This is a genomic window from Flavobacterium sp. KACC 22761 (assembly GCF_034058155.1).
Taxonomy (GTDB): Bacteria; Bacteroidota; Bacteroidia; order Flavobacteriales; family Flavobacteriaceae; genus Flavobacterium.
In genome coordinates, this window is sequence record NZ_CP139148.1 from 1,557,130 (window position 1) to 1,672,472 (window position 115,343).

Annotated in this window: 112 protein-coding genes and 1 tRNA gene (2 of these 113 only partly in view); 52 read left to right on the plus strand and 61 right to left on the minus strand. The window is 33.4% G+C overall.

Annotated elements, in window-relative coordinates; translation table 11 throughout:
- Both gltX and SCB73_RS06780 read left to right on the plus strand, forming a co-directional pair.
- On the plus strand, positions 1-1,407 hold the 3' portion of the coding sequence (gene gltX, locus SCB73_RS06775) for a glutamate--tRNA ligase (RefSeq protein WP_320569317.1). It extends 99 nt beyond the left edge of the window; the window shows 1,407 of its 1,506 coding nt (coding positions 100-1,506); its start codon lies beyond the left edge, outside the window; its stop codon occupies positions 1,405-1,407.
- 136 nt (positions 1,408-1,543) lie between these two features.
- Positions 1,544-2,527, plus strand: coding sequence for an SPFH domain-containing protein (locus SCB73_RS06780; RefSeq protein ID WP_320569318.1), 984 nt, complete (start codon positions 1,544-1,546; stop codon positions 2,525-2,527).
- Positions 2,528-2,556: 29 nt separating this feature from the next.
- Here SCB73_RS06780 and SCB73_RS06785 read toward each other — a convergent pair whose 3' ends face one another.
- The 5 genes from SCB73_RS06785 to SCB73_RS06805 all read right to left on the minus strand — a co-directional run bounded on the left by SCB73_RS06785 (position 2,557) and on the right by SCB73_RS06805 (position 7,073).
- Positions 2,557-2,811 (minus strand): DUF6327 family protein, encoded by a 255-nt coding sequence (locus tag SCB73_RS06785; protein WP_132988264.1) that lies wholly within the window; start codon positions 2,809-2,811, stop codon positions 2,557-2,559.
- Positions 2,812-2,816: 5 nt separating this feature from the next.
- Positions 2,817-3,167: a competence protein gene (locus SCB73_RS06790; protein ID WP_320569319.1), complete on the minus strand. Its 351-nt coding sequence runs from the start codon at positions 3,165-3,167 to the stop codon at positions 2,817-2,819.
- 71 nt (positions 3,168-3,238) lie between these two features.
- Positions 3,239-3,565 (minus strand): YtxH domain-containing protein, encoded by a 327-nt coding sequence (locus tag SCB73_RS06795; RefSeq protein ID WP_320569320.1) that lies wholly within the window; start codon positions 3,563-3,565, stop codon positions 3,239-3,241.
- A 91-nt stretch (positions 3,566-3,656) separates the two neighbouring features.
- A complete protein-coding gene (locus SCB73_RS06800; RefSeq protein WP_320569321.1) occupies positions 3,657-4,133 on the minus strand; it encodes a hypothetical protein in 477 nt (158 codons plus the stop codon).
- Between the two features lie 822 nt (positions 4,134-4,955).
- A complete protein-coding gene (locus SCB73_RS06805) occupies positions 4,956-7,073 on the minus strand; it encodes a glutamine--tRNA ligase/YqeY domain fusion protein (RefSeq protein WP_320569322.1) in 2,118 nt (705 codons plus the stop codon).
- 151 nt (positions 7,074-7,224) lie between these two features.
- Here SCB73_RS06805 and SCB73_RS06810 point away from each other — a divergent pair, with 151 nt between their 5' ends.
- From SCB73_RS06810 to tnpA, 5 genes are all read left to right on the plus strand, one after another.
- Entirely contained in the window at positions 7,225-7,440 is a 216-nt protein-coding gene (locus SCB73_RS06810; RefSeq protein ID WP_320569323.1) for a hypothetical protein, read from the plus strand.
- On the plus strand, positions 7,431-7,742 hold the full coding sequence (locus SCB73_RS06815) for a hypothetical protein (RefSeq protein ID WP_320569324.1): 312 nt from the start codon (positions 7,431-7,433) through the stop codon (positions 7,740-7,742). Before SCB73_RS06810 ends, SCB73_RS06815 begins: the two co-directional genes overlap by 10 nt.
- A gap of 2 nt (positions 7,743-7,744) precedes the next feature.
- Positions 7,745-8,104: a dihydroneopterin aldolase gene (gene folB, locus SCB73_RS06820; RefSeq protein WP_320569325.1), complete on the plus strand. Its 360-nt coding sequence runs from the start codon at positions 7,745-7,747 to the stop codon at positions 8,102-8,104.
- A gap of 94 nt (positions 8,105-8,198) precedes the next feature.
- A tRNA-Cys gene (locus SCB73_RS06825) sits at positions 8,199-8,269 on the plus strand.
- Positions 8,270-8,383: 114 nt separating this feature from the next.
- Positions 8,384-8,821, plus strand: a complete 438-nt coding sequence (gene tnpA / locus SCB73_RS06830; protein ID WP_320566631.1) for an IS200/IS605 family transposase — start codon at positions 8,384-8,386, stop codon at positions 8,819-8,821.
- 545 nt (positions 8,822-9,366) lie between these two features.
- Here the strand turns inward: tnpA and SCB73_RS06835 are convergent.
- From SCB73_RS06835 to rnr, 3 genes are read right to left on the minus strand one after another with little or no spacing between them, the layout of a single operon-like run.
- Positions 9,367-10,047, minus strand: coding sequence for a LysE family translocator (locus SCB73_RS06835; protein WP_320569326.1), 681 nt, complete (start codon positions 10,045-10,047; stop codon positions 9,367-9,369).
- A gap of 13 nt (positions 10,048-10,060) precedes the next feature.
- Positions 10,061-10,729 (minus strand): head GIN domain-containing protein, encoded by a 669-nt coding sequence (locus tag SCB73_RS06840; protein ID WP_320569327.1) that lies wholly within the window; start codon positions 10,727-10,729, stop codon positions 10,061-10,063.
- Between the two features lie 23 nt (positions 10,730-10,752).
- Positions 10,753-12,933 carry a ribonuclease R gene (gene rnr / locus SCB73_RS06845; protein ID WP_320569328.1) on the minus strand — a complete coding sequence of 727 codons (2,181 nt, stop codon included), beginning with the start codon at positions 12,931-12,933 and terminating at the stop codon, positions 10,753-10,755.
- A 110-nt stretch (positions 12,934-13,043) separates the two neighbouring features.
- Here rnr and SCB73_RS06850 point away from each other — a divergent pair, with 110 nt between their 5' ends.
- Together SCB73_RS06850 and rpiB are read left to right on the plus strand one after the other, a co-directional pair.
- Positions 13,044-13,277, plus strand: coding sequence for a putative signal transducing protein (locus SCB73_RS06850; RefSeq protein ID WP_320569329.1), 234 nt, complete (start codon positions 13,044-13,046; stop codon positions 13,275-13,277).
- An 804-nt stretch (positions 13,278-14,081) separates the two neighbouring features.
- Positions 14,082-14,513 (plus strand): ribose 5-phosphate isomerase B, encoded by a 432-nt coding sequence (gene rpiB / locus SCB73_RS06855; RefSeq protein WP_320569330.1) that lies wholly within the window; start codon positions 14,082-14,084, stop codon positions 14,511-14,513.
- Positions 14,514-14,653: 140 nt separating this feature from the next.
- Here the strand turns inward: rpiB and SCB73_RS06860 are convergent, their stop codons facing one another.
- Positions 14,654-14,923 (minus strand): DUF1294 domain-containing protein, encoded by a 270-nt coding sequence (locus tag SCB73_RS06860; RefSeq protein ID WP_320569331.1) that lies wholly within the window; start codon positions 14,921-14,923, stop codon positions 14,654-14,656.
- Between the two features lie 115 nt (positions 14,924-15,038).
- Here SCB73_RS06860 and SCB73_RS06865 point away from each other — a divergent pair, with 115 nt between their 5' ends.
- Complete coding sequence (locus tag SCB73_RS06865) at positions 15,039-17,162, plus strand: Tex family protein (RefSeq protein ID WP_320569332.1); 2,124 nt, start codon at positions 15,039-15,041, stop codon at positions 17,160-17,162.
- Positions 17,163-17,258: 96 nt separating this feature from the next.
- Here the strand turns inward: SCB73_RS06865 and SCB73_RS06870 are convergent, their stop codons facing one another.
- Complete coding sequence (locus SCB73_RS06870) at positions 17,259-17,435, minus strand: Sec-independent protein translocase subunit TatA/TatB (RefSeq protein WP_035646675.1); 177 nt, start codon at positions 17,433-17,435, stop codon at positions 17,259-17,261.
- Positions 17,436-17,645: 210 nt separating this feature from the next.
- On the opposite strand from SCB73_RS06870, the gene SCB73_RS06875 reads away from it, so the two are divergent.
- From SCB73_RS06875 to SCB73_RS06915, 9 genes are all read left to right on the plus strand, one after another.
- Positions 17,646-18,146: a peptidase gene (locus SCB73_RS06875; RefSeq protein WP_320569333.1), complete on the plus strand. Its 501-nt coding sequence runs from the start codon at positions 17,646-17,648 to the stop codon at positions 18,144-18,146.
- Between the two features lie 11 nt (positions 18,147-18,157).
- Positions 18,158-19,654: a GH3 auxin-responsive promoter family protein gene (locus tag SCB73_RS06880; protein WP_320569334.1), complete on the plus strand. Its 1,497-nt coding sequence runs from the start codon at positions 18,158-18,160 to the stop codon at positions 19,652-19,654.
- 70 nt (positions 19,655-19,724) lie between these two features.
- Positions 19,725-20,318, plus strand: a complete 594-nt coding sequence (locus SCB73_RS06885; protein ID WP_320569335.1) for a transposase — start codon at positions 19,725-19,727, stop codon at positions 20,316-20,318.
- Positions 20,319-20,394: 76 nt separating this feature from the next.
- On the plus strand, positions 20,395-22,074 hold the full coding sequence (locus SCB73_RS06890; RefSeq protein ID WP_320569336.1) for a DUF6909 family protein: 1,680 nt from the start codon (positions 20,395-20,397) through the stop codon (positions 22,072-22,074).
- A gap of 7 nt (positions 22,075-22,081) precedes the next feature.
- Complete coding sequence (locus SCB73_RS06895; protein WP_320569337.1) at positions 22,082-23,056, plus strand: hypothetical protein; 975 nt, start codon at positions 22,082-22,084, stop codon at positions 23,054-23,056.
- 2 nt (positions 23,057-23,058) lie between these two features.
- A complete protein-coding gene (locus SCB73_RS06900) occupies positions 23,059-24,363 on the plus strand; it encodes an oligosaccharide flippase family protein (RefSeq protein WP_320569338.1) in 1,305 nt (434 codons plus the stop codon).
- A gap of 11 nt (positions 24,364-24,374) precedes the next feature.
- On the plus strand, positions 24,375-25,394 hold the full coding sequence (locus tag SCB73_RS06905) for a glycosyltransferase family 2 protein (protein WP_320569339.1): 1,020 nt from the start codon (positions 24,375-24,377) through the stop codon (positions 25,392-25,394).
- A gap of 14 nt (positions 25,395-25,408) precedes the next feature.
- A complete protein-coding gene (locus SCB73_RS06910; RefSeq protein ID WP_320569340.1) occupies positions 25,409-26,473 on the plus strand; it encodes a hypothetical protein in 1,065 nt (354 codons plus the stop codon).
- Positions 26,474-26,612: 139 nt separating this feature from the next.
- Positions 26,613-27,749 carry an O-antigen ligase family protein gene (locus SCB73_RS06915; RefSeq protein WP_320569341.1) on the plus strand — a complete coding sequence of 379 codons (1,137 nt, stop codon included), beginning with the start codon at positions 26,613-26,615 and terminating at the stop codon, positions 27,747-27,749.
- Here the strand turns inward: SCB73_RS06915 and SCB73_RS06920 are convergent.
- A complete protein-coding gene (locus tag SCB73_RS06920) occupies positions 27,718-28,794 on the minus strand; it encodes a glycosyltransferase (protein ID WP_320569342.1) in 1,077 nt (358 codons plus the stop codon). The genes SCB73_RS06915 and SCB73_RS06920 overlap by 32 nt on opposite strands.
- Before the next feature lie 185 nt (positions 28,795-28,979).
- Between SCB73_RS06920 and SCB73_RS06925 the strand changes: the two genes are divergently transcribed.
- Both SCB73_RS06925 and SCB73_RS06930 read left to right on the plus strand, forming a co-directional pair.
- Positions 28,980-29,963, plus strand: a complete 984-nt coding sequence (locus tag SCB73_RS06925) for a UDP-glucuronic acid decarboxylase family protein (RefSeq protein ID WP_026727300.1) — start codon at positions 28,980-28,982, stop codon at positions 29,961-29,963.
- Positions 29,964-30,035: 72 nt separating this feature from the next.
- Positions 30,036-30,803 (plus strand): glycosyltransferase family 2 protein, encoded by a 768-nt coding sequence (locus SCB73_RS06930; RefSeq protein ID WP_320569343.1) that lies wholly within the window; start codon positions 30,036-30,038, stop codon positions 30,801-30,803.
- A gap of 171 nt (positions 30,804-30,974) precedes the next feature.
- On the opposite strand, the gene SCB73_RS06935 is transcribed toward SCB73_RS06930, so the two are convergent.
- Entirely contained in the window at positions 30,975-31,496 is a 522-nt protein-coding gene (locus SCB73_RS06935) for an ORF6N domain-containing protein (protein WP_320569344.1), read from the minus strand.
- 42 nt (positions 31,497-31,538) lie between these two features.
- Complete coding sequence (locus SCB73_RS06940) at positions 31,539-32,849, minus strand: phenylacetate--CoA ligase family protein (RefSeq protein WP_320569345.1); 1,311 nt, start codon at positions 32,847-32,849, stop codon at positions 31,539-31,541.
- A gap of 135 nt (positions 32,850-32,984) precedes the next feature.
- Between SCB73_RS06940 and purD the strand changes: the two genes are divergently transcribed.
- Positions 32,985-34,259 carry a phosphoribosylamine--glycine ligase gene (gene purD / locus SCB73_RS06945; protein WP_320569346.1) on the plus strand — a complete coding sequence of 425 codons (1,275 nt, stop codon included), beginning with the start codon at positions 32,985-32,987 and terminating at the stop codon, positions 34,257-34,259.
- 42 nt (positions 34,260-34,301) lie between these two features.
- On the opposite strand, the gene SCB73_RS06950 is transcribed toward purD, so the two are convergent.
- Positions 34,302-34,532, minus strand: a complete 231-nt coding sequence (locus SCB73_RS06950) for a DUF6341 family protein (protein WP_041519835.1) — start codon at positions 34,530-34,532, stop codon at positions 34,302-34,304.
- Positions 34,533-34,674: 142 nt separating this feature from the next.
- Between SCB73_RS06950 and SCB73_RS06955 the strand changes: the two genes are divergently transcribed.
- Positions 34,675-35,604 carry a DUF6427 family protein gene (locus tag SCB73_RS06955; RefSeq protein ID WP_320569347.1) on the plus strand — a complete coding sequence of 310 codons (930 nt, stop codon included), beginning with the start codon at positions 34,675-34,677 and terminating at the stop codon, positions 35,602-35,604.
- On the opposite strand, the gene upp is transcribed toward SCB73_RS06955, so the two are convergent.
- Complete coding sequence (gene upp / locus SCB73_RS06960) at positions 35,599-36,252, minus strand: uracil phosphoribosyltransferase (protein ID WP_320569348.1); 654 nt, start codon at positions 36,250-36,252, stop codon at positions 35,599-35,601. The two genes, SCB73_RS06955 and upp, sit on opposite strands and share 6 nt — an antisense overlap.
- A 112-nt stretch (positions 36,253-36,364) precedes the next feature.
- On the opposite strand from upp, the gene SCB73_RS06965 reads away from it, so the two are divergent.
- Both SCB73_RS06965 and SCB73_RS06970 read left to right on the plus strand, forming a co-directional pair.
- Positions 36,365-36,970, plus strand: a complete 606-nt coding sequence (locus SCB73_RS06965) for a DUF4254 domain-containing protein (RefSeq protein ID WP_320569349.1) — start codon at positions 36,365-36,367, stop codon at positions 36,968-36,970.
- A gap of 40 nt (positions 36,971-37,010) precedes the next feature.
- The gene (locus SCB73_RS06970) at positions 37,011-38,021 is read left to right on the plus strand and encodes a glycosyltransferase family 9 protein (protein WP_320569351.1); all 1,011 of its coding nucleotides are present in this window, start codon (positions 37,011-37,013) and stop codon (positions 38,019-38,021) included.
- A 45-nt stretch (positions 38,022-38,066) separates the two neighbouring features.
- On the opposite strand, the gene SCB73_RS06975 is transcribed toward SCB73_RS06970, so the two are convergent.
- The 3 genes from SCB73_RS06975 to SCB73_RS06985 all read right to left on the minus strand — a co-directional run bounded on the left by SCB73_RS06975 (position 38,067) and on the right by SCB73_RS06985 (position 40,171).
- Positions 38,067-38,501, minus strand: coding sequence for a hypothetical protein (locus SCB73_RS06975; protein WP_320569352.1), 435 nt, complete (start codon positions 38,499-38,501; stop codon positions 38,067-38,069).
- Positions 38,502-38,648: 147 nt separating this feature from the next.
- Entirely contained in the window at positions 38,649-38,957 is a 309-nt protein-coding gene (locus tag SCB73_RS06980; RefSeq protein ID WP_320569353.1) for a hypothetical protein, read from the minus strand.
- Between the two features lie 161 nt (positions 38,958-39,118).
- The gene (locus tag SCB73_RS06985; RefSeq protein WP_320569354.1) at positions 39,119-40,171 is read right to left on the minus strand and encodes a ferredoxin--NADP reductase; all 1,053 of its coding nucleotides are present in this window, start codon (positions 40,169-40,171) and stop codon (positions 39,119-39,121) included.
- A gap of 125 nt (positions 40,172-40,296) precedes the next feature.
- On the opposite strand from SCB73_RS06985, the gene SCB73_RS06990 reads away from it, so the two are divergent.
- The 19 genes from SCB73_RS06990 (at position 40,297) to SCB73_RS07080 (ending at position 58,932) form a co-directional block, all read left to right on the plus strand.
- Entirely contained in the window at positions 40,297-41,757 is a 1,461-nt protein-coding gene (locus SCB73_RS06990; protein WP_320569355.1) for a DUF5687 family protein, read from the plus strand.
- Between the two features lie 69 nt (positions 41,758-41,826).
- Positions 41,827-42,522, plus strand: a complete 696-nt coding sequence (locus tag SCB73_RS06995; protein ID WP_320569356.1) for an ABC transporter ATP-binding protein — start codon at positions 41,827-41,829, stop codon at positions 42,520-42,522.
- A gap of 87 nt (positions 42,523-42,609) precedes the next feature.
- On the plus strand, positions 42,610-45,213 hold the full coding sequence (gene porW / locus SCB73_RS07000; protein ID WP_320569357.1) for a type IX secretion system periplasmic lipoprotein PorW/SprE: 2,604 nt from the start codon (positions 42,610-42,612) through the stop codon (positions 45,211-45,213).
- Positions 45,214-45,218: 5 nt separating this feature from the next.
- Positions 45,219-45,617 (plus strand): bactofilin family protein, encoded by a 399-nt coding sequence (locus tag SCB73_RS07005; protein ID WP_320569358.1) that lies wholly within the window; start codon positions 45,219-45,221, stop codon positions 45,615-45,617.
- A complete protein-coding gene (locus SCB73_RS07010) occupies positions 45,598-45,819 on the plus strand; it encodes an AtpZ/AtpI family protein (protein WP_320569359.1) in 222 nt (73 codons plus the stop codon). Before SCB73_RS07005 ends, SCB73_RS07010 begins: the two co-directional genes overlap by 20 nt.
- A gap of 58 nt (positions 45,820-45,877) precedes the next feature.
- Positions 45,878-46,270 (plus strand): hypothetical protein, encoded by a 393-nt coding sequence (locus SCB73_RS07015; protein ID WP_320569360.1) that lies wholly within the window; start codon positions 45,878-45,880, stop codon positions 46,268-46,270.
- Between the two features lie 118 nt (positions 46,271-46,388).
- Entirely contained in the window at positions 46,389-47,567 is a 1,179-nt protein-coding gene (atpB, locus tag SCB73_RS07020; RefSeq protein WP_320569361.1) for a F0F1 ATP synthase subunit A, read from the plus strand.
- A gap of 33 nt (positions 47,568-47,600) precedes the next feature.
- Positions 47,601-47,801 (plus strand): ATP synthase F0 subunit C, encoded by a 201-nt coding sequence (gene atpE / locus SCB73_RS07025; RefSeq protein ID WP_026727281.1) that lies wholly within the window; start codon positions 47,601-47,603, stop codon positions 47,799-47,801.
- Positions 47,802-47,889: 88 nt separating this feature from the next.
- Positions 47,890-48,390 carry a F0F1 ATP synthase subunit B gene (locus SCB73_RS07030; protein WP_012023142.1) on the plus strand — a complete coding sequence of 167 codons (501 nt, stop codon included), beginning with the start codon at positions 47,890-47,892 and terminating at the stop codon, positions 48,388-48,390.
- A gap of 4 nt (positions 48,391-48,394) precedes the next feature.
- Positions 48,395-48,928, plus strand: coding sequence for an ATP synthase F1 subunit delta (atpH, locus tag SCB73_RS07035; RefSeq protein WP_320569362.1), 534 nt, complete (start codon positions 48,395-48,397; stop codon positions 48,926-48,928).
- Between the two features lie 37 nt (positions 48,929-48,965).
- Positions 48,966-50,543, plus strand: a complete 1,578-nt coding sequence (gene atpA, locus SCB73_RS07040) for a F0F1 ATP synthase subunit alpha (protein ID WP_320569363.1) — start codon at positions 48,966-48,968, stop codon at positions 50,541-50,543.
- A gap of 88 nt (positions 50,544-50,631) precedes the next feature.
- The gene (atpG, locus tag SCB73_RS07045) at positions 50,632-51,492 is read left to right on the plus strand and encodes an ATP synthase F1 subunit gamma (protein WP_320569364.1); all 861 of its coding nucleotides are present in this window, start codon (positions 50,632-50,634) and stop codon (positions 51,490-51,492) included.
- Between the two features lie 405 nt (positions 51,493-51,897).
- Positions 51,898-52,344, plus strand: a complete 447-nt coding sequence (locus SCB73_RS07050; RefSeq protein ID WP_320569365.1) for a GNAT family N-acetyltransferase — start codon at positions 51,898-51,900, stop codon at positions 52,342-52,344.
- 94 nt (positions 52,345-52,438) lie between these two features.
- Positions 52,439-53,899, plus strand: a complete 1,461-nt coding sequence (locus SCB73_RS07055) for a lipopolysaccharide biosynthesis protein (protein ID WP_320569366.1) — start codon at positions 52,439-52,441, stop codon at positions 53,897-53,899.
- 24 nt (positions 53,900-53,923) lie between these two features.
- A complete protein-coding gene (dut, locus tag SCB73_RS07060; protein ID WP_320569367.1) occupies positions 53,924-54,358 on the plus strand; it encodes a dUTP diphosphatase in 435 nt (144 codons plus the stop codon).
- Positions 54,359-54,452: 94 nt separating this feature from the next.
- Positions 54,453-55,469: a sugar phosphate nucleotidyltransferase gene (locus SCB73_RS07065; RefSeq protein WP_320569368.1), complete on the plus strand. Its 1,017-nt coding sequence runs from the start codon at positions 54,453-54,455 to the stop codon at positions 55,467-55,469.
- A 50-nt stretch (positions 55,470-55,519) separates the two neighbouring features.
- Positions 55,520-56,869: a tetratricopeptide repeat protein gene (locus SCB73_RS07070; RefSeq protein ID WP_320569369.1), complete on the plus strand. Its 1,350-nt coding sequence runs from the start codon at positions 55,520-55,522 to the stop codon at positions 56,867-56,869.
- Between the two features lie 3 nt (positions 56,870-56,872).
- Complete coding sequence (lolB1, locus tag SCB73_RS07075; protein ID WP_320569370.1) at positions 56,873-57,655, plus strand: lipoprotein insertase outer membrane protein LolB1; 783 nt, start codon at positions 56,873-56,875, stop codon at positions 57,653-57,655.
- Positions 57,656-57,678: 23 nt separating this feature from the next.
- Positions 57,679-58,932, plus strand: a complete 1,254-nt coding sequence (locus SCB73_RS07080) for a murein hydrolase activator EnvC family protein (protein WP_320569371.1) — start codon at positions 57,679-57,681, stop codon at positions 58,930-58,932.
- A gap of 44 nt (positions 58,933-58,976) precedes the next feature.
- Here the strand turns inward: SCB73_RS07080 and SCB73_RS07085 are convergent, their stop codons facing one another.
- Positions 58,977-59,396 (minus strand): CBS domain-containing protein, encoded by a 420-nt coding sequence (locus SCB73_RS07085; RefSeq protein ID WP_320569372.1) that lies wholly within the window; start codon positions 59,394-59,396, stop codon positions 58,977-58,979.
- A 218-nt stretch (positions 59,397-59,614) separates the two neighbouring features.
- Here SCB73_RS07085 and rbfA point away from each other — a divergent pair, with 218 nt between their 5' ends.
- The 3 genes from rbfA to SCB73_RS07100 all read left to right on the plus strand — a co-directional run bounded on the left by rbfA (position 59,615) and on the right by SCB73_RS07100 (position 62,806).
- Positions 59,615-60,007, plus strand: coding sequence for a 30S ribosome-binding factor RbfA (rbfA, locus tag SCB73_RS07090; protein WP_320569373.1), 393 nt, complete (start codon positions 59,615-59,617; stop codon positions 60,005-60,007).
- 1 nt (position 60,008) lies between these two features.
- The gene (locus SCB73_RS07095) at positions 60,009-61,208 is read left to right on the plus strand and encodes an ABC transporter permease (protein WP_320569374.1); all 1,200 of its coding nucleotides are present in this window, start codon (positions 60,009-60,011) and stop codon (positions 61,206-61,208) included.
- 170 nt (positions 61,209-61,378) lie between these two features.
- A complete protein-coding gene (locus SCB73_RS07100) occupies positions 61,379-62,806 on the plus strand; it encodes an MATE family efflux transporter (protein WP_320569375.1) in 1,428 nt (475 codons plus the stop codon).
- A 52-nt stretch (positions 62,807-62,858) separates the two neighbouring features.
- Here the strand turns inward: SCB73_RS07100 and dusB are convergent, their stop codons facing one another.
- From dusB to flxA, 35 genes are all read right to left on the minus strand, one after another.
- A complete protein-coding gene (gene dusB, locus SCB73_RS07105; protein ID WP_320570081.1) occupies positions 62,859-63,851 on the minus strand; it encodes a tRNA dihydrouridine synthase DusB in 993 nt (330 codons plus the stop codon).
- Positions 63,852-63,995: 144 nt separating this feature from the next.
- Complete coding sequence (gene flxY / locus SCB73_RS07110; RefSeq protein ID WP_320569376.1) at positions 63,996-65,285, minus strand: flexirubin biosynthesis putative acyl-CoA ligase FlxY; 1,290 nt, start codon at positions 65,283-65,285, stop codon at positions 63,996-63,998.
- Positions 65,282-66,949, minus strand: coding sequence for a C45 family peptidase (locus SCB73_RS07115; RefSeq protein ID WP_320569377.1), 1,668 nt, complete (start codon positions 66,947-66,949; stop codon positions 65,282-65,284). The genes flxY and SCB73_RS07115 overlap by 4 nt, the downstream gene beginning before the upstream one ends.
- A gap of 7 nt (positions 66,950-66,956) precedes the next feature.
- Positions 66,957-68,471, minus strand: a complete 1,515-nt coding sequence (locus SCB73_RS07120; RefSeq protein WP_320569378.1) for a phytoene desaturase family protein — start codon at positions 68,469-68,471, stop codon at positions 66,957-66,959.
- 1 nt (position 68,472) lies between these two features.
- Positions 68,473-72,153 carry a 1-acyl-sn-glycerol-3-phosphate acyltransferase gene (locus tag SCB73_RS07125; RefSeq protein ID WP_320569379.1) on the minus strand — a complete coding sequence of 1,227 codons (3,681 nt, stop codon included), beginning with the start codon at positions 72,151-72,153 and terminating at the stop codon, positions 68,473-68,475.
- Positions 72,154-72,316: 163 nt separating this feature from the next.
- Complete coding sequence (locus SCB73_RS07130) at positions 72,317-73,495, minus strand: DUF2062 domain-containing protein (RefSeq protein ID WP_320569380.1); 1,179 nt, start codon at positions 73,493-73,495, stop codon at positions 72,317-72,319.
- A 19-nt stretch (positions 73,496-73,514) separates the two neighbouring features.
- Positions 73,515-74,000 carry a hypothetical protein gene (locus SCB73_RS07135; RefSeq protein ID WP_320569381.1) on the minus strand — a complete coding sequence of 162 codons (486 nt, stop codon included), beginning with the start codon at positions 73,998-74,000 and terminating at the stop codon, positions 73,515-73,517.
- A 2-nt stretch (positions 74,001-74,002) separates the two neighbouring features.
- The gene (locus SCB73_RS07140) at positions 74,003-74,374 is read right to left on the minus strand and encodes an ApeI family dehydratase (RefSeq protein WP_320569382.1); all 372 of its coding nucleotides are present in this window, start codon (positions 74,372-74,374) and stop codon (positions 74,003-74,005) included.
- Positions 74,375-74,378: 4 nt separating this feature from the next.
- Positions 74,379-74,990: an outer membrane beta-barrel protein gene (locus SCB73_RS07145; RefSeq protein WP_320569383.1), complete on the minus strand. Its 612-nt coding sequence runs from the start codon at positions 74,988-74,990 to the stop codon at positions 74,379-74,381.
- Positions 74,991-74,993: 3 nt separating this feature from the next.
- Positions 74,994-75,599, minus strand: coding sequence for a porin family protein (locus tag SCB73_RS07150; RefSeq protein ID WP_320569384.1), 606 nt, complete (start codon positions 75,597-75,599; stop codon positions 74,994-74,996).
- 20 nt (positions 75,600-75,619) lie between these two features.
- On the minus strand, positions 75,620-76,255 hold the full coding sequence (gene lolB2, locus SCB73_RS07155; protein WP_320569385.1) for a flexirubin biosynthesis protein LolB2: 636 nt from the start codon (positions 76,253-76,255) through the stop codon (positions 75,620-75,622).
- Entirely contained in the window at positions 76,221-76,847 is a 627-nt protein-coding gene (gene lolA2, locus SCB73_RS07160) for a flexirubin biosynthesis/transport protein LolA2 (protein WP_320569386.1), read from the minus strand. Before lolA2 ends, lolB2 begins: the two co-directional genes overlap by 35 nt.
- A gap of 110 nt (positions 76,848-76,957) precedes the next feature.
- Positions 76,958-77,683 carry a polysaccharide deacetylase family protein gene (locus SCB73_RS07165; protein ID WP_320569387.1) on the minus strand — a complete coding sequence of 242 codons (726 nt, stop codon included), beginning with the start codon at positions 77,681-77,683 and terminating at the stop codon, positions 76,958-76,960.
- 56 nt (positions 77,684-77,739) lie between these two features.
- The gene (locus SCB73_RS07170) at positions 77,740-78,804 is read right to left on the minus strand and encodes a beta-ketoacyl synthase N-terminal-like domain-containing protein (protein WP_320569388.1); all 1,065 of its coding nucleotides are present in this window, start codon (positions 78,802-78,804) and stop codon (positions 77,740-77,742) included.
- Entirely contained in the window at positions 78,804-80,000 is a 1,197-nt protein-coding gene (locus SCB73_RS07175; protein ID WP_320569389.1) for a beta-ketoacyl-[acyl-carrier-protein] synthase family protein, read from the minus strand. Before SCB73_RS07175 ends, SCB73_RS07170 begins: the two co-directional genes overlap by 1 nt.
- Positions 80,001-80,167: 167 nt before the next feature.
- Positions 80,168-80,425, minus strand: a complete 258-nt coding sequence (locus SCB73_RS07180) for a phosphopantetheine-binding protein (RefSeq protein ID WP_008465883.1) — start codon at positions 80,423-80,425, stop codon at positions 80,168-80,170.
- Between the two features lie 2 nt (positions 80,426-80,427).
- Positions 80,428-81,045 carry a 3-oxoacyl-ACP synthase gene (locus tag SCB73_RS07185; RefSeq protein ID WP_320569390.1) on the minus strand — a complete coding sequence of 206 codons (618 nt, stop codon included), beginning with the start codon at positions 81,043-81,045 and terminating at the stop codon, positions 80,428-80,430.
- 130 nt (positions 81,046-81,175) lie between these two features.
- Entirely contained in the window at positions 81,176-81,868 is a 693-nt protein-coding gene (locus SCB73_RS07190) for a hypothetical protein (protein WP_320569391.1), read from the minus strand.
- 5 nt (positions 81,869-81,873) lie between these two features.
- Positions 81,874-82,410, minus strand: a complete 537-nt coding sequence (locus tag SCB73_RS07195) for a hypothetical protein (protein ID WP_320569392.1) — start codon at positions 82,408-82,410, stop codon at positions 81,874-81,876.
- A complete protein-coding gene (locus tag SCB73_RS07200) occupies positions 82,410-83,546 on the minus strand; it encodes a beta-ketoacyl-[acyl-carrier-protein] synthase family protein (protein WP_320569393.1) in 1,137 nt (378 codons plus the stop codon). Before SCB73_RS07200 ends, SCB73_RS07195 begins: the two co-directional genes overlap by 1 nt.
- 100 nt (positions 83,547-83,646) lie before the next feature.
- On the minus strand, positions 83,647-84,096 hold the full coding sequence (locus tag SCB73_RS07205) for an acyl-CoA thioesterase (protein WP_320569394.1): 450 nt from the start codon (positions 84,094-84,096) through the stop codon (positions 83,647-83,649).
- The gene (locus SCB73_RS07210; RefSeq protein WP_320569395.1) at positions 84,071-85,354 is read right to left on the minus strand and encodes an ABC transporter permease; all 1,284 of its coding nucleotides are present in this window, start codon (positions 85,352-85,354) and stop codon (positions 84,071-84,073) included. Before SCB73_RS07210 ends, SCB73_RS07205 begins: the two co-directional genes overlap by 26 nt.
- The gene (locus SCB73_RS07215) at positions 85,344-86,096 is read right to left on the minus strand and encodes an ABC transporter ATP-binding protein (RefSeq protein ID WP_320569396.1); all 753 of its coding nucleotides are present in this window, start codon (positions 86,094-86,096) and stop codon (positions 85,344-85,346) included. The genes SCB73_RS07210 and SCB73_RS07215 overlap by 11 nt, the downstream gene beginning before the upstream one ends.
- Before the next feature lie 7 nt (positions 86,097-86,103).
- Positions 86,104-87,102 (minus strand): BtrH-related acyltransferase DarH, encoded by a 999-nt coding sequence (gene darH, locus SCB73_RS07220; RefSeq protein WP_320569397.1) that lies wholly within the window; start codon positions 87,100-87,102, stop codon positions 86,104-86,106.
- Positions 87,102-87,506, minus strand: a complete 405-nt coding sequence (gene DarG / locus SCB73_RS07225) for a flexirubin biosynthesis protein DarG (protein ID WP_320569398.1) — start codon at positions 87,504-87,506, stop codon at positions 87,102-87,104. The genes darH and DarG overlap by 1 nt, the downstream gene beginning before the upstream one ends.
- 25 nt (positions 87,507-87,531) lie before the next feature.
- Positions 87,532-87,996, minus strand: coding sequence for a hotdog family protein (locus SCB73_RS07230; RefSeq protein WP_320569399.1), 465 nt, complete (start codon positions 87,994-87,996; stop codon positions 87,532-87,534).
- A 120-nt stretch (positions 87,997-88,116) separates the two neighbouring features.
- Positions 88,117-88,548, minus strand: coding sequence for a hotdog family protein (locus SCB73_RS07235; RefSeq protein WP_320569400.1), 432 nt, complete (start codon positions 88,546-88,548; stop codon positions 88,117-88,119).
- Positions 88,548-89,681, minus strand: coding sequence for a dialkylresorcinol biosynthesis protein DarB (gene darB / locus SCB73_RS07240; protein WP_320569401.1), 1,134 nt, complete (start codon positions 89,679-89,681; stop codon positions 88,548-88,550). The genes SCB73_RS07235 and darB overlap by 1 nt, the downstream gene beginning before the upstream one ends.
- 19 nt (positions 89,682-89,700) lie before the next feature.
- Positions 89,701-90,603 carry an NADPH-dependent FMN reductase family protein gene (locus SCB73_RS07245; RefSeq protein ID WP_320569402.1) on the minus strand — a complete coding sequence of 301 codons (903 nt, stop codon included), beginning with the start codon at positions 90,601-90,603 and terminating at the stop codon, positions 89,701-89,703.
- A 514-nt stretch (positions 90,604-91,117) separates the two neighbouring features.
- Entirely contained in the window at positions 91,118-91,996 is an 879-nt protein-coding gene (locus SCB73_RS07250) for an LpxL/LpxP family acyltransferase (RefSeq protein ID WP_320569403.1), read from the minus strand.
- Positions 91,996-92,250 (minus strand): acyl carrier protein, encoded by a 255-nt coding sequence (locus SCB73_RS07255; RefSeq protein WP_320569404.1) that lies wholly within the window; start codon positions 92,248-92,250, stop codon positions 91,996-91,998. The genes SCB73_RS07250 and SCB73_RS07255 overlap by 1 nt, the downstream gene beginning before the upstream one ends.
- The gene (locus SCB73_RS07260; RefSeq protein ID WP_320569405.1) at positions 92,243-93,478 is read right to left on the minus strand and encodes a beta-ketoacyl-[acyl-carrier-protein] synthase family protein; all 1,236 of its coding nucleotides are present in this window, start codon (positions 93,476-93,478) and stop codon (positions 92,243-92,245) included. The genes SCB73_RS07255 and SCB73_RS07260 overlap by 8 nt, the downstream gene beginning before the upstream one ends.
- A 221-nt stretch (positions 93,479-93,699) precedes the next feature.
- Positions 93,700-94,431, minus strand: coding sequence for a flexirubin biosynthesis SDR family reductase FlxB (flxB, locus tag SCB73_RS07265; protein ID WP_320569406.1), 732 nt, complete (start codon positions 94,429-94,431; stop codon positions 93,700-93,702).
- Positions 94,432-94,466: 35 nt separating this feature from the next.
- Positions 94,467-95,687 (minus strand): WG repeat-containing protein, encoded by a 1,221-nt coding sequence (locus tag SCB73_RS07270; protein WP_320569407.1) that lies wholly within the window; start codon positions 95,685-95,687, stop codon positions 94,467-94,469.
- Between the two features lie 33 nt (positions 95,688-95,720).
- Positions 95,721-97,244, minus strand: a complete 1,524-nt coding sequence (gene flxA, locus SCB73_RS07275; protein ID WP_320569408.1) for a flexirubin biosynthesis tyrosine ammonia-lyase FlxA — start codon at positions 97,242-97,244, stop codon at positions 95,721-95,723.
- A gap of 101 nt (positions 97,245-97,345) precedes the next feature.
- Here flxA and SCB73_RS07280 point away from each other — a divergent pair, with 101 nt between their 5' ends.
- Positions 97,346-98,599: an NAD(P)/FAD-dependent oxidoreductase gene (locus tag SCB73_RS07280; RefSeq protein WP_320569409.1), complete on the plus strand. Its 1,254-nt coding sequence runs from the start codon at positions 97,346-97,348 to the stop codon at positions 98,597-98,599.
- A 225-nt stretch (positions 98,600-98,824) separates the two neighbouring features.
- Here SCB73_RS07280 and SCB73_RS07285 read toward each other — a convergent pair whose 3' ends face one another.
- The 6 genes from SCB73_RS07285 to SCB73_RS07310 all read right to left on the minus strand — a co-directional run bounded on the left by SCB73_RS07285 (position 98,825) and on the right by SCB73_RS07310 (position 107,597).
- Positions 98,825-100,510 carry a sodium/sugar symporter gene (locus SCB73_RS07285; protein ID WP_320569410.1) on the minus strand — a complete coding sequence of 562 codons (1,686 nt, stop codon included), beginning with the start codon at positions 100,508-100,510 and terminating at the stop codon, positions 98,825-98,827.
- Positions 100,511-100,786: 276 nt separating this feature from the next.
- A complete protein-coding gene (locus SCB73_RS07290) occupies positions 100,787-101,836 on the minus strand; it encodes a UDP-glucose--hexose-1-phosphate uridylyltransferase (protein ID WP_320569411.1) in 1,050 nt (349 codons plus the stop codon).
- 16 nt (positions 101,837-101,852) lie between these two features.
- Positions 101,853-103,013 carry a galactokinase gene (galK, locus tag SCB73_RS07295; protein WP_320569412.1) on the minus strand — a complete coding sequence of 387 codons (1,161 nt, stop codon included), beginning with the start codon at positions 103,011-103,013 and terminating at the stop codon, positions 101,853-101,855.
- Positions 103,013-105,355, minus strand: a complete 2,343-nt coding sequence (locus SCB73_RS07300) for a glycoside hydrolase family 2 protein (protein ID WP_320569413.1) — start codon at positions 105,353-105,355, stop codon at positions 103,013-103,015. The genes galK and SCB73_RS07300 overlap by 1 nt, the downstream gene beginning before the upstream one ends.
- Positions 105,356-105,498: 143 nt before the next feature.
- Complete coding sequence (locus SCB73_RS07305) at positions 105,499-106,539, minus strand: glycoside hydrolase family 53 protein (protein ID WP_320569414.1); 1,041 nt, start codon at positions 106,537-106,539, stop codon at positions 105,499-105,501.
- Between the two features lie 5 nt (positions 106,540-106,544).
- Entirely contained in the window at positions 106,545-107,597 is a 1,053-nt protein-coding gene (locus tag SCB73_RS07310; RefSeq protein ID WP_320569415.1) for an aldose epimerase family protein, read from the minus strand.
- 102 nt (positions 107,598-107,699) lie between these two features.
- Between SCB73_RS07310 and SCB73_RS07315 the strand changes: the two genes are divergently transcribed.
- The 3 genes from SCB73_RS07315 to fsa all read left to right on the plus strand — a co-directional run bounded on the left by SCB73_RS07315 (position 107,700) and on the right by fsa (position 111,801).
- Positions 107,700-108,698 (plus strand): GntR family transcriptional regulator, encoded by a 999-nt coding sequence (locus tag SCB73_RS07315; protein WP_320569416.1) that lies wholly within the window; start codon positions 107,700-107,702, stop codon positions 108,696-108,698.
- A gap of 383 nt (positions 108,699-109,081) precedes the next feature.
- Positions 109,082-111,136 carry a transketolase family protein gene (locus tag SCB73_RS07320; protein ID WP_320569417.1) on the plus strand — a complete coding sequence of 685 codons (2,055 nt, stop codon included), beginning with the start codon at positions 109,082-109,084 and terminating at the stop codon, positions 111,134-111,136.
- 8 nt (positions 111,137-111,144) lie between these two features.
- Positions 111,145-111,801 carry a fructose-6-phosphate aldolase gene (gene fsa / locus SCB73_RS07325; RefSeq protein ID WP_320569418.1) on the plus strand — a complete coding sequence of 219 codons (657 nt, stop codon included), beginning with the start codon at positions 111,145-111,147 and terminating at the stop codon, positions 111,799-111,801.
- 412 nt (positions 111,802-112,213) lie between these two features.
- On the opposite strand, the gene SCB73_RS07330 is transcribed toward fsa, so the two are convergent.
- A complete protein-coding gene (locus SCB73_RS07330; RefSeq protein ID WP_132988155.1) occupies positions 112,214-112,903 on the minus strand; it encodes an NUDIX hydrolase in 690 nt (229 codons plus the stop codon).
- Between the two features lie 558 nt (positions 112,904-113,461).
- Between SCB73_RS07330 and SCB73_RS07335 the strand changes: the two genes are divergently transcribed.
- Positions 113,462-115,343, plus strand: the 5' portion of a protein-coding gene (locus SCB73_RS07335; RefSeq protein WP_320569419.1) for a SusC/RagA family TonB-linked outer membrane protein. 1,163 nt of this gene lie beyond the right edge of the window; only the first 1,882 of its 3,045 coding nucleotides appear in the window; its start codon is at positions 113,462-113,464; its stop codon lies off the right edge, out of view.

Consider the following 115,343-nt stretch of genomic DNA (forward strand, 5'->3'; position numbering starts at 1 on the left):
AAACATAACGGGGTTTTCTATCTGAGAATTGAAGATACAGATCAGACTCGTTTTGTTCCCGGTGCCGAAGCTTATATTATGGAAGCTTTAGAATGGTTAGGAATTTCTCCTGAAGAAACCGTTGGGAAAAATGAAAAATTTGGTCCGTACAGACAAAGTGATCGCAAAGATTTGTATCAAAAATATGCTGATCAATTGATCAATTCAGGTTGGGCTTATTATGCTTTTGATACTCCTGAAGCTTTAGATGCACATAGAAAACAACACGAAGCTGAAGGAAAAACATTTATTTACAATCATCACAATCGTGAAAAATTAGATACTTCGTTAGTAATTTCTGATGAAGAAACTGCTAAAAGAATTGCAAATGGAGAACATTATGTAATCCGTTTTAAAACTCCGGTTGATGAAACTTTGCATTTAAAAGATATCATTCGTGGTGATGTGAAGTTCGAAACGAACTTACTTGATGATAAAGTTTTGTTTAAAAGTGACGGAATGCCAACGTACCATTTAGCGAATATCGTGGATGATCATTTGATGGAAACTTCACACGTAATTCGTGGTGAAGAATGGTTGCCATCGATGCCACTTCACGTTTTATTGTACCGAGCTTTTGGTTGGGATGCTCCGGAATTTGCACATTTACCTTTGATTTTGAAACCTGTTGGAAACGGAAAATTATCAAAAAGAGATGGTGATAAATTAGGATTTCCTGTATTTCCATTAGAATGGAAAACTGAAGAAGGCGTTTCATCTGGTTACAGAGAGAAAGGATTTTTCCCGGAAGCGGTGGTAAATTTCCTTGCTTTGTTAGGTTGGAATGATGGAACTGATAAAGAATTATTTTCTTTAGAAGAATTAGTTGAAGCTTTTGACTTGAACCGAGTTCATAAAGCGGGAGCAAAATTTGATCCGGAGAAAAACAAATGGTTCAATCACCAATATTTAATCAAACAAAATGATGCTGATTTAGCGAAAGACTTCTCTCCTATTTTAGTTGAAAAAGGCTTCTCGACTCCGCTAGAAGTGACAACGCGTATTGTTTCACTAGTAAAAGAAAGAGCAAATTTTGTTTCTGATTTTTGGGATTTGACTGATTTCTTTTTCCAGGCTCCAACCTCTTATGATGAAAAAGCAAGCAAAAATTGGAAAGAAGAAACTCCGGCTTTAATGCAGGAATTGATTTCAACTCTTGAATATATTGATGGTTTTGATTCAGCAAATATCGAAGCAATCGTAAAAGATTGGTTGACTAAAAACGAAATTGGAATGGGCAAAGTGATGCAACCTTTACGTTTGAGTTTGGTTGGAGCACTTAAAGGTCCTCACCTATTTGACATTGTTGAAATCATCGGAAAAGAAGAAACTATTTCTAGAATTCAGAAAGCCATAGCAACTTTATAATTAAAATTCAATTCAAAAATAGAAACGCTAAGAAACACCTAACAAATGTTCTTAGCGTTTTTTTAATGTTTTAAAATTTTCTTTTAGAAGAATTTTCGTAATTTACCAAGATCAAAAATTTAAACTAATTATTACCATGGGTACAGCATTTATTATTCTAATAGTCTTCGGATTATTTATTTTACTGTCGTCTTTCTTTACTGTGAAGCAACAAACAAGTGTTATCGTAGAGCGCTTTGGAAAATTTACGAGCGTTAGAAATTCAGGTTTACAATTAAAACTTCCAATAATTGACAGAATCGCAGGTCGTGTAAATCTAAAAATTCAACAATTAGATGTCCTTATTGAAACACAAACTAAAGACAATGTGTTTATCAAAATGAAAGTTTCAGTACAATTCAAAGTAATTCAGGAGCATGTATATGAAGCTTTTTACAAACTAGAATATCCGCATGATCAAATCACTGCTTATGTATTTGACGTTGTTCGTGCCGAGGTTCCTAAATTAATCCTGGATGATGTGTTTGTTCGTAAAGACGACATTGCAATTGCTGTAAAACGAGAATTGAATGAAGCTATGACAACTTATGGTTATGACATCATCAACACACTTGTAACAGATATTGATCCAGATATTCAGGTAAAAAATGCAATGAACAGAATCAATGCAGCCGAAAGAGAAAAAACAGCGGCAATGTTTGAATCTGAAGCACAACGAATTAGAATTGTAGCTAAAGCAAAAGCGGAAGCCGAAAGCAAAAAACTTCAAGGTCAAGGTATTGCCGATCAACGTAGAGAAATTGCACGTGGATTAGTAGAAAGTGTTGAAGTTTTGAACAATGTTGGAATTAATTCACAAGAAGCTTCTGCTTTAATTGTAATTACACAACACTATGATACATTACAAGCTATTGGAGCTGATACCAACTCTAATTTGATATTATTACCAAACTCTCCACAAGCGGCAAGTGATATGTTGAACAATATGGTAACTAGTTTTTCAGCTTCAAATATAATTGGAGAAGAGATGAAAAGACAACCTAGAAAAGTTAAAAAAACAAACAATTCTGATATAAACTACAATCCATCAGATACTTCAGAGCCAACAGAAACGGCTTAATATAAATAACACTAAAACAAAAAAGAGGCTCATTTGCCTCTTTTTTTATTTATAAACCAATTGATAACAAAGGGTATTATGGACTGTAAAATCTTTGGATAAGAATTTTTAAAGTAATCTGTGTAAGACGAAACAAAACCATTTACAATTTTATGCGGCGTTATGCTCTCTTTCGTTTTCTGAATACTTAAAACTAATTTCTGATAATTAATCTCTTTTTCTAATTTCAAAATTTCCAAATCTCGATCTAGTTCTGCGTACGATGAGTATTTTTTCTTTTCCATAATTTTTAATCATTAAAAAAGATTTCTGAAAATTTCTCTAAAATTGGACCTTCGACAAACTTGTCTTTTACAAAGAAAAGCAAAATCGTAAAGAAAAGATAGATCCCTCCTACTGTCAAAAATCCTAAAGCAGTACTTCCAAAGAAATCTCCAAAAGCATAGGCTGCAGCAAAAGATCCGAAAAGCAATACCATACTGAAACACAATAAAATCAAAGTAAACTTAAAGATTAAAGTTGTCGATTTCATTGCCACTTTAAAGCCCCAAAGCTTATAATAAGCCAAATGACTTTCAATATATTCTTTAGCTTGATCCTGAATATTTTCGGTATTTTCTTTTAATTCTTCAAAAGCCATAATTCTGATTTTAAATAAAAAACACATTACTTTTCATAAAGATAATCAAGTAATGTGTTTTTATAACAATTTTATTTTTGAAGTTTAGCGTTTTGAGCTTTTAAGTCAGCCAATTTAGATTCTAAAAAAGTAATTACTTCTTCTGTTTTATAACTCATATTCGAAAGCAATTCTTCATAAGTTCCATCCATATTTTCCTTTGCATGTTTGAATTTTTCACGAAGAACTTCAGAACTAGCTGAAAGTGTATCCTGCAAATTATGTTTTGCATCATCAAAACCTTCCTTCAATTTTGCACGAGTTTTAGATCCTTTGTCTGGGGCAAATAAAATTCCGATAGCTGCACCGGCAGCGGCAGCGGCTAAAATTGCGGCTGCAGTATTTAAGTTCTTTGACATAATCTTAAAATTTAATTTGATTAATAAAGGTAACCTTTTTTAAAATATAAATTACTGAATAAATGCTATTTACAAAAAATTAACACTATAATTAATACACATAAGTTACAGCTTCATATTTTCCATCTTTTTCAGTAATGCTAACAAACGGAGAACCATTTGAAGCCGACTTACTTTTAATTCTCATAGCTGTTTGATTCTGATTTGCAATTGGCGGTTCACCTTTTGTCCTTGTCGAAACTCCTGAAAATGTTCCGGTTTGTTTCAGTCCTATTGTCTTTTCTTGAGGCAAAACAGTTACCATTTTGTAATCATCTTTTGAATCAACTACTATTTTATCAGAGATTTTTTGAGTTTGATTGGTTTGTTTATTCGTAATTTTCGCAACTGCATATTTACTGATCTTCACCTCTTCTGCACTTCCGTTCAAAGAATAATAAATTAAACCATTTTCATTTTTTATAAAATTAACATCAAGCTGTTCGCCGTTATGTTTTGTAATTTGATGTGTTTGACAAATTGCAACATTTGCAAATAATAATGCTAGCGTAAAATATAATACTTTCATGATAATTAAGATTTAGATTAAAAAAATGCCAGGCGACTATAAAAACAAAATTGCCTAAAATCAAAATTATGGAATCTCATCATTATGAAATAATTTGAAAAATACCTTTTACGCGAAATATTATCAAAATCAAATCACAATAAAAATTAGAACATAAAATTGTCTTCTCAAGAATTCAATTCTGAACTAACATTAAAACTAAAAAATCGTCTTATTTAAATTTCAATGAAATTCAATTTAGAATCTAATCGGAAATAATAATTTTTAAAAAATCAACGCTGACTTTTGGTATTGAGATAAAAATACCAACTTTATAAACAATTGTGTGTTAACAACCCGTTAAACTGACAAAAATGATAGTAAAAACTTAAATAAAAGCTAAAAATAAACAATAATTTAAAAAATGAGTTATCTATCCAGCCTTTAAAAATAATCGCTTAAAATCAATTTATGAGGGTCAATTTTAATCTAAATAAATTATTATTTTTAAATTTTAAATAGTTTTTATAAATAATAAATAAAATTAATCATATATATAATTCAATAAAAATACTTAATAATCATAAAAATGATACATTTTCATTTTTAATCTAAAAAAATAGAAAAATGGATCAAAAAAGGCAAAACTAAAAATAAAGAGTTTTAAGAAATCATTTTTAAAAAAAGGATTCAAGAGATACAGAAATTTAAAAAATGTCTTAAATTTAATTTATGAAAGTCACTTTTAATTTAAAATAACTATATATTTTTAGTTTTTAATAGAAAATATAAATAATAAAAAAAGCGCTTATAAAAAGCGCTTTTCAATAGATTCTAATTATTTTACTTCTTTATCATTTCAGAAAGAATTTCGATTTCTCTTTCAGAAGCATTTTTTGGTGGATTTGAATTTAATTTCGAAATTTCTTCAGAAAACTGATTTCTTAAATTTTCACTTTCAATATCTCTTAAATTCAAAAGTGCTTTTGATCTCACATAAGTCGATTCACTTTTTAGAGACATTGAATACAATTTCTTAATATCTTCTTCTTCAAAATCTGTAGATTTCCAGTTTGAATATTTCAAAATAAACTGAGAAAACAACAGCGAAGCCTTATTATTGTTGATATTCTTCTTCAAAGAATTTTGTAAAAGTGAAAAAGTAGAGATATTTTTAATGTTCTCCCCTATTGCACTTTCAATTGCAATTCGCTCTGGTTTAGTCTCAACTTTAAAATATTTGTTGATATCTTTTAGAGAATTATTAATGCTATTTTCTTCTTTTTTACCTTTTTCTTCCCAAGCATCTTTCAATCCAACAGTCTTGTTAAATACTAATTTTGAAGGAGTTGAGTCTTTATCAACAGTAAAATAACCTAAACGTTGAAATTGAAATTTATCTTCATTTTGAGCTGTTGCTAAACTTGGTTCAACATATCCAGTTACAATTTCTAGTGAATTTGGATTCACAAAATCTAAGAAATTTTTCTCTTTATAACTGTCCGGAGCTTCATCTGTAAACAAACGATCGTATAGACGAACTTCTGCTTCTAATGCATGTTGAATTGAAACCCAATGTAATGTTCCAGATACTTTTCTTTGGCTTGCTTCTGTCCCGCTTCCGCTTAAAGAATCAGTATCATATGTTACATGAATTTCAGTAATATTCCCATTTTCATCTTTTATAACTGATTCACCTTTAATGATATAAGCATTTTTAAGACGAACTTCTTTTCCTAAAGTCAAACGGAAAAATTTAGCTGGAGCTTCTTCTAAAAAGTCTTCTCTTTCAATATATAATTCACGAGAAAAAGGCACTTTTCTGAAACCAGCACTTTCATCTTCTTGATTATTTTCAGCTTCTAACCACTCCTCTTTTCCTTCTGGATAATTGGTAATAACCAGTTTTACAGGATCTAAAACAGCCATTACACGAGGTGCAATTTTGTTCAAATCTTCACGAATACAAAATTCTAAAACTGATACATTGATTAAATTATCACGTTTTGCAATACCAATTGTATTGGCAAAATTACGCAAAGAAGCCGCTGTATAACCACGTCTTCTTAATCCAGAAATGGTTGACATTCTTGGATCATCCCAACCGTTAACATGCTTTTCTTTAACTAGTTGCTGTAATTTTCTTTTACTAACAACAGTATGTGATAAGTTACGTCTTGCAAATTCTCTTTGTTTTGGACGCAGCTTATTATCATCAAAAATCTGATCTAAAAACCAATCGTATAATTCACGGTGAGGCAAGAATTCAAGTGTACAAAATGAGTGAGAAATCTGCTCTAAATAATCACTTTGTCCATGTGCCCAATCGTACATTGGGTAAATTTTCCAATCATCTCCAGTTCTATGGTGATGCTTATGCAAAATTCTGTACATGATAGGATCACGCATCAACATGTTTGTCGATTTCATGTCAATTTTAGCACGAAGAATATGCGTACCAGCCTCAAATTCACCATTTTTCATTCTTTCGAATAAATCTAGATTTTCTTCAACTGAACGATTTCTATATGGACTGTCAGTTCCTGTAGTTGTTGGCGTTCCTTTTTGAGTTGCCATTTCTTCAGAAGATTGACTGTCAACATACGCTTTATCTTTTTTAATTAATAAAACAGCCCAATCATATAATTGTTGGAAATAATCTGATGCATAACGTTCTTCTGCCCAAGTATAACCTAGCCATTCCACATCTTTTTTAATAGCATCAACAAATTCCTGTTCTTCTTTTTCAGGATTCGTATCGTCAAAACGTAAATTTACAGGTGACTGATAATCAATTCCTAAACCAAAATTTAATGCAATAGAACTTGCATGACCAATATGTAAATAACCATTTGGTTCTGGTGGAAAACGAAAATGAAGTTTAGTTTGTGAAAGACCTGATTTTAAATCTTCCTCTATGATTTGTTCAATAAAATTGAGTGATTTCTCTTCTGATGCCATTATTTTATAGTAATTTTAGCAAAGATAAAAAAGTTTATAGTTTATAGTTTATGGTTTATGGTTTTCTTTGGAAACTTACTGAAAACATGAAACGTTAAACTCAAAACCTTCAATTAATTTATTTAGTATTTTTGTACAAATATTCAGAATTATGAGACAATTAACTGTTACAATTCCAGACGATTTCTACGAAACATTTATTAGTTTTTTTAAACATGTTCCTGATGTTTCTATAGATGAAAATGTTGAGAATGAAATTCCATTATGGCAACAAGAAATGGTTTTGGATCGTATAAAGAATGCTAAACCAGAGGATTATATTCCTGTAGAAGATGCCTTAAAAGAGTTAGATAAAAAATGGCTTTAGAAGAAAATTATAAAACCATAATTCTTCAGAGAGCAAAACTAGAAGTAGATGAAACAGCTTTTTATTATGAATCTATAAGAAAAGGCTTGGGAAAATTATTTTACAAAGAGTTTAAAAACTATGCTTTAACGTTAAAAACTATGCCTTTTTTTGAGGAAAAATACAATATTGTCCGTACATTACCTTTAAAGAAATTTCCTTATACCATTCACTTTACAGTTGATGAAATAGAAAAAATTGTTTCTATTCAAGCTGTAACCTGCAATTACCAAGATCCAAATACTACAAGAATAAAATTATAAAAATGGGAGTTATTAAACTTAAAAATATCCGTACTTTTTCTTACCACGGATGTTTAATTGAAGAAGGAAAAATTGGATCTGATTATACTGTCGATCTAAAAATTAAAACCAATTTACAGAAATCAGCAGAAACAGATCATCTTTTAGACACAGTAGATTATGTTCACTTGAACAAAATTGTGGAAGAAGAAATGGCAATTCGTTCGCATTTATTGGAACATGTGGCCAAAAGAATCAATATTCGAGTGCTGGCAGAGATACAAATGGTACAAAAAACAACAGTTTGGGTTTCTAAAATAAATCCGCCTATTGGTGGTGATGTTGAGTCAGTTACTATAAAAATGACGGAAATTAGAAAGTAATTTAAAAAACTAAAATGGCATTTTTTCAAAATAGTTTATTCGAAACTTTTGAAATTTAAAGATTTTAGTTACTTTTGCCATCCGTTCAAGCAATGGCGTCGTGGCCGAGCGGCTAGGCTGGGCTCTGCAAAAGCTCCTACTCCGGTTCGAATCCGGACGATGCCTCAAAAAGAGATACAGAAATGTGTCTCTTTTTTTTATTGGTCTCAGATTTGGGTTAAAAACCCTGCAATTTATTGCAGTACTTTAGTAATGCGAAAAAATCTTTATCTTTAATTTATGGCTACAGAATTAAGAAAAGGTTCGCACACAGTAAGCAGATTAACATGTCATGTTGTTTGGGTTACGAAATATAGGTTTAAGGTTTTGAAAGGTGATATCCAAAAGCGCTGTCGTGAACTTTTGATACAAATATGCGAAGCGGAAGGGATAGAAATTTTGAAAGGAGTTGTGAGCGCAGATCACGTTCACATGCATATTGAGTATGCGCCAAAGCAAAATGTAAGTTCAATTTTAAAAAGTTTCAAAGGTCGTACTTCAAGGAAATTGCAAATGGAGTTTCCAGAACTTCACGCACGTTACTGGGGACAACATTTTTGGGCAAGTGGTTATGGAGTTTGGAGTACAGGAAATATAACTGATGAAATGGTAAATGAATATCTGGAGCATCATAGAAGGAAAGATAATGATGATGATTCAAATTTCATTCTTGAATGAAATAGAAAAAGGGACTTTCAGTCCCTCGTCAAACAAACCTCTGCACTTTCAGTGCAGAGTGGTTTAGTTTTAATTTTTAGAAAAAATTAGATAAAGATTTACGTTCGAATCCGGACGATGCCTCAAAAAGAGATACAGAAATGTGTCTCTTTTTTTTTGTGCCTAATTTTTAGAAAAAATTAATTAAATATATTGGTTCGAATCCGGACTATGCTTCAAAAAGAAATACAGAAATGTGTCTCTTTTTTGTGTCTAATTTTTAGAAAAAAGCATTATTAAAGCTTATATACAAACCCAACAGGTTTAAAAACCTGTCGGGTTTATAATTTTGCACAATTTTGTCATTTCGACGAAGGAGAAATCTCCACAAGTAACTCCGCAACAATTATCCAATCTTTGTCGAGCTTCTCAAGAAGATTTCTCCTTCGTCGAAATGACAAACTAGACTTAAAAAACTCATTTAAAAGTTATAAGCTAGCAGTTATAAACACAAAAAAACCTCTGAAATTCAGAGGTTTGATTTTATATTTTTGAGTTATTAACAACTACTTCTTCTCTATTCTCTCAAAGGCATTTTTAACCATTTCTTTCTCTTTTGGAAACCAACCTTGAACTACTAAAGCAACACCAAAAACCATTAAAACAATACTAATTCCTTTTTTGATTTTAAGAATATTAGTTGGTGTCATTTTACTTTTTAATTGTTTGGCTAAAAGTATTTTAATGCAATCAACAAGCAAATATGTGATAATAACAGCTGTAAAAAATGTCATCATTCTAGGTGTCTGCATTTGTAGTTTTGGCCCAATAGAAATAATAACCGCTAACCAAAATCCAAGAACTCCAATGTTGATAACATTCAGTAAAAAACCTTTAACAAACAAACTTCCATAATTTCTTTTCAGAATATCACGGTCAATTTCTTCATCATTTATTTTTTCTTCTTTCTTTAATTTTACAAACGAAATAATACCGTAAGAAAGCATAATTATTCCTCCAAAAATAAAAAGAGCTGGATCATCTTTTAAGCTGGAAATCAATCTATAACTTCCTAAATAGGCAATAGCAATAAAAAATATATCGCCTAACACCACACCAAAATCAAATACAATCGCAGCTCTGAAACCTTTGGTAATACTGGTTTCTAATAGTACAAAAAATACCGGACCAATCATAAAGCTCAAAAAAAGTCCCCATGGCAGTCCAGCCAGAATATCATTTATCATTAAATACAATTTGTTATTTTACTTCTTCGATTTTACCGCCAAAAACTGTTTTTTGGTTAATTTGTTTTGGTTTTCCATAAATGTAAATAGAGCCTCCTGCGCTCACTTTTGCATCAACAAGGGTTGAAGCATTAACATCGGCTTTTCCACCCGCAGAAACGCTTACAGTGGTCTGAGAAGTCTCTAATTTACTTGCCAGCAAATAACCACCAGCTCCTAGACTTGCATCTTGATTTGCAGCTTTGCCCGTTAATGTGATTGAACCTCCTGATACTGAACTTACTTTGAGTTTATCAACATCTAAATCAACATTTATAACGCCACCTTCTTGTGCACTTACTTTGAAAGAAGTTGCCTTGATAGCTTCATTGCTCGTTACTGTTGCTCCTTCATTTACATCTATAAGTTCTATATGTTTGTAATATAAAGTAATACTCAAATCATTTCCTGATAAAAGTTTTGGAAAAGGCATTCTCAATTTCAAAATACCATTTTTATTAACAACTTCAACTTCTGCTTCTCTAGCGCCTTTTATCACAATTCTATTCTCAGATGCTTGAACTACTTTCACGCTTAATTTATCGAAAACCTTAACGGTATCAAAATCTCCCAACTCTTTGGTAACCTGACCAAAAGATAATTGTGCAAATAAAATTACCGCTCCTATGATTAACTTTTTCATACCTTTATTTTTTTAATTAATACTTATTCTGCTCTTCTCAAAAAATGAAAATCAAGTTGTTTTTTCACTAAATCGGCATTTTTTACTTTAACATAAATCTCGTCTCCTAACTGCAATAAACGGTTTGAAGTTGCTCCAACTAAAGCATATTGTCTTTCGTCAAAAGTATAGTAATCTTCTTTTATTTCTCTGATTCTTACCATTCCTTCGCACTTGTTAGAAACGATTTCAACATAAATTCCCCATTCGGTAACACCAGAAATAACGCCAAGGAATTCTTCATCCTGATGATCCTGCATATATTTAACCTGCATATACTTAATACTGTCGCGCTCTGCATTTGTTGCCAAATTTTCCATATTTGAACAATGCAGACATTTAGTTTCATAGGTTTCTTCATCTACAGAAGCTCCTCCATCTAAATAATATTGCAACAAACGATGTACCATTACGTCTGGATAACGACGAATTGGCGATGTAAAATGGCTATAATAATCAAAAGCTAAACCGTAGTGACCAATATTATCTGTCGAATATTTGGCTTTGCTCATACTTCTAATAGCAAGAGTATCAATAAGATTTTGTTCTTTCTTACCATTCACTTCTTCCATCAAAGCGTTGATTGATTTTGCTATATCATCTTTTGTTCTAAAATCAATTTTGTAACCAAATTTAGCAATTACAGTTTGCATTGCAATTAATTTATCTTCATTTGGTTCGTCGTGAATACGATAAACAAAGGTTTTCTTTTGTTTTCCAATGTATTCTGCCACTTTTCTGTTAGCCAAAAGCATAAATTCTTCAATCAAATGATTGGCATCTTTTGATATTTTAAAATATACTCCTTCTGGTTCTCCTTCTTCACTAAGATTAAATTTCACTTCTACTTTATCAAAAGAAATAGCGCCTTGTTGCATTCTTTTCTTTCTTAAAATCTTCGCTAATTCATCTAGTTTTAAAGTCGCTTCTCTAATTTCATCTGAAACAACATAAGATTCTCCAGTAATTGAAACATCAATCGGAATCGTATTTTCTTTTGTTTCAATGATATGCTGAGCCTCTTCGTAAGCAAAACGCTGGTCAGAATAAATTACAGTTCTTCCAAACCATTGATTAATGACTTGAGCTGATGGAGAAACTTCAAATATTGCTGAAAAAGTATATTTTTCCTCATTCGGACGAAGCGAACAAGCAAAATTAGACAATACTTCAGGAAGCATTGGCACTACTCTATCGACCAAATAAACTGAAGTAGCTCTTTGATACGCTTCATCATCTAGGATAGTTCCCTCTTCCAAATAATACGAAACGTCTGCAATATGAATTCCGATTTCGAAGTTTCCGTTTTCTAACTTTTTGAAAGACAAGGCATCATCAAAATCTTTTGCATCTTTTGGATCTATCGTAAATGTCAGCGTATCACGCATATCACGACGTTTTGCAATCTCAGATTCCTGAATCGAAGTATCTAGTTTTTGTGCAAAAACTTCTACTTCTACAGGAAAATCTGCTGGCAAACCGTATTCAGCCAAAATAGCATGAATTTCAGTATTATGTTCTCCAGGTTTTCCTAAAACACGAATTACAGATCCAAACGGACTATCGGCTCTTTTTGGCCAATCTTCAATCTTAACCAACACAACGTCACCGTTTTCTGCTTCACCAATTTTATCTTTAGGGATAAAAATATCGGTATACATTTTAGGATTTGCAGTAGAAACAAAAGCAAAATTTGGCTGCATATCAATTACACCTACAAATTCTGTTTTATCTCTTTCTATAACTTCAATTACTTCACCTTCAGGTCTTTTTCCTTTTCTTCTGTTATAAACGTAAACTTTTACTTTGTCTTTATCTAAAGCACGATTCAAATTATTGGTTGGAATAAAAACATCTTCAGCAAAATCAGGACAAATAAAATATGCCGTTTTTCTGCTCGTCATATCTATTGTTCCTTCGTAGTAATCCTGGCTTTCAGCTTTGACTAAATATTTACCAGGTTCTGTTTCTATAATCTTCTTTTGAGAAGCTAGAATTTTTAAATCTTTAATAATCTGATTTCTACTTTTTGTATCATCAAGTTCTAGCTTTGCCGCTATTTGTTTATAATTGAATGTTTTATTAGCACTTTGCGATAAAATTTTTACTATCTTACTAGAGAAATCTTTCTCTTTTTTTATCGGCTTTCTAATTTTCTTACTCATATATCTTTTCTTATAAGGTTTAAAATTACAAATAAGATATCAGAATATAGATTTTAACAATTAGAATTATTAAAAATATAACTTTTCGTACATTTACAAAAAGACCTAATATGGAAAGCTTTAAGACCATCGCGGTATTCAATTATCTACACGAAACCGTAATACTCAAACACTTACTGGAGCAGGAAGAAATTCCCTATTTTTTCGAAAACGAAATCACACTTTCCGTAGCACCCATGTATTCAGCTGCGCTCGGTGGCATTCGCTTGAAAGTCCATCCCAACGATTTCGAACAAGTTCAAGAAATCTTGGACAATCTCAACAATCCGCTTAAAATCGTCTGAAACAAATTTCAAAATTCAATTTCAAATCAGAATAAATTCAATTCAAAAAATAAAATTTTTCCTTTTCAACTTTTTTAGTTTTCAACATATATTAAATACAACAAAAAAGATTTTTAAAAATTTAAAAAAAATTTATGGTTATTATAGCTTGTTAATATGTCGAATAATTTTTTTTTTGAAGTCATTGAAATCTCGTTTTACTTATTTATTCTGAGTTATCAACATAGTTATTTTTGGTTAAATGATTAATTTATAAGACTTTTTGTATTTTAATTAACAACGGTTGACAACCAAAATTGAATTGATTTTGTAGATAAGTTGATATGTTGATTACTGTTGAAAATGGTATTTTTGATATTGATAACTTTTCCAAAAATTCACGAAACTTTTCTTGCATATTTAATTTCACTTTTGGATTATGAAATTTTTCAAAACAACCAAAAAAAACTTCTAATTTTCTTTTCGAACTTATTAACATTTTCTGTTAACTTAAAGTTAATTGAATATCAAGCAATTACAAACTCCTATTAACACATCAAAATTTTAACAAATATTCTGTTTATTTTTCATTGATTGTTAGATAGTTATAGAGTTATCAAAATTGTTAATAACTGATAAGATTTTGAAAATAAGATAGTTGTAAAAAGAAGGTTTTGTGCCACCAATTATGCGAATGTACATGAATTAATATGAGAATGTTTATATCATATAGAAAAAGAAAAAAATTTGTGAAAATTGGTGCAATTCGTGGCAACCATTTATTAATTAAGTAAATTTGCATAACACAACTAAATAGTAAGAAAAATGAAAATTTCGATAGGAAACGACCACGCAGGACCAGAATACAAAAAAGCAATTGTTGAAATGCTGAAATCAAGAGGATATGAAGTAACGAATTACGGTACAGATACTGATGCTTCTGTAGATTATCCAGATTTTGGGCATCCAGTTGCCAATGATGTATCTGAAGGAAAAGCTGATTTTGGAATCGTAATCTGCGGAAGCGGTAACGGAATTGCGATGACAGTTAATAAACACCCGAAAGTGAGAGCTGGCTTATGCTGGACCAAAGAAATCGCATATTTGACGCGTTTGCACAATGATGCCAATATTGTGAGTATTCCAGCAAGGTTTACCTCTATTCATCAAGCTGTTGAAATCGTTGAAACTTTCCTTGATACAGCTTTCGAAGGCGGAAGACATCAAAATAGAGTGAACAAAATTGCTTGCGCATAAAAAGTCAAAAAAAAAATTCGGTGCTTCGCACCTATTCATAAACAAACCGGGCCGATTTTTAATTTGCCCGGTTTTTATTTTAAGTATTTATTATCCAGTATTTTAGGTTGTATTTTTTGAGTTATCAACAATGTTAATATCTACTTTTTATAATTAAAATAAGCAATTATTAGTGCAATCTGAATGGCTAAAATCACAGCAAACTTTACAGTAAAAGAAGTTTTACTCGTTTTATGTCTGAAGATTAACATCGCTGTTAATAAACCTGGAGTTCCTCCGATGAATTGCAGAAAGAATAGCGTATTTTCAGGGATTCTTCGTTTATTTTTTCTGGCTTTATATTTATCATATCCGGCAAGAATAAAAACGATTACATTTATAAATAAAAAATAGAGTAAAAAAATTTCCATTGGCATAAAATTAAAAACAAAGATATTATTTTAGCCGAATCATAGATGAATTTGCTTTTTAATTTTAACAAGTAAATTATATCAGTTTATAATTAAGAATTATTTCATTAAAAGTATGACTAATATTCAATTCATTGCCAAGTCTGTTCAGGCGCCTGCAGTAAGTATTCAGAACACAGTTAAATTATTAGAAGAAGACTGTACAATTCCGTTTATTTCGCGATATAGAAAAGACGCAACCGGAAATCTTGATGAAACTGTAATTGAACAGATTGCAAAGCTTCAAAAAGATTATGATACACTTATAAAACGTAAAGAAGCCGTTTTAAAATCTATTGAAGAGCAAAAAGCGCTTACGCCAGATTTGAAGAAAAAAATTGAAGACAGTTTTGATTTACAAGAAATCGAAGATTTTTACCTTCCATATAAAAAGAAGAAAAAAACAAAAGCCGATGTCGCGCGCGAATTTGGTCTTGAACCTTTGGCAAAACTGATTATATCTGAAAGTGATGCTGATATCGATTTTATTTCGACTCAGTATATTAATGAAAATGTTATCAATGAAGAAGCAGCCATTCAAGGTGCAAGAGATATTGTAGCCGAATGGATCAACGAAAATATTTATGTACGCAAACAGCTTCGTAGATTATTTCAGCGAAAAGCGACCATTGCTACAAAAGTAGTTAAAAAGAAAGCCGAAGAAGAAGGAGCACAGAAATTCAGCCAGTATTTTGATTGGGAAGAACCTTTGACAAAAGCACCAGCGCATCGTTTATTAGCAATGCTTCGTGCAGAAAATGAAGGTTTTATCAAAATGAAAATTGATGTTGATATCGACGATGCATACGATGTTATTGACGAAATCATCATTAAAAAACAAAATAATACAACAGCACATTTACAGCTGGCAATTGAAGATAGTTATAAACGTTTATTGAATCCAGCAATTGGAAATGAAACGTTGCAGGAAGCAAAAGCTAAGGCAGATGCCAATTCTATTCAGGTTTTTGCTAATAATTTAGGACAGTTATTATTGGCTCCGCCGTTGGGAGAAAAACGTATTTTGGCAATCGATCCTGGATTTAGAAGTGGTTGCAAAGTAGTTTGTTTGGACGAAAAAGGCGATTTATTATATAACGAAACCATTTATCCGCACGCGCCTCAAAACGAGGAATCAATGGCGATTAAGAAAATCCGTTCGATGGTAAACGCGTATCAGATTGATGCGATTTCTATCGGGAACGGAACAGCTTCACGTGAAACCGAATTTTTTATCAAAAAAATCGCTTTCGATAAACCAGTTCAGGTTTTTGTAGTTTCTGAGGCAGGAGCTTCGGTATATTCGGCTTCAAAAATTGCTAGAGAAGAATTCCCAAATTATGATGTAACGGTTCGTGGTTCGGTTTCTATCGGGCGACGACTTTCAGATCCGTTGGCTGAATTGGTAAAAATAGATCCAAAAGCAATTGGAGTAGGACAATATCAACACGATGTTGACCAAACTAAATTAAAAGAAGAGTTAGATAGTACAGTTATTCGCTGCGTAAACTCGGTTGGAATCAATATCAACACAGCGAGTAAACATTTATTAAGCTATGTGAGTGGAATCGGGGAGAAGCTTGCCGAAAACATTGTACAATATCGTTCTGAAAACGGTCCTTTTGAAGACAGAAAACAACTTAAAAAAGTGCCACGTTTAGGAGACAAAGCCTATCAGCAAGGAGCAGCGTTTATCAGAATTACAAATGCTAAAAATCCGCTGGATAATTCGGCGGTCCATCCAGAGGCTTATCCGGTTGTGGAAAAGATGGCGAAAGATTTGAATATTTCTTTGAATGAATTAATTGCAAATAAAGAGAAAACAGCGCTTATTAAGCCTGAAAAGTATGTTACGCCTGAAATTGGTTTACTAACGCTGAAAGACATCATAAAAGAGCTTGAAAAGCCTGGATTAGACCCTAGAAAGTCGGCTAAGGTTTTTGAATTTGATGCAAACGTAAAATCGATCAAAGATTTGAAAACGGGAATGATCTTACCAGGAATTGTGAATAACATCACCAACTTCGGCTGTTTTGTTGACATCGGAATCAAAGAAAGCGGATTAGTGCATATTTCGCAGTTAAAAGCGGGTTTTGTCAGCGACGTAAACGAAGTGGTGAAACTGCATCAGCATGTTGAGGTTAAAGTTACTGAAGTTGATGAGGATAGAAAGAGAATTCAGTTGACTATGGTTTTGTAAAAATTCCAAAAATAAAATTCCAAATTCCAATTGGAAAAAACAAAAAAATCCCAGACTACAATATGTAATCTGGGATTTTTAATACGTTCGAATTTATTATTTTGTTTCTTCTTCTTTTTTAGAAGCAGCAGGTTGATCGTCTTTAGCAGCGTTTTTAAATTCCTTAATTCCACTTCCTAAACCTTTCATTAATTCTGGAATTTTTTTACCTCCAAAAAGTAATATCACAATACCTACGATAACAAGGATTTCTGTAAGACCTAATCTTCCCATGACTATTATATTTAATGCCGAAGCAAATTTGATTTATATTTTCACCGCAAAGGTATATAGAATATACGTACAACAAGAAATTTTGGATTAAAATATTTCATTTATACTGCGTTAAATATTTTATAAAATAATAAAATTGTATTATTTGCCGTTTTTTCATCAATAATAACAAGATGATTAATCACTATATTTGCTAGTAGAAACAACAAAATGGCTAAAAAAAATAAAAATTTCAGAAAAAAATTATTCATCAAAAACCGATTGGTAATTTTGAACGAAAATACTTTTGAAGAAATTTTTTCATTGAGGCTGACTTTGATGAATGTTTTTGTAATGTTTACTTTAGGTGGTATATTTTTGATTTTAGTTACTACATTTATCATTGCTTTTACACCGCTTCGCGAATTTATTCCCGGCTATTCGTCTTCACAATTAAAGCGAAATGCAACGGAATTGGCCATAAAATCAGATTCGCTCGAGAAAGTTTTAAAACGAAATGAAGCTTATTTAAAAGGAGTTCAAAAGGTTTTGAAAGGAGAATTGGAGTATGCAAAATTCAATAAAGATTCGATTATTGCCGAAAATGAGGAACACTCAAATGTAAATATGAAGGCAACAGAAGAAGAAATCAAGCTTAGGGAAAATGTTGCAAAAATGGAGAAGGAGCAAAGCGAAAGCAAAAAAAATAATAAGAAAAGCGACAAAAAATAATACCACAAAAAATGTCAATTAAGTCAATTGCTGCAAAGATATTTGCCCGAAAAATATACAATCAAACTCGAGCTTGGTCTAATAAACCTGTTGAAACACAGCAACAAGTTTTCAAAAGTTTGATTCAAAACGCAAAAGAAACCGAGTTTGGAAAAGATCATAATTTTGCTTCAATAAAAACAATTGAAGATTTTCAGAAAAATGTCCCAATTCGGGATTATGAGGATTTGAAAAGTTATGTTGAAAAAGTCAAATTAGGCGAAGCAAATATTCTTTGGAAAGGAAAACCAATTTATTTTGCTAAAACTTCAGGAACGACTTCCGGAGCAAAATATATTCCGCTTACAAAAGAATCTATGCCTTTTCATGTCGAAGCGGCGCGCAATGCGATTTTGCATTATATCAACGAAACCGGAAATGTTAGTTTTGTTGACGGAAAAATGATTTTTCTTCAAGGAAGTCCAATTTTGACAGAAAAACATGGAATTAAATTCGGAAGACTTTCTGGAATCGTCGCACATTTTGTTCCGAAATATTTGCAAAAAAACCGAATGCCATCGTGGCAAACCAATTGTATTGATGATTGGGAAACGAAAGTAAATGCGATTGTCGACGAAACTATAAAAGAAGATATGTCGGTAATTTCAGGGATTCCGTCTTGGGTTCAAATGTATTTTGAGCGTTTACAGCAAAAAAGCGGTGGAAAAAAGATCAGCGAAATCTTCAAAAATTTCAATTTGTTTATTTACGGAGGTGTTAATTATGAGCCGTATCGCGCGAAATTTGAACAAATGATTGGCAAAAAAATAGACAGTATTGAATTATTTCCAGCATCAGAAGGTTTTTTTGCGTATCAAGATTCTCAAAAAGAAAAAGGAATGTTGTTGCTTTTAAATTCGGGAATTTTCTACGAATTCATTAAAGCCGATGAATTTTTTACTGATTCCGATGGTTCGGGACCAAAACGTTATACAATTGGCGAAGTAGAATTGGGTGTAAATTATGCCCTTATCGTTTCTACAAATGCCGGACTTTGGGGTTATAATATTGGTGATACTGTTCAGTTTACGTCTTTGGCTCCATATCGTGTTATAGTTTCAGGGCGTATCAAACATTATATTTCGGCTTTTGGTGAACACGTTATTGCAAACGAAGTCGAAAATGCAATGAAAGAAGCTACAGCAGGAAGTAACATCGTTATAAACGAATTCACCGTTGCACCGCAAATCACGCCATCAAGCGGATTGCCGTATCACGAATGGCTGATTGAATTTGAAAAAGAACCAGAGAATATGCAGGCTTTCGCCGAAGCAATCGATGATTCAATGCGAAAACAAAACATTTATTATGACGATTTAATTACCGGAAATGTTTTGCAAAAGGTAGTTATTACAAAAGTTTCCAAAAACGGTTTCCAAGAATACATGAAATCGCAAGGAAAATTAGGCGGACAAAATAAAATTCCGAGATTGTCCAATGATAGAAAAATTGCGGATAACTTAAATTAGGAAAATATTTATATTTGCAAGTTAGTGCTTTTTTTTTAGTGAATAAAAAAGATAGAAGCATTAAGTCATTATGAATAAAGATAAATTTCAAAATAAATATCGTATTTCTTCAATAAGAGCGCAATGGTGGGATTATGGCTGGAACGGAGCCTATTTTATAACAATTTGTACACAAGACAGAGAACATTATTTTGGAGAAATTCAAAATGATAAAATGGTTTTGTCAGGGGCAGGAATTATTGCTGATTTATTGTGGTATCAAATTCCAATGCATCATAAAAACGTTGAATTGGGTGATTTTGTGGTCATGCCAAATCATATTCATGGAATTTTGATTATTGATAAACAATCGGATAATATAGATAAATTAAATAATACGAATAACGGGGATAACGTTGAGACAGGGCATGCCCTGTCTCAACACGCCCTGTCTCCACGGTTTCAAAACATTGGAAAAAACACCATTTCGTCAATTGTTGGATCCTATAAATCTGCTGTAACCAAACATGCCAATAGATTAGGATATCCACATAAATGGCAAAAATTATTTTACGATAATATCATTAGAAGCAATAATGATTATCAAAGAATTTCTGATTATATTGTTTCAAATCCGGAAAATTGGACGAAGGATAAATTTAAAACAGAAAATAAATCGAAATGATTAAAAAAAAATGATATTGCAGATACAAGGCATGCCTTGTATTTGTTTACATTTGAGTTTATAAATATAGAATAGAATGAAAGAAACCAAACATATATCAAGATCAAGAGCGCAGGAATCATCTGCAGCTATCGAAAAAATGTACATTACAATGCGCCATTTATTCAACCGTGGTTTTTACAAACCAATGGGAGTTTCTGGCGATAGTTTAAGAGAATCATTATTAGCATTGCGTCCGGAAATCTACGGAAATATTGCCGAAGAAAAAGTAGAACTAAACGGACTTTTGTACGTTATTGAACGACTTCCGATAGGAATCGAACAATGTCGTTTTATCAATTTGACTTCAGATGAAGGCTATTCAAAATCGCATTTTCAGCCGATTGTTCCGCCAAAAAGAAGAAGAAATTGCTATAGAATAGACGAAGAACAAATGAATGTCGAAATCACGCGCGGACGCTCGGATATTTACGATATTCTGACACATTTAACTTTCATTTTCATTGAATCGCATAAAATCAAAAATCGTGTTTTAATTGATGACGGTGGCGAAGTTTCTCGTGATTGGTTGAAATTGGAACAAGCGGTAATGCAAACTAAAAAGCTGACGCAGATTGAGAAAGAAAAAGCAATTTCGCACGTTGCCAATATTTTGGCCAGAACGTTTGAAGAAGTTTTGGATATTTACGACGCTTTTGGTTCAGAAAATGCGCCAGATCGTTTCTTGCATGTCATTTATTGGTTAGGAAAATTAGCAATCGAAGAAATTGTTGAAAACAATAAACGTACCATTACTTTTAGTCCGGTTTTGCGCGAGCGTTTAGGACACCATATTCACGGAGAAATCTGGGCAACAAACATAAAGGAAGTTTTAAAAGCGAATGATCTTTTAAAGCGCCCTATTCACGTTATTAGTGCAAATATGCATAGCGTGATGAATTCGATTTTTGCAACTCCGTTATTGACATCAAAATACAAAGGCAAAAACGATTTCCATATTTACGAAGAATTAAGCGGTTCAGGTTCAAAAGAAATAAGAGGACAAGTTGAAGAATTGGCTTTGAAAAACGGGATGATTTCGCTGCCAGATTGTTCAGGAACAAATATCGATGTTCAGATTTTTGATACAGCAAAAATTGATTGGTCAAAAACAGCATTTTCAAATGCAAATGTTGGTGAAGAAAAGCCAGTAATTATCGTAATGGATTATGCGTTTGGAGAACAGGCGTATGAAACCATCGATGAGCTTTTGAAACCATTCAAAAAAGAAACTTTGCTGAATGTAAAATCGGTTTCGATTATGGGTAAAGCCGGAATTCTAGAAGGCGGAAAAGGTGATATCATGATCCCAACGGCGCACATCAACGAAGGAACTGCTGATAATTATTTCTTCGAAAATGAATTAACCGGCGATATGTTTAGAGGAAATGATATTGATGTTTATGAAGGTGCAATGGTTACCGTTTTAGGAACTTCTTTGCAAAACAGAGATTTGCTGAAATTTTTCCACGAATCGACTTGGGGCGTAATTGGTCTGGAAATGGAAGGATCGTATTACCAAAAAGCAATTCAGTCGGCATCAAAAATTCGAAAAAGTGTGCCACACGATATCAAAGTGCGTTACGCGTATTATGCCTCTGATAATCCTCTTGAAACCGGAAGTACATTGGCTTCGGGCGGACTTGGAACAACCGGCGTAAAACCAACTTATTTGATTACCATTAAAATTTTGGAACAAATTTTCAACGTAAAATAAAGCATAAATGAGTACAAAAGTACCCCAAAATCAGGATCAGGAAATCGACATTTTTCAGCTCTCAAAAAGTATTGGAAGTTTTTTTGATCGTTTGAACAGATCGATTTTTAGAGCTATTCAGTTTTTTATCCGAAACTGGATTACGGTCTTGATTTTGTTTGTACTTGGAGTTGCGCTTGGATTTTATTTGGATTCAAATAAAAAATCTTTTAAAAACCAGATTGTTGTAACGCCAAATTTTGAAAGCGCTGATTATTTATACGCCAAAATCGATTTGATTCAAGCAAAAATTGCCGCCGGAGATGTTGATTTTTTAAGTACTGTTTTTGGTAGTTCAGACCGAATAAAATATATTGAAATCAAACCTGTTCCAGACGTTTATAAATTTATTGAAGACAAAGAACAAAACTTTGAACTGATTAAATTAATGGCCGAAACAGGCGAAATAAAAAAGGTTCTTGAAGATAACGTTACCAGCAAAAATTACACTTTTCACACGATTACTTTTATTTCAAACAATGAAGTAAGCGAAAAAGAGGTGGTTGAACCGTTATTAAAATACCTGAACAATTCAGCATATTATGATGTGGCTCAAAAAATTGGCTACAAAAATCTGGAACGTGAAATCGCTCAAAACGATACCATTATTTCACAAATTGATCAAGTTTTAAAAGGTCTTTCGAGCACTGCAAAAAATGATAAAGTAGTTTATTACAATGAAAATCTGCAACTGAATGACATTTTAAAAACGAAACAAAAACTGATTTTAGAACAAGGAAAAAACAAAATCAAATTAATAAGTTTTGATAAAACGATTAAAGAAATCAATTCGACGCTTAACATAAATGAAAATAAAGTTGTGAACGGAAACTTTAAAATTTGGTTGCCATTATTCTTTATTTTTCTTTTTGTGCTGATTAGTATGTTTTTGAGATTTTACCGTAAACAGCTTGCTCTTGCAAAGGCAGATCAAATTCAATAAAATTGAAAGCTAATTCACTTTTTGAAAGATTTTCAAAGAATAAGTTTTTAAGGCAAAGCTTTGGCACTTTATCGTTGCGAGTTTTTGGTGCACTGCTTTTATTTGGATTTACAGTTTTCCTGACCAAAACCTATAGCCCAAAATTTGTTGGACAGTATGATTTTGTACGTTCTTTTCTGTTATCCATTGGGAGTATGTGTTTGCTTGGTTTTGATCAGTCAATTATATATTTTAAAGGAAAATTAGCAAGTCAAAATGCGCTGGAAGAACTAAAAAATATATACATAAAAATGGTTCTGATGCTTTTTGGAACTTCATTGTTGGTATTACTTATAATTACTATTATCAGCAAAGAAACAATCAACAATTATTTTTCAGATTCGGCCGTATATTCGATTCTTTTAAAAGGAACGTTGGCCTTATTTTTCTCTGGATTGTCAATTTTGAACACCGAAGTTTTCAGAGCATTAGACAAATTATATGTTGCCGAATTATTCCGAAATATTATTAAATATGTTCCATTAATTATTGGTTCCATTATTTTGTTTTATTGGCATAAACAAGAATATTTAGTTGATATTTTTCTGTTGGGTTTTGTTTTTCTTTCCGTTTTGAGTTCCATTTTTGTTTTAGTTTATTTTCGAAAAAAGACAACTTTAGAAGTGACTGAAAAAACTTCACACAAGGAAATATTTTTAAAATCATATCCAATTGCGATCAGTGCAATGGCAATGTTTTTATTAATGTGTTTTGATATTATGTTTTTGAAGAAATACCGAAACGACGAAACAGTTGCTTTTTATTCGGTCGGTGTTAAGATTATGACGATTATTTCGATTATAATCGTGAGTATAAATATTACGGTTTCGGCTAAAATTGCTGAATTATTTGCGAGTCATAAAATTACAGAATTAACGGAAGTGTCAAGAAAAAGTGCTCGTTTGATTTTCGCAATAACATTGCCGGTTATTGTGCTAATTAGTTGTTTTTCGAAATCAATTTTGGCCATTTTTGGGCATCAATATGTTGTGGCGCAGCAGGCATTTTTAATTTTGATTATTGGTCAGGGAATTTGTTCTGCATTTGGTACAGCTTCGGTTTATTTGAATATGACGGGAAGACAGCACGTTTTTCAGGTTATTTTGATTTTGGCGGTTGCAGTCAATTTCACTTTAAACCGATTTTTAATTCCGATTTACGGAATGACTGGCGGTGCAATTGCATTTGTTTCAAGTTCTTTTTTCTGGAATCTTGTTGTCGCCATCGTTATTTATCGAAAGGATAAAATAAAAGTGTTTTTGCATTAAAATATTGTGCTATGAACATGGAGAAAGAGGCTTTGCTTTTTAGCATTATTATTCCGATTTACAACGTTGAGGTTTATTTGCCACAATGTTTGGATAGTATTTTGTGCCAAAGTTTTTCTGACTATGAACTTATTTTAGTCAATGACGGATCTACCGATTCTTCTCTTGAAATTTGTCAGCAATACCAGGAAAAATTTTCTCAAATAATCCTAATCGAAAAAGAAAATGGCGGTTTGTCTGATGCCAGAAATACGGGATTAAAAGCAGCAAAAGGCGATTATATTATTTTTACCGATAGTGATGATTATTGGCAAGGAAAACAGGTTTTGGAAGATTTGAGCAAAATAATTTCCAAAACAAATCCAGATATAATCATTCACGAAGAAAGCCGTTTTTTTTCAGAAAACGATATGAATTGCAAATACAATCAGCGATTTATAAAAACCAAAAACGGCAAATTTGAAGACGAAATTATAAATTTGGTTTATCATGATTTATACGTCGCCTCGGCTTGGGACAAAGTGATCAAGCGATCGATTTTGATTGATAATCAATTGTTTTTTCCTGTCGGAAGAAAATCAGAAGATATTGAATGGTGTGGCAAATTGATGCATTATTTGGAGACTTTCAGTATTTATTCGAAATCATTTTACGTATATCGTCAGGCACGTCAAGGTTCAATTACAACAACGGTCAGTGCCAAACATATTCAGGATGTGTATGAAATGGTGAAAAACGGTTTGGATTCGGAAAAATCAATTTCTGAAATTTTAAATAAAGCGATCGAAAATTATTGGGCCTGCAATTATGTGGTAATTCTAAAAGATTTTTATGTTTTGTCGCCGGAAACACAAAAGCAGATATGGGATGATTTAATTTCCTGGAAATATCTTCTTAAAAAAGGGCGAAATATAAAAGTAGATAAAGTGATGAAATTCTATAAATTTCTATCCTTTAAAACCTTGATTTTCTTTTTGAATGGTTACCGATTAAAAAGAAGTCTGAATAAAAAACGAAGAGCTTCAAAATAGATTACAATAGAAAAATGCAATTATTAATCAAAAAAAGTACAGCAGCATTTTTGCTTATCGCTTCAGCTAATTTAGTTGTGGCATTTCTGGCTTATTTTGTTTTGCCTCCAAAATTTTTCTACGATACCGCAATCATTATTTACGACAAATACAATGAAATTGGATATCTAGGAAGTTATCCGCTTACGATTTTGTTTTATAAAATTATAGGTTTCAGGCATCTTCCTTTTCCAATAATTGCATTGATTCAATTTCCAATTTTAATGTATATTTTATATAAAATTGGTATTCCCGATAATTTTGAAAAACTGAATGTTAAAAACATTTTAGTGTATTTGGGCATTTTTATGATTGCAATTTTCATCTCGATGCCGTCGAAAGAATTTATTACGTATCTGTTTATAGCGACCATCGTTTTATTGTGCCGAAATGAGCAATTTTCGTTGCAAAAAACAATTTTGATTATCTCAATACTTTTAATTGTTTTCGGAGCTTTATACCGCCCTTATTTTGCTTTGATTCCCGTTGTTGGTGGCGGAATGTATTTGGTGAGTTTCATCAATTTTAAGAATAAAACAGTCAGTACGATTTTCTACGGACTGTTGATTGCTGTTTTTTTGTCGCTGAGTTATGGCGTTTTAAAAGGAAAACATTTTTCTGAAATTAGCAGGGAAGTGGTAAACAGCACCAGAATGACTTCTGCAGATGCCAATTCAATGATTACTTCGCCAGTAAAAACAGATACTTGGTACGGAGAAGCAATTGGGATTTTTTATGGATTTTTCACTGTAAATTTGCCATTAAATGGTTTAAAATACGTTCTTTCGCCTCAAATAATCATTTTTATAATTTGGCAACTTTTATTGTTTTATATTTTATTAGTTCGATTTTCTAAATGTTTAAAAGAAAGAAAAACCTATCGTTATGAACTTTTGATCATGTTCATTTTATTTTCATTTTTTATTCTTCAAGGCGTATTCGAACCCGATTTAGGTTCGGCAATCCGACATAAAATTGGGATTTTTCCTTTAATTTATTTTGCACTTTACTATGACCATTTCCGAAAAGAATTTCAATAAAATATTCCACCTATTCTTATGTATAATGGCGGTTGCAATGATTTTCAGGAAACCGTGCTCATTGCTCATTACTTTATTTGCGGCGTTTAGTTTAATATTTGCCAAGAAATTGAAATATTCTAAAAAACAATTCATTTTGATGGCTTGTATTGCCTCGCCGGTTTTGCTGGAATTGCTTCTTTTTTGGAAGAACGATTCATTCTCATTAGGATTAAAGGCGATTGAAAAAAGAACCTCATTGCTGGTTTTTCCATTATTTATTATTGGAAATTACCAACGAGTAGATTTCTTTAAAATAATTCGGACTTATGTAATTGCGACAACTGTGATTATGTTTTTTTTCTTGATTCGATTTGTAGTTCTTTTTCCTGATTTGGTAGAAAAATATCTCAACAAAATTGATTTATGGGAAATGGGTTATCAGTTTGCTGATAGCATTGGCATTCATGCACCGGCATTGAATATGCATTTGGCTTTTGTGTCGGTTTGCGCGTTGTATTTTGTATTTAATGATTTAAAAAACCAACAAAAAGCAGGATTTAAAATTTTAAGTATTTTGATTTTCCTGTTGTCTTTTTTCTTTGTGCTTTTGGTAAATACCAGAATGGCACTACTGAATGCCTTAATCGGATTTTTGATTGTTTTCTTTTACGAAATTAGAACCAAAATTAATCCGAAGAAGATTCTTCTGACGAGCTTTGCGGTTGTTGTTTTATTGGGAGGAATTCTGCTTTTATTCATCCAAAAGAATCCGTATATGAAAGAAAAATATTCGACAGTAACTTTTGCTTATATGGATAAAGTAGGAAAACTGGACGAAATCGATCATCCCGAAATAAAGGTTTTTAATTCGCTGGTTACGAGAGTTTCGATCTGGAAATCGGCTTGGGAATTATCGTTAAAAAACCTTCCTTTTGGAGTTGGAGCGGCAGATGGAAAACCCGAATTATTCAAATATTATAGAGATACAAATCAGCATTTTTTGGCCAAATATGAATTTCCAGTTCACAATCAATTTTTAGATTTTTTACTGAAGTTCGGAATTCTTGGACCTCTCGTTGTTTTGCTTTACATTTTTACGATTGGTTATTTTGGATATGATTTAAAAAACGAGATGATTTTATCGTTTTTCTTGATTTTCTTCACCTCAAATTTAGTCGATGATTTCCTGCTTAGTTTTGACGGAATTGCCTTTAGTGGCATTTGGTCTTCTATTTTTGCCAGTTATTGGCTTCAGCAGAAATTTACTCTTGATAAAGCGCCAAAAGTTGTTTAAAATTTTGGTTTTTGTCGAATAATTCACGACATCTTGCCAAAGCGTTTTCACCAAATTTTGCTCTAGTTTCGGCATCTTTTAAAATTTCAAAGAAACCATCTAATTCGGCTATTTCAGTAAAAAGAAATCCTGTTTTTTCATGCAGCACAGCATCTTTATTTCCAATGATATTAGTCGCAATAACCGGTTTTTGTAGCGCCATCGCTTCTAGAACGGCAATTGGCAAACCTTCCCAAAGCGAAACTTGCATGTAAATATCAATATTATTAAGTTCTTTTAAAACCGTTTTTCGATCTAAAATCCAGCCTGTAATTCTAATATTTGGAGATGTAATTAAATGTCTCAATTCGCCGTCGCCAATCCAAACAAAATTAAAATCTGGAAACTTTAAAGCAATTTGATTAAACATTTCAGGATTTCTGGCAGCTGTAATTCTGGCCATAATTCCAATAGTCAGTTTTTCATTTTGATGAGGTGCAAAATGCTCCTGAACATTTGCAATATCAATTCCGTTTCGGACTAATTTTGCCGGCCCTAATTTTTGAGCAATTTTTTGTTCTGTATCTCCACAGGCTACAATTGTGCCACCAAAAAAGCGCTGAAAATTTTTTTCAATTGTCCAGTAAATGGTTCTTAATGTGCCTGAAATGTCAGTTCTTAAAAACGAATATCCGTGAGGCGTATAAAAAAGTTTTTTCTTTTTAAATAAGAAAAAATAAGCGACTCTGCCCAAAACTCCCGCTTTTGAAGAATGAAGGTGAATAATATCTGGGTTTAATTTTTTAAGTTCTTTTGCTAATTGATAAGCCGATTTTAAATCTTGTAATGGCGATAACTCCCGAACCATATTGACTTGGATCAGTTTAACGCCATCTGAAAATTCAGATTTAATTTTTTGTGCATCTATTTCTTTTCGATTACCGCTATAAATAATAGTGGTTTCTATGTTTTTGTTTATTTCATCATCTCCAAAGAAAGTCGATAAATCTCTAAAATAGGTATAAACGCCGCCACCGAGCGCCTCAATTATATGTACAACTTTCAAAATCGTGGATTTATTTGTGGGGTAAAAATAGATAAATGAGTTTAATAATTATCGGAAATCACTAAACTTCTTTTAAGATATGGTTTAAACTGCCATTTGAAAGGAAAGATATTTTATTACATTTGTGCGTCTATACTTGAGTTTTGCGGTAGAATAAAACTCAGAAATGTTCAATAAAATCAACTATGAAAAGAATACTTATTACCGGAGCAGCAGGATTTTTAGGATCGCATCTATGCGACCGATTCATTAAAGAAGGCTATTTTGTTATTGGAATGGATAACCTGATTACCGGAGATCTTAAAAATATTGAACATTTATTTAAGTTAGAAAATTTCGAATTTTATCATCACGATATTACCAAGTTTGTCCATGTTCCGGGCGATTTAGATTATATTTTACATTTTGCTTCGCCGGCAAGTCCTATTGATTATTTAAAAATCCCGATTCAAACTTTAAAAGTGGGATCTTTAGGAACGCATAATTTGTTAGGTCTAGCGCGAGTTAAAAAAGCCAGAATTTTGATCGCATCGACTTCAGAAGTTTATGGAGATCCATTGGTGCATCCGCAGACTGAAGAATATTATGGAAACGTGAACACAATTGGTCCGAGAGGCGTTTATGACGAAGCAAAACGTTTTCAGGAATCTATCACCATGGCATATCATACTTTTCACGGTGTAGAAACCAGAATCGTTCGTATTTTTAATACTTATGGACCAAGAATGCGACTAAACGACGGACGCGTAATTCCGGCTTTTATTGGTCAAGCTTTGCGTGGAGAAGATTTAACGATTTTTGGCGACGGAATGCAAACGCGTTCTTTCTGTTATGTAGATGATCAGGTCGAAGGTATTTTCAGATTATTGCATTCTGATTATGTATATCCAGTAAATATTGGAAATCCTGACGAAATCACAATCAAAGATTTTGCCGAGGAAATTATAAAACTAACGGGAACAAACCAGAAAGTGGTTTATCATCCACTACCAATAAACGATCCTTTGCAGCGTCAGCCAGATACTACAAAAGCAAAAGAATTGTTAGGTTGGGAAGCAAAAGTAAGCCGTGCCGAAGGAATGAAAATTACTTACGAGTATTTTAAATCGTTATCTCCGGAAGAATTGGCAAAAGAAGAACATAAAGACTTTTCAAGCTATATAAAATAATACTTCACACAGCTCGAATTTTTAATTGAATTCGAGCTGTTTCTTAATTCAATCCAAAAACAAGCAGCATCAATGAACGAATTAGTTTCTATTATTGTACCGACATATAATACTGAAAAGTTCATTAGACAAACAATTGAATCAGTTCAAAATCAAACCTATACAAACTGGGAAATGATTTTGGTTGATGATGCTTCAACAGATCAGACAATTGCAATAATTGAAGAATTTGCTCAAAAAGATTCCAGAATAAAACTATTCAAACTAGAAAAAAATTCAGGAAATGGTTTTGCTAGGAATGTGGCTTTGGAAAAAGCTTCCGGAAAATATATCGCTTATCTGGATTCTGATGATTTATGGCGCTCAGATAAATTAGAAAAACAGCTTCAGTTTTTAAAAGAGAAAAATGCTCCGTTTACTTTTAGCTTTTACGATTCTATTGATGAAGAAGGAAATAATTTAAACCGTAGAGTCGAAAATCCACAGCCATTAACTTATAAACAGTTGTTTTTCTGTAATTATGTCGGGAATCTTACGGCAATTTACGACGTAGAATACTTTGGGAAAATCATTTTAGAAACTTCACAAAAACGTCAGGATTGGAGAATTTGGTTAACAATTTTAAAACAAATAAGAACTGCAGAAGCCATTCCAGAACCGTTGGCGTTTTACAGAATTAGAAAAGATTCTATTTCATCTTCAAAATTCAAATTGATCAAACACAACTTTGGTGTTTATAGAGAATTCCATGGATATAATCTGGTTTTTTCTGTTTTGTTGATGATGAGGTTTTTGTTTACTCAATTGATAATCAAACCAAAATATATAAAGAAGATTTAAAATACAACTTGATGTCGAAAATTGCGACTTCAAGTTTCAAGGTCACAAATTGCAACCTTGAAGAATTTCATTTAGTATTGGAGGTCGCAATTTGCGACCTCCAAATTTTTTTATGTCATGTAATAAAATTTAAAATTCAAACTGGAGGTCACAATTTGTGACCTTAAAGAATTATTTTTTATAACCAATCTTCACTCTTTCAGATTCATTTTCTTTCTTTTCAGTTAATTCATCTAAATAAGAAAATACCAATTCAATATTTTTATCATGATTTTCTAACTTCTTCTGAATCTGAAGAATATCAACTTTAATTTCTGTTGTATCCAAGAGCATTTGTCTCACTTTCGTGAAAATCCTCATAATTTGAATATTAGTTTGAATTGCTCTGTCGCTTTTTAGAACGCTTGATAACATTAAAATACCATGTTCCGTAAAAGCTGAAGGTAGTTTTCTAGTTCCTCCCCAACTTGATGTCACAATTTGTGATTTCAAGTTATTAAATTCACTTTGTGACAATTCAAACATGAAATCTATTGGAAATCTTGATACATTTCTTTTTACGGCTTGATTCAGAACTCGGGTTTCTACTTCATAAAGAGAAGCCAGATCACTATCCAACATCACCTTTTGACCACGTATAAAATATATTTTATTAGAAATTGTTTCTTCAAAAAGTAAAGATTGATCTTCCATAAGTTTTTAATTAGAAAAACAAATGTAAGATTTTATTTATATTTATAAATACGATTTAAACTGTTTTAGTTTCCCGCGATTGGTTCTTTCTAAAACTGTTTTTCGATTAAAAGTGAAGTTTAAATTCGGTTCTAAATACAAATCAATAGCTTCTTTTATTTTTTGAATTTGTTCTGAAACTAGTTCTTTTTCAGAAATATAATCGATTTCGAAAGTATCTATTTTGGTTTGTTTGATGATAAATTCTTTTACGTTTCCATCGTCTTCAATAATGCTTTTGGTTACATAATAGAACGTCAAACCTGGCGATTTTTTTCCGCTTGGCAGAATTGCAACATCGTTGGTTCTTCCAATTAATTTTTTAAGAATTGGTTTTTGTGGAGTGCTTTTTTCGTCTAAGATACCGATGTCGCCAATTTCATATCTGATAAAAGGATTTGCTTTGTTGAATAACGAAGTAATTACAATTTTTCCTTCTGTTCCATGTGGAACAGGATTATTGTTTTCATCTAAAATTTCGACAAACAGCGTTTCGGTATTTACCTGCCATTCGCCTTGTGGATTTTCAAAAGCAATCAAATCCAATTCAGAAGCGCCGTATTCGCTAATAATCGGAAGACCGAATTGTTTTTCCAACAATTTTTTATCCGTTTCAAAAAGCATTTCAGAAGTAACAAAACAGGCTTTTAAAGTTGGGCAAATTTCTTTTAAAATGATATTTTTCTGTTCTAAAAATTTAGCAAAAAGGACAATTGAACTTGTATAACCGTTGATGTAATCGAATTTTTTAGTTTTGAATTTTTTCAGAAATCTTTCAAGAACTTCATCTGATAAATCAAAAACAGGAAAACGAAAACGATGTGTCAAAAAATCTTTGAGACGTTCTTTTTGATATCCAATAAAATCCATCGGAATGCCATAAAAACGCGCTTGATACGAATGATTAAAATCAATTCCGAACCAGCCAAAACGCATAATATTGGAAGCCCAAGTTAAAGCGTGGGAATATTTGTCTTTTGCAAAAACAAAAGGAGTTCCGCTTGATCCGGAGGTTTTGTTGAGGTAAATATTTTTTTTAGAATAACCTTTTGAAAGTCTTTCTTCCAACGGTTTTTGTAAATTCTGTTTGTTTAAAATCGGAAGATTTTCCCAATTTTCGACATCAGAATTTCCAACTAATTCTTTGTAAAAAGAGTTGTTTTTGAGATGAAAACCGACAATCTCTTTCTTTTTGCTTTTAAGAAATGAAGCATATTCATCTTCTGAAAAATGAACAATTTTATCCAATTCAGCTTTAGCTTCCTTTATTGGAAAACCATTTAGCTTTAGCGAAAGATCAAAAAGACGAATCATTTTTCGGAATAATTTTCGTCAAAAATAAGGTTTACGAATTACTAACAGAGCAGAACCAACAATTTTTTGAAGATTTAATTATTTTTTACGTGCAAAAGCAAGTATTTTTGCACCACAACTAAATACAACAACACCATGACAATTTTATTATTGGGATCAGGCGGAAGAGAGCATGCTTTTGCATGGAAAATGACACAGAGTCCGCTTTGCGAAAAACTTTTTGTAGTACCTGGAAATGCAGGAACTGCTGCAATCGCTGAAAACGTTGCAATCGCTGCAACTGATTTTGAAGCTGTAAAAGCATTAGTACTTAAAGAAAATATAAGTTTAGTAGTCGTAGGACCTGAAGATCCATTGGTAAAGGGTATTTACGATTATTTTAAAAACGACGAAAGTTTGAAAAATATTCCAGTTATCGGTCCATCAAAATTGGGTGCACAATTGGAAGGAAGTAAAGAATTTGCAAAAGAATTCTTGATGAAACACAACATTCCAACTGCAGCTTATGATAGTTTTACGGCTGAAACAGTTGAAGAAGGATGTAAATTTCTTGAAACATTACAACCACCATACGTTTTAAAAGCAGACGGTTTAGCGGCTGGAAAAGGTGTTTTGATTATTCAGGATCTTGAAGAAGCAAAAACAGAATTACGCAACATGTTGGTTCATGCAAAATTTGGAACAGCAAGCGCGAAGGTTGTAATCGAAGAATTTTTGGACGGAATCGAATTAAGCTGTTTCGTTTTGACTGATGGAAAAAGCTATAAAATTCTTCCAACAGCAAAAGATTACAAACGTATTGGAGAAGGCGATACAGGTTTAAACACAGGTGGAATGGGAGCTGTTTCTCCGGTTCCTTATGTAGATGCTGTTTTGATGGAAAAAATAGAAACTCGTATCGTAAAACCAACAATCGAAGGTTTCCAAAAAGACGGAATCGAATATAAAGGATTTGTGTTCATTGGATTAATCAATGTAAAAGGTGAACCAATTGTTATTGAATATAACGTAAGAATGGGAGATCCTGAAACTGAAGTTGTGGTTCCGAGATTAAAATCAGATTTAGTTGAGTTATTCTTATCTGTTGCAGATCAGAAATTAGGAGACTTTAATTTAGAAGTTGATCCAAGAAGCGCAACAACTGTTATGGTTGTTTCGGGCGGATATCCTGAAGATTTCGAAAAAGGTAAAGTAATTTCTGGATTAGAAAATATTTCAGATTCTATAGTTTTTCACGCAGGTACAAAATTAGATGGCGAAAATGTCGTTACTAATGGAGGACGTGTAATTGCAATAACATCTTATGGAGATAATTTCCAAGAGGCCATAAAAAAATCTTACCAAAACATAGATAAACTAAGCTTTGATAAGATGTATTTTAGAAAAGATATCGGTTTCGATTTAATCTAAAAATAAATTCACCAGCCCTTTTTAATTAAAGGGTTTGGTTTTTTATTTTAAAAATGAATGAGCCGTTGTATCTTGGTTTTCTGTTCCGGCGTCATCAAAAATGCGTAATTGTTTAATCCAATAAACGATTGCACATGCGCAGATGATCATGAAAATCCAGTTAATAGTGTTTGCACCAAACCACGTGATCAATTCTAAATGACGTAAAAAGTCAAGTGGAGCAAACAAAATGTTAACGAATAAGTATTGAATTCCTTCGAAAAAAGCTGTCATAATTTTTTAAAATTATATGTTATTTATTGTTGTGTAATGCTTTGAAGACAAAATTCGATTAATCGAATCTTTTTTCAACTTGTTCGTTTTTTCATTTTAAACAAGTATTATCTTTACAATCACAAAAGTATAAAATATCCTTATGATAACAAGTGTTTTTAAAAAATCTACGCCATTAAATTATTCTTTGGTTGTAATTTTAATACTGGTTTTCTTTTTTCTGTTCCAAATTCAAGATCCATCTTGGATAACGGCACCTTTTTTAGCATTTCAAAAAGTGAGTTTGTTGTGCTTTATTTTGGCTTCTTTTTTCGTGGTTAATTTCATTGTAAAAAAGAACGGGCTCAGTAAAGACAACGGATATTCGATATTTTTCTATTTATTGTTCATCTTGTTTTTCCCAACGATATTTAACGATTCGAATGTAATTTATGCCAATTTCTTTTTGTTGCTAGCACTTCGAAGATTAATTTCGTTGCAATCCTTAAAAGCTTCAAAAGAAAAAATATTTGATGCTTCTTTTTGGATTTTAATAGCATCGTTGTTTCAATTTTGGTGTATCCTGTTCTTGATTTTAGTTTTTATATCAATTATTTTTCACGTTTCGCGCGATTATCGTAACTGGGTTTTGCCATTTGTAGCGTTTTTAGCAGTTGCATTAATCTTTTTGTTGGTATCACTTTTATTCCATTTTGATGCCATTGCATTTTTTGAAAAAAGAGCCGTAATCGATTTGAATATCGATTATTTCAAAAACAATTATGAAAACGGAGCACTTTCAATTTATGTTGCGGTTGCGCTTTTCTTTGTAGTTTCGATGTTGTCAACCTTATCAAACAGACCACAAATTGTACATTCTTCGTATAAAAAAGTAGTAGCTTGTTTTTTCATTGCTGCTTTCGTTTTTATTCTTTCACCAAATAAAAGCAACGATTTATTGTTGTTCAGCATCACTCCTTTAACCATTATGGCATCAAGTCATGTGGAATATATGCAGCAAAAACTGAACAACGAAATTGTATTTTACGTGCTGATTTGCTGCAGTTTGTTTACTTTTTTCTCTCAATTATAATTTGCTTCCGTAAGCTAGATCGCCGGCATCGCCAAGTCCAGGAACAATATAGTTTTTCTGATTAAGTTTTTCATCAAGAGAAGCAACCCATAAATGGCAATTGTCAGGCAGATTTTTTTCTAAATGAGCAATTCCTTCGGGAGCTGCAATAACTACCACAATATGAAATGCTGTTGGACTAGCATTTTCCATTAGTTTTTTATGAACTGCTACAATCGATTGACCCGTTGCCAACATTGGATCAAGCAATAAAACTGTTTTATTATTCAAGTTTGAAATTGCTTGATATTCAACTAAAATCTCAAATTCATCGTCATTATTTGGATGAAATCTGCAGGCCGAAACGAAGCTGTTTTCGGCATGATCAAAATAGTTTAAAAAGCCATTATGAAGCGGTAATCCAGCTCTTAAAATTGGACACAAAACTAAATCAGTTTCAATCTCGGTCGTCTTTTTAATCCCGAGTGGCGTCTGGATATCGACATTTTTGTACGGCAAAGTTTTGCTTAGTTCATAAGCCATAATTTCGCCAATTCGTTCTATATTTCTTCTAAAACGCATGCTGTCGTTCTGAACATTTACATTTCTTATTTGGCCTAAAAAATGATTCAAAACGCTATTGTTTTCAGATATATAATGAATTTTCATATCTAAATTTTAAAATTATTTGATTGTTTTTAACGTAAAAATGAAAAAACAATGGTTTTTTTCACACTATAAAAGTATAAAAAGTATCTTTGTGTCTCTAATAATTAAAGACATGTTTTCAAAATTAGCATATTCGGTATTCGAACAAAGCATTAAAGATTATCATCAATTTGATAATGTTGATCAACCAATAAACAATCCTTACCCAAAGGATAAGTTTGAGCATTTATTATACTTGAAAAATTGGATTGACACGGTTCAATGGCATTTTGAGGATATCATTCGTGATCCGCAAATTGATCCTGTGGCAGCGTTGACTCTGAAAAGAAAAATTGATGCTTCAAATCAGGAAAGAACTGATATGGTGGAGTATATTGACAGCTACTTTTTGCAAAAATACAGTCATATAAAGGCAAAAGACGGAGCAAAAATCAACTCTGAAAGTCCAGCTTGGGCATTTGACAGATTGTCGATTTTGGCTCTAAAAATTTACCACATGCACGAAGAAGCTACTCGCGCAGAAGCTTCACAAGAACACAGAGATAAATGTCAGGAAAAATTAAACGTGCTATTAGAGCAAAGAACTGATTTATCTACAGCAATTGAAGAATTATTGACAGATATCGAAAATGGAGACAAATTCATGAAAGTGTACAAACAAATGAAAATGTACAATGATGATGAATTGAACCCAGTTTTGTATCAAAATAAAAAATAATTTGGCCGACTTGTCTACCAAAATTAAACACATAGCCGTCATGAGACTATCCGCAATGGGAGATGTCGCCATGACGGTTCCTGTTTTACGCGCTTTTGTAAAACAATATCCAACCGTAAAGCTGACCGTTATTTCGCGTCCTTTTTTCAAACCTTTTTTTGATGGAATTCCGAATTTGGAATTTTTTGCTTTTGACGAAAAAGAAAGACACAAAGGTTTTCTGGGACTTTTGAGATTATTTAAAGATGTAAAAAAATTGAAGATCGATGCTTTTGCAGATCTTCACAATGTTTTGCGATCTAAAATAGTGAGTTTGCTTTTCGCTTTAAGCGGAAAAAAAAGAGCAACTGTTGATAAAGGCCGAGAAGGAAAAAAAGAATTGACAAGAGCCGACAACAAGATTTTCAAACAATTGCCAACGATGTTCGTAAGACACGCAAAAGTTTTTGAAGAGCTTGGTTTTCCGGTAGATTTAAACAATCCAGAGTTTCCTAAAAAAGCCATTTTAAGCGCAGAAATTACGGATTTAATCGGAGAGAATTATCAAAATTTAATTGGGATTGCGCCTTTTGCACAATATGATTCTAAGGTTTATCCTTTGGATTTAATGAAAGAAATAATTTCAAAATTGGCTGAAAATAAAGATCAGACCATTTTGCTTTTTGGAGGCGGAAAAAAAGAAATTGAAATTTTAGGTTCACTTTCGGAGCCTTTTAAAAATGTAATAAACGTAGCCGGAAAAATTAAGTTTCAACAGGAATTAAAATTGATTAGTAATCTGGACGTTATGCTTTCTATGGATTCTGGAAACGCACATATTGCGGCAATGCTTGGCGTGAAAGTCGTTACGCTTTGGGGCGCAACGCATCCTTATGCCGGGTTTTTACCTTTTAATCAGAGTTTAGAAAACGCTTTAACTTCAGACAGAAATCAATATCCAAAATTGCCGACTTCTGTTTATGGAAATAAAATTGTTGAAGGTTATGAAGATGCAATGAGAACAATTTTACCAGAACAGATTCTTGACAAAATTTTAGAACAGCTTTCGTAAATAATAAAAAAAAACTTCTCAATCTGAGAAGTTTTTTTTTTATCGTTAAGCAACATTGCTTCTTAAATCATATTTTTTGTTAGAATCAAGTATAGAATATCCGATTGTTTTTTTTCTTTTTTTGTTTACAATTATCGTAACAAAATTATTTTTGTCTTCGGTAGACAATAGAATATGTTCGAACTTATTTGTTGAATCCCTGTAAATTTTATAAATCAAGTCGTGATCTTTAATTTTTGTAGATAAAATTTTAGCAGATTTTAGTTTACTTACATAAGGCCAAATATTAAAAATATTTGAATCGGTGCCTTTTACTTCTATCATTTTTTCGGTCATAGTCGAATTGTATTTTTCTTTTTCGAGCAATTTAGGACCTTTTTTGTTTCTCATTTTCATAATAACTGCCAGAACGCATAGCGAAGCAGTTACAACCAGCATAATAAATAGATATAGATGAAAGTGTTGTACGTGAGCTGTCATGATATTTAAAGTTTTAAATGTTTTGACAAATTAGATTTAGCTCTACAAATTCTCAAACAATGAGATTGCGATTACTGTAATTTCACCTCTAATATAATAAAAATTCAGCAATATTTTGCTAAAAAACTGCTTTTTTTATAATTTAACTTATAGCCAAATCTTCTCTTCTTTGCATCTGTTATAAATGTAATTTTTGAGATTGGAAATAGTTGCTTGGTAATCTGGTGCTTCATATCCATATCGTTCATGTTCCATTTGTTCTTTCTCAATAGCATTGCAACCTTTTATTACTTCTTTAAGCATATCGAGCATTGCAAGTTCTTTATTTTCGGTTTTCTGAAATTTGAATTCTACAATCTCGTCTTGCAATTCTTCGCAATAATCAATAAGTTTATTGACTTCCGGCTCATCCAGAAGATATTCTTTATTTCTAAAAATTTCTAGTACAGATTTCATAAACAATTAATTTTCAATTTTTTAAATTCCAAATTCCAAATTACATCTTTGTCAAAGGTTTAAACTTTGACAAAGAGTAGAAACGCAATTAAACAAAAAAAATTCCAAATCCCAATTGAAAGATTGGAATTTGGAATTTTTGATATTAGAATTTAATAAGACTAGACGTCGTCGTAATCAACATAAATAGTTTCTGAGGTTGGATGCGCTTGGCAAGTCAAAATCAAGCCTTCGGCAATTTCTCCATCTGTCAAAATTGAATTTTTTGTCATTTCTGCACTTCCTGATGTCACACGACCCAAACAACTGCTGCAAATACCACCTTGGCAAGAATATGGAGCGTCAACACCTTGTTTTAGTGCTGCATCAAGAATGGTTTGTTTTTTAGACATTTCAAAAGTAACTTCTTCATCATCAACTAAAACCGTAATTTTTGTATGTCCATCTTGAGAACCTTGAATTTCGTGTTCTTGAGCAGAAGACGTAAAAAGCTCAAATTTAATCGCTGATTCTTTTACATTCTTTTCTTTTAAAATACCTGAAACTGTATTGATCATTTCTTCTGGTCCGCACAAGAAAAACTTGTCGAATTGAAGTTCTTTATGTTTGTTGTTCAACACAAAATTCACTGCCGATTTATCAATTCTTCCAAATAAAGCATTTTCAGCTTTAGCTTGACTATATACATAATGCACGAAGAAACGGCCAACATATTGTAATTGCAGGTCGTGTAGTTCTTGATGAAAGATAGTTTGTTCAGGAGTTTTATTTCCGTAAACCAATACAAATGAACTTTTTGGCTCGCTTTTTAAAACCGATTTGATGATAGAAATTACTGGCGTAATCCCACTTCCAGCAGCAAATGCTACATAGTTTTTTTGTCTGTCAGCTTCTGGTTCAAGCGTAAATTTTCCTTCTGGATGACCTACTTCTAGAACATCACCAGCTTTTAAAGTTGTATTGGCAAACTGAGAAAAAAGACCATTTTTTACCGCTTTTACAGCAATTCGCAATTCACCGCTTTCTGGCGCTGAGCAAATCGAATAAGCACGTCTTATTTCTTGATTATCAAGTGTTAATTTTAAATTTATGTATTGCCCAGCTGTAAATTTATAGTCTGGCTTTAGTTCTTCAGGAACATTAAAAAGTACTGAAACTGCATCTGCTGTCTCGCGTTTTACCTCTTTAATTATAAGTTTTAAGAATGAAGGCATGGTTATTTTTTTCTGCAAAAGTAGCAAGAACTAAGTAATTGACACTTACTAAAATATTTTTTTTAACTTTTTTTGTAACGTTTTCCTACATTTGGTCTCTTACTGAAAAACTAAAACAAATAACCATGATTAAAAAGTTTATTTACCTTGAATGGAAAGCCTTTGTCAGATCAGCCTCATTTGGAGCAAATTTGGCCATGAAAATTCTAATTGGTTTTTTGATGGTGTACTTTTCAGTACTTTTTGTTGCAATGGGAGTAGGAGCATTTTATGTGCTAAAAAAAATGAACCTCGAGCCTTTAATCACCATCAACAAATTCTTGATTTATTATTTTCTGTTTGATCTTATAATTCGTTTGTTGATGCAAGCAATTCCGGTTCTTAATATTAAACCGTTATTGGTTTTGCCTTTCAAAAAGCCAATAATTGTTCATTTTTCTTTAGGAAAAACAGCATTGTCGTTTTTTAACTGGGTTCATGCGCTATTTTTTGTGCCGTTTTCAGTTGTTTTGGTTATTGAAGGATATGATATTGTCGGAATCCTATTTTGGCTTTTGGCTATTTTTTCTTTAATCTATATCAATAATTTTCTAAATATTATTTTAAGCAATATCGATAAATTATTTGTTGTTTTTGTCGGATTGGCTTTAGCTTTGGGGGCTGCACAATATTACAAGATTTTTGATATTACAGTTTTCACAACGCCTTTTTTTCAAGGGCTTTACATATCAAAAGTATTGTTTCTAATTCCGGTTTTATTCTTGATCGGATTGTATGCTTTTACATTCAAGTATTTCAAAAACAATTTATATCTGGACGCAGGACTTTCTAAAAAAGAAGACATTGCGACTACCGAAAATTATTCTTGGTTGAATCAATTTGGAACTTTGGGAACGTTTCTTAAAAACGACATCAAATTGATCAAAAGAAACAAAAGATCAAAAACGACAATTATAATGAGTTTCTTCTTTCTGTTTTACGGATTGATCTTTTTTGGAAATACGCATCAGCCGGCGGTCATGTATATTTTTGCGGGAATATTTGTTTCAGGCGGATTTTTATTTGTCTTTGGTCAATTTGTACCAAGCTGGGACAGTTCGTATTACCAATTAATGATGACACAAAATATTCCTTATCGTGGATATATTACCTCAAAATGGTGGCTTATTGTTATTGCCACTTTTGTTTCGACAATTTTGGCTTCGTTTTATCTTTTTTACGGTTGGCAAGTGTATTTGACTATTGTGGTTGGCGCCATTTATAATATTGGAGTAAATTCTCATTTGGTTCTTTTGGGTGGAGCATTTACAAAAACGCCAATCGATTTGAGCAATGCAGGCGGTGCTTTTGGAGATAAAAAAGCATTTAATGTAAACGCGATGTTGTTGACTTTGCCAAAATTATTATTGCCTTTAGGACTTTACGGAATCGGACTTTATTTGGGTGATAAAACGCTTGGCTTAATGCTGGTTGCAGGAGCTGGAATTTTGGGATTCGTATTTAAAAACAAAGTTTTTTCAATCATTGAAAAAAGATACAAAGTAGAAAAGTACAGTACAATTAGCGCTTACAAACAAAAGAATTAATTAGATAATTTGAAAATGAGTCAATTTGAAAACTAATCTAAAATCAACAATCTAAAATCTAATATTACCATGATACAAGTAAATCAGCTTTCAAAAAAATATAACGGTACAACAGTTTTAAACATCGAAAATCTTGAAATTCCAAAAGGACAAAGCTTTGGACTTGTTGGAAACAACGGCGCCGGAAAAACAACTTTTTTCAGTCTGCTTTTAGATCTTATTCATCCTTCGACTGGAAATATAAAAACAAATGATATCCAAGTAAATACAAGCGAAAAATGGAAATCGTTTACAGGATCTTTTTTAGACGAAAGTTTCCTAATTGGTTATTTGACACCTGAAGAATATTTTTATTTCATTGGAGATTTGCGCCATCAGAATAAGGCTGATATTGATGCGCTTTTAGCAAAACATGAAGAATTTTTTAATGGCGAAATTTTAAATAATAAAAAATATCTTCGTGATTTATCAAAAGGAAACCAGAAAAAAGTAGGTATAATTGCCACGCTTATTGGAAATCCTGAAGTGATTATTTTAGATGAGCCTTTTGCAAATTTAGATCCTACTACCGTAAGCCGTTTGAAAAAAATAATCAAAGAATTGGCTGATGATCCAAATGTGACTGTTTTGGTTTCAAGTCATGATTTGCAACACACAGTTGAGGTTTGTGACCGAATTGTTGCGCTTAATAAAGGTGAAATTGTAAAAGATATTCAAACCTCAAAAGAAACCTTACAAGAACTAGAATCGTTTTTTGCAGTTTAAGTTTCTATATTTCAAAAAGAAGCTTAATTTTACAAGTCATTATACTAAAAGTGCTTTTTATAAGTTAATGCTTTAAAATTGATTCTATTGAAAAAGAATACGCTTAAATATAGTTTTTTTCTCACTTTTGCATTGCTTTTAGTAGCGTGTTCCACAAAGAATAACACCTTTGTGAATAGAAACTCGCATGCTTTAAGCACGAAATACAATATTTTGTATAATGGAGGAATTGGCCTTGAAAAAGGGCTTAAATCTATTCAGGCAAATAACCAAGATAATTTCTGGAAGATTCTGCCGATTGAAAAAATGCAGTTTGATGAAAATTTTTCGGAAGGAGAAAAGACCAAAAATCCAGATTTTGAATTAGCCGAGACAAAAGCGACGAAAGCCATTCAGAAACACTCCATGAACATTGGAGGAAGAGAACGAAATTATCAGATAGACGAAGCGTATTTGATGCTCGGAAAAGCACGATATTATGATCAGCGGTTTATTCCTGCAATTGAGGCCTTCAATTATATTTTATATAAATATCCAAACAGCAGTAATATTTATACGGCAAAAATCTGGCGCGAAAAAACCAATATGCGTTTAGGAAATGATGCAATTGCGATTAAAAATATCAATTTGTTATTAAAGAAAACAGATTTGAATAAACAGACGCTTTCAGATGCAAATGCACTATTGGCCGAAGCTTTTTTAAATACAGAACAAAAAGACAGTGCTGTAGCCAAATTGAAAATTGCAGAAAAATTTACTAAAATAAACGAAGACCGAGCGCGTTATCGTTTTATTTTGGGACAATTGTATCAGGAAGCCGGAAAAAGAGACAGCGCCGTTTACTTTTATAATGGCGTAATCGACATGAATCGAAAAGCCGATCGTAAATACATGATGCACGCTTATGCAAAAAAAGCACAGATGTTTGATTATGAAAAAGATGATCATGATATGTTTATTGAAACTTACAATAAATTAGTTGCTGATCGAGAAAACAGGCCTTATTATGATATTCTTTTTTATGAAATGGGAGTGTTTTTTGATAAAAATAATGAGCAAAAAGACGCTTTGGAGTTTTACAACCATTCGTTAGCCAGAAAATCGAAAGATCCTTATCTTGTTGCTTCAACTTATCGAAACATTGGAAATATGTATTTTAGAAATACAGATTATACCATGGCGGCAAAATATTATGATAGCACATTGGTAAAATTAAATCCAAAAACTAGAGAGTTTGCTTTCATTGAAAAAAACAGAAAAAATCTGGATAACGTAATCAAATACGAGGCAATTGCAAAACGCAATGACAGTATCATCAAGGTTTACAATTTGCCGGAAGCAGAACGAAAATTATATTTTGAAATTTACATCGCAGAGTTAAAAAAGAATGATGATGCGAAAAGACTTCAAGAAGAAAAAGAAAAAGAAAAACAAGCAAACATTCAACGCAATACTGATGCAAGCAACGGAGCATCAGCAATGAATCCGCCTAATAAAATGGATTTAGCGGCCGGAGCATTTAATCCTCCAGGCGCAAATGATGCGGCAAGTACTTTTTATTTTTACAATCCAACAACGGTTGCTTACGGAAAACTGCAATTCAGAAAAATGTGGGGAAATCGTGCTATAGATGGAAACTGGAGATTAGGTGCGGGAAAATCAATTGTTAATACGGCTGTAAAGGATTCAGTAAATATCAATCAGGATTCTATAAATGCATTGCAACAGGAAATTCCGGAAAAATACACGACAGCATTTTACGAAAAAAAGGTTCCTACGAGTCCTGTAGTTATGGATAGTATTGGTAAAGAACGAAACTTTGCATATTATCAATTAGGACTTATTTACAAAGAAAAGTTCAAAGAATATAAATTAGCAAGCGATAAACTAGAGCAATTATTGCAAAATAATCCTGAGGAAAAACTGGTTTTGCCGTCGATGTATAATTTGTATAAAATTTATCAAATAACAGATCCAACAAAAGCGGAAAGAATCAAGTCTGAAATAACAACAAAGTATCCAGGTTCAAGATATGCCTTGATTTTAAACAATACCAATTCGGATGATTTGGCTTCCGCTGACAAAGAATACAATAAATGGTATAAATTATATGAACAGGAGCAGTATATTGAAGTTTTAAATAATATTGACAATCTCATAAATACCTATTCTGGCGAAGACATCGTTTCTAAATTTGAATTGCTGAAAGCAAATACGTTGGCAAAAGTTGAAGGCTTAGCAGCATATAAAAAAGGACTTGAAAACGTGGCGGACAATTATCCAAACAGCGAAGAAGGAAAAAGTGCCCGTGATATTTTGGAGAAACAAATCCCAGAATTAGAAAAACTTGATTTTACAGCAGTTGACGGTAAAAATTGGAAGATTTTATATCAGGTATCAAATACAGATACAAAAACGGTTAAAAAAATCGAAGAATCGATTAAGGTATATATGTTGGTCGAAAATTATGAAAGACTAACAACTTCATTTGACAAATACAATAAAAACGAAAGTTTTGTAGTTATTCATGGTTTAAAATCAGAGGCATATGCCAGAGATGTTGCAGGAGTTTTGAGAGAAGATAAAAAATATAAAATCTCGAATACACCAATTATTATTTCAAGTGATAACTATAAGATAATTCAAATCAAAAAAAATCTTGACGCCTATTTAGCCCCAAAAAACCAGTAAAAGCCATGTTTGAAAAAGTCAAAAAAAGCACCACAGAGAATTTAGGAAAAACCAACAGAATTGTGGAAGGAACTTCTATAGTTGGAGATATTGTTTCAAAAGCTGATTTTAGACTCGACGGCGAATTGATTGGAAATTTTACTTCGCAAGGAAAACTCGTTATAGGCGCATCAGGAATTGTTAAGGGCGAAATTATTTGCCAAAATGCCGATATTGAAGGAAGATTTCATGGAAAATTAAAAGTTCTGGAAATTTTGAATATAAAATCGACGGCGCATATTCATGGCGAAATTATGGTTGGCAAATTGTCAATAGAGCCCGGGGCTGAATTTACAGCAACCTGCGCAATGCTCACAAATGCTGAATCTGTAATAATGTTAGAAGATGGAAAAGGAACCGAATAATAGAAGAAAATGGCTTGCATTGATCAATATTCCTTTTCAAATGGGAGTCATTATCTTTTTGTTTTCTTATTTCGGAACCTGGCTTGATGAAAATCATCCGAGCCCAAAAGTTTATTATAATACTATTTTTGTAATGGCAGGCGTTGCCTTTGCTTTATATAATGTTATCCGCCAAGTTAATGACATCAACAAATTAAAGTAAATTTTTCATTTATAGCAGCTTTAGATAAAAGTTGCATCTTTGCAAAAAATTACTTGAAATGTCATTAAAAAATTACACACCTATTTTTCATTTATTTTGTTTTGCTGTCGTTGCCTGTTTAGTGCATATAGCAGCTTTCTATTTGCTGGAAATTGATTTTCAAAAATTTCATTATAGCATAGCATTGCTGTATTTAATTTTTTTCGGATTAGCAGCTTTGTTATACCTTATATTATTAAAGGTAAAAAAGAAGAATTTTGAAATCATCGGAATGGTTTTCTTATTCGGAACTTTTACACAAATGTTGTTGGGATATTTAATATTGCAGCCAATTTTAGAAAACAAAACAGAAACGGTCAATGTTGAAAAAGTCAGTTTTTTTATAACATTTATTTTGTTTTTGTTATTTCAGACGCTTTTAACTGTCCGATTATTAAATGAAAAGCGTTAAAATCGCGAATATGTAAAACAAGGTTCAAAAATAATTTTTCATATCCTTTTGAATATTAATAAAAAATGTACCTTTGCACCAAATTTTAGAAACGTAAAAAAATAAGATTTTCCACGATATGGTGATTTCAAACAAACCACTCAGCTTTATTCTAGCAGCTTTTGTAGCTTCTCTACCAATTATGGGTTTTGCAAACCCAGAGAATGATTCAACGCATGTACAAACAGAAACGGCTCACGAAGAGAAAGTAATTTCACACGAAGCTCCAGCGGAAGGAGAGCATGCAGTTGCTCTTGACCCAAAAGCAAAAGTGGATGCTTTTATTGATCACCACTTACAAGATTCTCACGATTTTGTTTTCTTCCAAGACGAGAAAGAAAACAAACACTATGGTTTTCCATTACCAGTTATATTAATTGACGGAGGTTTAAAAGTTTTCTCTTCTTCAAAATTCCACTTTGGTGAAACAGTTGCAGAAGTTGACGGAAGCTTCTACAAATTAGTTCACGGTAAAATTTACAAAACAGATGCAGCCGGAACAATTACTTTTAATGAGCACGGTCATCCAGAAAATGAAAAACCATTAGATTTTTCAATTACTAAAAATGTTGTTTCAATGCTTTTCGTATCAGTATTATTATTCTTAATGTTTACTGGATTAGCAAAATCATATAAAAAAGGACCAATCCCAACTGGATTTGGTAGAGTTTTAGAACCACTTGTAATTTTCATCAGAGATGAAATCGCAGTTCCAAATATTGGAGAGAAAAAATACCGTAAATATATGGGTTACCTATTAACTGTATTTTTCTTTATTTGGATCTTGAACTTATTAGGAATGACTCCGCTAGGAATCAACGTAACAGGAAACATTGCTATCACAGTTTGTTTAGCAGCCTTTACATTTATCATAACTCAATTTAGTGCAAACAAAGATTATTGGGGTCACATCTTCTGGATGCCAGGAGTGCCAGTTCCAATGAAAATCATCTTAGCTCCAATTGAGATCTTAGGAACATTAACAAAACCATTCGCGTTATTAATTCGTTTGTACGCAAACATTACTGCAGGTCACGTAGTAATTATGAGTTTAATTGCAATGATTTTCGTTGGAAAAAATTTAGCAGCAGATTTACCAATTTCTTTAGGATTGACATTGTTCATCTCTGTTATTGAAATTTTAGTAGCATTTTTGCAAGCGTTTATCTTCACAATGTTATCATCATTGTTTATCGGTATGGCTGTTCAGGATCATGATCATGCGCACCACCATGAAGATGAAACAGCAATTATCTAATTTAGAAGTTTAATTTTATATATATAAATAGTTATGGGAACAATTCCAACTTTAGTAGGTGCTGGTTTAGTAGTAATCGGTGCAGGTTTAGGTTTAGGTAAAATCGGTGGATCTGCTATGGACGCTATTGCTCGTCAGCCAGAAGCTGCAGGTAAAATTCAAACTGCGATGATTATTATCGCGGCTTTATTAGAAGGTTTAGCATTTGCTGCTTTGATCTTAGGAAAAAACTAATAAAGAAAAAAACTAACAACATCTTTAACGGTTGGTTAAAGGTGTTGTTACTTTAAAAAAGAAATTAAATATTTAATATAGTTATAAAATGGATAAGTTAATTAACGATTTTTCATTCGGTTTATTCTTCTGGCAGGCTTTAATCTTGGTAATATTGATTTTGCTTTTAGTGAAATTTGCTTGGAAACCAATTATGGAATCTATTACTGCAAGAGAAGAAGGTATTAAAAATGCATTGCTTTCTGCTGAAAACGCAAAAAGAGAAATGGAAAACCTGCAAGCTGACAATCAAAGAATTTTGAATGAAGCTCGTGCAGAACGTGACGCGATGTTGAAAGAAGCTCGCGAAATGAAAGAGAAAATGATTGCTGATTCTAAAAACGAAGCACAAGAAGCGGGTCAAAAAATGATCGAGCAAGCTAAAGCGGCTATCGAAAGTGAAAAAAATGCTGCAATGGCTGAATTGAAATCTCAAGTTTCAACTTTATCATTAAGCATCGCTGAAAAATTATTGAAAGAGGAATTATCTAACAAAGAATCTCAAACTAAATTAGTGGAGAAAATGTTAGGTGACGTAAAGTTAAACTAAGATTATGGCAGGTACAAGAGCAGCAATTCGTTATGCAAAAGCAATTCTGGACTTAGCAAACTCTAAAGGTGTTGCCGAAGCTGTAAATAACGATATGAAATCAATTGCAAATGCAATTGAGACAAATACAGAATTGAGTACGTTTATTTTAAATCCAACTACAAAAGTTGAAGTTAAAGAAAGTGCTCTTTTAGAAGTTTTTGCAAATGTAAATGGAGTGACTAAAGGTTTGTTTCATTTATTATTTGAAAATAAAAGATTTGAAATTCTAGATGCAATTGCAGTAGAATACAATAAATTATTTGATGCAAGTAATGGTGTTCAAGTAGCAAAAGTTACAACAGCTATTCCAATGGATGCTGCTTTAGAAGCTAAAGTTTTAGCAAAAGTGGCAACTTTATCAGATAAAAAAATTACAATTGAAAATATAGTAGATCCTTCAATCATTGGTGGATTTATTTTGAGAATAGGAGATGATCAGTACAACGCTTCAGTTGCTTACAGATTACAAGTATTAAAAAGAGAGTTAAGTAATTAGTTTTATAACACAAAAAGTGTCTAAATTATAAATTAAGATGGCGGAAATCAAACCTGCTGAAATTTCAGCAATATTAAGAAAGCAAGTAGAAGGTTTTGAATCTGGTGCTACGCTAGAGGAAGTAGGATCAGTACTTCAAGTTGGAGATGGTATTGCTCGTGTTTACGGGCTATCTAACGTTCAATATGGTGAGTTAGTGGAATTTGATAACGGTATGGAAGGTATCGTATTGAATCTTGAGGAGGATAATGTTGGGGTTGTATTATTAGGACCATCAACAGGAATTAAAGAAGGATCTACTGCAAAAAGAACTCAACGTATTGCTTCTCTTAAAGTAGGTGAGCAAATGGTAGGACGTGTAGTTAACACTCTTGGTTTTCCAATTGATGGAAAAGGACCAATCGGTGGAGACTTATACGAAATGCCTTTAGAAAGAAAAGCACCTGGAGTTATCTTCCGTCAGCCAGTAACTGAGCCATTACAAACAGGAGTAAAAGCAGTTGATGCTATGATCCCAGTTGGACGTGGACAGCGTGAGCTTGTTATCGGTGACCGTCAAACAGGTAAATCAACTGTTTGTATCGATACAATCTTGAACCAAAAAGAATTTTATGATGCAGGAAAACCTGTATTCTGTATATATGTTGCAATTGGACAAAAAGCTTCAACTGTAGCAGGAATCGCAAAAATGTTAGAAGAAAAAGGAGCAATGGCTTATACAGTTATCGTTGCTGCTAATGCTTCTGATCCAGCTCCAATGCAAGTTTACGCTCCATTCGCTGGTGCTGCAATTGGAGAGTACTTCAGAGATTCTGGTCGTCCAGCTCTTATCGTTTATGATGATTTATCTAAACAAGCTGTTGCTTACCGTGAGGTTTCTCTTTTATTAAGAAGACCACCGGGACGTGAGGCTTACCCTGGAGACGTTTTCTACTTACACTCTCGTTTATTAGAGCGTGCTTGTAAAGTAATCGCTGATGACGGTATCGCTAAAAACATGAACGATTTACCAGATTCTATCAAATCTATCGTAAAAGGTGGTGGTTCATTAACTGCATTGCCAATTATCGAAACTCAAGCTGGTGACGTTTCTGCATATATCCCAACAAACGTAATCTCTATTACAGATGGTCAGATTTTCCTTGATGGAGATTTGTTCAACTCTGGGGTTCGTCCTGCAATCAACGTGGGTATCTCTGTATCTCGTGTTGGAGGTAATGCTCAAATTAAATCAATGAAAAAAGTTTCTGGAACTTTAAAATTAGATCAAGCTCAATTCCGTGAATTAGAAGCTTTCGCTAAATTTGGTTCAGACTTGGATTCTGTTACATTAAACGTAATCGAAAAAGGAAAAAGAAACGTTGAAATCTTGAAACAAGGTTTAAATGATCCTTATCCTGTTGAAAACCAAGTTGCTATTATTTACGCTGGATCTAAAAACTTATTGAAAAACGTTCCTGTAAATAAAGTAAAAGAATTCGAAGCTGATTTCTTAGCTTACATGAACAGTAAACATAAAGATACGCTTAACGCTTTGAAAGCTGGTAAATTTGATGACAACATTACAGATGTTATCGAAAAAGCAGCAAAAGAAGTTTCAGCAAAATATAACTAAAAAAAGTATTAAGTATAAGGTATTAAGTATTAAGATTTTTTCTGATACTTAATACTTGATACTTAAGTCTTAATACTTACAAAAACAAATGGCAAATTTAAAGGAAATCCGTAATAGAATTACTTCCGTTTCATCGACGATGCAGATTACATCGGCTATGAAAATGGTTTCTGCAGCAAAGCTTAAGAAAGCACAAGATGCAATCACTGCAATGCGCCCTTATGCCGAGAAATTAACGGAATTATTGCAAAACCTTTCTGCTACACTTGATGGTGAAGTTGGAGGAGACTATACAACTCAACGTGAAGTGAAAAAAGTATTGCTTGTAGCAATTACTTCAAATAGAGGTTTATGTGGTGCATTCAATTCTAATATTATTAAAGAGGTTAAAAACCGTTCTGAATTTTATGCAGGAAAACAAGTTGATGTTTTTCCTATTGGGAAAAAAGGAAACGATGTTTTGTCTAAAACATTTAAAGTTCACAGACATCATAATGCAATTTTTGATAGTTTGACTTTTGAAAATGTTGCTGGAATTGCTGATAATTTGACTCAAAAATTCTTATCTGGAGAATATGACAGAATCGAATTGATCTACAATCAGTTTAAAAATGCGGCTACGCAAATTGTTCAAACTGAGCAATTTTTACCGTTAGCTCCAATTAAATCTGATGCAACGACTTCAACAGGAGATTATATTTTCGAACCTTCAAAAGAAGAAATTGTATTGACTTTGATTCCAAAATCATTAAAAACGCAATTGTACAAAGGTATTCGTGATTCATTTGCTTCAGAGCACGGAGCGCGTATGACAGCGATGCATAAAGCAACTGATAACGCAACTGCATTAAGAAACCAATTGAAATTGACTTACAACAAAGCACGTCAAGCTGCAATTACTAACGAAATCTTAGAGATTGTTGGTGGAGCTGAAGCTTTGAATGGATAATAAGATATTCAAGAATAGAAAAAGCCGGCAATTTGCTGGCTTTTTTTTTGCATTTTATGGAAGTGGTTTGTGATTCATTTCACATCGTTTATAAAATGGTGATTCTCAATTTACCCAAAAATTGAGAATCATTACCATTTTATAAAATTATTGCACAGATTTATCACCTCTGTTTTGCTTTGTCTTTTATGGGAACAAACTAGCTTTATCCGTCCCAATGCTTTGTTTTTTTAAAGGGTTGTATTTTAGCTTTTCTCATTCCCTGTGTTACAAAGTTAATACAGAAGCAATTGTAAAAATTATATAATTTTTTTGGGTTTTTATACATTTCACATCTTTAGTTGTTTTAGAATTATAGAATAAACGTAGAAAAATTGAGTATTTTTGAAGTTTATTTTTAGTATAATGGAATTTCAAATACGAGAACTTACTACGATTGAAGAAATGCTGGAGCAAATTGACACCATGCGATTTCTGTATCCGAAACTTTCAGTCGAAAAATATCAATCCTTTCTTTTGGAAATGGTACCCCACAATTATATTCAAATCGGAGTTTTTGACAATGATTCTTGTTTGGGCATGACGGGTTGTTGGTCAGCCACAAAACTTTGGACAGGAAAATATCTTGAGATAGACAATTTTGTTGTAAATCCAGAATACAGATCTAAAGGAATAGGAAAATTGCTGACGGATTATGTTGACAAAAAGGCAAAAGATTTAGGCTGTAGTAGTATTGTTTTGGATGCCTTTACTGGAAATTTTGGCGCGCACCGCTTTTACTACAATCAAGGATATGGCCCAAAAGGATTTCACTTTGTAAAAGTTTTGGATGAAACCAAATTGACGCAATAAAAACAGACACAACTTGTTTTATTGAACCTGCAAAATCATTATTAAACCAAAGAATTGGTTATTTTTGTTTTACGAACTTTATTATTAAATTATTTTGGGATTATATAAAAATCTATTCAAACAAACTGCGATTTACGGACTAGCAACGGTTTTACCTCGAATGCTGAGTTTTTTATTGGTCAGATTATATACCGGTATTTTGCCAACTGCAGAATATGGTGAAGTTTCGATTGTCTTGTCTTGGATGGTTTTCTTTAATGTTGTCCTTTCGTACGGAATGGAAACTGCTTTTTTTAGATTCTATAGTGCCGAAGAGGACAAGAAAAATGTAATTGCAACTTCTACAATTTCAATATTTTGGTCGTCTATAGGTTTTTTGTTTGTAGCCTTGATTTTTAGAAATACTTTAGCAGCTTGGGCCGAAGTAGATGTTCAATATGTAACCTATTCAGTTTGGATTTTAGTTTTGGATGCCTTGGTTTTAGTGCCTTTTTCGAAATTGAGAGCCAATCAACGACCAATGGTTTATGCTGCAATTAAGATTGGGAACGTAATAATAAACTTATTGTTGAACATTTTCTTCTTGATGTATTTACCAAAATTGGCCGCTTCAAATCCAAACTCTGTTTGGGATAATTTATATGTTGAGAATTTCCAAATCGCTTATATTTTCATTGCAAATCTTTTGGCAAGTTTAGCCACATTTATTGTGCTTTCGCCAAATTATCTTTCGCTTGGACGCAAATTCGATCCAGAACTTTGGAGAAGAATGATGAAATACGGACTTCCTATTTTGGTTGCCGGTTTGGCATTTGCCGTAAATGAGCATTTTGATAAAATCTTACTAGGATATTTACTTCCTGAAAATTTAGCAAAATCTGAAGTTGGTGCTTATTCAGCTTGTTACAAATTAGGATTATTTATGGTTCTTTTTGCAACGGCTTTCAGATTGGGAATCGAACCTTTCTTTTTTAGTCATGCAAAAAATGAAAATGCACCACAAACCTATGCAGTAATCACAAAATACTTTGTGATTTTAGGATCTTTGATTTTGCTTGGAGTTATTGTATTTGCTGATGTTTTGAAGTTTTTGCTACTAAATGACAAATCGTATTGGGAAGCGATGAAAGTGGTGCCGTTGATCATTTTGGCAAACTTCTTTTTAGGAATTTACAACAACTTGTCCGTTTGGTATAAATTGACAGACAAAACAAAAATTGGAGCTTATATTTCGATTGTTGGTGCCATTGTAACTTTGGTCTTAAATTATCTTTTGATTCCAAAATATAGTTATTATGGTTCGGCAATTGCAACTATTTCTGCTTACGGAAGTATGATGCTTATTTCGTATATCCTTGGAAATAAATATTACCCAATTCCGTATGATATGAACAAGATTGGTGCTTATTTAGGCGTTTCAATATTATTTTCAATAATTTCATTTTACGGATTTAGAGAGAAATATTATGTTGGAATTCCACTTCTTTTAATCTTTATGTATATGGTTTACCATTTTGAAAAAGAAACGATTAAAGGAATTATGAAAAGAAAATAAGATGGGGTTAAAAAAAGTAAAAAAATGAAAATACAAATTATAAATAAATCACAGCACGCCTTGCCAAACTACGAAACAATTGCTTCGGCAGGAATGGATTTGCGTGCCAATTTAACAGAATCAATTACATTAAAACCCTTAGAAAGAACCATTGTAAAAACGGGACTTTTTATAGAATTGCCTATTGGCTACGAAGCGCAAGTAAGACCAAGAAGCGGATTGGCAGCAAAAAAAGGTGTAACCGTTTTAAATTCTCCAGGAACTGTAGATGCTGATTATAGAGGTGAAATAGGTGTGATTTTAGTAAATTTATCAAATGAAGAATTCGTTATTGAAAATGGCGAACGAATTGCACAATTGATTATCGCAAAACACGAAAGAGCAGAATGGATTGAAGTTGAAGAATTATCTGAAACAACAAGAGGCGCTGGAGGTTTTGGAAGCACGGGAGTGAAATAAGTTTTCAGTCGCAGTTTTCAGTAATCAGTACTTTAAAAATAAGAACCAAACCAAAGAAGATTTTTTTTAATCTTCCCGCAAAAATAAATATAAAATGAAAATAATAGTTCCAATGGCGGGCCGTGGCTCGAGACTTAGACCACATACTTTAACAGTTCCAAAACCATTAATTCCGATTGCAGGAAAATCTATCGTTCACCGTTTGGTGGAGGATATTGCAAAAATTTTAAAGGAACCAATTGAAGAAGTTGCGTTTATATTAGGCGATGAAGCTTTCTTTGGCGAAGATGTTGTAACAAGTTTAGAGGATTTGGCAAAAGGTCTTGGAGCAAAAGCGTCTATTTATCGTCAAGATTTGCCTTTAGGAACTGGCCACGCCATTATGTGTGCGAAAGAATCATTATCAGGTCCTGCAGTTATCGCTTACGCGGATACTTTGATCAGAGCTGATTTTGAATTGGATCCTTCGGCAGATGCTGTAATTTGGGTAAAACAAGTAGAACAGCCAGAAGCTTTTGGAGTGGTAAAATTAAATTCAAATAATGAAATTATAGAATTGGTTGAGAAACCAAAAGATTTTGTAAGCGATTTAGCAGTTATTGGGATTTATTATTTCAAGGAAGTTGGCGAATTGAAAAAAGAACTTCAAGGCGTTTTAGACAATAATATCCAAAATGGTGGCGAATACCAAATCAATGACGGAATTAAAGCCATGATGGCAAACGGAAAAATTTTTAAAACCGGAAGCGTTGACGAATGGATGGATTGTGGAAATAAAGACGTGACTGTCGAAACGAACAGCAGAATGCTTGGATTTTTGCATAACGACGGAGAGCATTTAGTAGATTATAATGTAACATTAGAAAATGCTACAATTATTCCGCCATGTTACATTGGAGAAAATGTTGTCTTGAAAAATACAACTGTAGGACCAAATGTTTCAATAGGAAAAGGTTGCCGCGTTGCAGACAGTTCTATTAAAAATAGCTTAATACAAACCTATTCTCAAATAAAAAACGCTAACTTAGACAATGCGATGATTGGAAATCACGTTAGTTATGATGGTAAATTCACCAGCATTAGCATAGGAGATTACTCCGTTTTAGAATAAAAAAAGTTTCAGCGGATTCTTTTTGATTTAAAATATAAATTGTTAAAAGAATGAAAAAAGGCATTTTTGTAATTTTATTTCTTGTTTTGCTTGGCAATTCAAACTCGGTTTTGGCACAAACAGAACCAGAAGATATTGCTATGGTGCCAGATGAATATCAGGATGCTTTTTATGAATCTTTGAAACAAAAAGGAATCGAAAATTATGATAAAGCCATCGTATCATTAGAAAAATGTATAAAGCTAAAACCTAATGATGCTGTTGCTTATTTTGAATTGGGGAAAAATTATTTTTCTTTGAAAGATTATCAAAGCGCAAATACAGCCTTTGAAAAAGCGACACAATTAGACCCAAAAAACAAATGGTATTGGCTTGGAATTTATGACGTAAGTTATGAAACCAAGAATTATCCGTTGGCAATAGAAACGATTCAGAAAATTATTGTTTTTGATGAAGAATACAAAGATGATTTGATTTCGCTATACATGCTTACCAATCAGTTTGATAAAGCATTGGCTACGATTAACGAGATGAATGATAAATTCGGAAAATCGGAAGATCGTGATCGTTACAAAATGCAGATTTTGTCACAAGGAAAATATCAAAATGCAGAGATTTCGAGTTTGATTGATCAGATAAAAAAGAATCCAAAGGAAGAATCGAACTATCTTGATTTGATTATTTTATATTCAAAATCAGATGACAATGACAAAGCTTTAGAAGTTGCAACAAAGTTGGCAAAAGAAGTTCCAAGTTCTGAATGGGCGCAGGTAAGTTTGTTCAAAACCTATTTGGATGCCAACCAAGCAGACAAAGCAATTAAATCAATGAACATTATTTTGGCAAGTCCAAAAATTGATTCAAAAATCAAACACAGAACTTTGAATGAATTTTTGATTTATACCAATAAAAATCCGCAATACGCTCCAGATTTAGAGAAAGCGATTTCGTATTTTGATAATGATCCAAATGTTGACGTTGCCAAAGAAATAGGAAAATTTTATCACAGTAAAGGTCAATATGAAAATGCGATTAAGTATTATGAAAAAGATTTAAAAGCACATTCAGATACTGATCGTGAAACCAATTTGCTATTGCTCGAAGCATACACAAAGGCAAAACAATTTGAGCCAATGACCAAAAGAGCCATGAATATGATTGAAGTTTATCCGAGTCAGCCACAATTTTATTATTATGCTGGACTGGGAAACAATCAGTTAAAACAATTTAAAAACGCAAAAACCGTTTTAGAAATGGGGCTTGATTATGTGGTCGATGATAAAACGTTGGAATCAAATTTTAATATTCAATTAGGAGAGGCTTACAATGGTCTGGGAGACGCCAAGAAAAAAGAGGAATACTTTTTGAAAGCGAATGAGTTATTAAAACAAAAGAAGTAAAAGATGAAAAAATATATAGCAATTGTATTGCTGTCGGTTTTTGTGATTTCATGTAAATCAAAAGCCGTAGCAGTGCAAAACAATAATGTTCAAACAGAAGAAGCGCCGAAAGAAGATAAAAAAGCAATTGAAAAACATTATAACAATAAGTTAGATTTTTCGACTTTGAGCATAAAAGCCAGCGCAAGATATGAAGATGAAAAGCAAAGCCAAAATGTTACTGCTGACATCAAAATCGAAAAAGACAAACAGATTTTAATAAGCGTTCGTTTTCTTGGAATCACAATGGCAAAAGCTCTGATCACACCAACTACTGTTAGTTATTATGAGAAAGTGAAAGGTTCCTATTATGAAGGTGATTTTACGAGTTTGAGCAAATGGCTGGGTACAGAATTGGATTACAGCAAAGTTCAAAATTTATTGGTTGGAGAAGCGCTTGACGATTTAAGAAAAGGAAAATATACACAAACAATTGTAGAAAATCTATTTCGCTTAGAAGATGAAAAAGAGGATAAAGTAAAAAAGATATTTTACTTAGATTCAGAAAAATATTTGATTCAGAAAGAAGAAATTTCACAATCGGCTGAAAATGTAAATTTGGAAATTGTTTATTCAGATAATAAAACATTTAGTCAAGGAACGCTTCCAACGAATATTGAAATTAATGCAGTTCAGCCAAAAGGCAAAACAAACATTAGTTTAAATTATAATAATATTTCATTTAATGAAGAACTTTCTTTCCCATATAGTGTTCCGAGTGGGTATAAAAAAGTTATAATTAAGTAAATTTGCAAAAAGAAAACAGAAACATGCATAAATTTCTCCTAAGCCTAATTTTTATTTGTGCCACTACCTTTACGTGGGCACAGGATTCACAGCAAGAAAAACTTGAACAGCGTAAAGCGCAAATTCAGCAGGAAATTAGAGATAATGAAAGAATGCTTCAATCTGTAAAGAAACAGGAAAAATCGGCTGTAAATGTTTATATGATTCAGGCGAATAAAATTAAGCTGAAAGAGAAACTTATTAATACAACTGCAAAGCAGGAACGAATTTTGAGCAATGACATGTACATTAATCAAGTTCAGGTTAATAAGCTGAAAAAAGAATTGACTGTCTTGAAAGCTGATTATGCAAAGATGATTTTAAAATCATACAAAAGTCGTTCTGAGCAAAGCCGAGCCATGTTTATTTTATCATCTGAAAGCTTTTTGCAGGCTTATAAAAGAGCACAATATTTAAAGCAATATACGAATTACAGAAAAAATCAAGGTTTAGAAATTCAATCAAAAACAGCTCAATTAGTTGATTTTAATGCAAAATTAGATGGACAACGACAAGTTAAAAAGAAAATTATTGCTGAAAATCAAAAAGAAAAACAAAGCTTAGAAGTAGAAAAGAAAGAACAGCAAAAATTAGTTAATTCGCTTAAAAAAGACAAAAACAAAATCATTGCTGATACTAGAAACAAACAAGCAGAAGCAAAACGAATCGACAGACAAATAGATCGTTTGATTCGTGAGGCAATTGCTGAAGCAAATAGAAAAGCAGCTCTTGAAAGAGCAAAAGAAAACCCTGGATCGACATCTTCAGCGGCGCCAGTTTCATCATCTAAAATTGCTTTAACACCAGAAGGAAAAATTTTAGCTGCAGACTTTAAAGCAAATAGAGGGAAATTGCCTTGGCCAGTTGAAAAAGGATTTGTTTCATTAGGTTATGGAGATCAGCCACACCCGTTGCATCCCTCAATTACAGTTCATAACTCGGGAGTTGAGATTACGACAGAACAAGGCGCAACAGCCCGAGCCGTATTTGAAGGGGAAGTTTCGAGCGTAATTGTTTTATCGCCAATCAACAGAGCAGTTATGATTCAGCATGGAGATTATTTTACAGTTTATCAAAATTTAAGTTCAGTATCAGTTGCAAAAGGAGATAAAGTAAGTACCAAGCAAAGCATCGGAAAAGTTAGAACCAGCGGTGATACAGGAAAAACAACCATTAAGTTTTTGATTCTTCAAAATACAACCAACATGAATCCGGAAGGATGGTTGCAAAACAGATAAAAAAAGGGAGCGTTTGAGCTCCCTTTTTTATTGATTAAAGTTTTTTAATCATATTGTTCCAATAAATATTTAATTACATCTGTCGTGGTTACAATTCCTTTAAGCTCGTCATGATCAACAACGGGTAATGCATGAAAATCTTCTTTAGCAAAAATTTCAGCTAAATCTTTAATAAGCATGTCAGATGAAACTGTTTTTGGTTTTGATGTCATAATCTGAGAAATATTCAGCATATTAAGAATAGCTTCGTCTGCACCTTCTTGTCCTTCAAATAAAGCGCCAAAAGTTAATCGGTTGATGTCGGTGCGGCTGATAATGCCCACAACTTCTTTTCCTTTAACAATTGGAATGTGACGAATCGTATTTTTCTTTAATTTTTCAATTACGGTTTTTAAATCATCTTTTTCATTTGCAGTCACCACAGTTTTTGTCATAATGTGACTAATAGGTTCTCTCTTTTTCATAATAAATTAGGTTGTAATGTTTTATCAAAGATCACAGAATAAAAGTATAAAAAACATGATTTTTATCATTGTTAATATCTGAAAACAAGATAGTTGTGTGTTTTGTTTGATAAAATAAATACGTCTGAAAATAAAACTAAAGAAATTTCAATTCGAAAAATCAATCTATATCTTGATTTGAAATTAAACCATTGAAATTAAAATAGTATTTTTGCATTATGGAAACAAATAGACAGAAAAAAATAGGCGGTGTCATCCAGAAAGACTTGGTTGATATCTTGCAAGGTGAAGTGCGAAAAAACGGAATTACCAATTTAGTAATTTCAGTATCCAAAGTTAGTGTAACTACAGATTTATCTGTGGCAACAGTATATTTAAGCATTTTTCCGCAGGAGAAAGCAAAAGAAACTTTAGAAGCTATAAAATCAAATACAACTCTAATCAAACATGATTTGTCACAACGCGTGCGCCTGCAGTTGCGCCGTGTGCCAAACTTGGTGTTTTTTATCGATGACTCATTAGATTATATCGAAAAAATCGACAATGCTTTAGCAGGCAAAGAAAACCCTATCGAAAATCGTGATCTTTTAGAAAAAAGAAGAAAATCATAAATTGAATTTCCCGCTTTACATAGCCAAACGTTATATTTTTAGCAAAAGCAAAAACAATGCTATCAATATCATAAACCGCATTGCCAGCTTAGGAATTATTGCTGGTACAATGGCTTTGTTTGTGGTTTTGTCTGTTTTTAGCGGATTGAAAGTTTTTAGTCTCTCTTTTACAAACGAGATTGATCCCGATTTAAAAATGACAAGTACCTTAGGAAAATCATTTTTGATTACGCCCGATCAGGAAAGTCAGATCAAAAAAATTGAAGGTGTTGTCTCATACACAAAAATTATCGAAGAGCGCGTTTTGTTTTTGTTCAAAGACAAACAAAAAGTTACTTCATTAAAAGGAGTTGACCGCAATTATCCTGTAGTCAACGACATTAGAAAAAAGCTTTTTACAGGACAATGGCTTAAACCAGATACTTATCAAGTAGTAATTGGTTACGGAATTTCCCGTGATTTTTCTCTCGGCGTTTTGGATTTTGAAAATCCCCTACAGATTTTTGCACCAAAACCTGGAAAAGGTGCAATCGAAAATCCTGATGATGCTTTTACAAAAACAGATGTTTTGCCAGTTGGAATTTATTCAATCAGTGAAGATCTAGATTCCAAATATGTTTTTGCCGATTTAGGTTTGGTGCAGGAATTATTGATGTACAAGCCAAATCAGATTTCGGGCATTGAATTTAATTTAGAAGAAAATGCAAATGAAAGCGCAATTCGATCGCAACTTGAAAGCATTTTTAAAAATAAAGTGACGCTTAAAAACAGAGCACAGCTGAATGAATCTTTGTATAGAATGCTTAACACCGAAAATATCGCTGTTTATTTGATTTTCACTTTAGTAATTATTGTGGCGCTTTTTAATTTGATTGGCGCTTTGATTATGATGATTTTAGAGAAAAAAGGAAATCTCAAAACCCTTTTTAACCTCGGAACAGAAATAACCCATCTGCGAAAAATATTCCTTCTTCAAGGAACTTTGCTGAGTGTTTTTGGTGGTATAATCGGACTTATTTTGGGTGTTATTTTAGTGTTACTCCAACAAAAATACGAGCTGATTATGATTACGCCAACTTTGGCATTTCCGGTTGTTTTTACAATTGAAAACATATTGATTGTCTTAGGAACCATTATTTCTTTAGGTTTCTTGGCATCTTTAATTGCTTGCAGTCGCGTGAGCAAAAAGCTGTTGGATTAAGATTTCTGGCTGAAAAATATTTCCTATATTTATCGTCTCAAAAAATTACCGCATATGATTGTTTCTGCCTAATCCTGATTTATTTTTTAGAATAATTAGGATACTTACGTTTTTACTTTTTAGTTCAGTTTTATAAACTGGACAATTTTATCATTTATCCTAAATACATCATGACAGAAACATCTATAAAGAAAAGTTTTATTTCTAAAATTTTTACCACAACAAAACAAGCTTTAAAAGGCGACGAATCATTTGATTATACTTCGGGAAGTATAAAAAAAGCCGTAATTCTATTAGCCATCCCAATGGTTTTGGAAATGATGATGGAATCGGTTTTTGCTCTAGTCGATTTGTATTTCGTGGGACATTTGGAACACAGCAGTTTTGCAATTCAAACAGTTGGATTGACAGAATCTGTATTAACCGTAATTTATTCACTCGCAATAGGAATGAGTATGGCAGCGACCGCCGTTGTCGCAAGGCGAATTGGCGAAAAAGATGCGGTTGCGGCGGCGAAAGCAGGAATGCAATCAATTATAGTTGCATTTGCAGTAAATAGTGTACTGAGCATGTTCGGAATTATTTATGCAAAAGATATTTTGATTTTAATGGGTTCTTCAATAGAATCAGCCGAACACGGTTTCCGATTTACACAGATTATGATTGGCTCAAGTTTGTGTATTATGCTTTTATTCTTAATTAACGGAATTTTCCGCGGAGCCGGAAATGCGGCAATTGCAATGAAAAGTCTTTGGATTGCCAATATTTGTAATATCATTTTATGCCCGATTTTAATTAATGGCCTTGGACCAATTCCTGCTTTCGGATTAATAGGCGCAGCTTTAGCAACCACTATTGGAAGAAGCATTGGTGTTTTTTACCAATTGTATCATTTGTTTTCAGGAAAGGGAATTTTAAAAATTAAGATTCCATATTTTGCTCCGGATTTTACGCAGATAAAAGCTTTAGTAAAAATTGCTGCGCCTGGAATTTTACAATTTGTAATTGCTTCTTGTAGTTGGATTTTCTTGGCACAATTGGTAGCCACAACTGGTGGAGATCATGGTTCGGCTGGATATCAAACAGCACTTAGAATTATGATGTTTTTTATTCTTCCAGCTTGGGGATTGAGTAATGCAGCAGCCACTTTGGTTGGGCAAAACTTAGGAGCAAAACAGATTGAACGCGCTGAAAAATCAGTTTATACAACGGCACGATACAATGTGATTTTCATGGCTACGATTATGATTATTACTCTGGTTTTTGGGCAATATATTATTTCGTTTTTCACGAATGATCAGCAGGTCAAAACCATTGCAATTGAAGCTTTGCAGATTATGAGCATTGGATTTATTTTCTACGGAATCGGTATGGTTTTGATCAATACGTTCAATGGAGCAGGAGATACCTGGACGCCAACGGGAATTAATTTCTTCGGATTTTGGTTATTTCAGATTCCGCTGGCATTTGTATTAGCAAAACATTTTAATATGGGACCAACAGGAGTTTTTATTGCTATTCCGGTTGCTGAAACTGCAATTACTTTGACAGGAATCTTTTTCTATAAAAGAGGGAAGTGGAAGAGAGTTCAGGTATAAAAAAATAAGGCCTTCAAATTTTGAAGGCCTTTCTTTTTATAAAAATAATTTTTTAAACAAACTCATATCCTGCATAAACCTGTTCAATTTCTTTCATAATAGCGAATAAATCTTCAGGTGCGTCAGTTGTAACTAATTTTTGCTTGAATTCTTTAAACGAATGAATTCCTTTGAAATAGTTCGTATAATGACGACGCATTTCTACAATTCCTAAACGCTCGCCTTTCCATTCCATTGACCATTTTAAATGATTTCTGGCAGCTTCAACACGATCGATAACTGTTGGAGCAGGCAAGTGCTCGCCAGTTTTAAAGTAATGTTTGATTTCATTAAAAATCCATGGATAACCAATCGCGGCACGACCAATCATGATACCGTCAATTCCGTATTCATTTTTATAATGTAATGCTTTTTCTGGACTGTCGATATCGCCATTTCCAAAAATTGGCATTGTAATTCGTGGGTTGTTTTTTACACGCGCAATATGCGACCAGTCAGAATGACCTTTGTACATTTGAGCTCGAGTTCTGGCGTGAATTGTTAAAGCTTGAACACCAATATCCTGAAGTCTTTCAGCAACTTCATCAATATTAATAGAATTTTCATCCCAGCCTAAACGCGTTTTTACAGTAACAGGTAAATCAGTTCCTTTGATAACCGCTTTGGTTAAACGAACCATCAAATCAACATCTTTTAAAACTCCCGCACCGGCACCACGGCAAACGACTTTTTTTACCGGACATCCAAAGTTAATATCTACTAAATCGGGTTTTACAGTCGAAACAATTTTAGACGACATTTCCATCGCTTCCTCATCACCACCAAAAATCTGAATTCCAACCGGGCGTTCGTAATCAAAAATATCCAGCTTCATTCGACTTTTTATAGCATCACGAATCAATCCTTCTGATGAAATAAATTCAGAGTACATCATGTCAGCGCCGTGCGTTTTGCATAATCTGCGAAACGGCGGATCACTAACATCTTCCATCGGAGCGAGTAGTAAAGGAAATTCGGGTAATTCTATCTTGCCAATCTTGACCATCTTCATAATTTTTTGCAAAATTACAACTTTTCTTCGAATTGTCGTGATATTAGGTGCAAAGTGACATAGTGACAAAGTTGCAAAGGTTTTATAATCAGAACCTAAACCTTTGCAACTTTGTATCTTTGTTTCTCTGTCACTTTACTAAGTTCGGTAGTCGAAGAACCGAATTGGTTTTCGGCTCATTGGGTTAAAAACGATAGGGTTTAGAATCTCTTTTGGAACAAATTCTATTTTTGGAGTTACTCTCAATTTAGCTCTAAAGTGATCTTTTATTTCCTGAAGAAATTCTGGAGTTTGGTTTTTTACGGCAATTTTTATCAGAATTTCATCTGTGCCTAAATCGTTGGTAGAAATTTCAATTAAATGATTTTCGATATTATCAAAACTGCTTAAAACATCGTTCATTGCTGGCGGATAAAGCGTTGTTCCTTTGTATTTTATCATTTGTTTTTTACGGCCAACAACTGGACCAACACGCAACGTATTTCTTCCGCAAGCGCAAGGTTCATTATGAAGCTGGACAATATCTCCGGTTTTAAAACGAAGCAACGGCATCGCCTCAATTCCTAAAGTTGTAAAAGTAAGTTCGCCGATTTCGCCATTTTTAACAGGCATATTATCTTCATCCAAAACTTCAACAATAATTAATTCTGGATGATGATGTCCGCCTTTTCCATGTTCGCATTCTGTAAAAGCGGTACTCATTTCAGTAGAAGCATAAGTCGAAAACAACTTAATATTCCATTTATCGGTGATTTTTTTGGATAAAATATTCATTGAAAAATCTTGTTCTCTCAAAGATTCTCCAATGCAAATGGCACCTTTTATGCTCGAATTATTATAATCGATTCCGTGAATTTCAGCATATTCAATTAATTTCAAAAGGAAAGAAGGAACCGTTATTAAGTAACTCGGATTGTATTTTAAAATCGAATCCCATTGCATTTCTGGAATTCCCGCGCCAACACGAATTACGCCGACTTTTAATTTTCTCAAGCCAAGAAAATAAGCCAATCCGGCCATAAATTTTCTATCGATTGTTGTCATCAATTGTACCACATCGCCTTCTGAAATTCCAGCGCAAGCGAAAGAAATGGCTTCATTATAGGCCAATCGATCTAAATCAGAATCGGTTAAACCAAAAGTCACAGGATCGCCTAAAGTTCCTGATGTTGAAGCGTAATCGATAATTTTATGTTGTGGCACACACAAAAAATCATCGTTATATTGTTGCAAATCTTCCTTTGTAGTAACAGGCAAGTATTGCAAATCTTCCAACGTTTTTACGGTTGAAATATCAATATTTCTTCCGGCAAAAAGTCGTTTATAAAAAGGAGAATTTTCGCTGATATAAGCTAAAAGGTCGGCTAATTTTTGTTCCTGAAAAACTTTAATTTCGTCTAAAGAATTTTTTTCTATTGCTGGAATCATTGTAATTTTCTTTTGAGTTTTTTTAAATATTTTTCAATTTTTGCTTTATCAGGAGCTGTGGTAATTTCTTTGGTCAGCGCTTTTTCAAAATTTACCTGAGCAGCGCGAAATTCTTTTCGTTGATAAAAGTACAACCCTGCTTTGTAATATACAACCCAATAATCGGGGTTTAAGGATTGATAATAGCTGATATATTCAGAAGAAATTGGAGTTTTCTTTTTCAGAGATACATCCATTTCATGATTTTCAGTTCTAAATTTTTTATAGTTTTGAAACGCTTCTGTCTTAATAAAAGGATCTTTCGCGATATTCAACTTTTCTTCTTCAAATGAAATTGTTGTATTTGTTTTTTTGGAAGAAAAAATAGAATCCAAATTATAGCAAACAAACTCTCCTAATTGATACGGATTTGCCGAGACCCAAACCAATTTTTGTTTCGGTTTAAAAATAATTCCGTGGTGCGCCATCAATTGATTCAGTGCTTTTTCATTTCCAAAACCTAGCGGAATATCATTTAAGCCATTTTTATTTCGAAGAATTTCGGAAGCAATTTCTGGGTTTACTTTTTTGTTTTCCGAAAGAAGCTCCTGCATTCTTTCAAAGCGATATTCAGAATGACTTTTTGCGAGTTGTGTCTGATTTCGCTTTTCATCTTTAAAAGTAGCACTCTGAAAATGATTGGAACAAATTAATTGATTGCTGTTTGGAACTTCGAAAACATCCATTTTTTTTGGAGAAACTTCAATCAAAACGGCTTTGTTGTCTTGAGCACTTCCCACCATAATAGATTCAGAAACGAATACTTTTCTTTTTTTTGCGATTGTGATTGCCTCTTGAATGTTTTGAGCATGCTGTAAAATTTCGCGTGTCAAAATAGAAATTGGAGTTTTGGCGGTCAGCGGAATTTCAGATTTTGCTGCATTAATGGTAACCGTCAAACCTTGCTGATTCATTCCAGAAACTGCACCAATCATTCCGGGCCAGGAAACCATCATAAAATTATGACCTTGCTCAGGTTTTATAAATGCAATGATTTTATTTTCCGCGAAAGCGTCATTGACATAAAAATCAAAATTGCGTCCGAGAATCAAATTTCCATCTTCTGATTTTTCGCCCCAAGCAGCAAATGAAGAACAGCCAACTAAGGCCAAATCCTGCAAAGCATGCCCAATATCGTGCGCTGCATGTAAGTACAATCCGCGTTGATATTGCGGTGCAATATTGTCAAACTCATGCGAGGTATATTGTGAAATGCCAAAAATCTCCGTTTGATATTCGTCGGGAACATTAGCATATAATTTCCGATTGTACCATTTTAAGAAATGGCGCAACATTTTCTGTTCAAATTTGGACGGAATTAAATCTTTAATTTTGGAGAAAAATATTTGTTGTTGCTTTTGCAAAAGTGAGTCAGATAAAGCGCCAGTGTTGAGTCCAATTTCTAACGGATCGCCTTCAACATAAAGTTCCCAAAGCCCTTGTTTGTTTTTTAAAAGCGAATTATTTCCAGCAATAAAAACGCTGTCAGAAAGTTTTGTAACAACTGGTTTTGTAGCATTAAAATTTGAAATATCCGGCTGATGATTTTTTGATTTTGATGTACCGCAAGAAGCAAAAATTCCCAAAAAACCGAGGAAGAAGAGATATGTAATTCGGTTTTTCATAATTCATTTATTCAGCTTGATTGATTTTAGTAATCAAATATTCCTTCCCAACAATTTCAGAACAAGTTACAACCGCGCCAATAGTTACGCCTAAAACACCATGCATGTTAATGCTTTGGCCAGTTAGATATAAATTTTCGATTTTGGTTTTTGACGGAATCAAAGTTTTCATCGGATTGCCAGAATCCTTTACATAACCGTACATATTTCCGTTATCACCGCCAATATAATCGCGATACGAAAGCGGACTTGAAGTATGTATTGATTTGATGCAATCTCTAATTCCGGGAAATTTGATTTCGATTTCATCCAAAAATTTAGCCGTTTTTCTGGTTTTGAATTCTTCATAACTTTCGCCTCGATCATTTTTTTCGACCGTCGTATTAAATGTTTCCGCCCAAGGCAAAACGTCGTCAAATTTCATGTAGGTTATAAAAGTCATTCCATCGGCCCAAATTTCATCGTCTTTAGAAGCATTCATGGAAGCCATATACGTTTTGGGCCAAGAATTTTCATCATATTCATGAGCCGTCCAAACTTCGGCGCTGTTCTTGAAATGATAATAATTATGGTTGATGTATTTGAACGTTTCGGGCTTAAAAACCAAATACAAACTAAAAGCGGAAAGTACGCCTTCAAGACTTTGAATTCGGTTGAAAAATGGTTTCCTGAAGTTTTCTTCTCCCGCCATTTTCAATGTAGTTTTTGGCTCAATATTCGAAATAAAATACGTTCCAGAAACATGAGTTCCATCTTTCATTTTAACCGAATTCACTTTGTGATTTTCGACTTCAATTCGTGTAACTTCTTTGTGTTTGTAAAATTCGCCTCCGTATTTTTTGAGCTGTTTCAAAAGCTGTTTTGTAATTTGGCTTCCGCCATTGATACAACGCCACGAACTTTGAATATAAGAATTCACAATTAAAGCATGAACGTAAAAAGGCGATTTATCAGGAATGCCCGCATACAGAAAATTCGAACCCGCCAAAATCGCTTGTAGTTTTTCATTTTTAGTAAACGAATCGATAGTTTCTTTTGCGTTGAGTGTCAAAATTTCAGGATCATATTTTCCTTCCCATTCTAAATTATACAGCGGAAAAGAATCACAAATTGTTTTTAGTTTTTCGCAATAATCTGAAATGTTTTTTTCTTCGTCAGGGAAATATTTTGCTAATTGTTGAACAAAATTTTCGTACCCTTGCGCATGTGGATATTCGGTAGTATCATTTTCGAAAGAAATAATATCAAAAGCATTTTCGTCTAATTTCTTCAGATTTAATTTATCGATAATTCCCAAATATTTGAAATATTGATGCAGATTTTGGCCTTCGCCTAAACCTCCGATATAATGAATTCCGGTATCAAAAATGGTTTTGTCCCGAACAAAAGTCTGAAGATTTCCACCATATTGATTGTTTTTTTCGAGCACACAAACGCTGTAGCCTTCTTTAGCCAGAATAATAGACGAAACCAATCCGCCTAAACCGCTGCCGATAATCACTACATCGTAATGTTCCTTCATGTTAGTTTTTCTTAAAAATAATCAGGTCGTTTTCATCCAAAACACATTGAAAACCAAGGCTGATGATTGTATCTTTTAAACGAGGGCAATCCATTAAAATTACACAAGATGTTGTAGAAATAACATTCTGAATTTCATTTTCATGATTTTCATCTGAAATTAAAACGGCATCGTATTGATTTTCTGATATTGATTCTAAATTTTCGAGATAGGTTATTTTTCTCTTTCCAACAATATAATTGGTTTTGGCAACATCTCGTTTTTCTTCATCCACAATATAGGAATGTATTTTTCGCTGTGGTTCTTGCAAAGCCAATAAAACATCTAATTGTCCATAATCATCAGCTAAATGCAATAATTTGGCTTTCGCCGACAATTGTTTTCCAAGAATAAAATACGTTTCGAGATGCTTTTTGATATCTTTTTTTACACTGTCCACCACTTCAATTTCTTTATAATCAAAACTGTGAAGCAACATCGATTTAAAATAATCTGCGCCTTCTAATTCCTGACGAATTTTGCGATATTCTGCTTTGAAAAAAGCACTTATTTGTTTTGTTCTTTCGGCATAATTCTTTCCGAAGGAAGTGTTTTCAGGTGTAATTCGTTCTAAAATCGTAATTGTTAAGGTTCCATTATGAATGACAAAATCGCCTTTAGGAATTAATTCAGAAGCGCCGTGAATCACAATAGGAATAATATCCAGATTAAATTCCTCGGCAAGGAAAAAAGCGCCTTTATGAAATCGTTTAATAACATTATTTTCAGAACGAGTTCCTTCTGGAAAAACCATTAAAGAATATCCTTCGCTTACTTTTTTGCGCAAATGTTCAACGCCGCCTTCCAAACCTTCCGAAACGGGATAAAAACCAGCTTTTCTGACAACTCCGCCAAAAATTGGAGAGTTGTAAACCCAGTCGCTTACCAGAAATATAATTTTTGGACTCAACATTCCCATTGCTAAAATGTCTAGAAATGAAGAATGATTGGCAATAATTACTGCGGGTTTTTCGAAAGTTTCATGGAAATTATTAACGACTTTTTTGTGTATAAACGGATTGGAATACAATACTGATTTCATGAATTTTGAAACCACATATCGAAAACCTTTCATTTTTGTTTTAGCGCTCAAAGGCAAAATTGGCATTAGCGTAAAACTGAAAATCGACATGATAATGCCGCCCAAACCATAATATGCAAACGAAATGATTCCATGAATAAAAGTGCGCAAATGAAATGGCGGATTTCCTTTTTTTGATCGGTTTGAGATGAAAAGTTTAAAAAGAATTGGGTAGAAGATGAACGTGATAATCAGCGCAGCAAAAACTCCAATTAATGAAACCGATGAAATGGAAGTAAGCGCTGGGTGTTGGGCAAAAATCATCGCGCCAATTCCTAAAATTGTCGTGATTACCGCCAGAATAATTGAAGTTCTATAAATCGCAATTTCGTTTCTTCCGGTTGTATATTCTTTCTGTAAAGCACTTGTCATGAAAATGCTGAAATCGACACCGTGACCAAAAATTAACGTGCAGACAATCATACTGAAAATATTCATTTGAATGCCAAAAATCCCCATGATTCCTGCTGTTACAATTCCGGTCAACGCAATTGGAATACAGCTTACAATTACCAATTCGATTCTTCGGAAAAAGAAAAACAGAATTAAAATTACGGCCACAAACGAATAATTGACAAGCGAATTGAAATCGGTTTTCAAGGTGCTGAAAAACGTTTCATTCATTTGTTGGCGGTCGATGGCAATCAAATTATTTTTGGCTGAAGCCGATTTTACAAACGAATCGCGCTGTTCTGGTGAAACTTTTACCAAAGTCGAAATCGTGTAAAATCCATTTTTTTCAGTCACAAATTCTTTTAATTGAAGCGCCTGAATTTTTAAAAATTCATTTGCCGAAACCGGTTTGAAATCAAAATTCAAATGATCAAAAAACAGCGAATAAGTAGTTGGCTTAAAGCCGATTTTTGAACCTTCGGCAATTAATTGCGAGTGCAAAAGTTGCTTTTTATTGGCATCCCAAAATGAATTCCATTTTTCAATTTTCTGAATTTGTGCTGTCTGCGAAAGCATAATTCCGCCAACAGAACTAAAATTCAAGATTTTGTTTTGCTGTTTTTCTTTGGATAAATCAGTAAAAAATTTGCTGTTGGTTTGCAAAACTTCATCCATGCTTTTTCCGTATGAAGCCACATAAATGGTTTTTGAAGTCAAACTTGTACTTTCTTCCAATTGTTTTTCGGCTGCCTTGATTTCCTTCGGAACAAAATTCAATTGTGATAAATCGTTATTAAAACCAACATCGTTATAAGTGAAAAAGCAAATAATTGTAATTATAACGCAAAATCCAATCAGGAATTTATTGTTGTGAAAGGAGAAATGTGCCATTTTATCAATGACATTTTTCTTGTGTTCAGCTGGATTTTCTTTTGGTTTGTACAAATGCGGTACAATTAAAAGCGAAAAAATTCCAGTTGCCATTACAATTACGGCGGCGAAAATTCCGAGGTCATTCAGTGCGTCAGATTTTACAAAAAGCAGACATAAAAATGCAACAGCTGTGGTCGAACTGCTCATAATTACAGGCATCGTAATGTCTTTGTATAATGTTTTGATATCGCTGTTATGCTTGTAATGCGTGAGAATGTGAATAGAATAGTCGATCGTAATTCCGAGTAAAATGGATCCAATTCCGAGTGAAATGGCTGAAATCTGTTCTTTTACAAAATATAAAAATGCCACGGCGAAAAAAGCTCCGAAAACCGTTGGAAGAAAGATAATCAGCGGAATCAATATTTTTCTGTAGAATAAAATCAGAATCAACATCAGCGTGAACATCGCAATTGATGTCGTCAAAACAATATCGCTTTTGATTTGATTGGCATTGGCAACTGCAATCAATGCCGAACCAAAATAACTGATGGAAGTTTTGCCGTTATATTTATGATTTAAATTTTCCTGAATCGATTTTAGTTTTGCAGCAAAAAGTGTATTTTTTTCAGTTTCGCTTGACGGAAGATTTGAGGTTATAAATAGCAAAAGTTTCTTTTTGTCTTTGGTCATCACAAAACCATTTTCAAGCGTAAAATCATCTCCAACATTTAATTGCTGTAATTTTTTTAAAGCGATAAACGAAATTCCAAGCGGATCTCGTTGAATAAAATCTCTAGTGATAAATCCCGATGGTGAAATAATTGATTTGTAATTTCCTTGAACGGTTGTGGCAATACTGTCTTTTTGCAGTTTTGCCTGAATCGTTTCGTAATCTTTATCTTCAAGAAAAAGCGGCAAATTATTGTAAACAAAATCAATAGTTTCCTGAATATTTTCTTCATCAATTTTTCCTTGAATTCCTGTTACATAAGGTTTGCATGAAGTTGATACGCTATCAGAAAAAGCAGTTGCCATTTCTTTCAAATCTTCTGCAGAACCGTTTTTTTCGAGTTTGAAAATAACTGTTATTTTATCGGCAAAATTTAATTGTTTTAAGACTTTCGCCGTAACATCGGCTTTATCGTTGGCGGGAATTAATTTGGTAATATCTTCTTCAAATTTGATTTGAGAAGCAAAGAATCCAAAAATAAAAAGCATCAGCAAAGCCAAAAAAACCGAAAGCGATTTTCTTTTATTTACAAATAAATGAATGGCGTAAAAGTATTGATGCATGATTTCGGTTTAAGTTTTTTTCGACTCAGATTAAAGATTAGCTTTAGTTTGTCACCCTGAGCGAAGTCGAAGGGCGTTCCAATTGGACGTGGGCTTCGACTTCGCTCAGCCTGACAAACTGGATGTTAAAATCATTTTAATCCTTTGAATCTGTGGCGAAAAATTATTCGGTTTGTTTCTTACTAAAAGCAGTCAAAAGTAAATAACTCAAAAGACCAACAGTCAGCGCGGAAACGGATGCTAAAATAAGACTTCCTACGATATATTGCGTTGCATTTTTTTGAATATCGTCGAGTGTGATCGAACTGTCTAAAACTAAAGGGGCATCGCTGGATACAAAAATGCTACCAACTTGAAGCGAAGCATAAATTATAAACGGAATAAATGGCGGGAAACTCACATTTGAAGTCAGGTATGCAATGACTTTATTAAGCCTGAAAAGAGCAGCAAAAGTAAAAAGCAGAATGGTCTGAAAACCCCAAAAAGGTGAAAAACCAATAAAAATTCCCAATGCAATCGCTGCCGATTTTTTGAAATTTGAATCGTTGCTTTCTAAAATATCTTCGAGAAAGAACTTTTTAAAACCTTTTTTTTTTGCTCTTCTAAAAAAATCTCTTGGTTTGATGTAAAGCAAAGCATTAGTGACCAAAACCGTATTCAAAATACTGATTCGGGTAAAATCTCGAAACGGACGAAAATGAGAAACACGTTCTGCAGGATCGTACAAAACTTGAATTGGGATATTTTTTACCACAATTCCTTTCCAGGCCGAGCGCACAATCACTTCAATTTCAAACTCAAATTTATTGGTGTAAAATTTCTTAGGAATTAATTGCAACGGATATAATCGGAAACCAGATTGCGTGTCATCGAGTTTGATTCCGGTTTCGAATTTGAACCAGAAATTTGAAAATTTATTTCCGAAACTGCTTTTCTTCGGAACATTTTCTTGCGTCATATTTCGGCTTCCAATCAAAAGCGAATTCGGTTCTTCTTGAATGGCAGAGATAAAATTCGGAATATCTGAAGCAAAATGCTGTCCATCAGAATCAATAGTGATCGCATACTCGAATTTCATTTCGATTGCTTTTCTGAAACCATTTCTAAGCGCTCTTCCTTTTCCTAAATTTTTAGGATGATGAATTTGCGTAAGCTGCGAAAAGTGTTTTAGAATTTCAGGAGTTTCATCAGTAGAGCCATCGTTGACAATAATCACATTTGAAGTAAATTCTAAAACAGAATCCAAAACTTTTTTTAGTGTTTTCTGATTGTTGTACGTTGGTACAATAACACAAAAAGAAGTGGCATTTAGGAGATCGTGCTGTGATAAAATAGGTTTCATTTGAAAATTTTGCTTTCGTTTACTTCACAAATTGTTTCTCTTTTTCAGAGAAGCTTTTTGATTGTAAAATGAAGTCTTTTATATATTCTTTTAAAACACCGCTTTGATCAGCATAATGTTCTGTTAGATATTTTTTGTCTTCTTTTATATTTTTTTTGTACCCCGTAATTCCAGGAACATTTTCTTGAATGCTCAAACGAATCATTCTGATCTCAATATTATTTGGCTCACTTTTTATAGTAGACTCAAGCAATTTTGCACCTTCTTTAAAACGGTCGATTTTTTCTTTTAATTTTTTTTTGAAATTGGCATCTAATAAAATTGAAGCAGCTTTATAAGCGACTAAAGTTTTATTTTCATCATCAGAGATAGAAGCTAGTTTTTCTGAAAATTCTTTAGCATTACTCTCGGATTTTGTAACATTTGGATACATTTTTCTGATGGACGCCAAATCTGGAGCGCCCACAAAATTTATCCATAAAAGTAATGTCATTAGCAGTTTCATAATTACATCTTTTTGTACACATTGCTTAATTTCAAAGCAACAGTATCATTAAAATAAGTGGTGTTTTTTACTTTTATCAAATGGTCTTCGGTCTTTGCAACGTCAAGTTCTAAGCGCAATTCCGGATTAACTTCTGGATTTATAAGCGCCATGAATTTCACATTGGCTAATGTCTGGATCATTAAAGTTTCGTGCGTAATTTTCTCGGTCAGTTCTTTAATAATCTGAATCATGCAAACACCAGGCATGATTGGATTTCCCGGAAAATGACCTTTGAAAACCTCATGTTTTTCATTGATCAGAATTGTAATTGTATATTTTGTGTCTCCTGTTTTTTCTTCCGAAAGAACTTTGTAAAAATCTTTTAAAACCATTTTTTTATTTTTTTTCTCTAAAGGCATATGAAATACCTAATTGAATATTGACATTCGTATTATAACTTCCAAATAAATAATAATCATTTTTATCATTATAATAAGAACTATCAAATACATCAAACAAGCCTTTTTTTAATCGAGCTTCAAATGTAAGTCCCGAAGGCAAACGATATGCAAGACCTGTAATAAGCGATAAATCATTATACATTTCTACTTTATCTAAATTATCGTTTACAAGAACATCAACTGCTGGTCCAAATTGTATTTGAATTCCAGGTCCAAATGTAAATTTATTTAATAGCGTAAAAGATAAATATCCCAATTGCAAATCACGAAATTTTACCGTTCTTGGTTCAGCATTATCAAAATAATATCCAACATTATCAGATCCTTGCCTGCTATAACTTATTTCTGGCTGAAGAGCATATATTTTTGTGATATTTATTTCGCCAAAAGCACCAACATAAAAATCAGTTTTATAGGTGGATTTCGTTTCCGAAATAGTCGAGAAACTCAAACCGCCTCTCAAACCCGGATTAAAACTGACTTGACTCTGCGCTTGTTGCAGTACAATAAAAAATAATATTGTGACTGCTAGATTTTTAAAGCCCAATACCTATTTTACTTTAAAAGTATAACTGATACCAAACTGCAATACCTGATTTAAAATAACTTGGTCATAATAATAGTCATTATAATCAATACCGTCATAACCGTAAATATCAATTAATCCTTGTTTGAATCTTGCTTCAAAAGTCAATCCATTTGGCAACGTGTAACCAATACCGCCAACAAATGAAAAATCTGTTCCGATTGGATCATAACCGTATCGTCCAAAATTATCACTTGTTTTCAAATCAAGTGATGGTCCGGCCAAAACATGAAAACCACCGCCGTGAAAGTTAAACTTTCCAACGGCACCAAGCGTTACATAATTCAATTCATATTTTGCATCTTGCAAGGTATTTGATCCGTTATAATAGTCTCGACCTTCGGCACCTTGTCTTGAATACGTTATTTCAGGTTGAAGTGTAAAATATTTATTGAATTTTATGGCAACTAAACCACCAACATAATAATCAGCTTTCATGCTGTGATTGTCAATATTGGTTAAATTCGAAAGATTTAAACCGCCTCTAATTCCTGGGCTAACAAATACTTGTGCTTGCGCAGAAATAAGTCCAATAAATAAAACAAATGCAATTAAAGTTAGTTTTTTCATAGTTGGTTTGGTTTGTATTTTTATTCTGATTTAAAATAATTCAGCTCAATTTTCAACTTGATATTCTGATGTAAAATGACGACTTTTTTAGCAAAATTATCGTTTTCTAAAGTAAAAGTAATTGTTATTTTATCTTTTGTTTTAGAAGAACGTACTACTTTTTCTAATTTTTGGTCTTTTTTTGAAAAGAAAAGATAATTGTCACGAGCGCCATCCGCTGATTTATAAATGTTAAAATCTACATTTTCAAACTGTTCCTGAATCAGAAAATCTTTTTTAAGAAGAATTCTGAAATCTTCAGTTAATGTATTAATCAGGATTTTTCGATCCAATTCAGAAACTATCGAATTGACTTTAAAAGTCTTTTCAGCAATTTCAAAATCTAATAATTTGTTTCCAAATTCGGTTGTAAAAACTACGCGATGCGTTGTATCATTTATTTTTTTGGCGATGAAAATTCCAGACATTTCATGACCGTAAACTGTTATGTTGGTTTTATAAACATAATCAGCATTTGGGTCAGAGAAATAAGGAACTTCTATATTCGTTTTGTCTAATTTTTTAGGCGTATAATTTTTTGTGACCGAGCCACAGGAAACCAAAACAATGGCCAGAAAACAATTAATTAGTAAAAACTGAATCGTCGATTTTTGCATTGATCACTTTATTTTTAAGTACAATTCGGGTATAATCTTCAGATGATTCTAATAATTTTACCTGAACAACTGTTGCTTCTTCCTTGTCGAAAGTCAGTTCGATTTGTTTGATGTATTTTTTCAAAGTCGCATCTTTTGGAATAAATTTCGCCAAATTTTGACCTTTCAATTTAAAATACGAAATCGTAAATTCTTTGTCGTCAAACATATTGCCGCTCACGCTTCCAATAATTAATTTATTGATTCTCGCAAAGATTTTGCTGTTGCCAATATCAACCGCGCTTTTCTTTCCTTCGTCGTTAATTAGAATTTTTCCGTTTTTGAAAACAATACTGTAATTGTATGGTTTTTTGTATTGCCAAGATAATAAAGCCGGTTCTTTAAAAACCATTTTTCCCGAAGTTTCAATGTCTTTCGACAGAAAATCCAAATGTTTGTATTGTACAAAATCAGTACTTAAAGTTTTGATTTTTTTAGCAACTACGTTTACATCCTGTTTAAAAGATGCAATTTCAGCATCAGTCATTTTTTGTTCTTGAGCGAACAAATTACTTGATATAAATAGAATTAAAAATGCTATTTTAGTTTTCATATTTTATTAAAAATTGTGCTTATTATCTGCCACGAATTTCACCAATTTCCCCGAATTTTTAATTTAAGAAAATCCGTATTTATCCGCGTCTTCGCGTTAGCGAATCCGTTTCATCCGCGTTCAATTTCGTAAGCATTAAGATTCAGTAATTCCTCTACAGAAACTACTTTGTAATTATTTTGCTGTAAAAATTGCAAAAACTGTTCCAATACCAAAACAGAGTGCGGAGCAGTATCATGCAAAAGTACGATTCCGCCGGGAGAAATGCGTTTTTTAATTCGGTTCAAAATCAATTCCGTATTTTTTGTTCCGCCGTCAAGCGAACGAATATTCCAGCCAATAACTTTGTGTCCGGTAACTTTTAAAGCCCTGCGAATTGAAGGCGTGGTAACCCCATAAGGCGGACGAAAAAAGTTTATTTTTTTTGAAGTGAATTTTTCCAACAATTTATCTGTTTTCTGAAGCTCTTCGGTTATTTTTTTAGCATTATAAAAATCAAAAAACTTAGAATGTGAATAAGAATGATTTCCAACCAAGTGACCTTCTGAGATAATTTTTTGGAGGATTTCCGGATGCTTTTCAATATTTTTTCCAATACAGAAAAAAGTCGCTTTGGCATTGTTTTTTTTCAGCAATTCTAAAACTTCCAAAGTAAATTCACTCGGGCCGTCATCAAAAGTTAAGGCAATTTTTTTTTCTGTTTCCGACGGATTATTGCAGAAAGCTTTTACATGATAATTAGAAGAAATTCGGGCAGAACCAAAAGCATTTATTCCCGTCCAAATCAGAACAATCAAAAGAAACCACCAAAAATTAATTGCTGTATAAAAGTTCAAAAGAAATAATACGAGCAATAAAAAGATAAAAAAAATAGCTATGTTTTTATGCGTTATCATTTTGAAAGCAACATAAAACTATGATTTTTTCCATTTACTTGATTATACAATAAAATGGTATTATAGGCAGGTTTTGAAACCGAATTTACTTTTATAATTTCCGGAATTTCTTGAGTTTTTATAATTTTTGATGCCATCCACAAAGCAAATGCCGAAGCCGTATCATATTCTCCGCTCAAATGTTTGTAATACAGTTGAGGCGTTTCTGCGAAAGTATTTTCAGAAAGATTCTTATAATAGAAATCAGAATCTGCGTTTCCGTCAAAACCTAAAACAACGGCGTCAAGATCTGAAATTTGTAAATTATTTACTTTTAGAAAAGAAATTAAAGCAGTTTCTACTTCATTTTTTTCTAAAGTATTTACAATTTCGACATCAAGAATTTCAGCATAAGTATTCGCTTTTCTTTCATTTTCCAAAATAAAAAAACTGGCACCTTCACCATAAATAACGCCACTGGAATTTGAATTTAAAAACTCAGAATGAAGATCATTTTCTTTTTTAATTCTTCCCGCCAATTTAAAAAGTGACATCGTATAATCGCCGGTTTCATCAACTCCGCCAACTAAAATTGAATTGGCTTCGTTTTCTTCAATTTGCATTTTGGCATCCAAAAGTGCCGATTCAAAAGAAACCGCTCCGTTTACATACGTAAAATTATAACCTTTGCATTGTAATGAAAGCGCGATTTGTGCACCAACAGTATTGTGTGTCGATTGAATAAACGAAGTTGGCGTTAAAAATTCTTCGTTATTATCGAGAATGTTTTTCAGGAATTTTTCAGAATCTTCGATGCAACCTAAACCAGTTCCGGTAATGATCGCGTCAACATTTTCGACATTGGCATCTTTCATTGCCAAAGCCGAAGCTACGATTCCGTTTTTCACTCCTTTTGCCATTCTTCTGATCATCGCAGGAGAAATATAATCTTTGTAAACCGGAGAAACGATCGAAAGAACCGTTTCATTTTGATTGTAAACAGCTTCTTCTAAAAAAACAGTATCAAATGTTTTTTGAGTCGAAATACAGCCTACTCCATTTATATATGTTTTTTTTGTCATTAGCTTTTAGAAAATATAAGGGTTGAACAATTTCCTCCAAAACCAAAAGAGTTGGATAAAACGTGTTCGATATTTTTGTTTTTTAAAGTGGTTTGTGGTTTCAAATCAAATTCTTCCATTTGATTTTCAAAATTCAGATTTGGATAAACCACATTATTTTGAATTGCTAAAACCGAATAAACAGCTTCAATTGCAGCAGCTGCTGCTAAAGTATGACCTGTAAACGGTTTTGTAGAACTGAAATCCGGAACTTTTTCATCTTCATAAATTCGGAGTAAAGCTCTTCCTTCAGATAAATCGTTGTTTGGTGTTGCGGTTCCGTGAACGTTGATATAATCAATTTCAGAAGGTTTTAAACCTGAAACTTCAAAAGCTTTTTTCATCGCCAAGTAAGCGCCGTCGCCATTTTCTGAAGATGCCGTTTGGTGATAAGCATCATTTGCATTTCCGTAACCCGAAACTCTTGCCAATACTTTTTTGTTTTGTTTCGCAACAACTTCATCCGATTCTAAAACTAAAAAAGCAGCCGCTTCACCAAGATTTAGCCCTTTTCGAGTATTGTCAAATGGTTTGTTATAATCGTCAGATAAAATCATCAAAGTCTTGAATCCGTTGATGGTGAATTTTGCCAAAGCATCAGTTCCCCCAACAATTACACGATCCAGTTTTCCAGATTTAATTAGTCGTGCGCCTAACATGATTGAATTTGCCGCCGAGGAACAAGCCGTACTGATTGTCGTAACCATTCCTTTTAAACCTAGTTCAGAAGCAATTTTTTCAGCCACATCTCCACCGTCGTGACAAGTTATGTATTTGACCAATTCCGGTTTTTCGAAATAATCGAAATAATATTTTTCAGTCATGTCCATTCCGCCCACACTTGTAGCCGAAATAAGTCCCGTTCTGAATTCGTTGATTGAGGTGATTCCGGCATTTTCAACAGCTTGCTTGGCTGCCAAAGCACCAATCATCGCCGTTCTCGAAAAATTATTATTTTCTGAAAGCTGTAATTCGGAAATTAATTCTTCATTGGTTTTTTTGATTTCACCAACTTTGATTATATCAGCATGAACCGTCGGGATATTTTCAATTCTGGAAATACCGATTTTATTTTCGATCAGCGAAATATAATTCTCTTCGACTGAATTTCCAATCGAAGAAATAATTCCCATTCCCGTTATTGCTACACCTTTCATCTAATTTTAGATTTATGATTTTTTGATCAAATTAAACTTTGTGCCTTCGCGTCTTTGCGAGCAAATTTCTCGCGGTTAAGAAAAAAAGCTTTATGATTTAATCTCGCCAAGTCGCAGAGTCGCCAAGTTTTTTAAGTTAGAAACTCTTTATCAAAGTTTATAAAAAACTACTTTGTTCTATTTGCGCTTATGTATGCCGCCATAGTTTCGATCGATTGGAAAATTGCTTTTCCTTCTTTCGGGTCAACCAATTTAATTCCGTAATCTTTATCTAAAATCACGATCAATTCAAGTGCATCAATTGAGTCCAAACCTAAACCGTCTCCAAACAAAGGATCGTTATCGGCAATGTCTTCAACAGCGATATCTTCTAAGTTTAAAGTTGTAATGATTTTATTTTTTAATTCTTCTTTTAATGCTTCCATGATTATCTATTGTATAATGTATTGATAGTTTCGTTTGTATATTTTTCGTTTTCTTCTTTACTAATGATGCAAAGAAACGCTTTATAATTGTCATTGTAAAATTCTACCCAACCACACAGAACGGAATCTGCTTTATTTGTGTTTAATAAAATCTCAGAATAGTTCAACAAAAATTCAGAATTGAAAGCATCAAATATAAAAAAAGAATTTTCACTTTTTAACTGATGACGAATACTTATTTCGCCCAAACAAATATTTGGCAATGTATAAACAAAAACCGCCGGACTCGGATAATAGTTTTCTTTGTCAGAAATCGATTCCTGATATTTTACATCGGTATCTAAACTCGACGATTTATTCGCCAAAATCAAAGCAATATTATTTTCTTCTTCCGCAGAAATCATCGGACTCAAAAGCAACTCTGATCCTAAAAAAGCCAATTTGCTCAAAGCATCCATTTTGAAAAACTTTGGATATTGAATTTCAAAATTACGCAATGCTTGTTTGGAAAAATCGGCAAAATCGGTTGGTTCAATTTTGAAAACAGAAGTTCCGTTCAAAACAATTTCGTTGTTTTGGATGGTGATGTAGGATTGTATGTAGGTTTTGTTTTGAGTCATTATTTTTGTTTAACACGAATTTACTTCGTCTGTTTGCTACCGCTCGAGTCACGAATTGGCACAAATTATTTCAGGTTCAAAAATTACACAAATTAATTTGTGATAATTCATGTAATTTGTGTTTTCCTTTTTAAGAAACCCAAGTATGAATTACTTCGGAAATTTTCCACTTTCCAGAATTATTTTCAATTATAATTAAAAAACCTCTTCCGCATTTTCCGCCACCGCAAGAGGCTCCAGCTGATAAAATTCCTCTCGTTTTTGTTTTATTGAATTGAATTCGAGATACTGAAATTGTTCCAACGGGAAATCGTACATTACTCTTATCATTTAAATTCCAATTTTTTTCATGAGGATATTTTGATGCATTTTGAAAATTAAACTTTTTGTTATTTTCAAAAGCTTTTAAATCCAATTTGTATTTGTTTGTTTCTTTTGAATTGTCATATAAATAGCCTGAGATATTTAATTGCCTAAGAATCATTTCAGTTTCAAAAGAGCTAATTTTTTCTACATCGGTATAAACACCAAGAAGTATTTTTGTTTTATCATTTTTGATGCTATCTCTATAGTGCCAATATTTTTTTAATTCTTTGCTTTGACCAGTTGTATCTACTTTGTTTGTTTCTGAATTAAATCTAGGTGGCGGTGGCGGAAGAATTATTCTTCGATCCATATATATAGAATCTACAATTTCGACAAAGACATTCTTTAAGACATCTTTTTCAAATCGTAGTTCGTCTACCTTCTCAACTTCCTTTTTTTTACATCCAAAAGTTGAAAGAAGAACTAGAATTATAAATATGAATTTTGATAGTTTCATAAACCTTATTGGCATAATTTCTTAATATCCCACTTTAAAATTATTTGTGAAATAAGAACAGGAAAATTTGTTTTATGACCTTCCTTAATCATTGTTATATAAATGTCATTCTTGTCCAAAATAAATATCCTGCTTGATTGATACAAATTATTAATAGCAAGATTGTCAGATTTATTATAAATTACTAATTTTTTTGAACTTACGGCCTTTTGAAACCCAAATTTCTTACAATATTCAATAATAATTGTTCTGTTTTTTTCAAGGTCATATTTACTTATAATTTTGGTAAGATGTTTTTCGGTCAATTTTCGATAAATTGCATAAGCGAAAAAGAAACTCATAAAAAAAAGTAGATAATATTCGCCTCCCGTATTTGAATGATCTCGATGTGGATCAAAATAAACTAAAAAAGGACAAATAAATCCAAAGCTAAAAAACATTAGAAGAAGTATAGTATCAATTATCTCAAACCAGCTTTCGGTATAAACTAGCTTGCTTTTTTCTATACTTTTCTCAATATCTAAATTTTTTAAACTTCTCATTACACTTTCTCAAAAACAACCGCCGTATTACAACCTCCAAATCCAGAAGCCGTTTTCAAAAAATACTCAATAGTTGCTTCTTCATTTTTCTCAATTACATTTACAACTTCACTAACTCCAATTTCATCAAAACCTTTCGATTCAAAAAGCATATTTCGATTGGCTGATTCAATCGCAATTACCGTTTCCAATAATCCGGAAGCGCCTAATGTATGACCGTAAAATCCTTTTAAACTGTTTACAGGAACATTTTGTAAATCCAAACGATTTAAAGCAATCGCTTCCATTTCGTCGTTGAAAGGCGTTGCGGTTCCGTGCGCTGAAATATAATCTAATTTGTTGGCTTCAATATTTGCTTCTTTCAAAGCATTTTGAATACTTCTGAACAAACCTTCGCCTGTTCTTGAAGGTCCAGAAATATGATTTGCATCGTTAATCGAACTATCGCCTATAACTTTTATTTTAGCGTTTTTGGCTTCCGCAGAAACTAAAACTGCAGAAGTTGCTTCGCCCAAACTCACTCCGGTTCTGTTTTTAGAATACGGTTTACAAGGCAATTCGCTCATTGCCTGAAAAGCATTAAAACCAGACAAAACAAATTCGGAAACTTCATCGCCCGCTACAACAAAAATATTATCATAAAGTTCAGATTGAATCATTCTTTTAGCAACAGAAACGGCTAAAATTCCAGAAACGCAGGCATTTGAAACTACAATTGGCTGAGTTTTAAATCTGAAGAAATTGGCAATATTTTTTGCCAAAACATCTAAATGTGCGTTATTAAAATTCTCTTCTGAATTCTCTTTTAAAGCGGTTACATTTCCTTTTGTTGTTGAAAGTATAAAAGCGGTTTTTGAATTCAATTCAACTCCCGAATTTTTGATAATCGGCTCCAAAGCCAAAATCATCATTTTTTCTAAACGGGAATATTTTGTTTCAGCGCTGATTTTTGAAAAAGCACTGTTTATTTTTTCATCAGAAATAATGGAAGCATAAAACGAATTTGGCATTAAAGAAATATCATTATGAAGCTGAATTCCTGAATCACCACGCAAAATCGCTTCGATGTTCGATTCAACATCAAAACCTAAAGGCGTGATACAATTCGTTTGTGTGATGTATATTTCTTTTGACATTTTATGTTTATTTCTGTGCGTTTTTATGGCACGCAGATGACGCAGATTTAAGCAGATTTACACGGATTTTTAATTTGTGCTAATTCGTGAAATTTGTGTTTTACTTTAATAATCCCACTTTCTTTTTCCATTCCTCATAAAAAGGAGGATTCGTCAGCATTAAATTCCCTTCTTTATCTAAAAAAACCTGAGTTGTTTCGCCTGTACATGCGACTTCACCTTTATCATCAATAATTTTAAAGCGATAAATTATTTTCGCGGCTGGAGTATCGACAACCGTAGTTTCGATTGTTACCACATCGCCGTAACGCAAGGACAATTTATGTTCGCATTTAGATTTTACAATTGGCGTTGTGTAACCTGTTTTTGCAATATCCAAATACGTAAGTCCGTGTTGGCGTCCAAAGGCTTCACGACCGTCTTCAAAATAGGTAATATAATGGCCGTGCCAAACAATTCCAAGCGGATCAGTTTCGTTAAAACGAATTCTGATTTCGTGTGAAACGGTTAAGTTTGAGGCTTCGTTATACTGTTCTTTTCTTTTTGTCATAAAATAAGGCAATGGAAGTGGTGATTATAAAGAACAAAAATAACAAACTTATTTTTGGAATGATTTCGACGAAAGAAACGTTGCGCAATAAAACATCATAAAACGCTTCTAATCCCCAATTCATAGGTGAGGATTTGGCAATGATCTGCATGATTTTTGGCATCGCAAAAACCGGAACCCAGATTCCTCCAATTGCGGCCAGAATAATTACACTCGTTGCACCAAACGGAGCCGATTGTTCCTGAGTGCTTGCTACAGTTCCTAATAAAATTCCGAATCCGATCGCGGCAAAACCTGAAAATAAAGCGACAACACTCATTAAAAATAAATGTCCTTCGATATTTAACGGAGGCAAACCAATGTGTGGAAAAAGGAAAATGGCAACGGCAACCATCATATAAAACTGAATCATGCAAATGATTGAATACGTAATTGTTTTGCCGATAATGACAATTAAATTCGAAACAGGATTGGTCAATAAACGGACAAAAGTTCCTTGTGATTTTTCTTTTACAATATTGATAGAAAGCGGAATCACGATAAAAAATATAGCGAAAAGCGTCCAGGCCGGAACGTTGTGCTGCACCGAATTTGGCAATACTTCTTTATTGTTTATTCTTGGAATTATTTCTTTGAAAGTGATAAAACTTTTTTGATCAAATTCTGTGTTTTCTTCGCCAAATTGGTTTTGAAAAGCAGTATAAATGGATTTGGTTTCAATCTGCGAAATCATTTTGTCAATCGAACTCATCACCGAATTTTTGAAACTCAGCTGAACCGCCGGATCAAAATATAATTTTACTTCTTTTTGCTGAATTATTTTCTGCTTTTCAGGTTTTGCAACGCTGTCTGTAAAACCCATTTTGCTCACAATGTTTTCTACATTCTGATCGACTTTTGCTTGCAAATCTGAACTTAGGTTTTTCGGAATTACGATCGCCAATTGAAATTTTCCTTTATAGACATTTTCTTTGGCGACTTCTTCGGTAATAGTTTTATTGTCAAGCTGGGTGACAACGCTGAATAAATTATTCTTTTGCAGATTATCAAAAACCGTTTTGGAAACTGAACCTTTGTCATTGTCAACCAATAAAATCTGAATTTTATTGTCGCTGACGGTTTTAAAAGTACTGTCTTGAATAATCGTAACCGTAATAACCAAAACCAACGGCATGATAAATAAAATAATCAAACCGCCTAAATCTCTTTTTAATAAAAGAAATTCTTTTACTATCGACATCCAAATTTTATATAGCATCTCTCAGGTCTTTTCCGGTTAATGAAATAAAAACGTCTTCGAGATTTCGAGCATTTTCTGTTGTGTCGATTAAGGTTTTTGGAGTTCCTTTTGCAAAAATTTTGCCTTGGTCTAAAATGGCAATATTGGTACAGAAATCTTCGGCTTCCGCCAAATGATGTGAGGTATAAATAATTGTAGTTCCGTTTTGATTTAAAACTTTAAGATAATCGATAATGGCATTTTTTGACTGAACGTCAACACCAACAGTTGGTTCATCCAAAAACAAAACTTTCGGGTTGTGCAGAATTCCGGCAATCAAATTCACACGGCGTTTCATTCCGCCAGAAAAAGTATGAATTTGTTTATCGGCAAATTTTAATAAACCCAAAAGATCCAAAGTTTCGATTACTTTATCTTTCAAATCCGAACCTTTCAAACCGTACATACTTCCAAAATAATGCAGATTTTCTCTCGCCGTCAAAGTTGGATACAAAGCATATTCCTGAGGAACAACACCAATGATTTTTTTGATTTTCGAAGCATGGTGATGATAATCTAAATCATCAATGGAAAAATGTCCCGAAGTGGGTTTTATCAACCCGCAGAGCATCGAAATTAAAGTGGTTTTTCCAGCACCATTCGGACCTAGCAATCCAAAAATTTGGCCTTCATTTATTTCCAGCGAAACATCGTTCAAAGAAAACTGATCGGCATCTTTGTACTTTTTCGAAAGAGATTCTATTTTTATAATGGAATTCAAAATATAATTAGCTGATTGCTTTTTTTAGTTTTTTGAAAAAGATTTCTTCGCGATTCGCAATGTCCAAAAGTTCATCGGCAATGGCGTTGTAAGCGTCTTCTTTGGCGCTTCGGTTTTTATAAATTCTGGAAGCTTCAACGGCAAAATCACGCCATGAATCGCCAATTTGTGTCATTTCTTTCGAAAGATTTTTTAATTCTTCGTTTCCTAAAACAACCGAGGCTTCTTGTAAAAACGCGGCGTAAATAAATCGGAAACCTCCGCCTCCAGTTCCAATTTCTTCCTGCATGCGAACCATTTGCGCCAGATAATGATTGGCTTTTCGAACACCGTGTTTCTTTGGCCATTTTCGAATTTGACGTGAAACCATTTTGATTCCGCGAACACCTACAATTGGCATTGGCGCCAACATATCGCGACAGGTATTTTTGATTCCTTTTATAATCGCACTTTTTAAATCGACAGTTGACGGAATCTGAATCGGATAATACATTTGTCCACGTGGCGCAAACGCACCTTTGGCAAAACGAACTTTATCCATTTCTTCGTGCGTCAAAGTGGTAACGGTTTCCATCACCGGATCGCTAATCAAATAATCGGTTTCGGTTTTGCCGTAAACGACTAAATTGTGCGCGTTGAAATGAAAGCGATATTCATCTGGAAAATAACTCAGATGATATACGCCGACTTGAAGTCCGGTTGGAATATTATTTTTTAGATTTTCTTCTAAAGCTTTGTTAGCATTGGCAACCGAAGAAAATTTTTGTCTTTTTATTTTAAGATTTAGACGATTGGCCACTTTATTAAAAATATGTCCAGGCAAAGTTCTATAACTGATTGCCGGCGCATGATTTACTTTTAAGAAAGGCAAATACACAAAAAAAAGTCCCGAACCAATTCCGAAAACCATCGGTTCGCTGATATTGAGTCCGCTGTTTTTTAAGAGGTTTGAAGCTACTCCGTTTTCACAATGAGCAGATTGATGATGTGTAAAAGTAACTTGCATTATTTTGTGATACTATTTTTTAATTCGGCAATTGAAATATCAAAAGCGTCGGCATATTTTTGTAAAGTTTTGTCGTTTAGTTTGGCAAAAACGGAAGGTTTAAAATGTCTTTTTACGCGCCATTTCCACATTTCGACATAACCCGCGAGAATTCCCAAATCCATTTTATTCAATTCCATAAAATAACAAATCGGGCTTACTTCTCCGTTTAGCACTTTTTGTTTTGCTTCTTCGGCACGTTCTTTTATATTGTCAATTGCGTTTGAAAGTGCAATGGCTTTTGGTTCCCAACCCGTACTCAAAGCGGTTGTATAATTGCCGTTTTCATCGGTTGCATAAACCAATTCTTTGAGATTTTTTTTGCTTAAATTTCCATCGTGCTGCGGTACATTTTCTTTTTCCATGACGGTTTTGTTTTCAATTTAGCATTTAAGTTGTCGCCGAAATCGTCTTTTGAATAAACAAATTAATTTCGCATTCTAATAGTATTTTGTCTTCCAATAAACTTTCGCAACTCATGGTACACAAAGTATAATCGTCGCCAACAAATTTTGAAACCAAAGTTGCTTTGGTCGTTATGACATCGTCAACTTTTGGTAATGAATGTATTTTTAAATTCTTTAAAGCGCTGATAAAACCAATCACATTTACGTTTTCATTTTCAGTTCCATCTTCTTCAAAAAAATATTTTTTTCCAACAATAGATGAACAGGTTTGTGCTGTATTTTCGATTAATCCGGCTTCTATTAAAATGCCTTTATCAACAAAAATATTGTCTTCTTTGATTAAAAATTCGGTTTCAACAGAATTGGCATCAATTTCCAAAATCAAGTCTACCATCAGCATTGGAGCGCGGTGCGGTAAATAATTTTGTATGTCGATTCCAACTTTCATGTTTTTTAAGCAGTCACTAAAATTTAATTATAACATTTTAAAAATTCAATATTTCGATTTTTGACATTGTAAATAGATTTTCAGGCTTTTGACTTTATGACTTTTAAACTTTTGACTTATTTATTTTGCTAAAACGGTTTTCATTTGTCCGTTTGCAATTTCTTCATCATTTAAAAAAGTCACAATATCCACTAAAGTTACTCCGGCAAATTCTTGTAAAATGGTAACATTCGACTGAATTATATCGTTGATTTTTGGCAGTTTTTTTATCTGAATATCTTTAATAGAACCAATATATCCGGTTGGTGCGGTTTCGTTTTTCAAAAAAAACTGATAACCGGTGTGCAAAGCGACAGATTGCGCCATATGCTCCACTAAGCCTGCTTCTAAAAAAGTGTTTTCTTCTAAAAAAATATTGTCATTCTGAATTTTCAAACCAGAAATTAATCCCGTTTCTGAATACGAAAACATACGATCGACCATTACAAAAGGAAATTTTTGCGGAAGTAGATTTTCGACGGCTTCTTTTTCTAAAAGTACAACGGTTTCCATTAGCAAACAGTTAAATATGCATAAGCAAATGAAAAACGCCCGCTTTCTGGAACCGACAATAAAATTTTGTCTCCTTTTTTCAATTTTCCAGAATTCATTAATTCTTCAACTGCAATATAAATGGAGGCAGAGCCCACGTTTCCAACTTTCAAAAGGTTCATGAACCATTTTTCAGATGGAATTACAACACCTTTTTCGTCTAATCCCTTTTTTAGTCCTTCAACAAAAAAATATGAAGAAACGTGTGGTAAAAAGTAATCAACATCATCGGCAGTAACATTGTGTTTTGCCATTGCGTCGGTCATACTTTCGACACCTTTTGGCAGAATAAATTCATCCAGGAGTTTTACATCCTGTTTTACTGCCAGAACAGATTCGTTTAGCAATTGCTCAGGTTTATAATCGCTCCACGGTTTTATTTCTCCGTTTTCTAGTTTATCTCCGCCGGCATACATGCAGGTTTCCAATTCGAATGCATACGAATACGCTTCCATCCATTCGATTTTCAGAGAAATGTCGCCGCTTGGTTTATTTTCTAATAAAAAAGCACCAGCTCCGTCTGATAACATCCAACGCAAAAAATCTTTTTTGAAAGCAATAATAGGTTGTTCTTCCAGATTTTTTAAGTTGATGATTTCCTGATTGTATTGTTGTGCCGAAAGCCAAGTCGAAACTTTTTCAGATCCTGTACAAACAGCATTTTTTGAATTTCCAGATTTTATGGAGAGAAAACCATATTTCAAGGCATTCATTCCAGAACAGCAAATTCCAGAAGAAGAGTTCAGCTCAACCGATTTGTTTTTTAATAATCCGTGAACCATTGCGGCGTGCGAAGGTGCAAAAACATCTGGTGACGAAGTTCCACAAGACAACACTTCTAAATCCTGGTCAGTGAAATTTTTGTCAAATAGCTTTTCAATTGCGCTTTTTGCCAGTTCGGCATTGGTGTGCGTGCTTACGCCATTTTTGTCAACGGCATAATAGCGGCTTGTAATTTTATTATTGCGCAAAATAATACGTCTTGCTTTTGAAGCAGTATCGTTTATTAGCCCTAAATAATTCTCCATTTCATCGTTTGAAACAGCTTCATTCGGCAAATATTTTGCGGCTTTGGTAATATATACGTCAAACATAATATAATTTTCTCCTCTTCTAAACCCCTTGATAGTATTGAGTTTCTTTTTTTATAGTTGTAATCTTAAACGGGTAGCTAATAACATGCAATATATATACTATTGGCGAGATTACCCATATTGCAAGGAATAAATAAACATAAAATAATTTAAGAAGCAGTTTTCTGTTTTTTTGATTCTTGTAAATGAAATTAGACCATTTATTAAAGATTTTATTAGCGGTTTTGTCTACAGTCACTAAATACGGACTGATTTTTACGGCTCCAATTTCGGCTAATTTTGGCTGTAAATCGTCTAATTTGTTTTGTTCGAATTGCGAAAGCATCACTTCTCCAAATTTATCTGATTCCTGAATGTCTTTATCCGAAACGCCAGGCAACGGAAAAAAGCCTAAATAGCGTTTTTTAACTCCCGAAAACATCCAGTTTACAATTGTAATTACGCTGATTAAATTTCCAACGCGGTCAACTAAAGCTACATTTCCAACTAGTTTTGCATTGGCTTCTTTCAACAAAACTTTTACTTTTTCCTGTGCCATTATCCACATATTTCTTGAACCGTTTATGGTAATAACTGGCGTGTTGTTGAGAATAATTTTAGCCTCAGGACTTTTCAGGAAAGAGTTCATAGGAATTGACGGCGTTAAATACCAAACTTGATAATGCAACAAAACAAGATCAAATTTTGTATTTAGAATTTCGTTCGGAACTGGTTTTAAAGCTGTTGGAATTTGCAGAAAAGATTCTGGAAAAGCATCAAAAAAAGTGGTTTTGTTCCACGGAAAAGGAAACGGTTTTTCTAATTGAATTTCATGAAAAGTTACGTTGATTTCATCTGAATTCAGAAAAGGTTTTGCAATGTTGCGAGCAATCGATTCCAGTTGTCCAGATTGGGAATAATAAATAACGAGAACATTTTTCATTTTTAGGTTTACTTTCTTTGGTTGCGAACAAAAATAAGTAAATTATTTTAAACGAATTTTCTTGTTTAATAGAATGTTTTCTGCCACGAATTACACTAATTTTCACGAATTAATTCGAAAAATAATTACGAAAATAAAGAGTTTAAAAACATATAATCTAAACATAGTCCGCGGTTTCAACTGGGGAAAACGAATCATAATAATCTTTGTGTTCCCGTGGTTGAAACCACGGGCTATAGGATTGTGCTTAAAAAATTAATGGAAATTAGTGGAATTCGTGGCAAAAAACTAAGTACGTTTCAAATCTCGCAAAGTCGCGAAGTCGCAAAGGTTAATTTAAAATGAATTTTAAAGTGCAGTTTGTCATTTCGACGAAGGAGAAATCTCCACGAGGAGCTCTACAAAGATTGGCTTATAGGAACGGAGCTACTTGCGAAGATTTCTCCTTCGTCGAAATGACAAAAATGAGAAAAAACTTTGCGACTTCGCGTCTTTGCGAGATTTCTTTAAGCAGTTATGCTAAATCATTCCAAAAATCGAAATAATTGAACCACTGCAGTGGATATTTTTGCAGAATGCTTTCAACACTTTTTACGTATTCCTTTAATAAACCTTTTTCGTCGCGGTGTTTTACTGTTGCTTCGCGTGCGTATAAATGATAATGAAGATTTGGTTCTTTCATTACATAAACAAAAACAACAGGAACTTTTAATCTCGAAGCGATTAAGAATGGGCCGGCCGGGAAATTGGCTTCTTTACCCAAAATTTCTTCAGAGAGGGATTTTGTTCCTTCAAAATAACGATCGCCAGTAAAACAAACCAATTCATTATTGGCCAAAGCCGAATTGATTTCAAAAATATGAGACAAATCGTCTTTGATGATAATAAATTTTACAGCAGATTTTTTCGTAACGCTTTCCAGATAATTCTTGATTGCCGAATGTTCTAAATCGGTCGTAACCAAATTGATTTGAAAATCAAGATCGATGTCGCCAAAAAAGTGTTCGGCAATTTCAAAATTTCCAACGTGAGCGCTAATTAAGACGCCACCTTTTTTCTCTGCCAAAAGTTTTTTCAGGATTTCGATTCCGTCAAACTCGTAAGTGAATTTATTTCGAAGCCCGGCCGAAATAGAAATTTTGTCAATAATAGTTTGTCCAAAAGTGTAATAACTTTTGAAAACCATTTTTTTTGACTGGAAATTGGAATAGTTAAGTCTTTCTTTGAAATAGTAAAAAATCGCTTTATTGCTTTTCTTTAAAAACAGAAAATAATAAGAAGCAACAAAATAAAGTAAGACATAAGCAGATTTAACACCCGCTTTTTGTATCAAAAAAACGAATATTCTATAGCCTAAAACTGTACCTTTTGATTTGCCATCCCATTGACTCATTAAGCGGTTTTAGCTTTTAGTTTGGCTTCGATCAAGTCATAGAAGTTTTGAAAAGTTGCGATACCAACGAAATCAGCCTCTACTAGTTTTACACCAAAGTTAGATTCTATTGAAACTACTAAATCAACATAATCTAAACTATCTAACCCAAGTGTATCTTTTAAATTAGCATCTGGTTCAATTTCGTCATTATCTACTTCAAATTCATCAACCAAAAAACCATTAATTTTCGTTATAATCTCTTCTTTATTCATTGTCCAATTTAAACTTTTTAACCACCAACGCAGAGTTGGTTCCTCCGAAACCGAAAGAATTGGACAAAAATATGTCAAATTTTTTGTTTAACGTAGTTTTAACTAAATTTAATTTCATCGCATCTTCATCTGGATTCTCCAAATTGATGTTTGGAGCAATGAAATCGTTCTGCATCATTATAATAGAATAAATGATTTCGCTTGCTCCGGCCATCCAGCATTCGTGGCCTGTCATTGATTTTGTAGAACTTACAGGAGGATTTTTCTCACCAAAAACTTCAAAGATAGCTTTGGCTTCGTTTGCATCACCAACTGGAGTTGAGGTAGCGTGCGCATTTATGTATTCAATGTCTGATGCTTTTAAGTTTGCTTCGTCGAGTGCGCGTTGCATTGCGGTTGCCGGCCCTTCAACGTTTGGAGTCGAGATATGTCCTCCGTTTGATGAAAATCCATAACCGGAAACTTCGGCAATAATATTCGCGCCTCTAGCAATTGCAGATTCGTAGCTTTCCAAAATTAAAGTTGCGCCACCACCACTCGGAATCAATCCATCGCGATCTTTGTCGAATGGGCGAGAAGCTTTTTCAGGATCGCTTTCTCTGTTCGAAAAAACACCTAAACCATCAAAACTGCTCATCGCATATTTGTTGATTTCCTGCGCACCGCCGGTAATTATGATATCTTGAAAGCCGCTTTTTATTAAAAAATATGCTAGTCCAATAGAATGTGAACCGCTCGCGCAGGCTGCACTTACGGTTAAATTGATTCCACGAAGTTTAAAAATCGTTGAAAGATTCATGGTAACGGTAGAATTCATCGATTTGAAAATCGCTCCAGAACCAATTAATGCAGTGTCTTTTTTCTCGCGAACAATGTCTGTCGCGTCAATGATTGCTTTAGAAACGCTGTCATTTCCGTACATAATTCCGACTTCGCGATTTTCGAAAAAGGCGTCGTCGATATTAGCATTTTTTAAAGCTTCTATAGTTGCCATATATGCATATTCAGTTTCTTCACCGATGCTCATACGTTGTCTTCGTGTCAATAAATTTTTTAAATCAGCTTTTGGAACCATTCCGGTCAAAGCCGATTGGAAACCAAATTCTTTTCGGTCAGAATCAAATTTAACACCTGATTTTCCGTTGTATAATGATTCCTTTACTTCATCTAAAGAAGTTCCGATACAAGAATAAATTCCCATTCCAGTAATTACAACTCTCTTATTCATGGTCTTTCAAAGTAATTTTTTATCCTTAAAGTGTAATTTTTTTTAATCTCGCAAAGTTTATTTTTGCTATTCTTTATATTTTAATCTCGCAAAGATGCGAAGTCGCAAAGTTTTTTCTTTTTCAAAGTCTTATAAATAAAACTTTGCGACTTCGCGTCTTTGCGAGCAATTTTCGGTTTTAAAGACAAAACTTAAAAATAACTTCGCAAACATAGCGACTATTAAGAATATATTCCTCCGTTTATGTTTATAATTTCACCTGTGATATAACTTGCTTTTTTAGAAATCAAAAAGCTTACCAAATCAGCAACTTCCTCGGCTTCGCCAAAACGATTTACCGGAATCAGTTTTAATAATTCTTTTTCGTCAAGCTGGCTTGTCATGTCGGTTCTAATAAAACCTGGTGCTACGGCATTTACTGTAATGTTTCGTTTGGCCACTTCTTGTGCCAAAGCTTTTGTTGCGGCAACAATAGCGCCTTTTGCTGCCGAATAATTGGTTTGTCCTGCAGTTCCCTTAACTCCAGAAACCGAAACTATATTTACGATTCGGCCATATTTGTTGCGCAACATTTTTTGGATAAAAAACTGCGTTACATTAAAAAAACCGTTTGTACTTGTATTCATTACACTATTCCAGTCTTGTGGCGTCATCCACATAAAAAGGCCATCTTTTGTAATTCCGGCATTGTTTACAATAGCTTCAACTAGAGCTTCGGGATTGTCGTCCTGCCATTTTGTTAAAACTTCTTGTACTTGTTCAAAATTAGAGACATCAAAACCCAATATTTCTCCAGTTGCACCTAATTTTTGTATTTCCTGAAGTGTTTCTTCGGCAGCGGTTTGGTTTGAATGATAATTGATCAGAATATGATAATCAGATTCAACGGCTAGTTTTTTGCAAATTGCACTTCCAATTCCTCTCGAACCGCCTGTTACTAATACACATTTCATTACTTAAGATTTTTTTTATTTGGGGCTAAATATTGTTATTTTTTCTTGGCAACTGGTTTTTTTGCCGTTTTTGAAGCAGGTTTGGCTTCTTGTTTGGCTTCTTGTTTTTCAGCAGGAGTTTCAGTGGCTTGTTTTCTTTCTGATTTAGAAAACAGTTCGGCGTTTTCAAACCATTGATTGCTTAAAACTGTTCCGTCTGGTTTTAAGAAACCCCATTTTCCTTCGTTTTTTACTCGTGCAACGCCATCAATAAATCCTTTGTCTTGGTCTGTAAACATGGCAATAATGGCATTTGTTGTGATGCCGTATTGCGTTGGGATTACTAATTTTCCAGATTCGTTTATGAATCCCCAATTGCTTTCTTTCACTGGAGCCAATCCGTTTGTACTGAAAACTTCGGCATCATTATAAGTAGGTTCAATTACAAATTTTCCTTCTGGATTAATGAATCCCCATTTTTTTCCAACTAAAACCGGAGCTAAGTTTTTAGAAAAAGCTTTTCCTTTATCATATATAGGTAGAATTACCCAATTTCCTTTTAAATCGATGTATCCGATTTTTCCATTCTTTTTAGCAAATGTCAAATCCTGAGTTTCAAAATCCCAGATTTTTTCGGCGCCATCAACTGGAATAAATTTTCCGGCATTTACTAAACCAAAAGTTTTGTCTTTTCTGGCCCAAGTTGTGTTTTTGAAATAATTTCCAACTTCGGCATAAGCAGGTTCAACTAATTCTTTTCCTTCGGTATTAATAATCCCCCAGTTTTTGTTTAGTTCCACTCGGGCAAAACCATTTTCAAAAGGTTTGATTTGATCGTATTTTGGTTCTAAAACAATGGCCATTTTATTGTTGATCAAACCCACTTTGTTGTTTTGTCTGATAAAAGCAACACCATCATTAAAATCAAATAATTTTTCAGTGGCTGGAGCTTTTTGGATTTCTCCTTTTGTGTTGATGTAAACCCATTCCTTATCTTTTTGCACGATTGCAATTCCGCTGTTAAAATCTTTAGCATTATTAAAATCGGCTGGAATTACCCATGTTCCTTTTGCATCAATAAAGCCCCATTTTCCATTGTTTTCGACAGCAGCCAATCCTTCAGAAAAACTTCGGGCCGATTTGAATTGAGGCTCGATTTTAAAAGATCCGTCTTTGGAAATATATCCAATTTTTGAATTCTTTTTGACTAATGCCAGTTCTTGACTATTAACAAATTGAATGAAAACTAGTAGCAAAAAAATAAGCGGTTTTTTCATGATTTTTAATTTTAATTAATAGCATGAAATATACTACAAATTGTTGATTAAATAATCTTTTACTTTTTGAACAAAAGGATACATTACTTGATCTTCCTTAAATTCCGGAATAATACGGCGAACATCATCGTACCACTTTTTAGTAACCGATGAAATTTTGTCTTTTTGGCCTAAATAATCAATTGCTTGAACGATGGTAATCATTTCGATTGCCAAAACTTCAAAAGCATTTTCGATCACTTTCGAAGTAATTACCGCTGCGTTTGTTCCCATGCTTACAATGTCTTGATTGTCATTGTTGTTTGGGATACTGTGCACGTACATTGGGTTCGACAACATTTGACTTTCGGCAGTTGTTGAGGTTGCGGTAAATTGAACACCTTGCATTCCGAAATTAAATCCTAATGTTCCTAAGTTTACAAATGGAGGAAGAATTTCGTTGATTTTTGAATTCAATAAATAATTCAATTGACGTTCTGCCAGCATTGTTAATTTTGTAATAACGATTTTCAGTTTGTCCATTTCAAGCGAAATATAATCTCCGTGGAAATTTCCTCCATGATAAACGTGCTGATTTTTTACGTCAATTATAGGGTTGTCGTTTGCCGAGTTGAATTCGTCTTCTAAAATTGAAGCGACATTATTTATGGTTTCTAAAACTGGTCCCAAAATTTGTGGAACGCATCTTAATGAATAATATTCCTGAACTTTTTCTTTGAAAATTTCCTCAGTGTTCTCTCCAGAATATAAGTGATCTTCTCTTTTGCGGATCAAAGTACTATCAGAAAGATTTTGTCTCATTCTTTCTGCAATTTCTTGTTGTCCTTTGTGGCGTTTCGTTTGGTTTAATTCTGCCGAAAAGTGATCGTCATAGGCCTGAACCAATTCGTTAATAGCACAAGAAGATTTTAATGACCAATCTAATAATTTTTTAGCATGATGAACATTCACAACACCAATTCCTGTCATTACAGAAGTTCCGTTGATTAAAGCCAAACCTTCTCTGATTTCAACTTGAATTGGTTTTAAATCTTCAATGGCAAAAACATCACGGGTTGGTCTTCTTCCGCCTTTATAAAAAACTTCGCCTTCGCCAATTAATACTAGAGCCAAGTGTGATAATTGTACTAAATCACCACTCGCACCAACGCCACCGTGCTCAAAAATTAGAGGCGTAATATCTCTATTAATAAGTTCTGCCATCAAGTGGATCACTGAGGGGTGAACTCCTGAATTTCCTAATGAAAGCGTGTTCAAACGTGCCAAGATCGCCGCTTTTGCGCAAACTGGACTTAATGGTTTTCCTGTTCCAGAAGAGTGGCTTCTGATTAAATTGTATTGCAGCTGAATTTGATCTGACTCTTTAATTCTATATTGAGCCATTGGCCCAAAGCCAGTATTTACACCATATATTATTTTGTTTCCTGAAAATTCTTTCAAGAAATTAAAGCTTTCTTTTACTCGATTTAAAACTACATCACTGATTGCAACTTTGTTATTTCCAAAAATGATTGACTCGAATTCTGCTAAACTTAAATATTCATTAATTGTGTTCATTAAACCGTATTTGATTGTGCTAATTTAATTTTATTTATCAAAATAATTGTAGTTATTTTGATGAACGCAAATGTAAGTTAATAATTCATAACATTTTTATTATGACACAGGAGTTTGTTGATGTTTTAGTGATTGGTGCAGGACCTTCAGGATGTGTTTCTGCATCGTATCTTCATAAAAATAATGTCAAAGTTAAAGTTGTAGAAAAAGCAAAATTCCCAAGATTGGTGGTTGGCGAGAGCCTTATTCCGCGAGTGATGGATCATTTTGCAGAGGCAGAGCTTTATGATGCGCTAAACGCGATGAACTTTGAGAAAAAACTTGGAGCCCGTTTTATTAGAGGCGAAGAAATTTGCGTTTTTGATTTTAGTCAAAAATTTGGAGAAGGTTGGGATTGGACTTGGCAAGTGCCACGTGCTGATTTTGACAACACTATGGCGCAGGAAGTAGTTCGAAAAGGAATTGATTTAGAATTTGAAACTGAAGTTTTAGAAGTTTCTTTTGAAGGAAAAAACTCGAAAACAATTGTAAAAGACAAAGATGGAAATTTAAAAGAAATCCACGCCAAATTTATCGTTGATTCCAGCGGATACGGACGTGTTTTGCCAAGACTTTTAGATTTGGATACGCCTTCAAAACTAGATCCGCATTCTTCGATTTTTACGCATGTAAAAGATATTAATAGAGAAGAAGGCGAGGAGGGAACTCAAATTTCGTTTGATATTTTAGAAACCGAGGTTTGGCTTTGGGTTATTCCGTTTTCAAATGGAAACACAAGTTTGGGAGTTGTTGGCCCGACTGATTTTATCAATTCGCTTTCTGAAAATAAAGATAATGCTGAAGCGTTGCGAAATGCGATTCAGAAATCAGATTATTACATCAAAAGATTTAAAGGAACTGAGTTTTTGTTCGAGCCAGTAAAATTGGAAAATTATTCAAGAGCGGTAAAAAGAATGTACGGCGATGGTTTTGCTTTGACGGGAAACAGCTCTGAATTTCTAGACCCAGTATTTTCTTCAGGAGTTGCTTTTGCAACTGAATCTGGAATGTTGGCAGCAAAATTATATTTGAAAGAATCACAAGGAATTCCTGTAGATTGGGAAGTGGAGTTTACGCAATATATGAAACGTGGTATTGCTGTTTTCACGACTTATGTTCAAGAATGGTACACAGGAAATTTACAGACTTTGTTTTTTCATCAGCCAGAAAATCCAGATGTGAAAGAAAAAATTTGTTCGGTTTTAGCTGGATATGTCTGGAATGAAGAAAATCCTTTTGTGAAAAAACACGATCATGTTATTGCAAATATGGCCTATTTACTAAACATGCAAAAAGAACAAAAAAGCCCTGAATAATCAGGGCTTTTTTTATGTCTTAATGTTTAAATTTCTTGAGATTGAACAACTAGATGTTTCAACCTTGTTGAAAACGAATCGAATTTATATCCAATGCGTCCCAATGGTTGAAACCATTGGCTATGTTTTGACAAAATGTTGAAAAAAAATTATTCTATAAAAAAGGCTGCTCAATCATCGAGCAGCCTTTTTAATCTTCAAAAAATAATATAGTAAAAAATTATACTACCAGAATTTAACGTACAGTGCAACAATAATCAATAATGTAATTACGATTAAAACTGTAGTTTGTGGTTTTACTTTAAACATTTCAGAGTCAATTTCAAACGCTTTTGGATTTACTTTTGGTCCAGCAAAACTGATTCCGATCATTGCTAACATTGTAAAGAAGAATGATAATCCCATACAAATGTGGAAAGGAATTTCAAAAGCTCCTTTTCCGTTAGCGTATGCTGTATATAATAATGTGTCGTTTCCGAATAACATTGGCGCATATTCGTTGAATAATACAGACAATAAGAATCCTAAAATTACCCCAACAATTGCAGCAGTACCAGTTGTTCTTTTCCAGAACATACCAAGGAAGAACATGGCGAAAACTCCAGGGCTAATAAATCCTGTGTATTTTTGGATGTAAGTAAATCCTCCAACTCCTCCAATTCCAAGAAGGTCATTCCATGTAAATAAAACAGCTAATAACATTGCAGCAAAAACAGCAATTCTACCAATGTTTACTTGTTGTTTTTCACCCGCTTCTTTTTGGATGTATTTTTTATGAACGTCTAATGTATAGATAGTCGAAATACTGTTTACTTTACCTGCTAACGAAGCAACGATTGCAGCAGTCAAAGCAGCTACAGAAAGTCCTTTTAAACCTGTTGGCAAGAATGTCAAGATTGCAGAATAAGCTCCATCTTTTCCTCCAACTAATTGTGGTAAATGTCCGTTTTGGTATAAAACGTAAGCCGCAATACCTGGCAACATTACGATAAGTGGCATTAATAATTTTAACATACCAGCAAATAAAATACCTGTACGAGCCGTTTGCAAATCAGCGCCTAATGCTCTTTGCGTAATATATTGGTTACAACCCCAGTAGTTTAAGTTGATGATCCAAATACCAGCAGCGTAAGATAATAATCCTGGGAAAGTCAAATATTTGTCAATTTCAAGTTGAGATGAAGTGGCAGTTGGTCTTGGAATAATCATTTTGAAATGCTCAGGAGCTTCTTTCATCAAGACTTTGAAACCGGCAATCGCATTTTCTCCAACGCCAAAATATTGTCCAACAGTTGTTAATGCAATATATGAAGTTACTAAACCACCAATGATTAAAACCGCAACCTGAATAACGTCAGTATAAGCCACAACTTTCATTCCTCCTAACGAAATGAACAAAGCAAATACCGCCAATCCGATCATAATGACGTGCAGATATTCACCACCAGCAAGACCATTAATAGCAACAGCTCCTAAATAAAGGATAGAAGTCAAGTTTACAAAAACATACAAAAACAACCAGAAAACCGCCATAATCAAAGCAGTAGATTCGTTGTAACGTGTTTTTAAGAATTGAGGCATTGTGTAAATCTTATTTTTAAGATATACGGGAATAAACCAAACGGCTACTATAATTAAGGCCACAGCAGCAAGCCATTCGTATGCAGCAACAGCGATTCCTAAAAAGAAACCTTCACCGCTCATCCCGATGAATTGTTCAGCTGAAATGTTTGAAGCAATTAATGACGCTCCAATAGCCCACCAAGTTAAGTTTCCTTCAGCCAAGAAGTAAGCTTTAGCATCATGTTCGTCTTGTTTACGTTTGCGGTAAACACTGTAACCGTAGACAGAGACTACGATGAAATAAATAATAAAAACCGCATAATCGGCGAAAGCGAGGTTCTGGTTCATTGTTAATAGTATTTTAAAAAATTAGTATAGGTGATTGTTTGTAAAGTGGTTTTATGAATTCATTTTAATTATAATTTCTGAAACCTGTTTTTTTGTTGTTTTTATCTTATTAAAACTAAGATATCCGTTTTTATTCTGTTATTTTTTTATGAAAATAAGAACGAAAGCCAAAAGTATAATAAAATTCCATATCTACACCATTTACAAATGTGTTTTTTACATTTATAATCGATTTATTATGTTAAATTTTAAAAACCAGTTGATTTTGTCTTAGTTTTAAAGACTTTTATAATGCACATCTGATTGCTGTCTTAAAATCTCGGCACTTTTTTCAGGAGTGATATCTCTTTGTGATTCTCCCATCATTTCATAACCAACCATGAATTTTTTAACCGTCGCTGATCTTAACAATGGTGGATAAAAATGCATGTGGAAATGCCATTCAGGATGTTTCAATCCGTCTGTCGGCGTTTGGTGAATTCCTGATGAATATGGGAAAGAAGTACTGAATAAGTTATCGTATTTTGTTGTAAGCTGTTTTAAGATTTTGGCAAAAGCAGTCGTTTCTTCTGAAGTAAAATCAGTGATTTTTCCGAAAGCTCTTTTACTTAAAATCATGGTTTCGTAAGGCCAAATTGCCCAAAATGGAACTAATGCCACAAAATGATCGTTCTCGATTACAATACGATCGCCTGATTTTAATTCTGCCTGAAGATAATCTTCAAGAAGCGTTCTTTGGTTTTTGTCGAAATAAGCTTTTAAGCTGTTTTGTGTTTTTTCAACTTGTGTTGGCAATGAGGATTGCGCCCAAATTTGTCCATGCGGATGCGGGTTAGAACACCCCATTACACTTCCTTTATTTTCAAAAATTTGAACGTGATTGATATATTTGATGCTTCCTAAATCGGTATATTCTTTTTGCCAAGTTCTGATGATATTTTCAATTCCGTCAATTTCCATTTCTGGCAATGTCAGATCGTGTCTAGGCGAAAAACAAACTACTCTTGAAATTCCTTGCTCTGGTTTTGCTTTAAAGAAAGTGTGTTTAATATCTTCTTCAAAAATAATTTCGTCTTGTTTCATCGCAGCAAAATCATTTTCAAAAACAAAACTACTTTCATATTTCGGATTGTTCATTCCGTTGGCACGAACATTTCCTGGGCATAAATAACAAGTTGGGTCGTATTTTGGCAAAGCTTCAGTAGCAATAGTTTCGTTTTGTCCCTGCCAAGGGCGTTTTGCGCGGTGAGGTGAAACTAAAACCCACTCATTGATTAAAGGGTTAAAACGTCTGTGAGGATCTTCGTTAATGTCAAAATTTTTCATGTAATGTGTTGTGGTATTAAAGTAGTTGTGTTCCGTTTGAGATTTTTACATCATAGAATTTTAATTCAATTCCAAATGTATCTAAATAAAGATTTGAAAACTTACTTTTTACCTCATTTTCGTGACCTTTTTTAATTAAATTTATGGTGCATCCGCCAAAACCGCCTCCCATTAAACGAGAACCAACAATTGCATCATCAGCTTTTGCAGTATCTACAAGCATATCAAGCTCTTCGCAGCTCACAGCATATTCTTGAGATAATCCATAATGTGTTTCAAAAAGCAGTTGCCCTAAAAGTTCTATATTTCCTTTATCAAGCGCTTCACAAGCTTTGATTACGCGGTTGATTTCTTTTACCACAAAATGCACTCTTTTAAAAACTGTTGGATCAAACTGATCTTGAATACTCAAAAGTTGTTCTTCTTTGCAGTCTCTAAAAGTTTTTATTTCTGGAAAATTATTTTTTATAATTGTTAGACCTTGTTCACACTCAATTCTTCGGGTATTATATTCAGATGTAAAAAGAGAATGTTTCACATTGCTGTCCATCAAAATCAAAGAATAATCTTTGAAATCGGCATTGTGATATTCAAATTCCAAGGTGTTGCAGTCTAATTTGATTACTTTGTTGTCAAGACCATGAACGCTTGAAAACTGATCCATAATACCGCAGTTGATCCCAACCCAGTGTTCTGCTTTTTGTCCTAATAATGCTATGTCTTTCTTTTCAATTTTTAAATCAAAAAGTGATGCAATTCCGAAAATCATTCCACATTCTAAAGCCGCCGAAGAAGATAATCCAGATCCAACCGGAATATTGCTGCTAAAAACACAGTTGAAACCTTCAAAAGCAAAACCATTATCCTGAAGCTGTTTGATAACGCCGCGAATATAATTGGTCCAAACAGCATCATTCAATTCAACTTTTTCAGTCAAATCGATTTCAAATTCTTCATTTAAATCAATTGCAATTACTTTCGATTTTTTGGTGTTGTTTTTCTCAAAAGCAAAACAAATTACTTTGTCAATTGCGGCTGGCAAAACGTAACCGTCATTATAATCAATATGTTCTCCAATGATATTGATTCTTCCTGGAGAAAGTACAATTTTTTGAGGAGCAGACCCAAAGGATTTCTCAAAAAATGCTGTGGTGTTTTGTATTAAAATCTCATTCATTATTTGGTAATTGTAATAGTAGTTTCTTGTAAATTATTTGATGTTGCTTTTAGAACAATTTTCTTTTTCAGATCTTTTGTTTTAAGAATAATCGTTGCAATTCCGGCTTCGGCCTGAACAGGATTTTGTCCAATTATTTCTGCATTTCCTTCGCTTAAAGAAAAAGTTACTTCGTTTGTTGCAGTCGGAATGACTGTTCCGTTTACGTCCGTAATTTTTGCATAAACAAAAACCATATCCGGAAAATTAGGATTGATTCTTACCGAAGAAAGATCATAGTTCAATTCTATTTTCGAAGCTTTTCCTGGAGTTTTTACGCTATTTGAAGCCACTTTTTTTCCGCCGATAAATCCTTCAGCACGTAAAGTTCCCGCTTGAAATGCGCTTACTTTGAAAATAAATGGCGCGTGTTCCAGTTTGTCGCTGTTGCTGTTTACAGTTGGTTTTTCTTTGGCAATTAAAATGTCATTTACATACAAAGCCACTTCATCGCAATTGCTATATACGGTAACATTTAATGGCGATTCTGGAGTCCAGAAATTGGCAATAGAAACCATTGGTCCAAACGCTACTTTTTTATCCAAAACCACATTCGCATCGCGTTGACTTTGGTAGAAATAATAAGCAAACTTCGGAATTCTGAAAATATCGCTGATTCCAGAACTTTCAATATCTGGACTGTAGCCACGATTGTAATCAAACATTAACCAGTTGGCTTCACCAATAGTATTTGCGCCTTTTCGGTTAGAGTTTGAAGCTTCCTGAAAATTGTAAGCTTGCTGCAAAAGTCTTTTTTCGCCCGCAGCGCGCAACTGTCTTGACGTTCTTTCTTCTTCTTTTAAATTCGCAAATTCCGTTTGGTTGAAACCTGCATTTTGAGCATAATATTCCCAATCACCATATTCGGCGATGAAAATTTTACGGTTTCCTTTGCTGTATTTTGTCCAATAATCTGGGGCTTTTGCGTGTTGGCGCGCCGGAATAAAGATGTCGTAATTATCGTTGTCGATCCAGCTTGCACTGTAATTAGAATCAAAAGCCAATTCTTCTTTCAACGTTTTTGTCGCTTCTTTCATAAAAGCTGCAGACATTTCTGTTTCGTTCAACGACGCTTCCCAAAAAATAATACTCGGGTGATTTCTGTCTCTTCTCGCCATATCGCGAATGTCTTGATAGGCGTTTTTTTGGAATTCTTCTCCCCCAAAAAACTGCCAGCCGGTTAAACTGTTCATCACCAAAATTCCCAATTCGTCGCAAGCATTAAAGAAAGCTTCGGCATGCGGATAATGCGACATGCGCACAAAATCAAAACCTGCATTTTTAATTTTCACCGCATCGCGATACTGCGCTTCATCAGAAAGTGCGTAACCTAAATATGGATATTCTTGATGTTCGTTTGTTCCAGTGATGTAAATTTTTTCGTCATTCAAATAATAACCATCGGCTTTTATTTCTGATTTTCTGATTCCGATTTTCTCTGAATAAGAATCAATAATTTTATTATTCGAAAGAACCTGAACTTCTAATTTGTATAAATTCGGATTAGAAGTTGACCAAAGTTTTGGATTTGCAACCGAAATTTTTTGAGTCAGCGTATAATCAGAATTAGATTTTACAGTGAAATTCTCTGATTTAAATTCTGCTTTTTTACCCGAATTATCCGTTAAGATAAATTTCAAAGAAGCTGTTCTATCTGATTCAAATTCATTTTTCAAATGAACCTGAACCGTTCCCGAAGCCTGATTTTTGCTGATATTCTTAAAATTTGCATAAATTCCGCCACTTGCTATTTTATTAGCATTTACAGCATCGGTAATATGTAGTTTCGAAGTCGTGATAAAATAAACATTTCTGTAAATTCCGCCATAATAATTAAAGTCTAAATCCTTAATTGGTTTTCCCGGAAGAAAGTTCGGATTGTCTTCGTTGTTGACTTTTACTTTAATTATGTTTTCATTATTGGCATTCAAATACGGCGTAACATCAACCGTAAAAGGCAAATATCCGCCTTTGTGATTGGCAACTTTTTTGTCGTTAATCCAAACATCTGCTTCCTGCATTACGCCTTCAAAATAGATAAAGGCTTTTTGATCTTTTGAAATAGTAGTTTTGAATTTTTTCTGATACCAAGAAGTTCCTTGAAATTGTTTAATTACAACTAATTTTTCCAGTCTTGCCGTATGCGGAATCGTAACTTTTTCCCAATCCTGAGCTGGGGTTTCTTCTCTTTTGAATTCCCAATCGGCGCCAAAATTTACTTTTGTGCGTGACTGCGCCTGAACTTTTCCGAAAGAAAAATTCAGCAGAAATAAGAAGAATATTGATTTAAAAATTAATTTCATTTTCTGTCTTTTATTATCGTTCCAATATTCCGTAGAGGCGCACAGCAGTGCGTCTAACGTATTGTGGATATTCGTCGCGTAGACGCACTGCGGTGCGTCTCTACAATATGCGTTGTGTTAAAAATTTAATTGTCTTGAATTACTTAATTCTTAAAAGCATCCAACGCCGGTGAAGGTTTTCCCTCAGAAAGCCAAGCGCTTAATTGATAACCGCTCCAGCTTTTTTCGCCTTCTGGTTCCCAGTAAATCACGCCCAAACCTTTATTATTTGGAACGCTTTTTACTGCTTTTATAGTCGCTTCAAGAAGCTCTTTTGTGTTTTGAACCAAAGTATAATCGCCTCCAACTTCGACAACCATGACTTCTTTATTGTATCTTGAAGCCATATCTTTTAAATTATTCTCTAGGTCTAAAATGGTGCTTTTGTAATCGGTTTTGATCCAATATGGATAATATGACATTCCGATTACATCATATTTTACATGATTTTCAGTTGCTTTGTCAAAAAACCATCTGAATTTTTCGCTTTTGTTTCCTTCATCAAGATGAACTACCACTTTTATTTTTGAATCGATCGCTTTTGTGGCATCGTATCCTTTGTTAAGCAATTGTGCCAATTGCCCAAAATTATCAGAACTTCCTTCCGGCCAAAGCATGCCGCCCGGAATCTCATTTCCAACCTGAACCCATTCTGGAGTAACGCCGGCTTTTTTCAATAAACTCAAAACGTGATAAGTGTGATTGTAAACATCATTCAAAAGTTCAGCAAATGAATGTTTTGCCCAAGCGGCAGGTTTGTTTTGTTTTCCAGGATCTGCCCACGAATCGCTGTAATGAAAGTCGATCATGATACGCATTCCCATTTTTTGAGCACGAACTGCCATGACAACTGTTTCTTCGGGACTGCAATGCCCGCTTGCTTTATCGTTATTCGGGTTTACCCAAACGCGAAGGCGAATGGTGTTGATTCCTCTGTCTTTCAATAATTGCAGACAATCTTTTTCTTTTCCATCGGTGTCATAAAATTTATAGCCTGTTGCTTCCATCTGCGGTAGCCAGCCAACATCGGCGCCTTTTGCAAAACCTTTTTCTTCCGGTTTTGTTTCCTTGCTGTCTTTTGTTGTCGTGCACGAAGCAAAAACAGCAAGAGCAATAAGGCTAACTAATAATTTGATCTTCTTCATAAATCTTATTTTGCATTTTCAAATTTGTAAACTGTTTTTTGGCGGTATTCCTCTCCTTTTTTCAAAATTGAATTTGGGAAATGTTCTTGATTTGGTGCGTCAGGAAAATTTTGAGTTTCAAAACAAATACCGCTTGAAGGGTGATAATTTGCATTTTCTTTCCCTTTCAAAGTGTCAAAGCAATTTCCGCCAACATATATATGAACGCTTGGCTGATCGGTATAAACACTCATTTTTAATTTTGTCTTCGGACTGTATAATGTCGCCACAACATCATTTGAAGGTTCAATTACAAATGAATTGTCAATTGATGCCGGACAGTTTTTTGCGGTTCTGAAATCGAAATCATGACCAGAAACTGCGGTGAATTTTCCGGTTGGAATATTCTCTGAATTTGTTTCTAAAAATTGATCCGAAACAATAGTCATTTCCTGATCCAAAACAGTCGAATCCTGACCATTTAAATTGAAATAACTATGATGTGTTAAATTGATAATTGTATCTTCAGTTGTCGTCGCTTTGTATTCTAGTTGCAATTCATTTGCTTCTGTCAAAGTATATTTTAAATCAACATGCAAAGCGCCCGGATAATTTTGGTCCAAATTTTCACTTAAAAGACTAAAAGTAATCGACGGATTTTCGCCAGAAGTGATATCAGAAACATTCCATGCTTTTTTTCCAAATCCGATGTTTCCTCCGTGCAAAGCATTTCCGTTATTATTTCCTGCTAACTGAAATGTTTTTCCATTTAAAGAAAACATCCCTTTATTGATTCTTCCTGCATAACGGCCTACTGTTGTGCCAAAATAGGGCGCGCTTGGCAAATTGTATGAAGCGATATAAGATTCTAATGTATCAAAACCCAAAACGACATCTACCAGTTTTCCATCAACAGGAATTTGCAGTGAAGTTACAGTTGCTCCGTAATTGATTAACTGCACTTTCATTCCGTTTTTGTTTGATAATTCAAAAGAGAGAATTTCTTCGTTATCAGGCGTTAAACCAAATGATTTAAAAGCAGATGCATCTTGAAAATGCGATATATGTTTTATTTCCATGTTATTTTTGACAAAAGTGAAATTCAAAATTAGAAACATTTCTTTCTTTTACATACCAGTACCTACCAGTTTTTTGTATATTGCGCCAAAATTTCAATTTCTATGAATATTATTTCAATTCAGAATAACATTGGTTTGCCAAAATATAAGCAGATAATTCTTTCAATTGAAAAAGCGATTGATGAAGAAAAATTAGTAAAAGGTGATAGACTTCCATCAGTAAATAAAGTTTGTCTGGCTTTTTCGTTGTCACGCGATACGGTTTTGTTGGCTTATGATGACTTAAAAAAAAGAGGAATTATTTATGCCATTCCGGGCAAAGGCTATTATGTGAAAAGCGTTGAAACCACTATAAAACAGAAGGTTTTTTTACTTTTTGATGAATTGAATATTTTCAAAGAAGACATTTATAATTCGTTTTTACAGCATATCGGAAAAAATGTGCAGGTTGATATTTTCTTTCATCATTTCAATATTCAGGTTTTTCAAAAGCTCATTAATGACAGCAATGGCAATTACACGAAATATATTATTATGCCAACAAATTTGCTCGATACGGCTCCTTCAATAAAAACCCTACCAGTAGGCGATGTTATTATACTGGATCAGACAAATCCCGATTTGAGAGCGTATCCGGCAATTTATCAAAATCACCAGAAAGATATTTTTGAAGGTTTGTATAACGCTAAAGGAAGATTGAAAAACTATAAAAAACTGATTTTAATTTTCCCCGGATTTCGAGAACCGCTTGGTATGAAATTGGGTTTTGAAGCCTTTTGTTCTGAATACAATTTTGAATATGAAATTATAAGCGAATTTACAGACCGAAAAATTGCTGTTGGCGACGTTTATATTATCCCGACCGATCGTGAATTAGTTCATGTAATTGAAAATGCACGAAATCAGAATTTGAAATTAGGAATTGATTTTGGGATTATTTCTTATAACGAAACGCGGTTGAAAAAAATCGTAGCAAACGGAATTACGACCATTTCGACTCATTTTGAAACCATGGGGAAAATTTTGGCCGAAATGGTTTTGAAAGGAAAAAAAGAACAGATCGAAAATAAATCGTCTTTGATTATGCGTAATTCGTTGTAAAAGCCTTTGTTTACAATTATTTAAACACATAGAAACATAGCTTTTGTTTGCTTAAAAAGGCGTTTCACCTACATAAACAAACATAGAAATAATTCTTGGCTATGTCTTTGAAATTAATTTTTCAAATAGATAATTTCATCCGTTCTATGTTTTTATCGTAAGCAATTTTCTTTTTGCTTATGAAATCATCATTTTTTTAATTAAAAAAATAAGGAAACAATTTTTTTGTTTTTGTGGAATTATTTTGCATACATTTGTAAATGTAAATTTTACACTTATTATTTGTTTTATTTTATCAGAAGTATTTATGTCTGATATTCAATGAAAATGATTAAAAAACCACAATTATCTAACCATACGATTATCAAATTAACAATTAAAAAATGAACAAGAAAATAGATCAATTAGCAGCAGATAATATAAGAGCTTTAGCTATTTCAATGGTGGAGAAAGCAAAATCGGGACATCCGGGAGGAGCGATGGGCGGAGCAGATTTCATGCATATTTTATACACGGAATATTTGAAATACGATCCAAGCGACATGCATTGGATTTTTAGAGACCGCTTTTTTATGGATGCAGGACATCTTTCAGCTTTGATGTATGCACAATATCATTTACTCGGAAATTTTGAAAAAACCGATTTAGAGAATTTCAGACAATGGGGATCTGTTACGCCAGGACATCCCGAAATTGATGTAAAAAGAGGAATCGAAAATACTTCTGGACCATTAGGACAAGGACATGCAATGGGTGTTGGAGCAGCAATTGCGGCTAAATTTTTATCGGCAAGATTTGATAATTTATTTGATCACAAAATTTACGGGTTTATTACCGATGGCGGAGTTCAGGAAGAAATTTCGCAAGGAGCCGGTCGAATTGCGGGACATTTGGGATTGAACAATTTCATTATGTTTTATGATTCCAATGATGTACAACTATCGTCTATGACAGATGAGGTTACAAACGAAAATACAGCAATGAAATATGAATCATGGGGTTGGAAAGTTATTACGATTGACGGCCATAATCATGATGAAATACGTTCGGCGCTTGATGCAGCAAACGCTGAAACAGAAAAACCAACTTTGATTATTGGAAGAACAATAATGGGTAAAGGTTGTGTTACCGCCGACGGAACAATGTATGAAGGACAATGTGAATTGCATGGAAAACCAATTAGCGGAACAAAAGCAAATTTTGAAAAAACTCTTTTAAATCTTGGCGCAAATCCAGAAGATGCTTTTGCAGTTTACCAAGATGTTGCCGATTTTTATAAAAATGTCTTAGCAAACAAAACAGCAAAAGCAGCTGAAAGTAAAGCGACATTTTCTGTTTGGGAAAATCAAAATCCTGAATTAGCTCAAAAAATCAAAAACTTCTTCAATGGCGATTTGCCAAATTTAGATTTTGCTTCAATTGCTCAAAAAGCAAATGCAGCAACACGTGATGCTTCGGCCGCAGTTTTAGGATATTTGGCTGAAAATCTAGAAAATATGATTGTGTCTTCTGCAGATTTATCGAACAGTGATAAAACAGATGGCTTCTTGAAAAAATCTTCGGTTTTAAAAAGAGATGATTTCAGTGGAGGATTTTTGCAAGCTGGAGTTGCAGAGCTGACAATGGCAGCAATCGCAAACGGAATTGCGTTGCATGGCGGTGTCATTCCGGTTGTGGCTACATTTTTTGTTTTCTCAGATTATATGAAACCGGCAATTCGTTTGTCTGCCATTCAGGAACTTCCGGTAAAATATGTCTGGACGCACGATTCTTTCCGCGTAGGCGAAGACGGACCAACGCATCAGCCAATTGAGCAGGAAGCGCAGATTAGATTATTGGAAAAAATCAAAAACCATTCTGGTGATCAAAGTTTTGTGGCATTGCGCCCTGCAGATGCTGTCGAAACTTCAGTGGCTTGGCAAATGGCACTTGAAAATAAGAAAACACCAACTGGACTTATTCTATCCAGACAAGATATTAAGGATCTTCCAACAAATGGAAATTCAAGATTTGAAGATGCCTTGCAAGCGCAAAAAGGTGGTTATTTGGTAAAATCAGTATCAAACCCAGATATTACTTTAATTGCGAATGGTTCTGAAGTAGCAACACTTATTGAAGCCGCGAAGGAATTGGAACAAACGATCAGCATAAAAATAAATGTTGCCTCAATTATTTCTGAAGGACTTTTTAGATCACAGTCAAAACAATATCAAGAAAGTATAATTCCGAATGATGGATTGGTATTTGGCCTTACGGCGGGACTTCCTGTAAATCTGGAAAATCTTGCGGGAAGAAACGGAAAAGTTTTTGGATTAGAACATTTTGGATACTCGGCGCCAGCTTCAGTTTTGGATCAAAAATTCGGATTTACAAGCAAAAACGCAGGTGAGGAAATTATGAAATATTTAAAAGAAAATAATTATAACGTAGCAAAATAAAAGTCAAAATGAAGTTTTTTATAGACACAGCAAATTTAAAAGATATTAAGGAAGCCAATGATTTAGGGGTTTTAGATGGTGTAACCACAAATCCTTCGTTGATGGCAAAAGAAGGAATTACGGGAGCTCAAAACATTTTAGATCATTATGTGAAAATTTGCGAATTAGTAGATGGAGATGTAAGCGCTGAGGTAATTTCGACCGATTTTGAAGGAATGATTGCCGAAGGCGAAAAATTAGCGGCATTGCATCCGCAGATTGTAGTGAAAATTCCGATGATAAAAGATGGTGTAAAAGCAATCAAATATTTTTCGAATAAAGGAATCAGAACCAATTGTACTTTGGTCTTTTCATCTGGCCAGGCATTATTGGCGGCAAAAGCGGGAGCAACTTATGTTTCGCCGTTTATTGGGCGTTTGGACGATGTTTCGACTGACGGAATGAATTTGATTGAAGAAATCAGATTGATTTATGACAATTTTGGATTTGAAACTCAGATTCTTGCGGCTTCAGTTCGCAACGTAATGCACATTATCAATTGCGCAAAAATTGGGTCAGATGTTATTACTGGACCATTAAGCGCGATTGAAGGTTTGTTGAAACATCCGTTGACAGATATTGGTTTAGCACAGTTTTTAGCAGATTACCAAAAAGGGAATAGCTAATTTTTATGGCCCACGGGTTTTGCGGATGAAACAGGTTTTCACGGTTTTTCTATAAAAACTAATCTGTGGTAATCTGTTTAATCAGTGTAATCTGCGGGCAATTTTAAAAGGAAAATTTGTTTAGTTTTTTAATAGTAGTTTTATTGAAGTAAAAACCCTGAAAGATTGTGGCTTTCAGGGTTTTGTTTTTTATTGCCCAAAGATTTTGCGGATTACATGGATTCACACGTTTTTTTTGAGTGAGTTTCCCGCAGATCTAGCAGATTTAGCAGAAAAAAATCCCTTGAATCTGCCAGATCTGCGGGAGATTCTAAATAAAAAGCCCTGAAAATTTATTCTTTTCAAGGCTTCTTTTATATAAATGTCTAGATAAAAATCTGTGTTAATCTGTGAAATCTGTGGCTAAACTTTTTTAAAGGTTCAATACAAAATCGTTGAGTAATTTTTCTTCATATTTTTCTTTATTGAAGGTGTATAGATAAGAACCTTTTCGAGAAGAGCCCATATCTTTTTCATCTAGTTTATTCAGAATCCCCAGTGAGTTGATTTTGCTGATAAAGTTTCGTTTGTCCAATTCTTTGCTCAAAATAGCTTCATACAATTCTAATAACTGACGCATGGTGAATTTTTCAGGAAGCAATTCGAATCCAATTGGTTTTATCGAAGTTCTGTAACGCAATCTTCTGATGGCGTGTTCTACCATTTCGTTGTGGTCAAAAATCAAGTTTGGCGCATCGGTAATACTAAACCATTGTGCATGGTAATTTTTGATCAGTTCTGCATTATGATTTTCGATATTAATCAAAGCATAATAAGAAACTGAAATAGTTCTTTCAACAGGATCACGATCAATTTCAGAGTAGGCATAAAGCTGCTCCATGTAAATGTCGTTTAAACCTGTATATGTATTTAAAATTCTAATCGCGGCATTGTCTAGTACTTCGTCACGTTTCAAAAATCCTCCAATCAAAGACCATTTGCCCTTTTCTGGCTCAAAGTCCCTTTTAATCAAAAGTATTTTTAATCCTTGATTGTCGAAACCAAAAATGATACAATCTACTGCTAATAATGCTTTATCGGCAGAGCTATAACTGTTTAGCATAAATCAATATTTTGATTGTAAATATATAAACTTCCTAATAGGTTTCATAATTTATTAATGTAGATTTTACACTTAAAATTAAAAATTATCAAAAAAAGAAGCTAAAAAAAACGGAGACGAATTCTAAATCTGACGCTTGTTTTGTCGTTTTCAAACGTTTTCGCAACAAAAATAAACTCTTTTTTTTGAAATAAAAGCAGTTTTATATAAAAAATCTACCCTGAAAACAGGATTTTATTTACAAATACAATCTTTTTGACCGTCAAATTATTCTAAAACAGCCTATTTCTAAATTTTTTTTCAAAAGCCAATTTTTTGCTTAAAAAGAGGCTTTTTGATAAAAAGTGTAGATTTTACACAAATAACTTTCAAAAAAGGCCTTTTTTTTGAAAAAAACACCGATTTATTAATGTGTATTTTACACTTAATTTATGATATGTATTTTTTTTACGCCATTTTTTTATGATATTAATTTGTTTTTGAGGTTTTTTTTTGTTTAAATTTACAAATGTAAAATTAACACTTATAATTATACACTAACCAACTTAATTAAACCTTATGATAACAAACCAACGATTATTTTTTTATTGCAATTTTTTATTGCCAAAAAAAGAATGGATTTTAGCATTAGTAATGCTGCTTTTCTCTGTTAATCAAATGTCGGCTCAAGGCAAAACGATTAGCGGAGTTGTTACCTCGGCTCAGGACAAATTGCCTTTGCCGGGTGTTAATATTATGATAAAAGGAACCAAAACCGTTACCACAACCGGTTTTGATGGAGAGTATTCGATTAAAGCATCTCCAAATGATGTTTTAGTTTTTTCATTTATAGGATTTCAAAATAAAGAAATCACAGTGGGAAATCAATCAAAACTTGATCTTGAATTAGGAGAAGATACCAACAAACTTAATGAGGTAGTCGTTGTAGGTTACGGTACTCAAAAGAAAGGTGATCTTACCGGTTCGATTGGTGTAGTTGATATGGAAGCAGCGAAAAAAACTGTAACCTATGATCCAGCAAAAATGCTTCAAGGTCAAGTTGCCGGTGTAACAGTACAATCATCTGGAGAACCAGGCGGATTTGTAAATGTGAAAATTAGAGGTATCAACTCATTCACAAACAACAACCCTCTTTTTGTTATTGATGGTATGATTGTGGCAAGCCCTAACGATTTTGCGCCGGGAGATATTGAATCGATGCAGGTTTTAAAAGATGCGTCTGCGGCGGCTATTTATGGAGTTCAAGGAGCAAATGGGGTTGTGATCATTACAACTAAAAAAGGAAAAAGCGGCAAACTGGACATTAAATACAAATCGCTTGTTGGTTTTCAAAACGTAGCTAAAACATGGGATGTGACGGATCGTGTAGGATATCAAAAAATCACATCGGCTGCTGAACAAAATGCTGGATTAGGAATTGCGCCAGGAAATGATCCTAATAGCCCTTCATACATTAAAAATGTAGATACAAATTGGCAAAAAGAAGCTTTTAAAACCGGTCTTGTTCAAAATCACTCGCTTACTTTTAGCGGTGGAGCTGAAACTTTAGGCTATAACTTAAATACAGATTATTTCAAAAACACAAGTTATTTGAATTCGCCTCAGGATTACGAGAGATATTCTATGAATTTGAATTTATATGGTAAAAAAGGAAAATTCAAATACGGTTCAAAAATTGGATATACAAAATCTGGTAAAGAAAACTTTAATGAATACAACGGCGGAGAATCTGCAATTGTTGATTTGTTAGGAGCTGTTCCAACAATGCCAGTTTACGATCCAAACAGACTTGGAGGATACGGTGGAACTGACAACTTGACTCAAAGAGCAATCTCGATGAACGTGATCGGTTACAATAATTTGATTACGAATAATGGACAAAGAAGCCGTTTTATTGGAGATATTTGGGGAGAACTTGAAATCATCAAAGGCTTAAAATATAAATTAGATTTAAGTTACGATAGACTAGATTTTCAAAACAGAAAATTCATTCCGCCAAGTGATTTAGGATGGTATTATATTACAACAAATGACGAAGCGTCTTTAGATGTTGATAATGGAAACCAACAAAGAACTTTCGTAAACAATTTATTGACTTACGAAATTACTTTAAACAAACACAAAATCGATGCTTTAGCAGGATGGATTCAAGAAAGAAATGATTACTACAGACATTGGTCAAGAGGTGTTGGATACACGCCAGGAGAAATCAGCCAAATTCAGTATGCTGATGCTACAAGCGCTGGTGAATACAAAAATACACTTACAAATATTTCATACTTAAGCCGTTTGAATTATTCTTATGATGATCGTTATTTCATTACTGGAAACTTCAGACAAGATAAAACATCACTTTTTAGCGAAGACAACAATACAGCAAATTTCTACTCTTTCTCAGGAGCTTGGAAATTAAGCAACGAAAAATTCATCCATTTACCAG

Bases quoted from the DNA above. Each gene is read 5' to 3' on its own strand.
- SCB73_RS06935 (WP_320569344.1), bottom strand. From the start codon at position 31,496: ATGGAAGATCAATCTTTACTTTTTGAAGAAACAATTTCTAATAAAATA.
- SCB73_RS06800 (WP_320569321.1), bottom strand. From the start codon at position 4,133: ATGAAAGTATTATATTTTACGCTAGCATTATTATTTGCAAATGTTGCA.
- purD (WP_320569346.1), top strand. From the start codon at position 32,985: ATGACAATTTTATTATTGGGATCAGGCGGAAGAGAGCATGCTTTTGCA.
- lolA2 (WP_320569386.1), bottom strand. From the start codon at position 76,847: ATGAAAACTAAAATAGCATTTTTAATTCTATTTATATCAAGTAATTTG.
- SCB73_RS07010 (WP_320569359.1), top strand. From the start codon at position 45,598: ATGGAAAAGGAACCGAATAATAGAAGAAAATGGCTTGCATTGATCAAT.
- SCB73_RS07285 (WP_320569410.1), bottom strand. From the start codon at position 100,510: ATGAACCAGAACCTCGCTTTCGCCGATTATGCGGTTTTTATTATTTAT.
- SCB73_RS07195 (WP_320569392.1), bottom strand. From the start codon at position 82,410: ATGAGAAGTTTAAAAAATTTAGATATTGAGAAAAGTATAGAAAAAAGC.
- SCB73_RS06995 (WP_320569356.1), top strand. From the start codon at position 41,827: ATGATACAAGTAAATCAGCTTTCAAAAAAATATAACGGTACAACAGTT.
- SCB73_RS06910 (WP_320569340.1), top strand. From the start codon at position 25,409: ATGCAATTATTAATCAAAAAAAGTACAGCAGCATTTTTGCTTATCGCT.
- darH (WP_320569397.1), bottom strand. From the start codon at position 87,102: ATGCAAGTTACTTTTACACATCATCAATCTGCTCATTGTGAAAACGGA.
- SCB73_RS06930 (WP_320569343.1), top strand. From the start codon at position 30,036: ATGAACGAATTAGTTTCTATTATTGTACCGACATATAATACTGAAAAG.
- lolB1 (WP_320569370.1), top strand. From the start codon at position 56,873: ATGAAAAAATATATAGCAATTGTATTGCTGTCGGTTTTTGTGATTTCA.
- SCB73_RS06860 (WP_320569331.1), bottom strand. From the start codon at position 14,923: ATGGAAATTTTTTTACTCTATTTTTTATTTATAAATGTAATCGTTTTT.
- SCB73_RS07015 (WP_320569360.1), top strand. From the start codon at position 45,878: ATGTCATTAAAAAATTACACACCTATTTTTCATTTATTTTGTTTTGCT.
- SCB73_RS07210 (WP_320569395.1), bottom strand. From the start codon at position 85,354: ATGCTATATAAAATTTGGATGTCGATAGTAAAAGAATTTCTTTTATTA.
- SCB73_RS06875 (WP_320569333.1), top strand. From the start codon at position 17,646: ATGGCTAAAAAAAATAAAAATTTCAGAAAAAAATTATTCATCAAAAAC.
- darB (WP_320569401.1), bottom strand. From the start codon at position 89,681: ATGTTTGACGTATATATTACCAAAGCCGCAAAATATTTGCCGAATGAA.
- SCB73_RS07205 (WP_320569394.1), bottom strand. From the start codon at position 84,096: ATGACAAAAAGAAAAGAACAGTATAACGAAGCCTCAAACTTAACCGTT.
- folB (WP_320569325.1), top strand. From the start codon at position 7,745: ATGGGAGTTATTAAACTTAAAAATATCCGTACTTTTTCTTACCACGGA.
- SCB73_RS07235 (WP_320569400.1), bottom strand. From the start codon at position 88,548: ATGGAAACCGTTGTACTTTTAGAAAAAGAAGCCGTCGAAAATCTACTT.
- SCB73_RS07300 (WP_320569413.1), bottom strand. From the start codon at position 105,355: ATGAAATTAATTTTTAAATCAATATTCTTCTTATTTCTGCTGAATTTT.
- rnr (WP_320569328.1), bottom strand. From the start codon at position 12,933: ATGAGTAAGAAAATTAGAAAGCCGATAAAAAAAGAGAAAGATTTCTCT.
- galK (WP_320569412.1), bottom strand. From the start codon at position 103,013: ATGAATGAGATTTTAATACAAAACACCACAGCATTTTTTGAGAAATCC.
- atpB (WP_320569361.1), top strand. From the start codon at position 46,389: ATGGTGATTTCAAACAAACCACTCAGCTTTATTCTAGCAGCTTTTGTA.
- SCB73_RS06985 (WP_320569354.1), bottom strand. From the start codon at position 40,171: ATGCCTTCATTCTTAAAACTTATAATTAAAGAGGTAAAACGCGAGACA.
- flxB (WP_320569406.1), bottom strand. From the start codon at position 94,431: ATGAAATGTGTATTAGTAACAGGCGGTTCGAGAGGAATTGGAAGTGCA.
- SCB73_RS07200 (WP_320569393.1), bottom strand. From the start codon at position 83,546: ATGTCAAAAGAAATATACATCACACAAACGAATTGTATCACGCCTTTA.
- SCB73_RS06870 (WP_035646675.1), bottom strand. From the start codon at position 17,435: ATGGGAAGATTAGGTCTTACAGAAATCCTTGTTATCGTAGGTATTGTG.
- SCB73_RS07315 (WP_320569416.1), top strand. From the start codon at position 107,700: ATGAATATTATTTCAATTCAGAATAACATTGGTTTGCCAAAATATAAG.
- SCB73_RS07320 (WP_320569417.1), top strand. From the start codon at position 109,082: ATGAACAAGAAAATAGATCAATTAGCAGCAGATAATATAAGAGCTTTA.
- SCB73_RS06895 (WP_320569337.1), top strand. From the start codon at position 22,082: ATGAGTACAAAAGTACCCCAAAATCAGGATCAGGAAATCGACATTTTT.
- atpH (WP_320569362.1), top strand. From the start codon at position 48,395: ATGGCAGGTACAAGAGCAGCAATTCGTTATGCAAAAGCAATTCTGGAC.
- SCB73_RS06905 (WP_320569339.1), top strand. From the start codon at position 24,375: ATGAACATGGAGAAAGAGGCTTTGCTTTTTAGCATTATTATTCCGATT.
- SCB73_RS07260 (WP_320569405.1), bottom strand. From the start codon at position 93,478: ATGAATAAGAGAGTTGTAATTACTGGAATGGGAATTTATTCTTGTATC.
- SCB73_RS07305 (WP_320569414.1), bottom strand. From the start codon at position 106,539: ATGAAGAAGATCAAATTATTAGTTAGCCTTATTGCTCTTGCTGTTTTT.
- SCB73_RS06815 (WP_320569324.1), top strand. From the start codon at position 7,431: ATGGCTTTAGAAGAAAATTATAAAACCATAATTCTTCAGAGAGCAAAA.
- SCB73_RS07125 (WP_320569379.1), bottom strand. From the start codon at position 72,153: ATGCATCAATACTTTTACGCCATTCATTTATTTGTAAATAAAAGAAAA.
- SCB73_RS06955 (WP_320569347.1), top strand. From the start codon at position 34,675: ATGATAACAAGTGTTTTTAAAAAATCTACGCCATTAAATTATTCTTTG.
- atpG (WP_320569364.1), top strand. From the start codon at position 50,632: ATGGCAAATTTAAAGGAAATCCGTAATAGAATTACTTCCGTTTCATCG.
- SCB73_RS07135 (WP_320569381.1), bottom strand. From the start codon at position 74,000: ATGAAACTGCTAATGACATTACTTTTATGGATAAATTTTGTGGGCGCT.
- tnpA (WP_320566631.1), top strand. From the start codon at position 8,384: ATGGCTACAGAATTAAGAAAAGGTTCGCACACAGTAAGCAGATTAACA.
- rpiB (WP_320569330.1), top strand. From the start codon at position 14,082: ATGAAAATTTCGATAGGAAACGACCACGCAGGACCAGAATACAAAAAA.
- SCB73_RS07255 (WP_320569404.1), bottom strand. From the start codon at position 92,250: ATGAATAAAGAAGAGATTATAACGAAAATTAATGGTTTTTTGGTTGAT.
- SCB73_RS07050 (WP_320569365.1), top strand. From the start codon at position 51,898: ATGGAATTTCAAATACGAGAACTTACTACGATTGAAGAAATGCTGGAG.
- SCB73_RS07245 (WP_320569402.1), bottom strand. From the start codon at position 90,603: ATGAAAAATGTTCTCGTTATTTATTATTCCCAATCTGGACAACTGGAA.
- SCB73_RS06850 (WP_320569329.1), top strand. From the start codon at position 13,044: ATGGAAAGCTTTAAGACCATCGCGGTATTCAATTATCTACACGAAACC.
- SCB73_RS06975 (WP_320569352.1), bottom strand. From the start codon at position 38,501: ATGACAGCTCACGTACAACACTTTCATCTATATCTATTTATTATGCTG.
- SCB73_RS06965 (WP_320569349.1), top strand. From the start codon at position 36,365: ATGTTTTCAAAATTAGCATATTCGGTATTCGAACAAAGCATTAAAGAT.
- SCB73_RS07280 (WP_320569409.1), top strand. From the start codon at position 97,346: ATGACACAGGAGTTTGTTGATGTTTTAGTGATTGGTGCAGGACCTTCA.
- SCB73_RS07190 (WP_320569391.1), bottom strand. From the start codon at position 81,868: ATGAAACTATCAAAATTCATATTTATAATTCTAGTTCTTCTTTCAACT.
- dusB (WP_320570081.1), bottom strand. From the start codon at position 63,851: ATGGTCAAGATTGGCAAGATAGAATTACCCGAATTTCCTTTACTACTC.
- dut (WP_320569367.1), top strand. From the start codon at position 53,924: ATGAAAATACAAATTATAAATAAATCACAGCACGCCTTGCCAAACTAC.
- SCB73_RS06970 (WP_320569351.1), top strand. From the start codon at position 37,011: ATGAGACTATCCGCAATGGGAGATGTCGCCATGACGGTTCCTGTTTTA.
- SCB73_RS06925 (WP_026727300.1), top strand. From the start codon at position 28,980: ATGAAAAGAATACTTATTACCGGAGCAGCAGGATTTTTAGGATCGCAT.
- DarG (WP_320569398.1), bottom strand. From the start codon at position 87,506: ATGGAAAAAGAAAATGTACCGCAGCACGATGGAAATTTAAGCAAAAAA.
- SCB73_RS06990 (WP_320569355.1), top strand. From the start codon at position 40,297: ATGATTAAAAAGTTTATTTACCTTGAATGGAAAGCCTTTGTCAGATCA.
- SCB73_RS06885 (WP_320569335.1), top strand. From the start codon at position 19,725: ATGAATAAAGATAAATTTCAAAATAAATATCGTATTTCTTCAATAAGA.
- flxA (WP_320569408.1), bottom strand. From the start codon at position 97,244: ATGAACACAATTAATGAATATTTAAGTTTAGCAGAATTCGAGTCAATC.
- SCB73_RS06780 (WP_320569318.1), top strand. From the start codon at position 1,544: ATGGGTACAGCATTTATTATTCTAATAGTCTTCGGATTATTTATTTTA.
- SCB73_RS07030 (WP_012023142.1), top strand. From the start codon at position 47,890: ATGGATAAGTTAATTAACGATTTTTCATTCGGTTTATTCTTCTGGCAG.
- SCB73_RS07150 (WP_320569384.1), bottom strand. From the start codon at position 75,599: ATGAAAAAACTAACTTTAATTGCATTTGTTTTATTTATTGGACTTATT.
- SCB73_RS07120 (WP_320569378.1), bottom strand. From the start codon at position 68,471: ATGAAGGAACATTACGATGTAGTGATTATCGGCAGCGGTTTAGGCGGA.
- SCB73_RS06795 (WP_320569320.1), bottom strand. From the start codon at position 3,565: ATGTCAAAGAACTTAAATACTGCAGCCGCAATTTTAGCCGCTGCCGCT.
- SCB73_RS07115 (WP_320569377.1), bottom strand. From the start codon at position 66,949: ATGAAAAACCGAATTACATATCTCTTCTTCCTCGGTTTTTTGGGAATT.
- upp (WP_320569348.1), bottom strand. From the start codon at position 36,252: ATGAAAATTCATTATATATCTGAAAACAATAGCGTTTTGAATCATTTT.
- SCB73_RS07130 (WP_320569380.1), bottom strand. From the start codon at position 73,495: ATGAAACCTATTTTATCACAGCACGATCTCCTAAATGCCACTTCTTTT.
- SCB73_RS06880 (WP_320569334.1), top strand. From the start codon at position 18,158: ATGTCAATTAAGTCAATTGCTGCAAAGATATTTGCCCGAAAAATATAC.
- SCB73_RS06790 (WP_320569319.1), bottom strand. From the start codon at position 3,167: ATGGCTTTTGAAGAATTAAAAGAAAATACCGAAAATATTCAGGATCAA.
- rbfA (WP_320569373.1), top strand. From the start codon at position 59,615: ATGGAAACAAATAGACAGAAAAAAATAGGCGGTGTCATCCAGAAAGAC.
- SCB73_RS07230 (WP_320569399.1), bottom strand. From the start codon at position 87,996: ATGAAAGTTGGAATCGACATACAAAATTATTTACCGCACCGCGCTCCA.
- SCB73_RS06810 (WP_320569323.1), top strand. From the start codon at position 7,225: ATGAGACAATTAACTGTTACAATTCCAGACGATTTCTACGAAACATTT.
- atpE (WP_026727281.1), top strand. From the start codon at position 47,601: ATGGGAACAATTCCAACTTTAGTAGGTGCTGGTTTAGTAGTAATCGGT.
- SCB73_RS06980 (WP_320569353.1), bottom strand. From the start codon at position 38,957: ATGAAATCTGTACTAGAAATTTTTAGAAATAAAGAATATCTTCTGGAT.
- SCB73_RS06840 (WP_320569327.1), bottom strand. From the start codon at position 10,729: ATGAAAAAGTTAATCATAGGAGCGGTAATTTTATTTGCACAATTATCT.
- SCB73_RS06805 (WP_320569322.1), bottom strand. From the start codon at position 7,073: ATGGCATCAGAAGAGAAATCACTCAATTTTATTGAACAAATCATAGAG.
- SCB73_RS07250 (WP_320569403.1), bottom strand. From the start codon at position 91,996: ATGAGTCAATGGGATGGCAAATCAAAAGGTACAGTTTTAGGCTATAGA.
- SCB73_RS07180 (WP_008465883.1), bottom strand. From the start codon at position 80,425: ATGGAAGCATTAAAAGAAGAATTAAAAAATAAAATCATTACAACTTTA.
- SCB73_RS06785 (WP_132988264.1), bottom strand. From the start codon at position 2,811: ATGGAAAAGAAAAAATACTCATCGTACGCAGAACTAGATCGAGATTTG.
- SCB73_RS07100 (WP_320569375.1), top strand. From the start codon at position 61,379: ATGACAGAAACATCTATAAAGAAAAGTTTTATTTCTAAAATTTTTACC.
- SCB73_RS06835 (WP_320569326.1), bottom strand. From the start codon at position 10,047: ATGATAAATGATATTCTGGCTGGACTGCCATGGGGACTTTTTTTGAGC.
- SCB73_RS06890 (WP_320569336.1), top strand. From the start codon at position 20,395: ATGAAAGAAACCAAACATATATCAAGATCAAGAGCGCAGGAATCATCT.
- SCB73_RS07005 (WP_320569358.1), top strand. From the start codon at position 45,219: ATGTTTGAAAAAGTCAAAAAAAGCACCACAGAGAATTTAGGAAAAACC.
- lolB2 (WP_320569385.1), bottom strand. From the start codon at position 76,255: ATGCAAAAATCGACGATTCAGTTTTTACTAATTAATTGTTTTCTGGCC.
- SCB73_RS06940 (WP_320569345.1), bottom strand. From the start codon at position 32,849: ATGATTCGTCTTTTTGATCTTTCGCTAAAGCTAAATGGTTTTCCAATA.
- SCB73_RS07140 (WP_320569382.1), bottom strand. From the start codon at position 74,374: ATGGTTTTAAAAGATTTTTACAAAGTTCTTTCGGAAGAAAAAACAGGA.
- SCB73_RS07170 (WP_320569388.1), bottom strand. From the start codon at position 78,804: ATGACAAAAAAAACATATATAAATGGAGTAGGCTGTATTTCGACTCAA.
- SCB73_RS07070 (WP_320569369.1), top strand. From the start codon at position 55,520: ATGAAAAAAGGCATTTTTGTAATTTTATTTCTTGTTTTGCTTGGCAAT.
- fsa (WP_320569418.1), top strand. From the start codon at position 111,145: ATGAAGTTTTTTATAGACACAGCAAATTTAAAAGATATTAAGGAAGCC.
- SCB73_RS07175 (WP_320569389.1), bottom strand. From the start codon at position 80,000: ATGAAAGGTGTAGCAATAACGGGAATGGGAATTATTTCTTCGATTGGA.
- SCB73_RS06950 (WP_041519835.1), bottom strand. From the start codon at position 34,532: ATGACAGCTTTTTTCGAAGGAATTCAATACTTATTCGTTAACATTTTG.
- SCB73_RS07085 (WP_320569372.1), bottom strand. From the start codon at position 59,396: ATGAAAAAGAGAGAACCTATTAGTCACATTATGACAAAAACTGTGGTG.
- SCB73_RS06865 (WP_320569332.1), top strand. From the start codon at position 15,039: ATGACTAATATTCAATTCATTGCCAAGTCTGTTCAGGCGCCTGCAGTA.
- flxY (WP_320569376.1), bottom strand. From the start codon at position 65,285: ATGATTCCAGCAATAGAAAAAAATTCTTTAGACGAAATTAAAGTTTTT.
- SCB73_RS07185 (WP_320569390.1), bottom strand. From the start codon at position 81,045: ATGACTCAAAACAAAACCTACATACAATCCTACATCACCATCCAAAAC.
- SCB73_RS07330 (WP_132988155.1), bottom strand. From the start codon at position 112,903: ATGCTAAACAGTTATAGCTCTGCCGATAAAGCATTATTAGCAGTAGAT.
- SCB73_RS07080 (WP_320569371.1), top strand. From the start codon at position 57,679: ATGCATAAATTTCTCCTAAGCCTAATTTTTATTTGTGCCACTACCTTT.
- SCB73_RS06915 (WP_320569341.1), top strand. From the start codon at position 26,613: ATGGCTTGTATTGCCTCGCCGGTTTTGCTGGAATTGCTTCTTTTTTGG.
- SCB73_RS07310 (WP_320569415.1), bottom strand. From the start codon at position 107,597: ATGGAAATAAAACATATATCGCATTTTCAAGATGCATCTGCTTTTAAA.
- SCB73_RS07065 (WP_320569368.1), top strand. From the start codon at position 54,453: ATGAAAATAATAGTTCCAATGGCGGGCCGTGGCTCGAGACTTAGACCA.
- atpA (WP_320569363.1), top strand. From the start codon at position 48,966: ATGGCGGAAATCAAACCTGCTGAAATTTCAGCAATATTAAGAAAGCAA.
- SCB73_RS07290 (WP_320569411.1), bottom strand. From the start codon at position 101,836: ATGAAAAATTTTGACATTAACGAAGATCCTCACAGACGTTTTAACCCT.
- SCB73_RS07270 (WP_320569407.1), bottom strand. From the start codon at position 95,687: ATGAAAAAACCGCTTATTTTTTTGCTACTAGTTTTCATTCAATTTGTT.